The 110802-nt window shown below is 69.8% G+C and carries 111 protein-coding genes and 1 riboswitch (2 of these 112 only partly in view); of the genes, 58 read left to right on the top strand and 53 right to left on the bottom strand.

Annotation, left to right across the window (positions count from 1 at the left end; all coding sequences use genetic code 11):
* The 3 genes in view from HYZ11_00725 to HYZ11_00735 are tightly spaced (at most 7 nt apart) and all read left to right on the top strand, a layout consistent with a single transcriptional unit that may run on beyond the window.
* On the top strand, positions 1-536 hold the 3' portion of the coding sequence (locus HYZ11_00725) for a 5-formyltetrahydrofolate cyclo-ligase (GenBank protein ID MBI3126110.1). 70 nt of this gene lie to the left of the window's left edge; 536 of the gene's 606 nt are visible here — the last part of the coding sequence; its start codon lies beyond the left edge, outside the window; its stop codon occupies positions 534-536.
* Positions 533-2125 (top strand): ribonuclease Y, encoded by a 1593-nt coding sequence (rny, locus tag HYZ11_00730; protein MBI3126111.1) that lies wholly within the window; start codon positions 533-535, stop codon positions 2123-2125. Before HYZ11_00725 ends, rny begins: the two co-directional genes overlap by 4 nt.
* Before the next feature lie 7 nt (positions 2126-2132).
* A complete protein-coding gene (locus HYZ11_00735) occupies positions 2133-2915 on the top strand; it encodes a TIGR00282 family metallophosphoesterase (GenBank protein MBI3126112.1) in 783 nt (260 codons plus the stop codon).
* Positions 2916-3116: 201 nt separating this feature from the next.
* Here HYZ11_00735 and HYZ11_00740 read toward each other — a convergent pair whose 3' ends face one another.
* On the bottom strand, positions 3117-3725 hold the full coding sequence (locus tag HYZ11_00740; protein ID MBI3126113.1) for an LON peptidase substrate-binding domain-containing protein: 609 nt from the start codon (positions 3723-3725) through the stop codon (positions 3117-3119).
* A gap of 168 nt (positions 3726-3893) precedes the next feature.
* Between HYZ11_00740 and HYZ11_00745 the strand changes: the two genes are divergently transcribed.
* The 4 genes from HYZ11_00745 (at position 3894) to HYZ11_00760 (ending at position 9932) form a co-directional block, all read left to right on the top strand.
* A complete protein-coding gene (locus tag HYZ11_00745) occupies positions 3894-5525 on the top strand; it encodes a methylmalonyl-CoA mutase (protein ID MBI3126114.1) in 1632 nt (543 codons plus the stop codon).
* A gap of 98 nt (positions 5526-5623) precedes the next feature.
* Positions 5624-8266, top strand: coding sequence for an alanine--tRNA ligase (gene alaS / locus HYZ11_00750; GenBank protein MBI3126115.1), 2643 nt, complete (start codon positions 5624-5626; stop codon positions 8264-8266).
* Between the two features lie 29 nt (positions 8267-8295).
* On the top strand, positions 8296-9477 hold the full coding sequence (locus tag HYZ11_00755) for an MFS transporter (GenBank protein ID MBI3126116.1): 1182 nt from the start codon (positions 8296-8298) through the stop codon (positions 9475-9477).
* 17 nt (positions 9478-9494) lie between these two features.
* Entirely contained in the window at positions 9495-9932 is a 438-nt protein-coding gene (locus HYZ11_00760) for a hypothetical protein (protein ID MBI3126117.1), read from the top strand.
* On the opposite strand, the gene HYZ11_00765 is transcribed toward HYZ11_00760, so the two are convergent.
* From HYZ11_00765 to HYZ11_00775, 3 genes are read right to left on the bottom strand one after another with little or no spacing between them, the layout of a single operon-like run.
* Positions 9838-10434 carry an ABC transporter substrate-binding protein gene (locus HYZ11_00765; GenBank protein ID MBI3126118.1) on the bottom strand — a complete coding sequence of 199 codons (597 nt, stop codon included), beginning with the start codon at positions 10432-10434 and terminating at the stop codon, positions 9838-9840. The genes HYZ11_00760 and HYZ11_00765 overlap by 95 nt on opposite strands.
* Before the next feature lie 44 nt (positions 10435-10478).
* Positions 10479-10919: an outer membrane lipid asymmetry maintenance protein MlaD gene (mlaD, locus tag HYZ11_00770; protein ID MBI3126119.1), complete on the bottom strand. Its 441-nt coding sequence runs from the start codon at positions 10917-10919 to the stop codon at positions 10479-10481.
* Between the two features lie 13 nt (positions 10920-10932).
* Positions 10933-11721 (bottom strand): ABC transporter permease, encoded by a 789-nt coding sequence (locus HYZ11_00775; protein ID MBI3126120.1) that lies wholly within the window; start codon positions 11719-11721, stop codon positions 10933-10935.
* Positions 11722-11890: 169 nt separating this feature from the next.
* Between HYZ11_00775 and HYZ11_00780 the strand changes: the two genes are divergently transcribed.
* Positions 11891-12736, top strand: a complete 846-nt coding sequence (locus HYZ11_00780; GenBank protein MBI3126121.1) for a hypothetical protein — start codon at positions 11891-11893, stop codon at positions 12734-12736.
* 47 nt (positions 12737-12783) lie between these two features.
* Here the strand turns inward: HYZ11_00780 and HYZ11_00785 are convergent, their stop codons facing one another.
* The 3 genes from HYZ11_00785 to HYZ11_00795 are packed head-to-tail and all read right to left on the bottom strand — an operon-like array spanning position 12784 to position 16612.
* Positions 12784-13572, bottom strand: coding sequence for an MBL fold metallo-hydrolase (locus HYZ11_00785; protein ID MBI3126122.1), 789 nt, complete (start codon positions 13570-13572; stop codon positions 12784-12786).
* Positions 13569-14606 carry an aminotransferase class I/II-fold pyridoxal phosphate-dependent enzyme gene (locus HYZ11_00790; protein ID MBI3126123.1) on the bottom strand — a complete coding sequence of 346 codons (1038 nt, stop codon included), beginning with the start codon at positions 14604-14606 and terminating at the stop codon, positions 13569-13571. The genes HYZ11_00785 and HYZ11_00790 overlap by 4 nt, the downstream gene beginning before the upstream one ends.
* A gap of 14 nt (positions 14607-14620) precedes the next feature.
* Positions 14621-16612: a GAF domain-containing protein gene (locus HYZ11_00795; GenBank protein ID MBI3126124.1), complete on the bottom strand. Its 1992-nt coding sequence runs from the start codon at positions 16610-16612 to the stop codon at positions 14621-14623.
* 196 nt (positions 16613-16808) lie between these two features.
* Here HYZ11_00795 and HYZ11_00800 point away from each other — a divergent pair, with 196 nt between their 5' ends.
* Complete coding sequence (locus tag HYZ11_00800) at positions 16809-17936, top strand: M48 family metalloprotease (protein ID MBI3126125.1); 1128 nt, start codon at positions 16809-16811, stop codon at positions 17934-17936.
* A gap of 143 nt (positions 17937-18079) precedes the next feature.
* Here the strand turns inward: HYZ11_00800 and HYZ11_00805 are convergent, their stop codons facing one another.
* From HYZ11_00805 to HYZ11_00860, 12 genes are all read right to left on the bottom strand, one after another.
* A complete protein-coding gene (locus HYZ11_00805) occupies positions 18080-18436 on the bottom strand; it encodes a DUF3105 domain-containing protein (GenBank protein MBI3126126.1) in 357 nt (118 codons plus the stop codon).
* 357 nt (positions 18437-18793) lie between these two features.
* Positions 18794-19348, bottom strand: coding sequence for a hypothetical protein (locus HYZ11_00810; protein MBI3126127.1), 555 nt, complete (start codon positions 19346-19348; stop codon positions 18794-18796).
* Positions 19349-19391: 43 nt separating this feature from the next.
* Positions 19392-20048: a hypothetical protein gene (locus HYZ11_00815; protein MBI3126128.1), complete on the bottom strand. Its 657-nt coding sequence runs from the start codon at positions 20046-20048 to the stop codon at positions 19392-19394.
* 89 nt (positions 20049-20137) lie between these two features.
* Positions 20138-20833, bottom strand: a complete 696-nt coding sequence (locus HYZ11_00820) for an adenylate/guanylate cyclase domain-containing protein (GenBank protein MBI3126129.1) — start codon at positions 20831-20833, stop codon at positions 20138-20140.
* Between the two features lie 122 nt (positions 20834-20955).
* On the bottom strand, positions 20956-21936 hold the full coding sequence (locus HYZ11_00825) for a 6-bladed beta-propeller (GenBank protein ID MBI3126130.1): 981 nt from the start codon (positions 21934-21936) through the stop codon (positions 20956-20958).
* Between the two features lie 17 nt (positions 21937-21953).
* A complete protein-coding gene (locus HYZ11_00830) occupies positions 21954-22874 on the bottom strand; it encodes a transporter (protein ID MBI3126131.1) in 921 nt (306 codons plus the stop codon).
* Positions 22871-23134 (bottom strand): heavy-metal-associated domain-containing protein, encoded by a 264-nt coding sequence (locus tag HYZ11_00835; GenBank protein MBI3126132.1) that lies wholly within the window; start codon positions 23132-23134, stop codon positions 22871-22873. Before HYZ11_00835 ends, HYZ11_00830 begins: the two co-directional genes overlap by 4 nt.
* A gap of 89 nt (positions 23135-23223) precedes the next feature.
* A complete protein-coding gene (locus tag HYZ11_00840; protein ID MBI3126133.1) occupies positions 23224-23382 on the bottom strand; it encodes a hypothetical protein in 159 nt (52 codons plus the stop codon).
* An 18-nt stretch (positions 23383-23400) separates the two neighbouring features.
* A complete protein-coding gene (locus HYZ11_00845; protein ID MBI3126134.1) occupies positions 23401-25698 on the bottom strand; it encodes a cation-translocating P-type ATPase in 2298 nt (765 codons plus the stop codon).
* The gene (locus tag HYZ11_00850; GenBank protein ID MBI3126135.1) at positions 25698-26189 is read right to left on the bottom strand and encodes a heavy metal-responsive transcriptional regulator; all 492 of its coding nucleotides are present in this window, start codon (positions 26187-26189) and stop codon (positions 25698-25700) included. The genes HYZ11_00845 and HYZ11_00850 overlap by 1 nt, the downstream gene beginning before the upstream one ends.
* A 98-nt stretch (positions 26190-26287) precedes the next feature.
* On the bottom strand, positions 26288-26551 hold the full coding sequence (locus tag HYZ11_00855; GenBank protein MBI3126136.1) for a hypothetical protein: 264 nt from the start codon (positions 26549-26551) through the stop codon (positions 26288-26290).
* Positions 26552-26630: 79 nt separating this feature from the next.
* Positions 26631-27491, bottom strand: a complete 861-nt coding sequence (locus tag HYZ11_00860; GenBank protein ID MBI3126137.1) for a hypothetical protein — start codon at positions 27489-27491, stop codon at positions 26631-26633.
* Positions 27492-28062: 571 nt separating this feature from the next.
* Here HYZ11_00860 and HYZ11_00865 point away from each other — a divergent pair.
* From HYZ11_00865 to HYZ11_00930, 14 genes are all read left to right on the top strand, one after another.
* Positions 28063-28251 (top strand): hypothetical protein, encoded by a 189-nt coding sequence (locus HYZ11_00865; GenBank protein ID MBI3126138.1) that lies wholly within the window; start codon positions 28063-28065, stop codon positions 28249-28251.
* A gap of 272 nt (positions 28252-28523) precedes the next feature.
* Positions 28524-29216, top strand: a complete 693-nt coding sequence (locus tag HYZ11_00870; protein ID MBI3126139.1) for a phosphoadenylyl-sulfate reductase — start codon at positions 28524-28526, stop codon at positions 29214-29216.
* Positions 29217-29250: 34 nt separating this feature from the next.
* A complete protein-coding gene (cysD, locus tag HYZ11_00875) occupies positions 29251-30195 on the top strand; it encodes a sulfate adenylyltransferase subunit CysD (GenBank protein ID MBI3126140.1) in 945 nt (314 codons plus the stop codon).
* Positions 30196-30197: 2 nt separating this feature from the next.
* A complete protein-coding gene (locus HYZ11_00880) occupies positions 30198-31481 on the top strand; it encodes a 50S ribosome-binding GTPase (GenBank protein ID MBI3126141.1) in 1284 nt (427 codons plus the stop codon).
* Positions 31482-31537: 56 nt separating this feature from the next.
* Entirely contained in the window at positions 31538-32344 is an 807-nt protein-coding gene (locus HYZ11_00885) for a sulfite exporter TauE/SafE family protein (protein MBI3126142.1), read from the top strand.
* Between the two features lie 107 nt (positions 32345-32451).
* Complete coding sequence (gene fusA, locus HYZ11_00890; GenBank protein ID MBI3126143.1) at positions 32452-34530, top strand: elongation factor G; 2079 nt, start codon at positions 32452-32454, stop codon at positions 34528-34530.
* Positions 34531-34533: 3 nt separating this feature from the next.
* On the top strand, positions 34534-35760 hold the full coding sequence (locus HYZ11_00895; protein MBI3126144.1) for an ATP-binding protein: 1227 nt from the start codon (positions 34534-34536) through the stop codon (positions 35758-35760).
* Between the two features lie 368 nt (positions 35761-36128).
* Positions 36129-36503 carry a hypothetical protein gene (locus tag HYZ11_00900; GenBank protein MBI3126145.1) on the top strand — a complete coding sequence of 125 codons (375 nt, stop codon included), beginning with the start codon at positions 36129-36131 and terminating at the stop codon, positions 36501-36503.
* Between the two features lie 262 nt (positions 36504-36765).
* Positions 36766-37146, top strand: a complete 381-nt coding sequence (locus HYZ11_00905; GenBank protein ID MBI3126146.1) for a hypothetical protein — start codon at positions 36766-36768, stop codon at positions 37144-37146.
* 314 nt (positions 37147-37460) lie between these two features.
* Complete coding sequence (locus HYZ11_00910; protein ID MBI3126147.1) at positions 37461-37853, top strand: DUF456 domain-containing protein; 393 nt, start codon at positions 37461-37463, stop codon at positions 37851-37853.
* Between the two features lie 241 nt (positions 37854-38094).
* Entirely contained in the window at positions 38095-38976 is an 882-nt protein-coding gene (locus HYZ11_00915) for a DMT family transporter (protein ID MBI3126148.1), read from the top strand.
* Between the two features lie 12 nt (positions 38977-38988).
* Positions 38989-39891 (top strand): DMT family transporter, encoded by a 903-nt coding sequence (locus tag HYZ11_00920; protein MBI3126149.1) that lies wholly within the window; start codon positions 38989-38991, stop codon positions 39889-39891.
* A 7-nt stretch (positions 39892-39898) separates the two neighbouring features.
* Positions 39899-40780, top strand: a complete 882-nt coding sequence (locus tag HYZ11_00925) for a DMT family transporter (protein ID MBI3126150.1) — start codon at positions 39899-39901, stop codon at positions 40778-40780.
* A gap of 31 nt (positions 40781-40811) precedes the next feature.
* Positions 40812-41690: a DMT family transporter gene (locus HYZ11_00930; protein MBI3126151.1), complete on the top strand. Its 879-nt coding sequence runs from the start codon at positions 40812-40814 to the stop codon at positions 41688-41690.
* Between the two features lie 3 nt (positions 41691-41693).
* On the opposite strand, the gene HYZ11_00935 is transcribed toward HYZ11_00930, so the two are convergent.
* The 3 genes from HYZ11_00935 to HYZ11_00945 form a co-directional block, all read right to left on the bottom strand.
* On the bottom strand, positions 41694-42443 hold the full coding sequence (locus HYZ11_00935) for a DUF1003 domain-containing protein (GenBank protein ID MBI3126152.1): 750 nt from the start codon (positions 42441-42443) through the stop codon (positions 41694-41696).
* A gap of 104 nt (positions 42444-42547) precedes the next feature.
* Entirely contained in the window at positions 42548-43123 is a 576-nt protein-coding gene (pyrE, locus tag HYZ11_00940; GenBank protein ID MBI3126153.1) for an orotate phosphoribosyltransferase, read from the bottom strand.
* Positions 43124-43236: 113 nt separating this feature from the next.
* Positions 43237-43509, bottom strand: a complete 273-nt coding sequence (locus HYZ11_00945) for a DUF2007 domain-containing protein (protein MBI3126154.1) — start codon at positions 43507-43509, stop codon at positions 43237-43239.
* A 163-nt stretch (positions 43510-43672) separates the two neighbouring features.
* Between HYZ11_00945 and HYZ11_00950 the strand changes: the two genes are divergently transcribed.
* On the top strand, positions 43673-44536 hold the full coding sequence (locus HYZ11_00950) for an N-acetylmuramoyl-L-alanine amidase (protein ID MBI3126155.1): 864 nt from the start codon (positions 43673-43675) through the stop codon (positions 44534-44536).
* Between the two features lie 3 nt (positions 44537-44539).
* Positions 44540-45271 (top strand): GerMN domain-containing protein, encoded by a 732-nt coding sequence (locus tag HYZ11_00955; protein ID MBI3126156.1) that lies wholly within the window; start codon positions 44540-44542, stop codon positions 45269-45271.
* Positions 45272-45274: 3 nt separating this feature from the next.
* Here HYZ11_00955 and bioA read toward each other — a convergent pair whose 3' ends face one another.
* From bioA to HYZ11_01005, 10 genes are all read right to left on the bottom strand, one after another.
* Positions 45275-46642, bottom strand: a complete 1368-nt coding sequence (gene bioA, locus HYZ11_00960) for an adenosylmethionine--8-amino-7-oxononanoate transaminase (protein ID MBI3126157.1) — start codon at positions 46640-46642, stop codon at positions 45275-45277.
* A 5-nt stretch (positions 46643-46647) separates the two neighbouring features.
* Entirely contained in the window at positions 46648-47424 is a 777-nt protein-coding gene (locus tag HYZ11_00965) for a methyltransferase domain-containing protein (protein MBI3126158.1), read from the bottom strand.
* A gap of 125 nt (positions 47425-47549) precedes the next feature.
* Positions 47550-48200 carry a cyclase family protein gene (locus tag HYZ11_00970; GenBank protein MBI3126159.1) on the bottom strand — a complete coding sequence of 217 codons (651 nt, stop codon included), beginning with the start codon at positions 48198-48200 and terminating at the stop codon, positions 47550-47552.
* A gap of 43 nt (positions 48201-48243) precedes the next feature.
* Positions 48244-49524, bottom strand: a complete 1281-nt coding sequence (locus tag HYZ11_00975) for a TRAP transporter large permease subunit (protein ID MBI3126160.1) — start codon at positions 49522-49524, stop codon at positions 48244-48246.
* A complete protein-coding gene (locus tag HYZ11_00980; protein MBI3126161.1) occupies positions 49521-50057 on the bottom strand; it encodes a TRAP transporter small permease subunit in 537 nt (178 codons plus the stop codon). The genes HYZ11_00975 and HYZ11_00980 overlap by 4 nt, the downstream gene beginning before the upstream one ends.
* A gap of 4 nt (positions 50058-50061) precedes the next feature.
* Positions 50062-51075 carry a TRAP transporter substrate-binding protein DctP gene (dctP, locus tag HYZ11_00985; protein MBI3126162.1) on the bottom strand — a complete coding sequence of 338 codons (1014 nt, stop codon included), beginning with the start codon at positions 51073-51075 and terminating at the stop codon, positions 50062-50064.
* Positions 51076-51188: 113 nt separating this feature from the next.
* Positions 51189-52079: a hypothetical protein gene (locus HYZ11_00990; protein ID MBI3126163.1), complete on the bottom strand. Its 891-nt coding sequence runs from the start codon at positions 52077-52079 to the stop codon at positions 51189-51191.
* Between the two features lie 74 nt (positions 52080-52153).
* Positions 52154-53242 carry a mandelate racemase/muconate lactonizing enzyme family protein gene (locus tag HYZ11_00995; protein MBI3126164.1) on the bottom strand — a complete coding sequence of 363 codons (1089 nt, stop codon included), beginning with the start codon at positions 53240-53242 and terminating at the stop codon, positions 52154-52156.
* Positions 53243-53494: 252 nt separating this feature from the next.
* Entirely contained in the window at positions 53495-54595 is a 1101-nt protein-coding gene (locus tag HYZ11_01000) for a Zn-dependent alcohol dehydrogenase (GenBank protein MBI3126165.1), read from the bottom strand.
* Positions 54596-54623: 28 nt separating this feature from the next.
* Positions 54624-55997 (bottom strand): TrpB-like pyridoxal phosphate-dependent enzyme, encoded by a 1374-nt coding sequence (locus HYZ11_01005; GenBank protein ID MBI3126166.1) that lies wholly within the window; start codon positions 55995-55997, stop codon positions 54624-54626.
* A 101-nt stretch (positions 55998-56098) separates the two neighbouring features.
* A riboswitch (TPP riboswitch) is annotated at positions 56099-56199 on the top strand.
* 82 nt (positions 56200-56281) lie between these two features.
* On the opposite strand from HYZ11_01005, the gene thiS reads away from it, so the two are divergent.
* The 7 genes from thiS to HYZ11_01040 all read left to right on the top strand — a co-directional run bounded on the left by thiS (position 56282) and on the right by HYZ11_01040 (position 63266).
* Positions 56282-56482: a sulfur carrier protein ThiS gene (thiS, locus tag HYZ11_01010; protein ID MBI3126167.1), complete on the top strand. Its 201-nt coding sequence runs from the start codon at positions 56282-56284 to the stop codon at positions 56480-56482.
* A gap of 39 nt (positions 56483-56521) precedes the next feature.
* Positions 56522-57298, top strand: coding sequence for a thiazole synthase (locus HYZ11_01015; protein MBI3126168.1), 777 nt, complete (start codon positions 56522-56524; stop codon positions 57296-57298).
* A 248-nt stretch (positions 57299-57546) separates the two neighbouring features.
* Positions 57547-58185, top strand: coding sequence for a thiamine phosphate synthase (gene thiE, locus HYZ11_01020; protein ID MBI3126169.1), 639 nt, complete (start codon positions 57547-57549; stop codon positions 58183-58185).
* A 113-nt stretch (positions 58186-58298) separates the two neighbouring features.
* Positions 58299-60257, top strand: a complete 1959-nt coding sequence (gene acs, locus HYZ11_01025; GenBank protein ID MBI3126170.1) for an acetate--CoA ligase — start codon at positions 58299-58301, stop codon at positions 60255-60257.
* 150 nt (positions 60258-60407) lie between these two features.
* Entirely contained in the window at positions 60408-61142 is a 735-nt protein-coding gene (locus tag HYZ11_01030) for a RimK-like ATPgrasp N-terminal domain-containing protein (GenBank protein MBI3126171.1), read from the top strand.
* Positions 61130-62014, top strand: coding sequence for a RimK family alpha-L-glutamate ligase (locus HYZ11_01035; GenBank protein ID MBI3126172.1), 885 nt, complete (start codon positions 61130-61132; stop codon positions 62012-62014). Before HYZ11_01030 ends, HYZ11_01035 begins: the two co-directional genes overlap by 13 nt.
* Before the next feature lies 1 nt (position 62015).
* Complete coding sequence (locus tag HYZ11_01040; protein ID MBI3126173.1) at positions 62016-63266, top strand: GNAT family N-acetyltransferase/peptidase C39 family protein; 1251 nt, start codon at positions 62016-62018, stop codon at positions 63264-63266.
* A gap of 476 nt (positions 63267-63742) precedes the next feature.
* Here the strand turns inward: HYZ11_01040 and HYZ11_01045 are convergent, their stop codons facing one another.
* From HYZ11_01045 to HYZ11_01055, 3 genes are read right to left on the bottom strand one after another with little or no spacing between them, the layout of a single operon-like run.
* The gene (locus tag HYZ11_01045; protein MBI3126174.1) at positions 63743-64141 is read right to left on the bottom strand and encodes a hypothetical protein; all 399 of its coding nucleotides are present in this window, start codon (positions 64139-64141) and stop codon (positions 63743-63745) included.
* A 56-nt stretch (positions 64142-64197) separates the two neighbouring features.
* Positions 64198-65928, bottom strand: coding sequence for a DNA repair protein RecN (recN, locus tag HYZ11_01050; protein ID MBI3126175.1), 1731 nt, complete (start codon positions 65926-65928; stop codon positions 64198-64200).
* A gap of 7 nt (positions 65929-65935) precedes the next feature.
* Positions 65936-66850 (bottom strand): NAD(+)/NADH kinase, encoded by a 915-nt coding sequence (locus HYZ11_01055; protein ID MBI3126176.1) that lies wholly within the window; start codon positions 66848-66850, stop codon positions 65936-65938.
* A gap of 204 nt (positions 66851-67054) precedes the next feature.
* On the opposite strand from HYZ11_01055, the gene HYZ11_01060 reads away from it, so the two are divergent.
* From HYZ11_01060 to HYZ11_01075, 4 genes are read left to right on the top strand one after another with little or no spacing between them, the layout of a single operon-like run.
* Entirely contained in the window at positions 67055-68848 is a 1794-nt protein-coding gene (locus HYZ11_01060) for an adenylate/guanylate cyclase domain-containing protein (protein ID MBI3126177.1), read from the top strand.
* 30 nt (positions 68849-68878) lie between these two features.
* A complete protein-coding gene (locus tag HYZ11_01065) occupies positions 68879-69676 on the top strand; it encodes a methyltransferase domain-containing protein (GenBank protein ID MBI3126178.1) in 798 nt (265 codons plus the stop codon).
* A gap of 27 nt (positions 69677-69703) precedes the next feature.
* Positions 69704-70489: a methyltransferase domain-containing protein gene (locus HYZ11_01070; GenBank protein ID MBI3126179.1), complete on the top strand. Its 786-nt coding sequence runs from the start codon at positions 69704-69706 to the stop codon at positions 70487-70489.
* Positions 70490-70499: 10 nt separating this feature from the next.
* Complete coding sequence (locus tag HYZ11_01075; protein ID MBI3126180.1) at positions 70500-71063, top strand: transposase; 564 nt, start codon at positions 70500-70502, stop codon at positions 71061-71063.
* A 60-nt stretch (positions 71064-71123) separates the two neighbouring features.
* On the opposite strand, the gene HYZ11_01080 is transcribed toward HYZ11_01075, so the two are convergent.
* A complete protein-coding gene (locus HYZ11_01080; protein ID MBI3126181.1) occupies positions 71124-71978 on the bottom strand; it encodes a TIGR02757 family protein in 855 nt (284 codons plus the stop codon).
* 244 nt (positions 71979-72222) lie between these two features.
* Positions 72223-72672, bottom strand: coding sequence for a D-tyrosyl-tRNA(Tyr) deacylase (locus HYZ11_01085; GenBank protein ID MBI3126182.1), 450 nt, complete (start codon positions 72670-72672; stop codon positions 72223-72225).
* Positions 72673-72897: 225 nt separating this feature from the next.
* Between HYZ11_01085 and HYZ11_01090 the strand changes: the two genes are divergently transcribed.
* Positions 72898-73506 carry a response regulator gene (locus tag HYZ11_01090; GenBank protein ID MBI3126183.1) on the top strand — a complete coding sequence of 203 codons (609 nt, stop codon included), beginning with the start codon at positions 72898-72900 and terminating at the stop codon, positions 73504-73506.
* 161 nt (positions 73507-73667) lie between these two features.
* Here the strand turns inward: HYZ11_01090 and HYZ11_01095 are convergent, their stop codons facing one another.
* Positions 73668-74555 (bottom strand): PAC2 family protein, encoded by an 888-nt coding sequence (locus tag HYZ11_01095; GenBank protein ID MBI3126184.1) that lies wholly within the window; start codon positions 74553-74555, stop codon positions 73668-73670.
* A 349-nt stretch (positions 74556-74904) separates the two neighbouring features.
* On the opposite strand from HYZ11_01095, the gene HYZ11_01100 reads away from it, so the two are divergent.
* The 11 genes from HYZ11_01100 (at position 74905) to HYZ11_01150 (ending at position 85107) form a co-directional block, all read left to right on the top strand.
* Complete coding sequence (locus HYZ11_01100; protein MBI3126185.1) at positions 74905-75684, top strand: SDR family oxidoreductase; 780 nt, start codon at positions 74905-74907, stop codon at positions 75682-75684.
* Positions 75685-76058: 374 nt separating this feature from the next.
* On the top strand, positions 76059-76616 hold the full coding sequence (locus HYZ11_01105; protein ID MBI3126186.1) for a hypothetical protein: 558 nt from the start codon (positions 76059-76061) through the stop codon (positions 76614-76616).
* A 27-nt stretch (positions 76617-76643) separates the two neighbouring features.
* Positions 76644-77945 (top strand): beta-ketoacyl-[acyl-carrier-protein] synthase family protein, encoded by a 1302-nt coding sequence (locus tag HYZ11_01110; protein ID MBI3126187.1) that lies wholly within the window; start codon positions 76644-76646, stop codon positions 77943-77945.
* A 5-nt stretch (positions 77946-77950) separates the two neighbouring features.
* Positions 77951-79279 carry a hypothetical protein gene (locus tag HYZ11_01115; GenBank protein MBI3126188.1) on the top strand — a complete coding sequence of 443 codons (1329 nt, stop codon included), beginning with the start codon at positions 77951-77953 and terminating at the stop codon, positions 79277-79279.
* Between the two features lie 9 nt (positions 79280-79288).
* Positions 79289-79750: a hypothetical protein gene (locus HYZ11_01120; GenBank protein MBI3126189.1), complete on the top strand. Its 462-nt coding sequence runs from the start codon at positions 79289-79291 to the stop codon at positions 79748-79750.
* A complete protein-coding gene (locus tag HYZ11_01125; protein MBI3126190.1) occupies positions 79750-81024 on the top strand; it encodes a beta-ketoacyl-[acyl-carrier-protein] synthase family protein in 1275 nt (424 codons plus the stop codon). The genes HYZ11_01120 and HYZ11_01125 overlap by 1 nt, the downstream gene beginning before the upstream one ends.
* Positions 81025-81777: a 3-oxoacyl-ACP reductase FabG gene (locus HYZ11_01130; protein MBI3126191.1), complete on the top strand. Its 753-nt coding sequence runs from the start codon at positions 81025-81027 to the stop codon at positions 81775-81777.
* 179 nt (positions 81778-81956) lie between these two features.
* Positions 81957-82376 carry a holo-ACP synthase gene (acpS, locus tag HYZ11_01135; protein ID MBI3126192.1) on the top strand — a complete coding sequence of 140 codons (420 nt, stop codon included), beginning with the start codon at positions 81957-81959 and terminating at the stop codon, positions 82374-82376.
* 9 nt (positions 82377-82385) lie between these two features.
* Positions 82386-82850 (top strand): 3-hydroxyacyl-[acyl-carrier-protein] dehydratase FabZ, encoded by a 465-nt coding sequence (locus HYZ11_01140; protein ID MBI3126193.1) that lies wholly within the window; start codon positions 82386-82388, stop codon positions 82848-82850.
* On the top strand, positions 82847-84148 hold the full coding sequence (locus tag HYZ11_01145; GenBank protein MBI3126194.1) for a hypothetical protein: 1302 nt from the start codon (positions 82847-82849) through the stop codon (positions 84146-84148). Before HYZ11_01140 ends, HYZ11_01145 begins: the two co-directional genes overlap by 4 nt.
* Positions 84145-85107, top strand: coding sequence for a hypothetical protein (locus HYZ11_01150; GenBank protein MBI3126195.1), 963 nt, complete (start codon positions 84145-84147; stop codon positions 85105-85107). Before HYZ11_01145 ends, HYZ11_01150 begins: the two co-directional genes overlap by 4 nt.
* Positions 85108-85302: 195 nt before the next feature.
* Here the strand turns inward: HYZ11_01150 and HYZ11_01155 are convergent, their stop codons facing one another.
* The 3 genes from HYZ11_01155 to HYZ11_01165 form a co-directional block, all read right to left on the bottom strand.
* Positions 85303-86949 carry a PAS domain S-box protein gene (locus HYZ11_01155; protein MBI3126196.1) on the bottom strand — a complete coding sequence of 549 codons (1647 nt, stop codon included), beginning with the start codon at positions 86947-86949 and terminating at the stop codon, positions 85303-85305.
* A gap of 64 nt (positions 86950-87013) precedes the next feature.
* Positions 87014-87850, bottom strand: a complete 837-nt coding sequence (locus tag HYZ11_01160) for a substrate-binding domain-containing protein (protein MBI3126197.1) — start codon at positions 87848-87850, stop codon at positions 87014-87016.
* Positions 87851-87984: 134 nt separating this feature from the next.
* Positions 87985-88374, bottom strand: coding sequence for a hypothetical protein (locus HYZ11_01165; protein ID MBI3126198.1), 390 nt, complete (start codon positions 88372-88374; stop codon positions 87985-87987).
* Positions 88375-88538: 164 nt separating this feature from the next.
* Here HYZ11_01165 and glgA point away from each other — a divergent pair, with 164 nt between their 5' ends.
* Genes glgA through HYZ11_01180 form a run of 3 tightly spaced genes read left to right on the top strand, consistent with a single transcriptional unit; the run spans position 88539 to position 92762 of the window.
* Complete coding sequence (gene glgA / locus HYZ11_01170) at positions 88539-90011, top strand: glycogen synthase GlgA (protein ID MBI3126199.1); 1473 nt, start codon at positions 88539-88541, stop codon at positions 90009-90011.
* Between the two features lie 23 nt (positions 90012-90034).
* Entirely contained in the window at positions 90035-91258 is a 1224-nt protein-coding gene (gene glgC, locus HYZ11_01175; GenBank protein ID MBI3126200.1) for a glucose-1-phosphate adenylyltransferase, read from the top strand.
* A 4-nt stretch (positions 91259-91262) separates the two neighbouring features.
* Positions 91263-92762, top strand: coding sequence for a hypothetical protein (locus tag HYZ11_01180; GenBank protein MBI3126201.1), 1500 nt, complete (start codon positions 91263-91265; stop codon positions 92760-92762).
* Between the two features lie 128 nt (positions 92763-92890).
* Here the strand turns inward: HYZ11_01180 and HYZ11_01185 are convergent, their stop codons facing one another.
* The 4 genes from HYZ11_01185 to HYZ11_01200 all read right to left on the bottom strand — a co-directional run bounded on the left by HYZ11_01185 (position 92891) and on the right by HYZ11_01200 (position 95811).
* A complete protein-coding gene (locus HYZ11_01185) occupies positions 92891-93109 on the bottom strand; it encodes a hypothetical protein (GenBank protein MBI3126202.1) in 219 nt (72 codons plus the stop codon).
* A gap of 447 nt (positions 93110-93556) precedes the next feature.
* Positions 93557-93763 (bottom strand): hypothetical protein, encoded by a 207-nt coding sequence (locus HYZ11_01190; protein ID MBI3126203.1) that lies wholly within the window; start codon positions 93761-93763, stop codon positions 93557-93559.
* 471 nt (positions 93764-94234) lie between these two features.
* A complete protein-coding gene (locus HYZ11_01195; GenBank protein ID MBI3126204.1) occupies positions 94235-94522 on the bottom strand; it encodes a hypothetical protein in 288 nt (95 codons plus the stop codon).
* Positions 94523-94752: 230 nt separating this feature from the next.
* Positions 94753-95811: a Gfo/Idh/MocA family oxidoreductase gene (locus tag HYZ11_01200; protein MBI3126205.1), complete on the bottom strand. Its 1059-nt coding sequence runs from the start codon at positions 95809-95811 to the stop codon at positions 94753-94755.
* A 242-nt stretch (positions 95812-96053) separates the two neighbouring features.
* Between HYZ11_01200 and HYZ11_01205 the strand changes: the two genes are divergently transcribed.
* From HYZ11_01205 to HYZ11_01220, 4 genes are all read left to right on the top strand, one after another.
* Positions 96054-97034 carry an amidohydrolase gene (locus HYZ11_01205; GenBank protein ID MBI3126206.1) on the top strand — a complete coding sequence of 327 codons (981 nt, stop codon included), beginning with the start codon at positions 96054-96056 and terminating at the stop codon, positions 97032-97034.
* 251 nt (positions 97035-97285) lie between these two features.
* The gene (locus HYZ11_01210; protein MBI3126207.1) at positions 97286-97576 is read left to right on the top strand and encodes a hypothetical protein; all 291 of its coding nucleotides are present in this window, start codon (positions 97286-97288) and stop codon (positions 97574-97576) included.
* 170 nt (positions 97577-97746) lie between these two features.
* On the top strand, positions 97747-98040 hold the full coding sequence (locus HYZ11_01215; protein ID MBI3126208.1) for a hypothetical protein: 294 nt from the start codon (positions 97747-97749) through the stop codon (positions 98038-98040).
* Between the two features lie 88 nt (positions 98041-98128).
* A complete protein-coding gene (locus HYZ11_01220) occupies positions 98129-98797 on the top strand; it encodes a glycine zipper 2TM domain-containing protein (GenBank protein ID MBI3126209.1) in 669 nt (222 codons plus the stop codon).
* Positions 98798-99072: 275 nt separating this feature from the next.
* Here the strand turns inward: HYZ11_01220 and HYZ11_01225 are convergent, their stop codons facing one another.
* The 3 genes from HYZ11_01225 to purD form a co-directional block, all read right to left on the bottom strand.
* Positions 99073-100107, bottom strand: coding sequence for a zinc-binding dehydrogenase (locus HYZ11_01225; protein MBI3126210.1), 1035 nt, complete (start codon positions 100105-100107; stop codon positions 99073-99075).
* A gap of 151 nt (positions 100108-100258) precedes the next feature.
* Entirely contained in the window at positions 100259-101371 is a 1113-nt protein-coding gene (locus HYZ11_01230) for an alkaline phosphatase family protein (GenBank protein ID MBI3126211.1), read from the bottom strand.
* Between the two features lie 10 nt (positions 101372-101381).
* A complete protein-coding gene (gene purD / locus HYZ11_01235; GenBank protein ID MBI3126212.1) occupies positions 101382-102671 on the bottom strand; it encodes a phosphoribosylamine--glycine ligase in 1290 nt (429 codons plus the stop codon).
* Between the two features lie 177 nt (positions 102672-102848).
* Here purD and HYZ11_01240 point away from each other — a divergent pair, with 177 nt between their 5' ends.
* Together HYZ11_01240 and HYZ11_01245 are read left to right on the top strand one after the other, a co-directional pair.
* A complete protein-coding gene (locus HYZ11_01240) occupies positions 102849-103664 on the top strand; it encodes a DUF1194 domain-containing protein (protein ID MBI3126213.1) in 816 nt (271 codons plus the stop codon).
* A 120-nt stretch (positions 103665-103784) separates the two neighbouring features.
* On the top strand, positions 103785-104462 hold the full coding sequence (locus HYZ11_01245; protein MBI3126214.1) for a hypothetical protein: 678 nt from the start codon (positions 103785-103787) through the stop codon (positions 104460-104462).
* Between the two features lie 62 nt (positions 104463-104524).
* Here the strand turns inward: HYZ11_01245 and HYZ11_01250 are convergent, their stop codons facing one another.
* The 5 genes from HYZ11_01250 to hrcA form a co-directional block, all read right to left on the bottom strand.
* Positions 104525-104698, bottom strand: a complete 174-nt coding sequence (locus HYZ11_01250) for a 16S rRNA (uracil(1498)-N(3))-methyltransferase (protein ID MBI3126215.1) — start codon at positions 104696-104698, stop codon at positions 104525-104527.
* 132 nt (positions 104699-104830) lie between these two features.
* Entirely contained in the window at positions 104831-105709 is an 879-nt protein-coding gene (locus HYZ11_01255; protein MBI3126216.1) for a 50S ribosomal protein L11 methyltransferase, read from the bottom strand.
* A gap of 312 nt (positions 105710-106021) precedes the next feature.
* Positions 106022-107122, bottom strand: a complete 1101-nt coding sequence (locus HYZ11_01260; protein ID MBI3126217.1) for a MaoC family dehydratase N-terminal domain-containing protein — start codon at positions 107120-107122, stop codon at positions 106022-106024.
* Between the two features lie 293 nt (positions 107123-107415).
* Positions 107416-108480: a molecular chaperone DnaJ gene (gene dnaJ, locus HYZ11_01265; GenBank protein MBI3126218.1), complete on the bottom strand. Its 1065-nt coding sequence runs from the start codon at positions 108478-108480 to the stop codon at positions 107416-107418.
* A gap of 46 nt (positions 108481-108526) precedes the next feature.
* Positions 108527-109585, bottom strand: a complete 1059-nt coding sequence (gene hrcA / locus HYZ11_01270) for a heat-inducible transcription repressor HrcA (protein ID MBI3126219.1) — start codon at positions 109583-109585, stop codon at positions 108527-108529.
* A 193-nt stretch (positions 109586-109778) separates the two neighbouring features.
* Between hrcA and HYZ11_01275 the strand changes: the two genes are divergently transcribed.
* Positions 109779-110802: the beginning of a PAS domain-containing protein gene (locus HYZ11_01275; protein MBI3126220.1), read on the top strand. 1133 nt of this gene lie beyond the right edge of the window; only the first 1024 of its 2157 coding nucleotides appear in the window; it begins with the start codon at positions 109779-109781; its stop codon lies off the right edge, out of view.

Genomic DNA, 110802 nt, shown 5'->3' on the forward strand with positions numbered 1-110802 from the left:
AGCGCCACGCCGGCCTGAGCCGCTTGATCTGCCGCAGGCTGGAGGCGCTCTTCTCCCTCCTGGGCCTGCGGCGGGTGGCGGTGTACGCCGCCGTCCGGGGCGAGGCGGATCTCTCGGGCCTGTGGGAGCCCGGGGGTGCAAGGCGCTATTTCTTCCCCCGCGTGGCGGGGAAGGAGCTGGTTTTCCACGAGGTAGAACGTCCCGCGCGGGATCTCCGCCTGGGGCCGTTCGGGATTCTTGCCCCTGATCCCGGCGCCCCCGCGGCGCGGCCCGGCTCGATGGACGCCGTCCTGGCGCCCGGGCTGGTGTTCGATCCCGCCGGCTGCCGGATCGGCTGGGGCGGCGGCTTCTATGACCGGTGGGCCGCCGCGGCCGGCGAGGGGGCGCTTCTGGTGGGCGTGGGTTTCGCCTTTCAGCTCGTCCGGGACGGGCTTTTGCCTTGGGCGCCGGGGGACCGGCGGATGGATTGGGTGGTGACCGATCGGGAGGCGGTACGGTGCCTCCCGTGCAGATACGCCCCAGGAGGCGAAGAATGAGCACGATGGTATGGCTTGAAATCCTCGCCGCGGTGCTGGGCGCCGGGGTGGGGGCTTTGGTGGTCATGTCCGTGCTGCGGAGGCGGGCGGACGAGGTTCTGACGCGCGAGCGCCAGGAGTTCGAGGCCCGCATCCAAAGCCTGCAGGCGGTGGCCGAGGCCACGGCCCAAAAGGAAGCCGAGCGCCGCGTCAAGGAGGCCGATGTGGCCCACCGGGCGGAGATGATCCGCCTCCGGGAGGGGCTCGACAAGGACCTCAAGGAGCGGCTGGACGAGATCCAGAAGCTGGAGCGCCGCGTCCTGCAGCGCGAGGAGTCCCTCGACAAGCGCCGCGAGACGCTCGACGCCAAGGAGAGCAGCCTGGAGCGGCGTGAGCGGCAGCTCGGCGAGCGCGACGAGCAGCTTCGCCGCCAGGAGGCCCACCTGAAGGAGCTCCAGGAGCAGGAGCTGCGCAAGCTCGAGGCCATCGCGGGGCTGAGCGCCGAGGCGGCCAAGCAGGAGCTGATGGACCGCTTCCTCGAGGAGGCCAAGCAGGATATCGGCGCTCAGATCCAGCGCATGGAACGCGAGGCCAAGGAGAGGCTCGAGGGCGAGGCCAAGAAGGCGCTCGCCCTGGCGGTGGAGCGCTACTCGGGCGACCACGTGGCGGAGTCCACCGTCAGCGTGGTGGACCTGCCCTCGGACGACATGAAGGGCCGCATCATCGGCCGCGAGGGCCGGAACATCCGCGCCCTGGAGATGGCCACGGGGGTGGACATCATCATCGACGACACGCCCGAGGCCGTCGTCGTCTCCGGTTTCGACAAGGTCCGCCGCGAGACGGCCCGGCTGGCGCTCGAGGCCCTGGTGCAGGACGGGCGCATCCATCCCGGCCGCATCGAGGACGTGGTCAACAAGACCAAGCGCGAGCTCGACCGCCGCATCCAGGAGGCGGGCGAGGAGGTGCTCCTCGAGCTGGGCATCCAGGGCGTCCACCCCGAGCTGGTCAAGCTGCTCGGGCGCCTGCGCTACCGCACCAGCTACAGCCAGAACGCGCTGCTGCACTCGAAAGAGGTGGCCCACCTCGCGGGCATGCTCGCCTCGGAGCTGCGCATCGACCCCGCCATGGCGAAGCGGGCCGGGCTCTTCCACGACATCGGGAAGGCGGTCACCCACGAGCAGGAGGGCTCCCACGTCCAGCTCGGCTTCGACATCGCCAAGCGCTACAACGAGCCGCCCCAGGTGCTGAACGCCATCGTCTCCCACCACGAGGACGAGGAGCCCAACTGCATCGAGAGCCTGCTCGTGAAGGCCGCCGACACCCTCTCGGCCGCCCGCCCGGGCGCCCGGCGGGAGATGGTGCAGAGCTACATCAAGCGCCTCGAGGCGCTCGAGAAGATCGCCGAGTCGTTCAAGGGAGTCGAGAAGTGCTACGCCATCCAGGCGGGGCGCGAGATCCGGGTGGCCGTGCTGCCCGACCAGATCACCGACTCCCAGGCCTCCTTCCTGGCGCGCGACATCGCCAAGCGCATTGAGAGCGAGCGCACCTATCCGGGGGAGATCCTCGTCACCGTGATCCGGGAAACGAGGTACACGGCCACGGCGCGCTGAGCCTATCTTGCGAATCCTCTTCATCGGAGACGTGAACGGCAAGGTGGGCCGCCGGATGGCGGCCGCCCACCTCCCCGCCCTGCGGCGCGAGCGGGGGGCGGGCCTCTGCGTGGTGAACGGAGAGAACGCCGCCGGCGGCTTCGGCATCACCCCCGACATGACCGAGGAGCTGTTCCGGGCCGGGGCGGACGTGATCACCTCGGGCAACCACATCTGGAACCGCAAGGAGGCGCACGACCTCCTCCTGCGCGAGCCGCGCCTCCTGCGGCCCTCGAACTACCCGCCGGGGGTGCCGGGGAAAGGCATGTTCGTCGCCTCCAGCCTGGAGGGCCCCGTCGCCGTCATCAACCTCATGGGCCGGGTATTCATGCCGCCCGCCGAGTGCCCGTTCCGGGAGGCGGACCGCCTCCTCGACGCGCTCCCGCCGGAGGTGCGGATGGTGGTGGTGGACATCCACGCCGAGGCCACGAGCGAGAAGGTGGCCCTGGGCTGGCACCTGGACGGCCGGGTGAGCGCCGTCGTCGGCACCCACACCCACGTGCAGACGGCGGACGAGCGCGTCCTCCCGCAGGGGACGGCCTACCTCTCCGACGCCGGGATGACCGGCCCCTCGGACTCGGTCATCGGGATCAGGACCTCGATCGCCGTGGGGAAGTTCCTGACGGGCGTCCCCGTCCGGCTGGAGGCCGCCGAGGGGGCGGGGATGCTGAACGGCGCCCTGGTGGAGGTGGATTCCGCCACGGGCCGGGCCGCCTCCATCGAGCGGATCCTCATCCGGGAGGGGAGCTAGTTGCCGAACCTTGGTGTGGTGGTCACCCGTGCCGGATGCGGCGCTTCACCCTCTCCCTCTAGGAGAGGGCCGGGGTGAGGGTGCTGGGGGGCGCCGATACTTTTCCCTCACCCCTCATCCAGGGGGAGATGGGCGCGGCGGCACAGGCGACGCATCGGCAAGCTTTGCCCGCCGCATGAAAAATGAGCTCGGATTGCGCGGCTAGGGCTTGCCGTTCCGGCTGGAGACCTGCCGGCGGAGGGCGACCAGCTGCTCCTTCTCGCCGCGCTCGGCGAGGAAGCCCGCCAGCCGCTCGAGCCGTTCCCGGCAGGAGAGGCTCTCGAGCATCGCCTGCTTCAGGGGGAGAGGGAGCCGGACGATGGCGGCGGCGAGGAAGGAGAGGCGGGCGGGGTCGGCCAGGAGCTCACCGGCCGGCAGGGTCTGGCGCTCCTTCTCCTCCAGGCCCTCCCACACCCGGCGGGCGAGTTCCAGAGGGGGCGCCTCCTCGGGGAGGTCCTTGAGCGGCTGGACTTCCCCGGTGAAGTAGGGGCGATTCTCGAAGAGCCGGAGGATCTCGAAGCGCATCTCCCCGCACGTGAGGATGTTCATCCGGCCGTCGGGAAACTTCTCCAGGAGCCGCGCGACGCGAGCCGTGCAGCCGATCTTGCGGATGCCGTCCGCCTCGGCCAGCACCACCCCGAAGGGCCGGTTTCCCTCCATGCACTCCCCGATCATCAGCTTGTAGCGCTCCTCGAAGATGTGCAGGGGAAGGGGCTCCTCCGGGAGGAGGACGGCCTGGAGCGGGAAGAGGGGCAGGCGAGGGTCCTTCATCCCGGGAGTGTACCCCGAAGGGGGGCGCTTGGGGAGGCGCGGGGGGCCTTTCCGCCCGCTGATGCGGCCGGGCCGGCGGTGTATACTGGCCGTGGCTGGGAAGACCCATCAACAGGAATTTTTGGCTCAACCCGGGCCTTCCCGGGGCGGGCCGACGGCAGGAAAACCATGAGCCACGCATCGCCTCAGACCCCCCGTTCCCTGGCCGCCGCGGCGGAGACTCCCCGTAACGGCTTCGCCACCCTCTCGGGAATTCCCCTCAAGCCCTGCTACGGGCCCGGGGACGCCCCGGAGGCGGTTTCGGCGGAGCGGCCGGGGGAGTTTCCTTTCACCCGGGGGATTCACCCGGACATGTACCGGGGCCGCCTGTGGACCATGCGGCAGTACGCCGGCTTCGGGACGGCCAAGGAGAGCAACGCCCGCTACCGCTACCTCCTGGGCCAGGGGCAGATGGGCATCTCGGTCGCCTTCGATCTCCCCACCCAGATCGGCTACGACCCCGATCATCCCCTGGCCCTGGGCGAGGTGGGGAAGGTGGGTGTCTCCATCTGCTCCATCGAGGACATGGAGATGCTCCTCGAGGGCATCCCCCTCGACCGCATCTCGACCTCGATGACCATCAACGCGACGGCCGCCGTCCTCCTCTGCCTCTACGTCGCCGTGGCGGAGAGCCGAGGCATCCCGGCGGAGGCGCTCCGGGGGACCGTCCAGAACGACATCCTCAAGGAGTACATCGCGCGCGGGACCTACATCTTCCCGGCCGAGCCCAGTCTCCGGCTCATCACCGACACCATCGCCTTCTGCCGGGAGCGCGTGCCCAAGTGGAACGCCATCTCGATCAGCGGCTACCACATCCGCGAGGCGGGGGCGACGGCGGTGCAGGAGGTGGCCTTCACCCTGGCCGATGCCGTCGCCTACGTCGAGGCCTGCCGGGCCGCCGGGCTGGACGTGGACCACATCGGCCGGCAGCTCTCCTTCTTCTTCAACGTCCACAATCACTTCCTCGAGGAGGTGGCGAAGTTCCGGGCGGCGCGGCGCCTATGGGCACGCATCATGCGGGAGCGCTTTGGCGCCCGCACCGACGACGCCTGCAAGCTCCGCTTCCACGCCCAGACGGCCGGTAGCGCCCTCACGGCGCAGCAGCCCTGGAACAACGTGGTGCGGGTGTCGCTTCAGGCGCTGGCGGCGGTCCTGGGGGGGGCGCAGTCCCTCCACACGAACTCCATGGACGAGGCGCTGGCCCTGCCCACGGAGGAGGCGGTCCGCCTCGCCCTGCGCACTCAGCAGCTCATCGCCGAGGAGACGGGGGTGACCGGGACGGCCGACCCCTTCGGGGGTGCCTACGCCGTGGAAGCCCTGACGGAGGAGATCGAGCGGCGCGCGGAGGAGATCATCGTCCAGATCGACCGGATGGGCGGTATGCTCCTGGCCATCGAGCGGGGGTGGGTCCAGCGCCAGATCCAGGAAAGCGCCTACGCCGCCCAGCGATCGGTGGACAGCGGGGAGATCACCGTAGTGGGGGTGAACCGCTACGCCTCGGAGGGCGAGGCGCCCATCCCCACGCTCCAGCTGCGGCCCGAGGTGGAGGCCGAGCAGCGCGAGCGGCTGGCCCGCCTGCGCGCCGGGCGGGACGCCGCCGCCGTCTCCGCCCGGCTGGTCGAGCTCGGGAAGGCCGCCCGGGGGAGAGAGAACCTGCTGCCCTTCATCCTGGAGGCCGTGAAGGCCCGGGCCACCGTCGGGGAGGTCTCCGACGCCCTGCGCTCGGTCTTCGGCCTGTACCGGGAACAAGTGGTTGTCTAGCCCCCTCCTCTCGCTCCAGCCGCCGGCCCGGGGGGGAAGCTGGCTCGTCCGGCAGGGGGCGGATTGTCCGCCCGGCCGCACATGGAGACATGGGTAATATGACCGGAAGCGAAATCCGGCGGGCTTTCCTGGAGTACTTCCAGGAGAAGGGCCACCGCATCGTCCGCAGCTCGCCGCTGGTGCCCCAGAACGACCCGACGCTCCTGTTCACGAACGCGGGGATGGTCCAGTTCAAGGATGTCTTCACGGGGCTGGAGCGCCGCGACTACACCCGGGCCACGAGCTCCCAGAAGTGCCTCCGGGTGAGCGGCAAGCACAACGACCTGGAGAACGTGGGCCGCACCGCCCGCCACCACACCTTCTTCGAGATGCTCGGCAACTTCTCCTTCGGGGACTACTTCAAGGAGAAGGCCATCGAGTACGCCTGGGAGCTCCTCGTCGGCCGCCTGGGGCTGGACGGGGACCGGATGTGGATCACCGTCTTCCGGGAGGACGACGAAGCGGCCGATCTCTGGCGGCGCCTCGTGGGGGTACCCCCGGAACGCATCGTCCGCCGGGACGAGAAGGACAACTTCTGGGCCATGGGGGACACCGGCCCCTGCGGGCCATGCTCCGAGCTCATCTACGACCAGGGCCCCCACATCGCCGGCGGGGCCCCCGGCAGCGGGGCCGACGAGGACGGGGACCGCTACCTGGAGCTCTGGAACCTCGTCTTCATGCAGTTCGACCGCGACGCCTCGGGCAAGCTCGTCCCTCTCCCCAAGCCCTCGGTGGACACCGGGATGGGCCTGGAGCGGCTGGCCGCCGTCCTCCAGAAGCGGACGAGCAACTTCCACACCGACCTCCTCATGCCCGTCATCCGCTTCGCCGAGGAGCGCTGCGGCAAGGCCTACCACGAGAAGCCCGAGGGGCCCGACGTCTCCTACCGCGTCATCGCCGACCACGCCCGGGCGGTGAGCTTCCTCGTGGCGGACGGCGTCCTCCCCGGCAACGAGGGGCGGGGCTACGTGCTCCGCCGCATCGCGCGCCGCGCCCTCCGGCACGGGCGGATGCTCGGGATTATGGATCCCTTCCTCCACCAGGCGGCGGGGGTGGTGGCCGAGATGATGGGGGAGGCCTTCCCGGAACTGCGCGAGAGCCGGAACTACATCTCCCGGGTGGTCCTCTCCGAGGAAGAGCGCTTCTCCCACACCCTGGCCCAGGCCCAGCCGCGCATGGACGAGCTTTGCGAGAAGACGAAGGCCCGGGGGGCCTCCACGGTCCCCGGCGAGGAGGTCTTCGTCCTCCTCGACACCTACGGCTATCCCTGGGACCTGGCAGTCGAGACCGCCGCCTACCACGGCCTAGGCGTCGACGAGCCGGCTTTCGAGGCCGCCATGGACCTCCAGCGCGAGCGGGCCCGGGCGCACTGGAAGGGCTCGGGCGAGGCGGCGGTGGCCCGGGTGTGGCATGAGCTGCGGGAGGCGGCCGGCCCCACCGCCTTCCTGGGGTACGACCACCTCGAGGCCTGGGCGAAGGTCCAGGGGGTGGTGCGCGGGGGCGGGCGCGTCAAGAAGGCGGGGGTGGGGGAGGAGGCCGAGGTGCTCCTCTCGCGGACGCCCTTCTACGGCGAGTCCGGCGGCCAGGAGGGCGACCGGGGCCGCCTCGTCTGGCCCGAGGGCGCGGCCGAGGTGCTCGACACCCAGAAGCCCCTGCCGGACCTTTACGTCCACCGCGTGAGGGTGGAGCGCGGGGTCCTGGCCGAGGGGCAGGAGGTCGAGGCCCGGGTGGACGCCGAGCGGCGCGGGGCGCTCCGCCTCAACCACACGGCGACGCACCTGCTCCAGTACGCGCTCCGGCAGGTGCTGGGCGACCACGTGAAACAGGCGGGCTCGCACCTCTCGCCCGAGCGCCTCCGCTTCGACTACACCCACTTCGCCCCCCTCACCCCGCGGGAGAAGGAGGCGATCGAGGACATCGTCAACCGCCGCATCCGGGAGAACGCCCGGGTCTCGACCGCCGTCATGCCCATCGACGAGGCGCTCTCCTCGGGGGCCACCGCCCTCTTCGGGGAGCGCTACGGGGAGCAGGTGCGGGTGGTCTCGGTGGGGGACTTCAGCAAGGAGCTCTGCGGGGGCACCCACGCCTCGGCCGCCGGGGACATCGGCTTCTTCCGCATCCTCCACGAGGGCAGCGTGGCCTCGGGCGTGAGGCGCATCGAGGCGGCCACGGGGGAGGGGGCGCTGCGCCACACGCGGAAGGAGCTGGGCGTCCTGGCCGAGATCGGGGAGCTGACCAAGGCGCCCCCGCTCGAGGAGGCCGTCCGGGTGCGCCGCCTCGCGGAGCGGGTGAAGGCCCTCGAGCGCGAGGTGCGCCAGCTCCGCGAGAGGCGCTCGAGCGACGAGGCGGGCGGCCTCGCCGCCGAGGCCCGGGAGGTGAACGGGGTGAAGGTGCTGGCCGCCCGGCAGGACGGGCTCGGCCCGGATGAGCTGCGCCAGGCCGTCGACGCCGCCCGGGGCAAGCTCAAGAGCGGCGTGGCCGTACTCATCTCGGTCACGGACGGGAAGGTGGCCATCGCGGCCGGGGTGACAAAGGACCTCGTCCCGCGCATCCACGCGGGCAACCTGGTCCGCGACGTGGCCGCCCGGGTGGGGGGCAAGGGGGGCGGCCGCCCCGACTTCGCCCAGGCGGGGGGGAAGGACCCCGAGAAGGTCGACGAGGCCCTGGCCGCCGTGCCGGAGCTGATCGCGAAGATGGCCTAGACGGCCTGCTGGGCCACCGGAGGATACTCTTGGCAACGGTTCTCGAGGCCGGCCCGGCCGCGCCCGCGCGCGCCCACCGGCGGAACATCTCGCTCCTCGTCTTCGCCCACATGGCGAACGACGCGTATCACGGGTTCCTGTCGCCCCTCATGCCGCTGCTGGCCCAGAAGCTGCAGCTCTCGCTCAGCATGGTGGGCCTGCTGTCCTCGGCCCACGGCATCACGGCCGATATGGGCCAGCTCCTCTTCGGCTATTTCGCCGACCGGCTCCGCAAGGGCTGGCTCATGGCGCTGGGGCCCCTGCTGGGGGCGCTGCTGGCCCTCATGTTCTTCATGCCGAACTTCTGGGCGCTCTTCGGCCTCCTCCTGATCGGAGGGGTGGGGTCGGCCTGCTTCCATCCCGTGGCCTCGGTGCTGGCCAGCGAGTCCGCCGGGAGGCGCCGCGGCCTGGGCGTCTCTCTCTACATCTCGGGCGGCCGGCTGGGGACAGCCGCGGGGGCGGCGACCGCCACCTTTCTGGTCACCCGGTACGGCCCCGAGGGGGTCATCTACGGCGCGGTTCCTGGCCTCGTCTTCGGTCTCTTTCTCCTCTTCTTCTCGCCGCCCTTCCGGGGGAGCGCGAGCCTCGCCCACCCGAGCCTCGCCGAGACGTTCAAGTCGCTGCGGCTGGTGTTCCGCCCGCTGGCCCGCCTCTGGATTGTGAGCCTCTGCCGCACCTCCGTGACGATGACGGTGAACGCCTTCGTCCCCTTGTTCATCGTCTCGACGGGCGGGACGGTCGCCCAGGGCGGGCGGACCGTCACCCTGCATCTCCTGGCCGCCACCGCCGGCGGGATCTTCGGCGGCCACCTTTCCGACCGGATGGGGAGGCGCTTCGTGACCATCGCCTCGATCATGCTGGGGACGCCCCTGATCGTCCTGGCGTTCTTCCTGCCCGATCCGCTGCGGACGCTGGCCTTCATGGGTGCGGGCGCGGCCTTCTACGGCTCGATGGGGGTGTCCGTCACCTACGCCCAGGAGATCGCCCCGGCGCACGCGGCGCTCGTGAGCAGCTTCATGCTGGGCGCCATGTGGTTCGTGGCGAGCGGGAGCATGGTGGCGGTGGGGGCGCTGTCGGACGCCTTCGGGCTGGCCGCGGCGCTGCCCGTCTACTGCGCCACCGTGGGCGGGATCGGGACGATCCTCTCCTTCGGCCTCCCCCGGTTCAAGTAGCCGCCGAGGAGAATCCGATGCAAGAGGGCCGCACGCCGGAGGGTTTTCTCCAGCTCAAGGTGGAGCGGGACATCGCCGAGGAGATGGCGAACACGCTCGGCCGGATCGGGCGGGAGTTCGCGCGGCGCCGGGAGGAGGCCTGGCGGGCCTTCCAGGCGCTCGGGGCGTGCCCCGCCGGGGCGGGGGAGCGCCGGGCCGCCCTGGAGCGGGACCTGCAGGCAGCGCTCGACCACGCGGAGCGCTACCGCTACTTCCTCATCGTCCAGCGCGAGGCGATGGGCCTTCGGGATCACGCCGAGGTGGCGCGGAAGTTCCCCCTGCCGGAGGTCCCCGGCCGCACCCCCGCGCCGGGAGACCCGGCTAGCCCTCGTGTTGCTTGGCCCGGAGGCTTTTCACGAGCTCTTCGTAGGAAGAGCGCCGGAGGATGGACTGGAACTGATCGCGGTAGTTCCTGACCAGCCGGTTGCCCTCGATCGTCACGTCGTAGACCTGCCAGCCGGCGTCCTTCTTGTGCAGGCTGTAGCGAATGGGGACTTCCTGTTTCTTCGAGGACACGATGGTGTCCACGGTGGCATAGCTCTTGTCCACCCGCTCGCCGGTGTAGCGGACGGTTTCGTCGGTGTAGAGCTCGATCTTCCCGATGTAGGTCCGCTCGACCAGGTTGCTGAAGAGATCGACAAATTCCTTCCGCTGCTCCGGCTTGAGCTTGTTCCAATGGGCGCCGAGGGCGCTCCGGGCCATGGCCTCGAAATCGAACGCCTTCATGATGATCGATCGGATCTTCGTCCGGCGCTCCTCCTTTTTCTCCTTGAGCGCCGAATCCCGGAGGACGGCGATCACCTGCTCCACCCGGACCTTGAGCTGGTCGGTGGGCTCGCCCGCCCAGGCCGCGGCCGAAAAGACGAAGAGGGCCGCGAGCAGCGGCGCGAGAACAATCCTGAATCTGCGGCCGATCATGGTATCGGTTCCCCCTTGAAAGCGGCCCGGGCGCCCGTGCCCGGCTACTTGACCTTCCCATAGATGAACTGCCCGATGATCTTCTCGATGTCGACGGGCGGTTCCGTCTCCCGGATGCGGCCTCCGGACGGGATGACCTTCTCCCCGCCCCCCGGGCTGAGGCTGACGTACTTGTCGCCCAGTATCCCTTTGGTGCGGATCGAAGCGATGGTGTCCTCGGCGAGCTTCACGCTCGGCTTCAGGCGGAGGGTGATCACCGCCTCGCTGTCCTCCAGGCCGATGGCGGCCACCTGGCCCACCTGAACCCCGGCGATCTCGACGGTGGAGCCCTCCCTCAGGCCGGTGACGCTGGCGAAGCGGGCGGTCACCTCGTAGCCGGACGGGACTAGGTTCACCCCGCCCAGCTGGATCGAGAGATACCCGAGGGCGGCCAGCCCCGCGAGCACGAACGTCCCCACGATCAGCTCGATCCGCCGCTCTGACAAGGCTTTGTCCCCCTCAAAAGACCATCGAGGTCAGGAAATAGTCGGTCACGAGGATGAGCACCGAGGAGAGGACGACGGCCGACGTCGTCGCGCGGCCCACTCCCTCGGCGCCGTGCCCGCAGGTGTACCCCTCGTAGCAGCAGATCCACGTCACCAGGAGGCCGAACGCGAGCGACTTCTCCAGCCCTCCCGTGATGTCCGCCATCTCGACCTTCGCCTGCATCTCCCCGAAATAGACCCCGCTGCTCAGGCCGAGGAGCTTCACCCCGACGAAGTAGCCCCCAAAGATGCCCACCACGTTGAACATCGAGGCGAGCAGCGGGAACGTCAGAACCCCGGCCAGCAGGCGGGGAGAGGAGAGCCGCTGGATGGGATTCACGGCCATGCTCTTGAGGGCGTCCACCTGTTCCGTGATGACCATGATCCCGATCTCGGCGGTCATGGCCGACCCCGCCCGGCCCGCCACCACGAGGGCGGTGAGGACCGGCCCCAGCTCCCGGATGAGGCTCAGCGCGACGGCCGGCCCCAGCAGGCTCTCGGAGCCGAACTTCTGCAGGGTGTAGAAGGCCTGGAGCGCGAGCACCATTCCGGTGAACAGGCCGGTGAGCACGACGATGGAAACCGAACCGGCCCCGATGGACCGCATCTGCCGGAGCAGGAGCCGGAACCGGTAGGGGGGGAGGAGAAGCCATCCGAGGGAGGCTCCCAGAAAGATCCCCATCCGGCCGGCTTCGGCGGTGGTATCCAGGGCGCGCCGTCCGAGAAGCCTCACGCCTTGCAGTGCGACGGGATCCGGTTCCATTTTTTCCGGATTCCCCCCGGCGAACGATGATTCCTGGCCCGGCGCCCGCTCGTGCCATGCGCTTTTGGGATACATGGACCTCGGCGGCTGAAAAAATACAATCTCTAGTGTATCTTTCTTCGACGCCCGATGGCAACGGCGCCTCTTTTCCCTTCCCGAAGGGGTTTCGATGCAGACCGGCCGCGCCCCGGCCCCCGTGTCCCGCTATCTGGAACTAGGGGTCCGAATCCACTGGGACGAATTCTCCCAGATCACCGCCGTGGTGCTGTTGCTGTATCTCCCGCTCGCGTTCCTGGCCCTCCTGCTTCAGCCCTCCCTGCAGTCGATTCTGCGGCCCGGGGCGGGGGACGCGCTTGTCCTCGTCCCGCGCATGCTGCTGGCCCAGCTCCTGCTCCGCCTGATGCAGGCGTTCATCTTCATCCTGCTGATCCTCCGCCTCGACGCGCAGCGCCGGGGCGGGGGAGACGCCTGGGACCTGAGCGAGGCCTCCAGCCGCCTGTGGCAGGTGGCGCGGGTGGACCTGGCCTATGCCTTCGGCCTCCAGGGCCTGGCGGTGCTGACCCTGTGGGTTTCGGCGGGGGCGCTGAGCTTCCTCCTGGGGGACGGGCCGCTCATCTTCCCGGCTTCAATCTCGATCACCGCCTTCGCGGTCCTCCCGCCCGCCATCCGGTACTATTTCTGCGCCTTCGCCGCGCTCCTGCACCGGGACGGCTTCCGGGCCGCGTTCCGGCGGTCGGCCGCGGCGTCCGCGGGCGCGGAGAAGCCGGTCGTCCTTCTCGTGCTCGCCTACCTCGGGGCGTGGTTCGTCCTCTGGCAGCTCGTGCACGGCCTCTTCGGCGGGACGGGTTTCGGGCAGCTCATCCTGCAGGCGGGGATCATGGTGACGTCGGTGTCCTACTTCTTCGCCGGCTACAACCTTTACCTCGACCTCGCCCCTCCGCTGCCGGGCGAGGGCGGGGAGGGTGCGGCGGGGGAGGCGGGCCGGGCCCTTCCCCTGCCGCCGGGCGGGAATTAGCCGGCAGGCATTGCGCGCCAGAAGACGCGGCATGATTGCCGGGCCGCCTAGTCCCCGGCCTGGATCTCGAAGGTGAGCCCGTCGTAGGCCATCTCGACGCCGGGGGGCAGCTTCGCGTTCGTCTCGTGGTATTCCAGTTCGTAATTGGTGTGGGTGAAGTAGGTCCGCTCGGGCCGCAGCTCGCGCACGACTCCGAGGGCCTGCTCCACGGTGAAGTGGGAGGGGTGCTCCCGGTGCCGCAGGGCGTCGAGGATGAGCACCCGCACCCCCTCCAGCGCCCGCATCGACGCCTTGGGGATGGCGTTGCAGTCGGTGGCGTAGGCGAAGTCGCCGATGCGGAGGCCCATCACCCGGATGCCGCCGTGCTCGAGCTCGATGGGCCGCACCCGGAACCCCCCCGCCTCGAACGGGCGCCCCGCCACCTCGTGGAGGGTGAGCTGGGGCTTGAAGCCCTGGTAGTCGGGAGTTTCGCCGAAGATGTAGCTGAAGTTGCGCCGCAGGACGGCGGCCGTGTCGGGGTAGGCGTAGCAGGGGATGGTGCGCTTCATCAGGAAGTTGAAGACGCGCAGGTCGTCGATCCCGTGGGTGTGGTCGGCGTGGTGGTGGGTATAGACGACGGCGTCCACCCGGCGGAGCCCGTGGCGCAGGGCCTGCTCGCGGAGGTCCGGGCCCGTGTCCACGAGAAGGCCCGTCCCATCCCCCTCGATGAAGATGCTCGGCCGCAGCCGCTTGTTGCGCGGGTCGTCCGAGAGGCAGACGGGATCGGTGCAGCCGATGGCCGGGACCCCGGTGGAGGTGCCGCACCCCAGGACGATGACGCGCGCTCCCGCGCTCATGCAACGGCCTCGGCCAGCGCCTTGGCCGCATCCTCCACGTCCTTCCGGCTCACGTCCAAGTGGGTGACGGCGCGCATGTGGGCCGGGCCGAAGGTCGAGAGCGCGGCCCCGCGCTCCATCAGGCGGGCGTTCACCTCATCGGCCGTCCTCCCCGACTCGGAGACGTCGAGGAAGACGATGTTGGTGGGGGTCGTGGGGAAGGCGTGCCGCACCCCGGGGATTCCCGCGGTGAGCTCGGCGAAGCGCTGGGCGTTCGCGTGGTCCTCCGACAGACGCCCGGCGTGGTGGTCGAGCGCGTAGAGACCCGCCGCCGCCAGGATGCCCGCCTGCCGCCAGCCCCCGCCCAGGATCTTGCGGATGCGCCGCGCCTTCTGGATGAAGGCCCGGCCCCCGATGAGCACCGAGCCAACGGGGCAGCCCAGCCCCTTCGAGAGGCAGAAGGAGAGGGAGTCGCACTGGCCGCCCCACTCCAGGGGCGGGATGCCGGAGGCCGCCACGGCGTTGAAGATGCGCGCCCCGTCCATGTGGAGGGGGACCCCGCGCCCGAGGGAGAGCGCGCGCAGCTCCTTCATCCGCTCCAGGGGAAAGACTTGCCCGCCGCCGGCGTTGTGGGTGTTCTCGATCCAGATGAGGGCGGTGTGCGGCCCCAGGCCCATCTCGGGCCGGAGGACCGCTTCGGCGTCGCGGCGGGCATAGACTCCCCGGTCGGCCGGCACGAACGCGAACTGGATTCCCGAGATGAGGGAGGGAGCCCCGGCCTCGCTGCGGAAGGGATGGCACTTGGCGTCGGCGACGATCTCGTCCCCGGGCTGGGAGTAGGCCTTGATGGCGATCTGGTTGGCCTGGGTGCCGGAGGGGACGAAGAGGGCGGCCTCCTTGCCGAAGATGCCCGCCGCGCGCTCCTGGAGGGAGTTGACGGTGGGGTCCTCGCCGAAGAGGTCGTCGCCCACCTCGGCGCGCATCATGGCCTCGCGCATCGGGGGCGTGGGGCGGGTGACGGTGTCGCTTCTCAAGTCAATGAATCGGCGTGGCACGGCGGAAGGGCCTCTCAGGAAGCGGGTTCGGCGTATTCGGCTTCCCTGAACTGCTCCACCGCCCGGTAGACCTTCTTCTTGACGAAGATGTCCACCAGCTCCGGATCTAGATGCTGGTCCTTCACCTCGAACTTGAGGATCTGGATGGCCTTCTCCAGGGGAGCGGCCTTCTTGTAGGGGCGATCCGTGGCGGTGAGGGCGTCGAAGATGTCGCATACGCACATGATCTTGGCCTGAAGGACGATCTCCTCTTCCTTCAGGTGCCGGGGATATCCGGTCCCGTTCAGCTTCTCGTGGTGGCCGTGGGCGATCTCGGGCACGCCCCGGAGCGCCCGGGTCCACGGGATCTGGACGAGGAAGTCGTAGCTGTGGACGACGTGGGACTCGATCTCCTTGCGCTCCTCCTCCGTCAGGTTCCCCCGGCGGAGAGCGAGGCACTTGAGCTCGTTGGGGGTGAGGTAGGGCTTCTCCGTCCCGTCGAAGTCACGATAGGTGATCTCCCCGAGCTTCATCAGGCCGTCGAAGTCCCCGTCCGGCATCATGGTGGGGACGTCGGAGCGGACGATCAGGCTCAGGTAGTGGTCCACCTCGGCCAGCCTGGCGTTCATCTCCCCGCGCTGTTTCTCCACCTCATCCCGCTTTCCGGCGAGGGCGAGCTCGAGCATCCGTTCCTGGTACTCGGCCTGGATGGTCCGCTTGATGACGGCGAAGCGGTTCTTCACTACCTCCATCTCCATCGGGTAGAGCTTGTTCGCCTTCTGGAGCACGTGCTCGCGGACGCCGATCTTGCCGAAGTCGTGCAGGAAGCCCGCGTAGCGAAGCTCCTTCATCTGCTCCTCGGTGAAGAGCGTCTCGGCGTAGCGGCCCTCGGTCGTCTCGCTCACGGCGTGGGCGAGCGCGCAGGTGAGCTCCGTGACGCGCTCGGAGTGGCCGGACGTGATCGGGTCCCGCTGCTCGATCGCGTGGACCGAGGCCTTGACCAGCCCCTCGAAGGTCCGCTCGAGGCTCTCGATCAGCATGCTGTTCTCCAGGGCCACGGCGGCCTGGCTGGCCAGGGAGGAGACCAGGTGCTCGACCGCGTGGTCGAAGGGCACGACGTGCCGCTCGGCCGCCTCGGGCGTCGGGATCAGGATGTCGGCCGAGGGCTTGGCGTTGATCAGCTGCAGGACGCCCGTGATCTCGTTGTTATGGTCGCGCATCGGCACCACGAGCATGGACTTGCTCCGGTAGCCCACGCTTTGGTCGAAGGACTTGTTGACCGAGTATTCGACCCCAGGCGGCAGGTCGTACACGTCCGGGATGTTGAGCGTCCCACCCGTCACGGCGACGTAGCCGGAGATGCTCGTCTTGGTGGCGGGCATGATGAACTGCTTGAAGGGGATGCGCTTCGAATCGTTCTGGGTGTGCACGAAACGGAGGTTCCTCTTCCCGTCGCTGGTTTCCTCCACCAGATAGAGGCTCCCCGCGTCGGCGTTGGTGAGCTCCCGGCTGTGGGTGAGGATCATGTCGAGGAGGCGGTAGTGGTTCTGCTCCGCCGAGAGGGCGATTCCGATCTGGGTCAGCTTGTCCAAGTTCCGGGTGAGGAGGCCCCGGTGGTGGCGCTCGATATGGGCCGAGCGCTGGAGGGCCGCGTGCCAGAAGGCCCCCCGCAAGGCGAGCATGAGGGCCGTCTCCTGGACGGGGCACTGGAGCACGCCCGAGACGTGGGGCGGAAGCTCTCCCGAGGGCATCCCCGCCAGGCCGGACGGGATGACGCGGATGATCGAGGCCGGGGTCGTCTCGGCGGAGAAACGCTCCAGCCCGGGGAGCCCGTTCTCGCCCGCCAAGCGGTCATCGAGGAGGATGACGTTGAGCGCGTCCTGGGCCGGCTCGATCGCCTCCAGCGAGGGAACCTCGTGGAGCACGAAGCCCTGGCCCTCGAGCTGCCCCCGCCACTCCTGGAGCGGAAGGGCGGGGGAGTGGTACACCACCTTCGCGAGCTGGGGAAGATCAGCGGAGAGGTTCATCCGCTTTCTCCCTTCTGCCCCTGCGTGGGACTGCGCCCGCCGGAGGCGGACCTAGCTCGGGAAGCGGAAGAGGCGGCCGTTTTCCCGAATAAGCCACGGATTATCCCTTTATTTATACCCCCCGCCTTCGCGGTTGCCAAATCGGTTCTCGGGCGCCGGAAAGCTAGGTCGGGCCGGGGGAAGAAGAGGAGGAAGGATGGCCGAGGGACCCTTCCCGCCCGGGCACCGTGTCCGGGCGCGGCGCTACCAGATGCAGCGGCTGGGGCTGGGGCTGGCCGCCTCCGCCGTGGAAGCCGGAGCCGTCCTGGCCGTCCTCTCCCTTGCGCCGCGGGGGGGCTGGCCGATGCCGCATGCCCCGGCTTTCATCTCGGGGATGGTCTATTTCGCGCTCCTGGCGCTCCTGCGCGAGGCGGTCTCTTTCCCGCTGGACTACCTGGCCGGCTACCGGCTGCCCCGCCGCGAGGGCCTCTCGACCGAGACGCTGGGCGGGTGGCTCCTCGACCGGGCCAAAGGGATGCTGCTCCTCCTGGCCATCGGGGGCCCGGCGGCCGGGGCCTTCGTGGCCGTCATGGCGGCCCGCCCGCAGGACTGGTGGTGGCTCGCCGCCGGGCTGGGGATTCTCCTGGGAGGGGCCCTCACCCTCATCGGGCCGGTCGTGCTGGCCCCCCTGTTCTTCCGCTTCAAGCCGCTGGAGGACCCCGGCCTCCGGGAGCGCCTGGAGGGCCTCCTCGCCCGGACGGGGGCCCGGGTGCGGGGCGGGGTGTGGGAGATGGACCTGAGCCGCAAGAGCCGGGCCGCCAACGCCGCCCTGGTGGGCTGGGGGCCCTCCCGCCGGGTGGTGCTCTCGGACACCCTGCTCGATTCCTCTCCGGAGGAGATCGAGGCCGTGCTCGCCCACGAGATCGCCCACCACGTGGGGCGGCATATCCCGCGGCTGCTCCTGGCGCGGGCGGCGGCCCTGGCGGCGGGGCTGTTCCTCGTCCAGAAGGTCCTGGAGCATCCGGGGTGGCACGCCTGGGCGGGCATCCCCCCCGTCCCGCCCGGGGAGCCCGCCGCGATCGCCGCCGCCTGGCTGCTGCTCGGGCTGTGGGGGATGCTCCTCGCGCCCGCGACGCTCGCCCACGCGCGCCGGCTGGAGTACTGGTGCGACGCCTTCGCCGTCCGCCATACGGGGTCGGGCGAGGGGATGGCCTCCGCCCTGGAGAAGCTCTGCCTCAAGAACCTGGCGGACCCCTGTCCGCCCCGCTGGGTGGTGGCGCTGTTCCATTCCCACCCGCCGCTGGGAGAGCGTATCCGCCGCGCCCGGAGGGGCGGGAGCGCCTAGCGCCGCCCGCCCGGCCAGGTCAGAAACGGCATGTTCACCACGATCCCCGAATCCTCGACCGTGATTTCCCCCTTTTTAGCGCCTCCTTCACTTCGGTGACCGGCTTCTGGAGGCAGCCTTCTTCGTCTCTCACTAATTGACCTTTACCGGACCGGCCTCTCCGGGCCCCGGCCCCGGAACCGATCGATGAACGCGGCCGCCGCTTTCGAGTCGAATTCAGCCAGTTGGAGTTTCTTCGTCCACGCCGTCAGGATGACCACCCGTCCCAGGCCCGGCTTCGGCGTGACGACCAAACCCGCCCACGGGTCGGCGTAATGGCTCGCCCACTCCCTCAGCCTTTGCATCGCCTCCCGGCCGGGGTCGTCGTAATAGATGACGATACTTCCATGCTCCAGCGCATGGACCAAGTTTCCGGGGAGCTGCGGGCTCTCGTAGAAACCGGGGGATGTGGCGACCGGATAGTGCGACCCTGAGGTGGGCGGATCCGTCCGGTAAAACATCGGTGAGCCTTGCGAGACATGCTCGTTTCCCTCGCTGGCGAGGGACTCGATCTTGCTCAAAGCCCCTTGGCCCTGCGCAGCCTGCCGCTGGAAAGTCGTCTCCCCTTCGTCCCAGTCCCACCATGACCACCACAGGAGCGCTATGCCAATGCAGAAGATCGCGGAGAGGATGATCTTCCAGCGGGTGAGGCCCCAAAGGCGGGCCCTCCCTCGCCCTTTTGGGACAGGGTTTTTATTCTTCCTGCCCTTTGAGCGTGGCACCTCATATCTCCATATCTCTCAATGACACAAAAGACGTTTTCCTCCGCGCCTGCTGCACAACGACATTAAGAACAGGCGAAAGTGCCTATCGATTCCTCACCGTTTCCCGCCCGGCCAGGTCAGGAACGGCATGTTCACCACGATCCCCGAATCCTCGACCGTGATTTCCCCCTTTCTCATCGCTTCCTTCACCTCGGCGGCCGATTTCTGGAGGCGGGCCGCTTTCTCGTCCTTCCAGGCTACCAGGGCCACCTTCCGGAGCGGCCGGTATCCAGCCTGCCCGGGCGGGTTCTCGAACACGTCGGGCTGGAAGCCCAGGGGGCCGCGGGGGCCCTCGGGCTTCAAGCCGTTCTTATAGACGTACACGCGGGCCAGGTTCTCCCCGGGCACTCGGGCGAGGGAGGGGACGTGCAGGACGGGCGAGCCCATCATGTCCGTCAGGAGCTTGGCGATCTTGGGATCCGAGGCTTCGGTGTGGATGAAAAGAATTTCCCGGCCCTCGCTGTAGCCCGTCACCGGCGGGACGACGGGGGCGCCCGCGGGGGCCTTCATGCTCCCGGTCGGGGCGGACGCGGGCTGGACATAGAAGCCGACGGCGTAGCCCGTGAGCGCCACAGCGGCCATCAGTGCGAAAAGGGGAAGGCGGCTCACGTCTTGCCTCCTCTGGGATGAATGAATCTTCTCTCTCCTGGCGTCAGCCCCGCGGCGGAAGGCCACGCCAGCCGATCCAGATGCTCCAGGCGCCCACCAGCACCAGGAACACCCCCGCCCACAAGGGTGCCCGGGCCGAGTGGCGCCCCAGGCGGATGAGCCAATCGGAGGCACGCCGGGAGGCCGCGATAACGAGAAATGGGGCGGAGAGAGCGACTCCGAAGAGGGACATCGAGATGAACCCCTTCCCCACGCCGGCCAGGCCCGCCTGCCCCAGGAGGGCCAGGAACAAGGGGGTGGCGCAGATCGGGGCGCTCAGGCCGAAGACGGCCCCCATCGGCAGCGCCAAGCCTGATTTCCTTTGAAGCCAAGCCAAGTCGCCCACCGGCAAGGTGAATCCCCCGAAATGGACACTCAAGGCCAGAATCCCCAGCAGGACGTACAGCGCCCCCAGCCCCGCGCTGTACAGATAAACCCCCGCCGCGAAGGAGCGGCCCAGCCAAGCCACCCCGGCGCCCAGGAGCCCGAGAAAAAGCGCCCGGCTCAGGACGAAGGCCGCGGCCTGGCCGAGTTGCTCCGCTAGGGGCCGGCCCCTCAGGTAGGCCAGGAACACGAAATTCGCCCCCATCGAGCAGGGCTCGACGAAGCCGAGGAGGCCGAAGGCCAAGGGAATGGCCCCGAAGCGGAACAGCTCTTCCACGTCCTACTCCCTCCACGGCGAGATCACAGAAGCTCCACCTTGTCCGAAATGGCATACCGGGTGCATCCCAGCCGCCACCTTTGGTGCTCTCACGAACCTGGACCCGGAACCAAGTCGGCCGTGACATCGTAGACCTTCACGGGCCGGCCGATGTTCTTCAACTCAAAACTTCCGGCATAGCAGCCCTTGAAAGCCCCGTTGAGACGGCGCCAGGTTTCCTCGGATGCGTAGGTCTTCCTGGCGGGCGCGAGGCCGGTGAGGCGGGCGGCGAGGTTGGTCACCGGCCCGATCGCCGTATAGGTGGCGCGGACCTCCCGCCGCCCCCGGTATTCCATCACGCCCAGGTTCGCGGGTCCGGAGTTGACCCCGATGTGCACGGCCAAGTCCCGGCACTCGCTCTCATGGCACACCTCGAATTCCATCGTGCGGGAATGGATGAGAGACGCGGCGCGGACGGCGGCGCGGGCGTGTCCTTCCGGCCCTTCCCCGGGGAAGAGAACCATCAAGCCGTCCCCGGCCGTCTCGTTGATCGTCCCTCCGAGCTCGTGCACCTCGTCGATGAAAGAGGAGAAGTACTCCTCGATGAGGTCCTGCACCCGCTCGGCCGGGAGCTCCTCGCACAGGCGCGTGCACCCGGCGATGTCGACGAAGAGCACGGTGAGATCCCGCATCTGCCGGCAAAGCCGGCACAGCGGCGGGGTGAACGGATCTTTCTCGATGGCCTCGCGAACGGCGGAGGGGACGAAGCGCCGCAGCCATTGGTTCTCGGCCTCGATCCGCGTCATTTTCCCGGCCGCTGCGTCCGGAATTCCGCCACCGGCACCAAAGGGTTCAAAGTCCATCGGATTTCGAAATCCCGCCTCGTTGTTGTCTTTCGGGCGCATTCCAAGTTCCCTCGTAAACGAGGTCACTTCCGGGGCCGCCACTTCTGGACGCGGTTGTTCGCGAAGTCGGCGGCGAAGACGGCGCCGTCATCGGCGGCGGCGACGGCGATCGCGTGCTGGAACTGGCCGGGCCCATCGCCTTTTTTCCCGAAGGCGGCGAGGAAGGTCCCGTCGGGCGCGAACTTCTGGACGCGGTTGTTGTAGAAGTCGGCGGCGAGCAGATTTCCGTGCTCGTCGAAAACGATGGATGTCACCGTCGTAAACCAGCCATGGAACGGGCCGTAGATGCCGCGCGCGAGCGGCCCGCCCCATTTGCGCAGGAATTTGCCGTCAGCATCGAACACTTGAATCCGATTCCCATAGCCGTCGGCCATGTAGACATTGCCCGTTCGGTCGAGCTTCACATCGGTCGGATAGTAGAATTTGCCGGCCGCATGACCTGTCTCGCCCGTTTTCCCCCACTGCCGCACGAAGCTTCCGTCCGCCCGCAAGTGCTGGACCCGCTGGTTGTAGAAGTCGGCGACGAAGAGGTCCCCGTCGGCCGAGACGGCCACCCCCCCCGGCGCGCCGAACTCTCCGGGGCCCTTCCCTTTGCGGCCGATGCTCCTCCGGTGCGTCCCGTCCAGGGCGAAGACCTCGACGCGGTCGTTCCAGTAGTCCGCGACGTAAAGATCGCTCCGCGATACGGTCAAGTTCATGGGGCGGCCGAGCCGGCCCGGCCCGCTCCCCTTCTCGCCGAACTGGCGCTTGAACTTCCCGCCCAGGTCGAAGACCTGGATACGGGCGTTCCGCGCGTCGCTCACGAACACTTCACCCCCGGCGACCGCGACGCCGGTAGGATCATGGAACTGGCCGGGGCCGGTTCCGCGGCCGCCCCATGCGATGACGAACTCGTATCCCGGCTCCTTGGGCGAGGGCACCCAGACGAACCAGCCGGCGGCGACCAACCCGATCAGGGCGGCCGCCGCGCCGCCCAGGATTTTCAGGACGAGCCGGAGCTTCATGGTTCAATCCTTTCCGCTCAGAAGTTGATCCGGAAGCTCACGAGGACGGTGAAGTCGTTCTCCAGCGCCGTTCCGTTGAGGTCCTGGACCACGGGGAGTTGCACGCCCCCCTCGACCACCCAACGCCTCGTCACGTACTGCAGGCCGGGGGTCAAGAACAGCTGCGTCCCGCCCGAATTCCGGTCCTTCATCCCGTTGGCCTCATTCTTCTGCTGGTGGACCAGGCTGGCCTCCAGGACCCCATACAGGAAGCCCGGGACGCCGCTGCCCAACACGCGCGGCCACAGCCGGTACTGGAACGAGGTGTCGAAGCGGGCCACATCGCCGAACTCGAAATCGTTGGCTTCCGTCTTGGCGCGGTAGGCGGCTTGTCCGTCAATCTGAAAATCCAGCGTCTGGTAGGTGAAGACGATCCCGCCAAAGGGGTCCAGCGATCCCGACCCGGCCTGGACGCTGGGCGGCAGCCGGCCGAGGCGATCGGTCTCGCCGTCATCGCCGGTCGGGACCTTGAGCCCCGCGAAGGGCGCGATCCGGAAGTTGCCGCCCGGCCAGTTCTTCTGGAACATGGTGTAGCGCGCGAAGAACTCGGCGTCTCCGATCCCCCTCGCGCTCCGCGTGCGGCGAACGCCGCCGGAGGCGAGTTCGAGGCGGTTCTCGACGTAGGGGATCACCCCGAAGAGCGCCAAATCCGCATTCACCCCGTAGGCGAGGACGGAAACCGCGGCCCAGTGGTCCATCTCCCGCTCGGCGGGGTCCGGATCGTCGGTCGATCGGCTGAACACGGCCAGCTCGCGGAAGAGGAATTGATCCTTTGCGATTGGCAGCGCGGTGTTGAAGGTGATCGGCGCCGCGTGCGCGGCGCCCACCCAGGCCAAAACCCCTAGGGCGAGTGCGCCGCAGGGGAGGAAGGCGTGGGCAAAACGCGCGCGGCGGTTCATGGGTTGGAGGTCTTGATGCTTCTTACCGCAAAACCCGCGTCCTTGACCGCCTGGCGGATGGCGGGCTCTCCGATGCTCGCCCCATCGGCCGTGGTGACGGTCACCAGGCCGCTCGCGATGTCGACCTCGACCTTCTTGACGCCCTCGACGGCGGAGAGGCTCTTTTCGATCCCGTAGGCGCAGAAGGGGCACGCCAGGCCGTCGACGCGCACCTCATAGACCGTGGGCGCAGCCGCGGCAATCGCAGGGGTCAAGACCAGTAAAGCCGACAAGAACAACGCGTTTAAACCGGCATTTCGCACGGTATTTCTCCTGTTGATGCGGGAGGATATGGGCTTCCCCGCATCGCCTACCTTTCCACCGGGTAGCCGATCTGCTTCATGAGCCTGACCACCTCTTCTTCGGTTTCTCCCGCGGCTCCCTCGCGCACGCGCACCTCGAGGCGCTTGGTCCGGGGGTCGCCCCCCGTCTTCTCGACTCCGGGAACCGTATCGAGCGCCCGCTCGATGGCCGCGAGGCAGCCGTGTCAGTGCATGCTCTTGACGGTGAAGGCGAGGGTGCGCCCCCCGCCGGGAACGAGGGTTCTTTCCGCCGCCGGGGCGATGGCCGTCCCGCCGCCTCTCTCTCCCGCTTCTTCCCGGCCCCGGGGAGCGATGCGCCCGCCGAAGGAGTTCAAGAGCACGGCCCCCACGCTCGCCGCCATCGCGATCATGGCCCAGACGGGCTCCACCAGGCCCGCCGCCGCGAGAGGGACGCCCACGCCGTTAAAGGCGAAGGCCAAGCCGATGTTCTGGAGCGTCTTGCGGTAGCTCCGCCTGGCGATGAGGAACGACTCGTAGACCGTCCACATCCGCTCCCCCACGAGGACGATGTCCGCCGACTCGACGGCGATGTCGGTGCCCGCCCCGATGGCGAGCCCCACGTCGGCCTGCATGAGGGCGGGGGCGTCGTTGATGCCGTCTCCCACGAAGGCCACGCGCTTCCCCTGGGCCTGGAGCTGGCGCACGCGCTCGGACTTTTCCTGAGGCAGCACCTGGGCCAACACCTCGCCGATCCCGAGCTCCCGGGCGGCCCGCTCGGCGGTCCGCCGGTTGTCCCCCGTGATCATGATGGTTTCGAGGCCCATGCCCCGGAGGCGCTCCACCGTCTCTTTGGCATCTTCCTTGATCCGATCGGAGAGGCCGATCAGCCCCGCGACCTCGTCTCCTTCGGCGAAACCAGACACGGTAAAACCCTTCTCCTCGAACTCCTCCCCGATCCGCCGGGCCTCGCCGACATCCACACCTTCGTCCGCCAGGAACCGCAGGGTGCCGACGCGGACCCGCTTTCCTGCCACAATGCCTCGCACCCCCCGTCCCGGGACGGCCTGGAAGCCCTCCGAGGGAAGAAGCTTGAGCCCCTCCTCCTCGGCGCGGGCGACGATGGCCCCGGCGAGGGGATGCTCGGAGGCGCTCTCCAGGCTGGCGGCCATCCGGAGGATTTCCTGCGGGCTCCGGCCGCCGAGGGGCACGATCTGCGCCACGGAGGGCTTCCCCTCGGTCAGGGTGCCGGTCTTGTCGAAGACGAACGCCGAGACGTCCTTGTAGGCCTGGATGGCCTCGCCGCTCCGGAGCAGGATGCCCCGGCGCGCCGCCTGTCCGCCCGCGTTGATCAGGGCGAGCGGGGTGGCCATCCCCAGGGCGCAGGGATAACCCATGACGAGGACGGCCAGGGCGGCGAAGCCCGCCCGGGCCGCGTCGGGCGCGCCCCAGAGGAGCCAGGCGCCCGCCGTCCAGAAGATGAAGGCGCCCGCGCTGAAAGCGAGAACGCCCGGGACGAAGTAGAGAAGCACCCGCTCGACCAGGAGGAGGATGCCCGGCTTGAGGGCCCGCGCCTCCTCGATGCTCCGGGCCACCCGGCGGAGGAAGCTCTCCTCCCCGACCCGGCTCACCCGGACCAGGAGGGTGCCGTGATGGTTGAGGGAGCCCCCGATTACCTCCTCGCCCGGGCCTTTCTCCTTCGGGATGGGCTCGCCCGTCACGAGGCTCTCGTCCACGGTGGAATGTCCCTCGGCCACCACCCCATCCACCGGCACATGCTCGCCGGGACGGAGGCGGACCAGCTCCCCGGGAGAGAGCTCCTCGACGGGTATCTCCTCCTCCCGCCCCTCGCGCACCACCCGGGCCGTCGCGGGCTGGAGGCTCAGGAGCTTGCGCACCGCCTGGGAGGCCCGGGTCCGCACGAGGAGGGAGGTGTAGCCGCTCAGAACGTGGTAGGCCGTCACGAAGACCGCGACCCCGAAGAAATCGGGCGAGGGGAAGGCGGGGTAGTAGAGGCCCAGGAAGCCCCCCGCCAGGCCCGCGAAGGCGGCGAACTCCATGAGGACGTGCTGGTTCAGGATGCCCCGCCGGAGGGAGCCGGCCGCCATCCGCAGGATATAGCGCCCCGGGCCGAAGACGGTGAGGAGGGCCAAGCCCATCATGGTCCACTCGGTCCAGGGATGAGGCTTGTCCAGCCACATGAGGGCCATCCCGAGGAAGGCGGCCCAGGCGAGCGCCCCGGCCAGGATGAGGCGGTCCTTTTCGTGGTGGAGTTCGGCCGCCTCCTCTTCAAAGGTGCGCGCTTTCCGGGGGTCGGCGGTGGTGAACCCCAGGTCGCGCAGGGCGTCCAGGAGCTCCGCCGGGCTCCGCCTCTGCGGGTCGTAGTGGATGAGCGCCTCCTCATGGGCAAGGCTCACGCTCACCTCCCCCACCCCATCCATCCGCCCCAGTCCCTTGCGGATGGTTTCGGTGCAGAAGGAGCAGTGCATCCCCCCCACCCGGACGTGGAGCTTCTGCATCGGCATCAGCCGTCCCTCTTGGCGCGGGAGAGAAGAGAAGCCACGGCTCCAGGGCGCCTCTTGGCTTTCCCCCTCGTTCGGAAAGCGATCGCCGCCTCGTCCGGGCGGCCCTCGATGTGGGGGCAGACGACCGCACCCTCGCCCTTCTTCAGATGCTCATCCCATGCCTCGAGCGTCTCGCGCATCTCGCCGCGCAATTTCCTTAGCTCCAGAATCCGCCGTTCCAGCTCGGCCACCTTGGCCTCGAGGAGGGAACGCAGGTGCATACAGGGGAGATTCCCCGCTTTGCGGATCTCGGTCAGCTCCCGGATCTCCGCGAGGGTGAGGCCGAGCGCCTGGGCCTTGCGGATGAAGCGGAGGAGGTCCACCACTTCGGGGTCGTACCGGCGGAATCCTCCCTCGGTCCGCGCGGGCCGGGGCAGGAGGCCGATGTCCTCGTAGTAGCGGATGGTCTTGGCCGGGACCTCGGCCGTCTTAGCGAGTTCTCCGATCTGCATGGCGTCTCCCCCGCGGAAAAGTCACCCAACAACATACACCTTCCAGTGAACTGGAAGGTCAAGGGGGAATTTTCGCGGAGTCGACGGTGAGGAAAAGATCAGGCGGCCGCTTCGTTTTTCATCGCGATCTGGGTGAAGAGGAAGCCGGCCCCGCTGTCCGGGGGGGGGAACTTCCCGTTCAGCAGGTTGAGGGAATTGTAGGCGGTCACGGCCGGAGAGAGGGGCCGGGGCTGGGGCTCCGCGGCCTCGGCGGCGGCCGCGTCCAGGAAGGCCGAGAAGCCGAAATCGCCCACCTCCCGGGCGGGCGGGACCGCCGGGGGCGCTGCCTTCTCGAATCCAACGATGCCGATGGGTTCGCTCATGCCGCCCTCGTGGGGGAACTCTCCTGTGCCTTTATCGGCCGGAGCGGGCCCGGACTTGAATTTCCGCGGGGGAGGGGGCTCAGGGGACCCGCCGGAGGGGTTTTTCGGGGGGGAGATGGGTCCGCACGAAGGGCACGACCCACCGCTCCAGGCTCGCGCTGCGGAACTCGATGGATTGCTTCCGGGCGGGCTGGAGTTGCGCCGCCCGGCCCCCCTCCCGGACGGCCCGCACCAGAGCCTCGGCCTGGGGGAGGGGGGTGACGCGGCCCTGGGGGTCGTGGATGACGAGAAGGGGGCTCTGGAGCTTGGGGGCCCACTCCCGGGCGGAGCGCCGCCGGTATTCCGCCGGGCGCGTTCCGGGCGGGCCGTCCAGCGCCCGCAGGAGCCGCCTCTGCTGGGCCTCCGGGAGGCGCGGGAGGGCCTCCGCCAGGTCATAGATCGGTTCTTCCACCGCCACCGCGCGAACGCGTGCGTCCTCGGCCGCCGCGGCCATGAGCGGGGCCGCGCCCAGCCCCTCCCCGAAGGCGGCGATCCCCCCGGGCCGCACCTGGGACTGCTTCGAGAGGTAGTCCACCGCCAGCAGGATGGCCTTCACGCTCCGGGGGCCGCCCAGGTCCTCAGGCCCGGTGGACTGCCCGAAGCCGGGGAGCGAGACGCTCATCCCGTAGAACCCCTGGCGGGCCAGCTGGAACATGTCCCGCCGGTGGCTCTGGGCGCTCCCCCGGTCGCCATGAACGAGCAGCAGCGCCGGCAGGGAACCCTCGGCCTGGGCGGGCCAGACGGCAAGGGCCTCGATCCGCGCCCCGTCCGCCTCGAGGAACCATTCCCGCACCCCCTCCCCGCGCAGGGTTTCGGTCTCGTAGCCTCCCCGGCAGCCCGCGGCGAGGAGCCCGAGCGCGGCTAGGGCGGGGAGTGTCCGGCGGAGGAAACGGCGGGTCATTTTTGCTCCTTCTGGGGCGGCCCTCCGGGGGCATGTAGCACGGGGCGGCCCGGCGCGGAAGGGGCGGATGGATTTTTTCCCCTGGAATATCGTGAAATATCGTGAAAAACGCGGGAAATTCGGGCCTCCGCCGGCCAGGCCCCCTCCCTCAGCCGCCGGAAGGTGTAAGGTGGATTTTTTGTCCTCGAATATCGTGAAATATCGTGAACAGCCTGGGGAAGGGCGGTTTCCCAGGAGGCTCTCCCCGCCCTCCCGAGAGGCGCGGCGGACGCCCTGGCCCACTCCCGCCCGGGACGGGTCAGGGGAAGGATATCCCCTCTGCCCGCCTTCCCGGTTACCGCATTTTCCGCCAATTTCATGTATCCCTGAAATAATCCTTTGGTGACGGGGTTTCTTCCGATGGGAAATTTTTTTCGGAAGGGAGGGCTTGCGGGGACTAAATTTTCGTGTTATTTTCGTATTTGGGATGAGATGGTGAAGTTTACAACATATTGTTGCAACGTGGCGGTGCCAGACGCTATATACAGTGGAGAGGGCTCTCTCTCCCGCCGCCGAGGGAAGGAGAACCTGGATGACGAAGCTCAAGACCCGCCCCATCCACGAGGCCTGCTTCCAGAACCTCCAGCTCCTGCTAAAGGGCCAAATCTCCTTCACGGAGTGGCAGCGGCGCCAGGAGGAGCTCGAAAGCCGCCTCAGCCCTGAGCCCGAGCTTCCCTTCATCGGGGAATCGGGCGGGGGCCCGAAGACCAAGGCCGCGTAGCCCGGCTCCCCCGGGCTTCCCTGCACCACCTCCCTGCGGTCTCCCCTCACCCCGTCCCGCCGCCGCCCGGGGTGCGCCCACGCCCTGCGGCAACGTACGGGCCTATATACATAATAAAAATACTTTTAAATAAAAATAAAAATCTTGACTAGAATGTATGCCTTGGGTATTGTGCCGGGGATAAATATAAGCAATTTACTATATATTAAATCATAAATTGGATCGCTACAGTGAGCTAAGAAGTTTTCACCGGCTGGACGAGGGAGGATCGGATGGCCCTGGAAGAGAGAATCCGAGAGGCGATGGACGTTCTGGAGGAGACGGTGGCCCGGCACCCCCCCGCCGTCCTGGCCACCAGCCTGGGCGCCGAGGACATGGTGCTCACCGACATGGTGGCCGCGCATTTCCCCGGCATCGGCATCTTCACGCTCGACACCGGCCGGCTGAATCCCGAGACCTACGATCTTCTGGCCGAGGTGCGCTCGCGCTACGGGCGCGAGGTGCGGGTCTATTTCCCCGACGCCGCCGAGGTCGAGGCCTTCGTCGGCCAGCACGGGCCCAACGCCTTCTACGAGAGCGTGGGCCTCCGGAAGACCTGCTGCCACATCCGCAAGGTGGCGCCCCTCAAGCGTGCGCTCGCGGGCCGGGGGGCCTGGATCACCGGGCTGCGCCAGGAGCAGTCCCCCACCCGGCAGGGGGTCCGGCCCATCGAGTGGGATGGCCCGAACGGCCTCTACAAGGCGAATCCGCTCTGGGACTGGACGGCCGAAGAGGTCTGGGCCTACCTCGGCTCCCGGGGCGTCCCCTACAACCGCCTCCACGACCAAGGCTACGCCAGCGTCGGCTGCGCCCCCTGCACCCGGCCCATAGGACCCGGCGAGGATATCCGCGCGGGCCGCTGGTGGTGGGAGAGCCCCGACACCAAGGAGTGCGGCCTCCATCCCGTGCCTTCATCTCTCGTGTGAGCGGCTTGATTCTTTTACGGAGGAAATATCGGAGATGACCCCGAGCGTCATGGAATGCGCCTTTGAGACGGCCGGCCGGGCCTCCCGGCTGGATCACCTGGACTTCCTGGAGAGCGAGGCCATCGCCATCCTGCGCGAGGCGGTGGGCGAGTCCGAGAGCCCCGCCCTCCTGTTCTCGGGGGGGAAAGACTCGGCCGTCCTCCTCCGGCTGGCCGAGAAGGCCTTCCGGCCCGGCCGGCTCCCCTTTCCCGTCGTCCACATCGACACCGGCCACAACTTCCCCGAGGCCATCGCGTTCCGCGACCGCCGGGTGCGGGAACTGGGCGCGCGGCTCATCGTGGGCAGCGTTCAGGCCTCGATCGATCAGGGCCGGGTGACGCTCCCCCATCCCAAGGCGAGCCGGAACGAGGCCCAGACCGTGACCCTCCTCGACACCATCGAGGCCCACGGCTTCGACGCCCTCTTCGGCGGGGCCCGCCGGGACGAGGAGAAAGCACGGGCCAAGGAGCGCGTCTTCTCCTTCCGGGACGCTTTCGGCCAATGGAATCCCAAGCGCCAGCGGCCCGAGCTCTGGGACCTCTACAACGGCCGGGTGCGCAAGGGCGAGCACGTGCGGGTGTTCCCCCTCAGCAACTGGACCGAGCTGGACGTCTGGGAATACATCGCGCGCGAGGCGGTGGAGCTCCCCTCGCTCTACTACGCCCACGAGCGCGAGGTGGTGGCGCGGCGCGGCCGGCTGCTCGCCATGTGCGAGCTGATCGACCTGGAGGAGGGGGAGCGGACCGAGCGGCGCACGGTACGCTTCCGCACCGTGGGGGACATGTCCTGCACCCTCCCCGTCGAGTCCCGCGCCCGGACGAACGAGGAGATCATCGCCGAGCTACTGGCGGCCGAGCTGACCGAGCGGGGTTCCTCCCGGCTCGACGATCAGACCTCCGAGGCCTCCATGGAGCTCCGCAAGAAGAAGGGATACTTCTAGCCATGAGCGCGCAACCGGCCCCCGCGGCCCTCCTGAACGGGACGAAGGAAGTCCTCCGCGTCGTCGCGGCCGGCAGCGTGGACGACGGCAAGAGTACCCTCATCGGCCGGCTGCTCTACGACAGTGGCTCCCTGCTCAAGGACCAGATCGACGCCGTGGCGCGCGCGAGCGAGAAGCGCGGGGAGGAGGAGCTCGACCTCTCCCTCCTGACCGACGGCCTCATCGACGAGCGCGAGCAGGGCATCACCATCGACGTGGCCTACCGCTACTTCGCCACCCCGAAGCGCAAGTTCATCTTCGCCGACGTGCCGGGCCACGAGCAGTACACCCGCAACATGGCCACCGGCGCGAGCACCGCCGACCTCGGAATCGTCGTCGTGGACGCCCTCAAGGGCATGACCCGGCAGTCGAGGCGCCACCTCTATCTGCTCAATATCCTCGGGGTGGAGCGGGTGATTGTCGCCGTGAACAAGATGGACCTCGCCGGCTACTCCCGGGAAGTCTTCTCGGCCATCCAGGATGATCTGGCCGCCTTCGCGGATCGGATCGGGCTGGAGAATGTCCTCGTCATCCCCGTCTCGGCCCGGCGGGGGGACAACGTCGTGCACCCGGGCACGAACATGCCCTGGCACGCCGGGCCGCCCCTGCTCGAGTTGCTCGAATCGGTTCCCGCGGCGGCCGAGGGGGAGCCGGGCCCGCTGCGCTTCCCGGTACAGGGCGTCCTCCGGCCCCGGAGGGATGGGGGCGTCCCCTACCGCCTCTACGCGGGCCAGCTCAAGAGCGGGGCCGTCCGCCCGGGGGACGAGGTCGTCGTCCATCCCGGCGGCCTGCGCAGCCGGGTGCGCGAGGTGCGCGTCTTCGAGGGCGAGCTTCCGGAGGCCGCCGCCCCCCGGAGCGTCATGATCGCCCTGGAGGACGAGCTCGACGTCGCCCGCGGCAGCCTCATCGCGGCGGCGGAGGAACCGCCCCGCCTCTCCGACGAGCTGAACGCCCTCCTGTTCTGGATGGCCGAGCGACCCTTCGACCCGGACCGCACCTGGCTCCTCAAGATCGGCGCCCGCGTCGAGCGCGCCCGGGTGGCGGCGATCCACGCCCGGCTCGACGTGGACCGCCAGGCCGAGGAGCCGGGCGGGGCCGTCGGCCTGAACGACATCGCCCGCGTCACCCTGCGCGTCCAGAACCCCATCGCCCACGACCCCTACGCGGAGAACCCGGCGACCGGCGCCTTCATCCTCATCGACCCCGACACGAACGACACCGTGGCCGGCGGCACGATCTGCCCCTGAACCCATCGGAACCAGCCTGTGCCTGGGCGCGTGCAATGCTTTTTTCCGTAGAGCTGATGGCGATTGGGCTCGGCGTGGGGTTCCTGGCGACGCTGGCCGGGATAGGAGGAGGGGTGATCCTCACCCCGCTCCTTCTCCTTTTTTTCCCGGACCGTCCGGCCCAAGTCATCGCGGCCGCCTCTCTCTCCGTCGTCGCCCTGAATACGCTTTCCGGTTCCATCGCGTACCACCGGATGGGCCGGATCGATCTCAAGACGGCCGCCGCGTACGGAGCCGCCGCATTGCCGGGGATCGTCCTCGGCTCGCTCGGAACGGCGCATGTCCCCCGGGGGATATTCGACTTTCTCCTGGGTGCGCTCCTTCTCGCCCTCGCCGCCGGGCTCCTCCGGCCGGCCGCCCGCGCGGCCTCCCGCCGCCTCACGGAAGAGAAGGGTTCGTTCGCGCCGCGCCGGATCGTGGACCGGGACGGCCGCGTGTACGAGTTCCGGTTCCGCTACCGGGCGGGCATCTGGGTCTGCTCGTGCGTGGCTTTTCTGTCCAGTTTGCTCGGGATAGGCGGCGGCTCGATTTACGTGCCGCTGATGATCCGCTTCCTCCACATTCCTCCCCACATCGCGACGGCCACCTCACAAGGCCTGCTGCTCATCACCTCCTCGGCCGCGGTGCTGGTCCACTTTCTGCGAGGGAACCTCGCCCGCGACCTGATCGTCCCCCTCGCCCTGGGGGTGGTCTGCGGGGCGCAGGGCGGGGCGGCGGTTTCGGGCCGCCTCCGCTCCACCTCTCTGACGCGCGTCCTGGCGTGCCTGCTGATCTTCGTGTCGGCCAGGATCCTGCTGCAGGGGGCGAAGGCGTTCCTGGGCTGAGCGCCGCCCGCGGCCGGCTCCCCCCTCCCTTCCCTCCGCCTCCCCGCCGGGGTAATCTGTCCGCCGGCCTTTCGGCGGACGCCCGCGCGGCGAGAGGGGGAAAGGGAATGGCCCGGCCACCGCTGTCCCGGCGCCGCAACATCGGCATCATCTCCCACATCGACGCAGGCAAGACGACCACCACCGAGCGCATCCTCTTCTACTCGGGCGCCATCCACCGCATCGGCGAGGTGGACGAGGGCTCGGCCACCACCGACTGGATGCCCCAGGAGCGCGAGCGCGGCATCTCCATCACCGCCGCCGCCGTCACCTGCCCCTGGAAGGACCACGAGATCACCATCATCGACACCCCCGGCCACGTGGACTTCACCATCGAGGTGGAGCGCAGCCTCCGCGTGCTCGACGGCGCCGTCGCCATCTTCAGCGCCGTCGAGGGCGTCGAGCCCCAGAGCGAGACGGTCTGGCGCCAGGCCGAGCAGTTCCGCGTCCCCCGCATCGCCTACATCAACAAGCTCGACCGCACCGGGGCCGACTTCGACCGCGCCGTGGCCATGATGCGCGAGAAACTGGGGGCGCGGACCATCCTCATGCAGCTCCCGGACGGGGAGGGGGACCGCTACCGGGGGCAGGTGGACATCCTGACCGGGGACTACCTCGAATGGGAGGACGCCGACGAGGGCCGCACCCTCCGCCGCCGCCCCGCCGAGGGGGAGCTCGCTGCCCGCGCGGCGGCGCTCCGCGAGGCCGCGGCCGAGGCCGCCGCCGACTTCGACGAGGACCTGATGGCCGCCTTCCTGGACGGGAAGCCCGTCGAGGCCGAGGCCCTGAAGCGCGGGTTGCGCAAGGGGGTGCTGGCCGGGAAGCTCGTCCCCGTCCTCTGCGGCTCCTCCTTGCGGAACCGGGGGGTGCAGCCCCTCCTCGACGCCGTGGTGGACTACCTGCCCTCGCCCCTCGATGTGCCCCCCGCCGGAGGCCTCCGCCCGCCCAAGGAGGGGGAGGAAGGCCCGGGCGAGCCCGAGGCGCGCCCCCCCGACCCGGACGCCCCCTTCTCCGCCCTGGTCTTCAAGGTGCAGATGGACGAGGGCCGCCGCCTCACCTACCTCCGCGTCTACAGCGGCCGGCTCGCCTCGGGCGCCCCGGTCTACAACAGCGCCCGCAAGACGGCCGAGCGCGCCGCCCGGCTCTTCCGCATGTACTCCCACAAGCGCGAGCGCATCGAGGAGGTGGGCCCGGGCGACATCGCGGCGGCGGCCGGCTTCCGCTACGCCGCCACGGGCGACACCCTCTGCGACGAGGCGCACCCCGTGGCCTTCGAGCCCATCCGCGCCCCCCACCCCGTCATCTCCATCGCGGTCGAGGCGCGCGACTCGGCCGGGGCCAGGAAGCTCGAGGAGGCCCTGGAGAAGCTCAAGGCCGAGGATCCCACCTTCCACGCCCGGCGCGACCCGGACACCGGCCAGGTGGTGATGAGCGGCATGGGGGAGCTCCACCTCGACGTCCTCACCCGGCGCATCGGGGAGGAGTTCGGGGTGGACGTGCGGGTCGGCAAGCCCCGCGTGGTCTACCGCGAGACCATCCTCCGGGCCGAGGAGGCCGAGGCCATCTACGACCGCGAACTGGCGGGGAAGCCCCAGTACGCCCGGGTGCGGGTGCGCGCCGCCCCCGCCCCGGGGGCGGGCGTCTCGGTCGGGAGCCGGGTGCGGGCCCTGGAGGAGGGGGGCACCCTCCCCCGCAAGCTCCTCAGCGCGGCGCTCGAGTCCCTCAAGGCCTCGGCCGGGGGCGGCCCCATGGCGGGCTACGAGATGACCGACGTGGCGATCGAGCTCTCGGACGCGGACTACGACCCCGCCCGGGGCACCGAGGCCGCCTTCGCCCTGGCCGCCTCCCACGCCTTCATCGAGGCCTGCCGCAAGGCGGGGGGGGTGCTGCTCGAGCCCGTCATGGCGGTCGAGGCGGTGACGCCCGAGGAGTTCCTGGGGGCCGTCATCGGGGACCTCAACGCGCGGGGCGGGCGCATCGAGCGCATCGAGGAGCGCGGGGGCGCCGCCCCCTTCCAGATCGTGCGCGCCAGCGTGCCCCTCGCCCGCATGTTCGGCTACTCCACCTCGCTGCGCTCCGTCACCCAGGGGCGCGCCACCTTCACCATGGTCTTCGCGCGGTACGAGAAGAGCGAGATGGGGGGGTAGGGGATGATTCTAAACAAGCCTGTTCAAGATATAACGTTTGAAGATGTTGACTTGTTCTGTGGCGAGCGTCCTAAAGAAAGTCATTTCTTGGACTATAAGGAAAACTTTCCGAGAGATTTGGAAAAGACCATCGCTGCGATGGCCAATACATTTGGCGGACTCATTTTAATTGGTGTCGCAGAAGACGATGAGGGATGCCCCGTTCTTCCCATAGCAGGCATTGAATTTGAGAGAGGTTTGGAGGAGAGGGTAATTCAAAAAGTTTTGTCCAATATTTATCCTCCCTTTGTGCCAGAGGTTAAGGCATGCGTTCGTGAAGCTGATCAAAAAACGGTTGTGGTCATTAAAATAGCCCAAAGTCAAGCTACCCCACACGCCATAGCCGGGAGAAGAGAAATCTATCTGAGAACTGGAAACAGAAATCACCCAGAAGATATTGCAACTTTAGAGCGGCACGAATGGCTACGTGATCGCAGAGCGCTGTCTGTCCAGTTGAAAGAACGAATACTGAATGCGTCCAGGGAAAGGGCAAGCAAACTATATAATGAGTGGTTGGTTACGAATCCTCCAAGACCTGGCGAGCAGTGGCATTCATTTGAAGATGCGTTGCTGGAATTTTATGCTGTCCCAAAGTTTCCGTATGAAATATATGGGACACCGCCGCGATGTGAACAATTGAGGCGCGATTTCGCGGTCAGGGATTATTCTAGAACATTTGATTCGTTTCCCTTTGAGGCGGGTTCACGCAGGATAACTCAGGATTCGGCTATTCGGATATTGGTTTGCGACAATCGGAAGCACTACTATTTCGAGACTGGAATCTACGGAAATATTTTTTACCGGCAAGGGCTCCTGAGGGAAGAAGGTGGCACTCAGTTCATTCGTGCTTGGGAAATTATTGCTAGGCTGGATCAGGTTCTGAGCTATGCGACGGCGGTATATCGAGAATTCGGTTTCAGTGGTGCCATTGATCTAGGACTAAGAATTACTGTTCGTGGAGGATGGCCATTAAGAGAGATTGATTTTGGAGGTGCACCTCCGCTGAGCCCTTTCCATAATCCACTTGATCCCGCGATATCTCATTTTTGCGAAGCGCCTGTTGCGCAGCTACAAGCAGTAGAGGCTAGAGGTGAAATAATTGCAGATATTTTTCGAGCTGTTGCGTGGGGATTTGATTGGAATCCTCCACTGAATATTGTGCAGCGATATTTTGACAGACACAGACGTTGAGTCGTCCCCAATCCGGGGTGGGCGGACCTTGCCCCGGGGCGGTCCTTGTAGATTCCTCGCTGCGCTCGGAATGACACCTTCGCGTGAGGGGTATCCCATGACCCGCATCCGCTACCTGGGGGTTTCGGCGTTCGAGATCGTGACGGGGGAGGGGCGCGGACACTGCTTTGCTCGATCCACCTGACTGCCCCTTCCTCCCCCGGCAAACAAACCCCAAAAACGCGCCGCTTTCTTTCTTCGCCTTCCTCCGGTAAGGTGTCCCCCAAGTTTCAAAATGCGCAGCTCCATTTGATGAGCCGCTCATGCGGGCTTCGCCAAAGCTGCCGCCGTTCATCGTGTGCCGTTTCGTTTGATGGGAGGAGCGATTGATGGATATGCAGAAGATTCGAGACAACTGGAACGCGGCCAAGCCCTACCTGAAGGGCGCGGCCGCGGGCCTCATCGCCGGGCCCCTCTTCTCGCTCTACATGGGCTGGGTGGTCACCTCGGGGAACGCGGCGGGCAAGGTTGAGGCGGCGCTGGTGAGCGCGCGGGCGTCGATATGCGTGGCGCGGGCCCGGGCGGCGTCAACGGGGAAGGATCCCTCCACCTTGGACTGGAGCGCGCGGAGCAAGCTGGCCGAGAAGTGGGCGGTGATGCCGGGCCAGGCGGGCGAGGCGGAATACGCGGTCGCGAGCGCCTGCGCGGAGAAGCTGGCGGAGCCGGTGAAGGAGGTTTCCTCCAAGGCGGAGAAGCCTTCGTAGGGGCGCTTCCGGAAGCTTGGGCTCGAGGCGCCGCTTGGAGATGCGGGGCCGCGCGAGGCGGAGATCCGGATGCGGGGCGGGCTTCGGCCCGCCCCGTTTTTTTTCGGACGAAGAGGCGTTTCTTGAGGGCCGACGCCGGTTTCCGCGCCCTGCTGAAATCCCTCCTTGCTTTCCGGCCCATTTACGATACTATGAGCCATGGCATAGAAAATGAAACGGGTTTTCGTGTGCCGCCGATGTCTCGGAGTTCGCGGAGCGCAAAATGAATTTCCTGAAGAACGTGCAGGCGCAGTGGAACGCGTGGGTGCCTTTCATGAAGGGCGCGGCGGTGGGCGTCATCGTTGGGCCGCTCTTCACTCTCTACATGGGCTGGATGGTGACTTCCGGGAACGTGACGGGGCAGGTGGAAGCCGCCTTGGTCAACGCGCGGGCCTCGATCTGCGTGGCGCGCGCCCGGGCGGCGGAGGCGGCGGTGAAGGATCCCTCCTCCCTCGACTGGAGCGCACGGCGGGCCCTCGCGGAGAAGTGGTCGCTGATGCCCGGCCAGAAGGCGGGGACGGCGGAGTACGCGGTCACCAACGCGTGCGCGGAGATGCTCGCGGAGCCGGTGAAGAATATCTCGAAGAAGGAGACGCCCTCCTAGGGAGCGCGTTAGCGCGATAGCAGCGGACAACCTTTGAGCGGGGCGGGCTCCGGCCCGCCCCGGTTTTTTTGCGCCGGTTTACGGCGGCGTGAGCTTGGCTTCGCTCTGCGTTTCCTGGGAAACCCCCGCTCGCGGGCGCCCCGCGCCCGGGCGATATTGAGGGCCAAGAGGGTTTGCCTTCCCGCCGGATGGGATATCCGGGCGGAGGCGCCTGGGTCTTTTCGGTTTTCTTCATGAATTGCCGGTGGACGCGCTGCCCGCTGGTTCGCATGGGGTTCGCGCGCCGCCGCGGTGCCGCCGTGCGGAGTGCGGAAATGCGCAGATCGGGAGCCGGTTTCGGCATCTTCTTGACGGGCCTGGTGATCGGCTTGATCGCCGGCCCCGTCATCGGTGTGTGGCTCGGGTTCATGGCGTACAAGGGGGAGAGGGCGGATGTGGCGCGGCGCGCGGGCCAGCAGACAAGCCTGCGCGACGCCCTGGTGAGCGTCCAGGCGTCGCTCTGCGCGGTGCGCGCGCGAACGGAGGTGCCGAACCCGGCCGGCCTGGACTATAACGAGCGGTGGAAGCTCGCCGAGAGGTGGGCGGTGATGGCCGGGGAGCTGCAGGGCGAGGCGGACAACCAGGTGAAGCACGCCTGCGCGGAGCTCCTGGCCCAGGCCCCGACCGATCCGCCGGCCGGGCAGCAGTCCCAGCGCCCGCCCTCCTAGGAGGGGCGCGGGCGGGACGGGGCGGGCCAAGCCCGCCCCGTTTTTTTGCGCGCGCGCCGCCACCTTGAGCATCGCCTCGGCGCGCGCGAATGCCGGAGTCCGCCGCGAGGCCCACGCGGCCTCCAAGGGCGGACTCGCCGGCGGCGGGCCCCTGCGCCTCGCGCCGGGGGGCCGCATCTGCTAGGGTCTTCCCCGCCCCGGCCACGCCTGCTCCCGGCCCCGCGCAGGAAGGACCGCCCGATTGCCGAACACCCCGCTCGCCGTCTCCTTCGCCCTCGCCAACGCCGTCACGGTGAGCTTCCTGAACCTGTCGGTGCGGCGCGCCGACCGCCACGGGAATGCGGCCACCGGGGTCAGCATCGGCCTCCTCTTCGCCCTGCCCTTCACGGGGGCCGCCTCCTGGTACCTCTGGCGGGAGGGATGGTGGGACCCGGCGGCGTGGGCGTACTTCGCGGCATCGGGCGCCGTCGGCCCCTCGGTCGCGCGGGTGCTCTTGTTCCTCTCGATCCAGCGCCTGGGTGTCCCCCGCGCCGTGCCCCTGGTTTCGACCATGCCCCTGGCGGCGGCCGTCATGGGCATCGCCTTCCTGGACGAGCGCCCCGGCCTCATCGTCCTGGCGGGGACCCTCCTGGTCGTGGCGGGATGCATGGCCATCACCGCCAAGCGCGGGGAGGACCGGTCCTGGAGCCGGCGCGACCTGTGGCTGCCCTTCGCCTCGGTCGTCGCCTTCTCGCTCTCGCACGTCCTGCGGAAGAAGGGCCTGGTCCTGGTGCCCTCGCCCGTCCTGGGGTTCACCGTGATGAGCGCGGCCGGGCTCGCCTGCCTCTGGCTCTTCGGGGGGCTCCTGCCCAGGGAGCAGCGGCCCGGCTGGGGCACGGCGGCCGCCTGGCGGGTCTACAGCGTGGCCGGGGCCTTCAACGCCGTCTCCGTCCTGTTCCACTTCTACGCGCTCCAGCACGGGGACCTGACCGTCGTCATCCCCCTGGCTTCGACGGCGCCCTTCTTCTCCCTCGTGCTGAGCTGGATCTTCCTGCGCGGCATCGACCGGGTGACCGGCCTCATCGTGGCGGGGACGGTGCTGGTGGTGCTGGGCGGGGCGCTCATCACCTGGCGGGTGCTGTGAGGGAGGGATCCCATGGGGAAAGCCGCCTTTTTCCCGCTGACCGACGCCCCGCTCGCGGTGTTCTTCTCCATCGCCAACGCCCTCACCATGGGCCTGTTCGGCTTCCTGGTGCGGCACTCGGAGAGCCGGGCGAACGCCGCGACGGGGGTCCTCATCGGCCTCATCGTGAGCCTCCCCTTCATGGCGGCGGCCACGTACTTCCTCTGGGAGCCCTCGTGGTGGAACTGGAAGGCTCTCGGCTTGTTCGCCGCGGCGGGCGCGATCAACCCGGCGGTGGGGCGGGTGTTCCTCTTCCTCTCGATCTACCGGCTGGGACTGGCCCGGGCGGTGCCCCTGGTCTCGACCCTGCCGCTCGCCTCCGCGGGCCTGGGGATCGCCTTCCTCGGGGAGCGCCCCGGCGCGGCCGTGTACGCCGGTACGCTGCTCGTGGTGGCGGGGTGCATGGCCATCACCTCCCGGAAGGGCATGGAGGGGTCCTGGGACCGGCGCTCCCTGTGGATGCCCTTCGCGGCGGTGGCGGCGTTCTCCCTCGCCCACCTGTGGCAGAAGATCGGCCTCGCCCTGGTGCCCTCGCCCGTCCTGGGCCTCACGGTGATGAGCGCCGCCGGGGCGGCCTGCCTCCTGCTGTTCGGCCGGGCGCTCCCGGAGGTCCACCGCCCCCGGCTCGGCCGGGGGGGATGGCTCTTCCTGGGGATGACCGGCCTCTTGAACACCCTCTCCGTCCTCTGCCACTTCAGCGCGCTCCGCTACGGCGACCTCACCCTCGTCGCCCCCCTGACCTCGACCGCCCCCTTCTTCTCGCTGGTGCTGAGCTGGGCCTTCCTGCGCGATTCGGAGCGGGTGACCCTCCGGGTCCTGGCCGGGACGGCGCTGGTGGTGCTGGGCGGGGCGCTCATCACCTGGCGGGCGCTGTGAGGGGCATATGAGCGCCAGCCTGATGGCCGTCTTCTTCGCCTTCGGCAACGCCATGGGGTCGAGCACCTTCGGCCTTCTGGTGCGCCGGGGGGAGCGCTTCGCCAACGCGACCACGGGCGTGCTCATCGGGCTGCTGGTGAACCTCCCGATCATGGGGGCGGCCGCCTGGTACTTCTGGGACCCGGCCTGGTGGAACCCCTGGGGCATCCTCTGCTTCGCCATCGACGGCGTCCTGGGGCCGCCCGTGGGGCGGGTGCTGATGTTCCTCTCGATCCAGCGGCTGGGCTTGGCCCGCACGGCGCCGCTCATGTCCACCCTGCCGCTCGCCGCCTCGCTGCTGGGCATCGCCTTCCTGGGGGAGCGGCCGGGGCTGCCCATCCTGGCCGGGACGCTTCTGGTGGCGGCGGGCTGCGCGGCCATCACCTCGAGGCGAGGGGGCGGCGGGGGGTGGGACCGCCGGAACCTCTGGCTTCCCTTCGCGGCGGTCGGCGCGTTCGCGCTCGGGCACCTGTTCCGCAAGGTGGGGCTGGGGCTCATCCCCTCCCCCCTCTTCGGGCTCACGATGCTGAGCCTGACGGGGGCGCTCTTCCTCTACCCCCTGGGGCAGCTCCTCCCGGAGGCGCACCGCCCCCGGCCCGGCCGCTGGCGCGCATGGCCCTTCTACGCCCTGGTCGGGCTGGTGAACACGGTGGCAGTCGGGTGCCACTTCACCGCGCTGCGCTACGGCGATCTCTCCGTCGTGGCGCCCCTGACCTCGACCGGGCCCTTCTTCTCCCTGCTCTTGAGCGGGCTCTTCCTGCGCGACCTGGAGCGGGTGACGCCCTGGCTCGTGGCGGGGACGTCGCTGGTGGTGCTGGGCGGCGGGATCATCACCTGGCGGGCGCTGTGAGCGCGCGCGTCTCCGGAAGAGGGCCTTCCCGGTGAGCGGCGCCTTCCTCGCGGCGGCCTATTCGCTCGGGACCTCCCTCTGCACCGCCTCCTTCAGCCTCATCGTGCGCCGGGGGCAGCAGCACGGCTCGGCCTTCACCGGGGTCGTGATCGGGCTCATCGTGAGCGTGCCCGTCCTCCTCGCCATCTGCGCCGTGGCCTGGGACCCGCGCACCTGGGACACCGCCGGGGTGCTGTGGTTCGCGCTGGGGGGCTTCACCGGGCCCTCCCTGGGCCGGATATTCATGTACCGGGGCATCCATCATCTGGGGGTGGCCCGGGCCATGCCCATGATGGCCACGGGCCCGCTCTTCACGGGCGCCCTGGCCGTGATGTTCATGGGGGAGAGGCCGGGGCCCCTCGTGTGGGCCGCGACCTTCCTCATCACGGCGGGCTGCGCGGCGATCTCCTACAAGAAGAAGGAGGACAAGAGCTGGAACCGCCGCCACCTGTGGATGCCCCTCGTCTCCCTCGTCGGCTTCGCCCTCTCCAACATCTTCCGGAAGATGGGGCTGATGAGCGCCCCCTCGCCCCTGCTGGGCATCACCGTCACGAGCGTGGTCGGGCTCGTCTTCCTGACGATCCTGGCCCGCTTTCTCTCCCCGGCGCAGCGCCCGAGTTTCGATTCCGGAAAGGCCTGGGCCTTCTACGGCGTCTGCGGGCTCGTGAACACCCTCTCTTTCTTCCTCCACTTCTTCGCGCTCCTGTACGGCGACCTCACCATCGTGACGCCGCTCTCCTCCACCGCGCCGCTGTTCGCGCTCCTGTTCAGCTGGATTTTCCTGCGGGACGTGGAGCGGGTGACGGGCTGGATCGTGTCGGGGACGGCGCTGATCGTCCTGGGGGTGGCGCTGATCGCCTGGTCGGTGTGAGGGCTACGTCGCCTGGTTCCCCTCGGCAGGCTTGGGGAGGGCGCGCGGGGCCGGGCCGTGCGGCCGGGCCATCATCTCCATCTGGATCTTCTGGATCTCGAGAAGCCGCTGCCACTGGTTGGTGAGCAGCTGGTCGATCTTGCCGTGCAAGAGGCGGATCTCGAGCTCGGCCTTGAGGTTCACCCGGTAATCGTGCTCGGCGCGCAGCCGGTCCCTCGCCTCCTGGCGGTTCTGGCTCATCATGATGATGGGTGCCTGCAGGGCGGCCAAACAGGAGAGGACGAGGTTGAGGAGGATGTAAGGGTAGGGATCGAAGGGATGCCTCGCCATGAGGAACGAGTTTAGGGCAATCCAAAGGAGGAGAACCAGGCCGAAGCTCAGGATGAAAGACCAGCTCCCGCCGAACTCGGCGATCTTGTCGGCCATGCGCTCGCCGAAGGTGAGCTGGCGGTCGAACTCGGGGTTGATGTTCTCCGCCAGGATGTCCTCCTGGTCGCGAAGGCTGGTCACGACCTCCTCTTCCAGCTTCGAGAGCTCGCCCTTGTCCTTTTCGAGGATGTCCTCCACGTAGTCCGCGCGGAAGCGGTTGACGCAAGAAAGGCAGATGCTGTCGGCGGGGGACCACTGCGGGCTCTTCTGCCGGATCAGCTCCACGATGGGCGGGCGCACCAAGCCGCCGTCCATCATGTCGCCCGCGCGCCTGGACAGGCTGCACACCGGGCAGGTCTGATAACTGTGGTTTCCTCGGGCCATGACGCATCCCGCCTGAAAGATTTCCCACCTGGCGGCGAGCCGGGCCATTCTAGCGCAAGGGAAGACGAAGGGGCTTCAATGGTTTTCAGCTAATAGCGAAAAAATTATCCTGAGCGCCCGCCGAGCAGCGTCGTCTTGGTGTAGAGGGCGTCGAGGGAGAAGCCGCGGGCGGCGAGGTTCTCGCGCCCTCCTTCTTCCCGGTCCACGAGGCAGATCACCTGGACCACATCGAGCCCCGCCGCCTGGGCCGCCTCGATGGCGCCGAGGGTCGAGGAGGCCGTCGTCACCACGTCCTCGACGATGGCCACCTTCATCCCCCGCGCGAGGTTCCCCATGCCCTCGATGCGGTTCCCCATGCCGTGATCCTTGGTGCCCTTGCGGATGATGAAGGCGGGGAGATCCAGTCCCTCGACGGCGGCGGTCATGGCGATGGCGGTGACCATGGGGTCGGCGCCCAGCGTGGGGCCGCCCACGGCACGCGCCCCGCTCGCCTTGACGCGATCAAGGAAGAGCCTCCCGACGAGCCGGGCGCCCTGGCCGTGGAGGGTGGTCTGGCGGCAGTCGACGTAGAAGTCGCTCTCGCGGCCCGAGGCGAGGACCACCTTCTTCTTGGCGTAGGACTTGCTCAGCAGGAGCTGGCGGAGCTCCTCCCATTCCCGGTTCGTTCCGGCGGCGTTCATGCAATCATCTCCCGCGCGGGGTGCCGCTTGGATGGAGGAATTGATTTTCCTCCCTCCGGGGGAGGGGCGGAAGCTGCCTCACGCATCGATTTAGGCACTTATCCGGCCGCGCCCTACGCGGCGTCTCCTCCTTCGATGGGCTCGGCCTCCCCGCCGCACAGGCGAAGGGCGGCCTCGGCGAAGGCCTCGGGCACCAGGACGTCCACCCGCCCCATGCCCGTGGCGGCGAGCCCGTAGAGGGAGCCCGCGGCCTCGTAGCGCAGGTGGACGGGGATGCCCTCCGCCTCGAGGCGGGACTTCACGATGAGCGCCTCCATCTGCCCCCCGGCCGCCTTCACCAGCCGGAGGGAGGGGAGGGCTTCGGGGTCTGTCAGGATTTTCCACATCTCTCGTCCCCCCAAGGGAACCGGCGGGCCTCCTCGGCCCCCGCCCCACGGCATTTTCCCCGTTCCCGGGGCCTGAGTAAACCGGCGCTTTCCTTCGCTCGGCTGTTGGTCCTCCGGAATGATGGTGCTACTGTTCCGGGGTCGCTGGAGAGGAGCCGGGAACGTGCCCCGACCGAGGTTCTCCCCCGTTCTTCCGATCGCCGCCCTTCTGGCCGCCGCCCTGGCTTGGAGCGGGGCGCGCGCGCAGATGCCCCTCGTGCCCGCCCCCGCCGCGCCCGCGATCACGCCCCGGGCGCCGGGCGCCCGGCCGGGGGACCGGGCGGCGGGCTTCTTGCTGGTGATCGATCCCGGCCACGGCGGCCGTGACGAGGGGAGCAAGGGGCCGGGGGTCGCCGAGAAGGAGGTCACCCTCAAGGCGGCGAAGCTCCTCGGCGAGCGTCTGAAGCGCCACGAGGGCATCACGGTGCTCTTCACCCGGGAGGACGACACCGAGCTCACGCCCGTGCAGCGCGCGGCGATCGCGAACTTCAACCTCGCCTCCTTCTTTCTCTCCCTCCAGGCCGACGCCTCCTGGCGCCCCGGCGCCCGGGGGGCGAGCATCCTCCTCTCGGCGCCCCAGCGCCCGCCCCGTGTGGAGGGGGAGCCCTTCGAGGCGGTGGCCCTGCGCTGGCAGCGGGGCCAGAACGTCCACCTGGCGGGGAGCCTCCGCTTCGCCCAGGAGCTGCAAACTCGCTTCGCCGCCATCCCGGGGGCGGGGAAGCCCCCCATCCTCACCCTGCCGCTCCAGGGCCTCGAGGGGGCGCGGATGCCCGCCGCCTACGTGAGCCTGGGCGTCATCTCCACCCCCGAGGAGGCCGCGCGGCTGCGGGAGCTCGACGCGGAGAACCCCTACATCGTGGCGCTCGAGGCCGAGATCCTGCGCCTGGCCGGGCTTCAGCCGGCCGCGCCCCGGGGGCAGGACGCTCCGCCGGGCCCGGGGCAGCCCTCCGGCCGGCCCGATGGCCCGGCCCGCCAGGACAAGGATTGAGGGATGAAGGAACTGAAGGAGCTGAGGCTGAAGCGCCGGCGGCGGGCGATGCTCTGGGTGGGGCTCTGGGTGGTCCTGGGTTTCGCCGCGGCCCTCTACTTCTTCGACCCGTTCACCGACCTCATCCAGAAGGGGCGCCGGGCCGCCTTCGGCCCGCCGGACGGCGGGCGGCCCGCCCTCGCCGCCCCGGCCCAGGTGGTGCTCTTCTTCCCCAGCGCCGAGGCCGACCTCCTCGCCCGCCACCCGGCCGAGGTGGAGCAGGGGAAGGAGCCCATCCACACCGTGCGCAACACCCTGGAGGCCCTGCTGAAGGGCCCCCAGCGGCCCGGCTACGCGCCCGCCGCGCCCCCAGGCGCCAAGCTCCGCACCGCCGTCCCCGGCCCGGACGGCACCCTCCTCGTGGACTTCGACAAGAGCTTCCGCGCCTCCCACCCCGGCGGCGCCTGGAGCGAGTACCTCACGGCCTACGCGGTGGCCAACACCGTCCTCCACAACTTCAAGGATTTCCAGCGGGTGCGCATCCTGATCGAGGGCCAGGAGACCGAGACCGTCGCCGGCGCCCTCTCCCTCAACGAGCCCCTGCGCCTGCGGGAGGACCTGGTGATGCGGGAGGACGAGGCCGCCGCGCCCGTCCAGCCGGGCGCCGTCCCCCCCGCACCGGCGCCGGCGGGAGCGGCACCGCCGGCCCAGAGCCCGACCCGGGAGAATCCGGCGCAGGCCCCCGCGAAACCCTGAAGGCTATCCCACCGCCTCCTCGATGCTCTCCCGCACCACCCGCACCATCCAGGCGATCTCGTCTTCGCTCACGCAATAGGGGGGCATGAGCACCACCACGTCCCCCAGGGGGCGGATGGCGAGGCCCCTCTTGCGCGCCGCGAGGATGACCCGCCGCCCCATCCGGAGCGCGGGGCCGAAGGGGGCCTTCGCCGCCTTGTCCCGGACCAGCTCGATCCCCGCCATGAAGCCCAGGCCGCGCACCTCCCCCACGTGGGGCAGATCGCGCAGGGATTCGAGCTCGCGCCACAGGCGGGCGATCTTGGGCTGGAGGGCGTCGAGCGTCCTGTCCTTCTCGAAGATGTCGAGGTTGGCGAGCGCCGCCGCGCAGCCCAGGGGGTTCCCGGTGTAGGAGTGGCCGTGGAAGAAGGTGCGGCCCTCCTCGGGCGCCCCCCGGAAGGCGTCGTAGATGGCCTCCGTGGCCAGGGTGGCGGCCAAGGGCAGGTAGCCCCCCGTGATGCCCTTGGCGAGGCACAGGATGTCGGGGGAGACGCCCGCGTGCTCACAGGCGAACATCCGCCCCGTCCGCCCGAAGCCGGTGGCCACCTCGTCCGCGATGAGGAGGACGTCCGCCCGGGTGCAGGCCTCGCGGATCCTCCGAAGGAAGCCGGGGGGCTGGACGATCATCCCCGCCGCCCCCTGCGCCATGGGCTCGAGGATGACGGCGGCCAGCTCCTCCGCGTGGGCGAGGATCGCGGCCTCCGCCTCCTCCCCCGCGCAGACGGGGCAGGGGGGCTCCGCCGCCCCGCGCGGGCAGCGGCAGCAGTAAGGAGCCTCGATGCGCAGGACGGGGAAAAGGAGGGGCCCGAAGATGTGGTGAAAAAGATCGATGCCCCCCGCGCTCACCGCCCCCAGGGTATCCCCGTGGTAGGCGAGGCCGAGGGCCATGAAGCGGCCCTTCCCGGGCCGGGGCGGGGTGCGCTGGCGCTGGTACTGGAAGGCCATCTTGAGGGCGATCTCGACGGCGGTGGCCCCGCTGTCCGAGTAGAAGACCCGGGTGAGGCCCGGGGGGGCGATGCCCGCGAGGCGCGCGGCCAGCTCGATGGGGGCCGGGTGGCCCATGCCGAGCTGGGTGGAGTGGGCGATGCGGCCGAGCTGGTCCCGCACGGCCCGGTCGAGCTCCTCCCGGCGGTGGCCGTGGAGGTTCACCCAGAGGGAGGAGACGCCGTCCAGGTAGCGGCGGCCCTCGACATCAATGAGGTATGCGCCCTCGCCCCGCTCGACGATGAGGGGCGGGTCCTCCCGCTCCCACTCGTCCGCCGGGGTGAAGGGGTGCCAGAGGTGCTTCCGGTCGAGCGCCGCCAGCCGGCGCAGGCGCTCCGGCTCGTCCATGAGGCTCAGGGGCGAAGGGCGAGGATGACGGCCTCGACCTCGTCGAAGACGAATTGGCCTCCTTCCTCGCGGGGGGCGAGCCAGTGGCGGATGGCGGGGGAGGGGTTGTCGAGGAAGGCGCGCAGCTCCCGCTTGGTCTTCTCGTCGAGGTGGGGCCGGTTGGTCCACTCGTCCAGGACCATCTTCTTCCGCACCATCTCGCAGTGAAGGACGCGCAGGCCCGCCTCCTCCATCATCTCGATCAGAACGGGGGTCGGGTCGCAGCGGTTGTGGCTGGGGTCGCGGACCTTCTCGAAGTGGTTGTAGGCGGCCGCCTCGCGGGGTTCCTCGGGCGCCACGTTGTCCACGTAGACGAGCTTCCCGCCCCGCTTGAGCACCCGCGCCGCCTCGCGCAGGAACCCCCGCACGTCGGCGAAGTGGTGGGGGGCGATGCGCACCGAGAGGTAGTCCAGGGCGCTGTCCCGGACCCCCAGGTTCTCCGAGTCGGCCCGGAGGAAGCGGACGTTCGCGGCCTTCTTCTCGCCGGCCAGCTTGCGGGCCGAGTCGAGCATCCCCTGGGTCAGGTCGCTCGCGATCACCTTGCGGCAGCCCTCGGCCATCTTGAACGCGGTGTGGCCCGCCCCGGTGGCCACGTCGAGGAGGACGCCGCCCTGCGGGTTCAGCACCTCGAAGGCGCGGGTGAGGGAATTGCTCCGCGCGTGGGGCACGCTGGTGATGTAGTAGTCCGAGTCGCGGTTGTAGATGCGCTGGACGGCCTCGCGCTGCGCCTTGGAGCTGTCCATGGGTCCTCCGTCCGAGGGCATGCAGGAAACGGGAAGGAGGATAGCCCGAAGGGAGCGGGGCCTCAAGGGGGCGCGGGAAGGGAAAAGGATGCCGGGAATTCGTAGGGGCGTATTGCAATACGCCCCTACGGTACGGCCAACCCTATTTTATCTCGTCCGCAGCACCGCCCGCGCCGGGGCGCCGTCGCGGCCCTCGAACAGGGGGGCAGGGCGATGAGCTCGTAGTCCCCGGGCTCCGCCTGGGAGAGGTCGAGGCCCTCGAGCAGCACCACCCCCTTGGGGAGGAGGAGATGGTGGACAGGGGCGCCCGGGGCGCCCTTGCCGTCCACCGAGAGGGAGTCCACCCCCAGGAGGCGCATCCCGGCCTCGAGGAGCGCCTCGGCCGCCCCGGGCGTCATGTGGCAGAAGCCGGGGTCGAAGGGCTTCTCCCACCAGCGGGCGTCGGAGTTGCGCGTTCGGATGAGGAAACGCGCCGCGCCCGAGAGGTCGTGGCGGCGCAGCTCCTCCGCCGTCACCTCGTGAGGGTGCTCGATGCGGATGACCCGGGCCGGGCCGATGAGGACGCCGAGGGGCAGGGCCTCGACCCCGCCCGCCCCTTCGAGGAAGTGCATGGGGGCGTCCAGGTGGGTGCCGGTGTGGAGGCCGAGGGAGGCCTCGCTCACGTTGTTCTTATCCCCCGCGGCGAAGGACTGCGTGAAGCGCAGGCGGGGCTTGGGATCGCCCGGCCAGACGGGCATCCCCTCGCGGATGGGGACGCTCAGGTCGATGATGCGCATGGGGGTTCTCCCGGGTCCGGAGGGAGACGGCGCGGGCAGGGTATCAAAACCCCCCGCGCAGGAGCCAGCGCAGGGGGGCCAGGGTGATCTCGGGGAGGTAGGTGATCAGGGCCAGGGCGAGGAGCCGCCACCACAGGAAGGGCACGGACGCCCGCCACACCTCGGTCAAGGAGACGCGGAAGCGGTTGGCCGCGATGAAGAGGTTGAGGCCGACGGGAGGCGTCGTGTAGCCGATCTCGAGGTTCGCCAGGAAGATGACGGCCAGGTGGACGGGGTGGACGCCGAAGTCTCGCGCGATGGGGAGGATGAGAGGCGTCACCACCACGATGGCCGAGAAGATGTCCATCATGCAGCCCACGGCCAGGAGGAAGAGGTTCAGGGCCAGGAGGAAGACCCAGCGGTTCACGATGAGCGCCTTCATCGCCGCGAGGAGCTTCTGGGGCACCTGCTGATCCACCAGGTAGTTCGTGAGCCCGAGCGCGGCGCCCAGGATGACCAGGATCACCCCGACCAGGATCATGCTCTCGCGGGCGATGCGCGGCACGTCCCGCCAGAGGTCCAGGTCGCGGTAGACGAAGACCTCGGCGGCGAGGACGTAGAAGGCGGTCACCGCCGCCGCCTCGGCCGCCGTGTAGAAGCCCCCGTAGATGCCGCCCAGGATGAGGACCGGCAGCGGCAGCTCCCAGGCCGACTCCCGCAGCGCGCGCGCGAGGGCCGGGGCGGAGAAGGGGGTGCGCGGGGCGGCGCGCCCACCGGTCCGCATGCTGTAGACGGCCAGGATGACCAGCAGGAGGAGGCCCGGCGCGATTCCCGCCAGGAAGAGGTGGTCGATGTTCACCTGGGCCACCACCCCGTAGAGGATGAGGGGCAGGCTCGGCGCGAAGAGGAGCCCCAGCCCTCCGCTCGAGGTGACGAGCCCCAGCGAGAATCGCTGCGGGTAGCCGTCCCGCAGGAGGGAGGCGTACAGCAGCCCTCCCAGCGCCACGATGGTCGCCCCCGAGGCCCCCGTGAAGGCGGTGAAGAAGGCGCAGGTGGCGAGCGTCACTGCCGCGAGCCCGCCCGGCATCCAGCCCAGAGCGGCGCGCGCGAGATGGGTCAGCCGCTGGGGGGTGCGGGCCTCGGCCATGAGGTAGCCCGCGAAGGTGAAGAAGGGGATGGCCAGGAGCGCCGGGGCGTCCGTCATCCGGTAGAGCTCGATGACGACCGCCGCCGCGCTCACCCCCTCCGAGGCGAAGCCCAGGAGGGCGGCCGCCCCGATGACGGCGAAGAGCGGCGCGCCCAGCAGGGCCGCGCCCGCCAGGAGGAGGACGGCCAGCGCCGTCATGGACGCGGCGCCGGAGGGCCGGCCGGGGTCCTGGGCGGCCGGCCCCAGGCGGCCGCCGCCAGGAAGCGCAGCGCCATGAGCAGAAATCCCAGCGGGAGGATGGATTGCAGCGCCCAGGCGGGGATGGCGCCCGCGATCCGGCTCGCCGCGCTCCATTCCTCGGCCACGAACAGGAGCGAGGCCCGCGCCAGGAGGAGGCAGGCACCCCCCGCGAAGAGATCGGCGAGCCGCCGCGCCCGGCGGTCCCAGGGCGGGGCGATCAGGCGCGAGAGGATGTCGATCTCGATGTGGCGGCTCTCCCCCCGCGACGCGAGCGAGGCGCCGGCGAGCCCCAGCCAGAGCATCCCTTGGCGCAGGAGGAGGTCGGCCGCGAAGAGGCCCGACTGGAAGGCGTTGCGGAGGATGACCTGGAGGAAGCCCCCCCCCACCATCGCGAGAAGGAGGACGGCCAGGAAGGCGCCCTCGAAGCGGGCGAGGCCCCGGTCGAACCTCTCCCACCCCCGGCGGATCGGGGAGGCGCCGGGGCCGGGCATCGGCTCAGCGGGGGGAGCGCGCTTCGGCCAGGGCCTTGCGCGCGCGCGCGAGGAGATCGGCGGGGATGAGGGAGCCGGCGAGCTTCTTCTCCGCCTCTCGCCCGATGCGCCGGAACTCCTCCAGCTCGGCGGCGGAGGGAGGCTCGCTGATCAGGAGGCCCCTCTTGCGCATGGCCTCCACCGCGCGCCCGTTCTCGTCCCGGGTGCGGCGGCGGAGCTCCTCCATCTGCTCCCGGGTCTTCTCGATCAGGAGGCGACGGTGCTCCGCCGGGAGGCGCTGGAAGGCCTCCTCCCGCACCACGACGGCCCCCGTCACGTTCGCCATGGGGACCGGGCTCATGTACTTGACCTTGGTGAACCACTGGAGGGCCACCGCCCCCAGGGGGTTGACGTACACCGTGTCGATGAGGCCCGTCTGGAGCGAGGTGAGCACGTCCGTCACGCTCAGGGGGATGGGCCGCACCCCCAGCGCCTCGAAATAGGCCCGGGCGAGCGGGTCTCCCTCCCACATCCACACCTTCCGGCGCCGCAGGTCCGCCCGGCTCCGGATGGGGGCCTGGGAGAAGAAGTGCGCGAAGCCCACCTCAGACCAGCCGAGGAGGACGAAGCCCTTCTCCCGGAAGGCGTCCTCGTACCACCCGGAGAGCGCGCGGCGGACGGCGTCCGCCTCGCCGTAGTCCCGGAAGAGGAAGGGCAGCTCCATGAGGCGCACCGCCGGGAGGATCTCCCCCAGCCCCACCCCCGTGAAGCCCGCCGCGTGGAGCTGGCCCACCCGGATCTTCCGCACCACGTCCTTCTCGTTGCCGGAGACCCCTCCCGGATAGATGCGGAAGCGCACCGCGCCGTCCGTGGCCTGGCGCATGTCCCTGTCGAGGGCGCGCATGACCTCCATCCAGGTGGTGCCCTCGGGGGCGAGGCTCGCGAACTTGATCTCCGTCGCGGCGGCGGCGGGAGAGGCCCAAAGGAGAAGGGCCAGCGCGATGGCGGCCCGGAGAAGGCGCGGGATTGGGAATGTCATTCCGAGCGGCGCAGCCGCGAGGAATCTGCTTTTCGGTTCAAAAGCAGATTCCTCCCTCCGCTCCGCTCCGGCCGGAATGACAACTTGAAATTCCGGAGATTGAACCAATGGAGTCACGAGAAAAATTCCTCCGCCTTTTTCAGCAGCGACTTCGCCCGCTCCCGGGCCAGCGCGTTGGCCAGGGCCTGCTCGGGCAGAAGGCCCCGGGGCGCGGCCTCCACCTCCCGGAGCAGCCTCTCGAAGAGCGCGCGGTCCTGCGCCTGGACGGCGTAATGCCGCGCCATGAGCACCTTGGCCATGAGGAAGCGCCCCTTCGAGGCGGCGAGGGCGCGCTCGAAGTGATGCTTGGCCTTGGCGGGGTCCCCGCCCAGCAGCGCCGGACGGCCGCCGTAGTAGAGCCCGAAGAACAGATGGGGCCCGCCGTGGAAGTACGTGGGGTCGAGGGCGAGGGCCCGCTCCATCATGGCCGCGACGCGGGAGAGATCGGCCAGCGCCTCGGGGTCGGTGCGGTTCAGGTTGATCCAGCCGCTCCAGCAGTAGGCTGTCCAGAAAAGGAGCGGGAGGTCGTCCCCTCCCAGCCGGGCCAGGGCCTCCTTCTGCGCGGCGGCGTCCCCTTGGAAAAGCCCCGCCATCCCCGGCCGCGCCCGGAGCGCCGCCGCGCCGTGGCTCCGCCCCCGGCGGTAGAACTCTCCCGCCCGCGCGGGCTCGGCCTCCTCCAGGAAGCCGAAGGCGTAGCTGCCGTAGGCCTGTGCCGCGGCGCGGCGCAGGCCGTCGTTCCCGGGGTCGGAGCGCAGCAAGCCGTCGATCATGACGAAGAGGGTGGGTCCGGCCCCGCGCGCCTGGACGGGGTCCGTCTCGGCGTGCATGGCGGCGATCATATCGTCCACCACCAGGCCCGTGGCCCGGGCCACCGCCTGCCTCGGCGCGCAGCCAGCCAGCGCCGCCAGGAGCGCCGGGAGGAGGAGAAGGCGGGGCAGGATGAGGAGGAGGCGCGCGCGTCTCATGGCCCGCGATTATGCCACACGCCGCCGGGAGGCTCGACGCGCCGGGATGTTCCAGTTTTGATCGCCCGGGCGCCTCATGCGTCCCGGTAGGGCCGAACGCGCTCCTCGTTGAGCTCGAGCCCGAGGCCGGGCTTCTCGGGGATGCGCATGATGCCCTTCTGGGGGACGGGGGGATCCTTGAAGAGCATGGCGCCCAGGCCGGCGGGCTCGAGGTGGTACTCCATCCGCCAGCCGTTCGAGACCGCCCCCGCCAGGTGCATGTTGAGGTGGGGCCAGCCGTGGGTGGCGATGGGGAGGTTGAAGGCCTGGGCGAGGTGGGCCACCTTCACCCCCTCGGTGTAGCCCCCGACGAAGACCACGTCCGGCTGGGCGATGTCCACGGCGCCGCTCGCGATGAGGTCCCGGTGGCGCCAGCGCATGCCCTCCTGCTGGCCGGCGGCGATGGGGATGGTGGTCGAGGCCTTGAGGGCCAGGAGGTCCTTCACGTCGTTCCCCGCGACGGGCTCCTCGAACCAACGGACATCGTATGGCTCGCACAGGCGGGCCAAATCCTTCGCCTGCATGAGGCTGAAGAGGTGGTTGGCGTCCATCATGATCTCGACGCCTTCGCCCACGGCCTCCCGCACCTCCTGCACGCGGGCGGCGTCCTCGGGGATGTTCCGGGAGCCGTCCACGCACACCTTCATCTTGAGCTTGTCCCAGCTGTCGCGGACGAGGCCGGCGGCGAGCTCGGCCAGGTCTTTCCGGCTGTACTCGAGCATCCCGAAGGTGCAGTAGGCCGTCACCTCGCCCGAGTGGTTCCCCAGGAGCTTGTAGACGGGCTGGCCGAGCGCCTTGCCCTTGATGTCCCAGAGCGCGATGTCCACGGCGCTCAGGGCCGCCGTCCATACCCCGGTCATGCGGCGCTGGTTGAACTTCCAGAACATCTGATCCCAAAGGCGCTCGGTGGCGAGGGGGTCCTTCCCGGCCAGCCAGGGGCCGAGCTCGCGGCGGATGTTCTCCCGGCAGGCGAAGCGGTTGACCCGGTGGGTGGCCCCGATCCCGGTGATGCCCGCGTCGGTGTGGACGCGGCAGACGACGCAGTCCGACTTCTCCGGCTCCGGGAAGCGGGGGAGCTCGACCGGCACGACGTAGGAGTCCGCCTCGACGTGGGTGATCTTCATGTCGTCCTCTCTGGGGGTCTGGCCGTGCTGGCCGTGAACTCTAAATAAACAGGTTGCTCTTATTGAGCGGCACTCGAGAGAAGCAAGCTGCCCGGGCGGCTCCGGCTCCCCCTCCCTCCGGGAGGTCGGGCCCGCATGGGCCCGAGGGGGGAGGGAAGGCCCAGAGCGCTCCCCCGCCCCGGCCCTCCCCCGGTGGGGGAGGGAGGATGGCTGCCGCATTTGCGGCGTGAACAATACGCGTGGATTCCATACTTAGCTGTACGTCACCACGCTCCGGGCCACTTCCCCGCGCAGGAGCGCCCCGTAAGCCTCGTTGATCTGCTCGATGGGCCAGGAGCGGGTCAGCAGATCATCCAGGTTGAGCTTGCCCGCCATGTAGAGGTCGATGAGGCGCGGGACCTCGAGGCGGGGGCTAGAGGAGCCGTAGAGGGAGCCGATGAGGCGCTTCTCCTCCGTCACGAGCGGCACGGGGTTGATGGAGATGACGGATTTTGAGTCGGCGATCCCCACCACCACCGCCGCGCCCCCCGTGCGGAGGCAACGGAAGGCGGTGGCCATCACCTCGGCCACCCCGATCATCTCGAAGGCGTAGTGAACGCCCTTCCCCCCGGTGATCTCCTTGATGCGCTCGACCGGGTTCTCGTCCGAGGAGTTGACGGTGTGGGTCGCCCCGAACTTCCGGGCGTAGTCGAGCTTCCCCTGCATGATGTCCACCGCGATGATGGGCTCGGCCCCCACCAGCCTGGCTCCCTGGATGGCGTTCAGGCCCACGCCCCCCGCCCCGAAGACGGCCACGCTCTCCCCGGGCCGCACCTTGGCCCCGTTGATCACGGCGCCCACCCCGGTGATGACGGCGCAGCTCACCACGGCGGCCTTCTCCAGCGGCATGTCGTCGCGGATCTTGAGCACCGAGCGCTCGGACATGACCGAGTGGGAGCTGAAGGTCGAGACCCCGAGCCAGTGGTGGACCCGCTCGCGGCCCTTCTTGAAGCGGGTGGTGCCGTCCGAGAGGACGCCCCCGGCCCGCATCTGCGCCCCGTGGCCGCAGGTGGCCGGCCGGCCCGAGAGGCAGGGCTCGCAGGCGCCGCAGGAATAGCGCCAGACCGAGACCACGTGATCCCCGGGCTTGACCGAGGTGACGCCCGCGCCCACCTCCTCCACCACGCCCGCCCCCTCGTGGCCGAGGATGATGGGGGTGGGGGCGGGGATGATGCCAACCATCACATGGTGGTCGCTGTGGCACACCCCGGCCGCGGCGTAGCGCACGAGCACCTCGCCCGCGCGCGGGCCCTCGACCTCGATGCTCTCCACCGCGAGGGGCTTTCCGACCTCGTACAGGATAGCCGCTTTCATGGCATAGTCTCCTTTTTCCCGCCCGCGCTCAGCACGGCTGGGGCAGCCCCGCGAGCTCCGCGATGGCCGAGTCGATGGCCTCCTGGGGGAGCTCGTAGTCCTGGAGGTTCCCCGAGAGGTAGGCGGCGTAGGAGGCCATGTCGAAGTGGCCGTGGCCGCTCAGGTTGAAGAGGATGACGCGCTCGCGGCCTTCCTCCTTCGCCCGCTCCGCCTCCGCCTCCGCGACCGCGGCGCGGATGGCGTGGGAGGTTTCGGGGGCGGGGAGGATGCCCTCGGTCCGGGCGAAGAGGAGCGCCGCCTCGAAGCACTCCCGCTGGCGGTGGGCCACGGCCTCGATGACGCCGTCCCTGAGGAGCTGGCAGACGAGGGGGGCGTCCCCGTGGTAGCGGAGGCCCCCCGCGTGGATGCCGGGGGGGATGAAGGAGTGCCCCAGGGTGTGCATCGGGAGGAGGGGGGTGAGCCGGGCCGTGTCCCCGAAGTCGTAGGCGAAGCGCCCCCGGGTGAGGGTGGGGCAGGCGGCGGGCTCGGCGGCGATGATGCGCATCTCCTTGCCCGCGATCTTCTCCGCCGCGAAGGGGAAGGCCAGCCCGGCGAAGTTGCTCCCGCCCCCGCAGCAGGCGATGACGGCGTCGGGGCCCTTCTCCCCGGCCAGGGCGAGCTGCTTTTGGGTCTCCAGGCCGATGACGGTCTGGTGGAGCATGACGTGGTTGAGGACGCTCCCCAGGGCGTACTTCGTGTCCTCGCGGGAGGCGGCGTCCTCCACCGCCTCGCTGATGGCGATGCCGAGGCTGCCGGGGGAGTCGGGCGTGGCGGCGCGGATGCCCCGGCCGGCCTGGGTCTCCTCGCTCGGGCTGGGGATCACCCGGGCGCCCCAGGACTCGATCAGCGCCTTGCGGTAGGGCTTCTGCTCGTAGCTCACCCGCACCATGTAGACCTGGCAGGCGAGCCCGAAGAGGCTCGTTGCGAAGGCCAGGGCGCTCCCCCACTGGCCCGCCCCGGTTTCGGTGGCCAGGCGCTTCACCCTCGCCTGCTTATTGTACCAGGCCTGGGGGACGGCGGTGTTGGGTTTGTGGCTCCCGGCCGGGCTCACGCTCTCGTTCTTGTAGTAGATGCGGGCCGGGGTGCCGAGGGCTCGCTCCAGCCGCCGGGCGCGGTGGAGGGGGGTGGGGCGCCACAGCGCGTAGGCCTCGATGATGGGTTCGGGGATGTCGATCCACCGCTCCCGGCTCACCTCCTGCTCGATGAGGCTCATGGGGAAGAGGGGGGCCAGGGCGTCGGGGCCGATGGGCTGGCCGGTCCCAGGGTGGAGCGGGGGGAGGAGCGGGGTCGGCATGTCGGCCGCGACGTTGTACCAGCGGCGGGGGATCTCGGATTCGGGCAAGAGGTAGCGCGTGGGCTCCATGGTCTTCCTTCACAGGGGAACGCCCGGGGGGGCAGGCCCCATTATGCCATTCCCATCCCGCCGTTTGACACCCGCTTCCTTCGCGGTAAGATCGGGGGCGCAGGACCCGCTAGGGGTGTTTTGGCTGAGAGCCCTGGAACCAGGGCAACCCTTAGAACCTGATCTGGGTAATGCCAGCGAAGGGAAGCGGGCCGGGATCGGGCGGAGGGAAAGTCCCCTCCGGCATCTTGGGCCGCTTTCCTTCCGGGAAGCGGCTTTTTTGCTGGCCGCCGAGGGCGTGGCGGATGCGCATCCGGGTGAACGGGGAGGAGAAGGAGGTGGCGGGAGGGCTGACGGTATCGGCCCTGCTGGAGTCCCTGGACCTCCCGCCCACGGGCATCGCCGTCGCCCTCAACATGGAAGTGGTCCGGCGCAGCGACTATGCGGCCGTCGCGCTGTCGGAGGGGGATGAGGTCGAGATCGTCCGGGCGGTGGGCGGGGGCTGAGCCCCGCCGGCGCCCGCATGCAGGCGAGGAGAGAGCGTCATGTCGAGCACCTGGCAGGTCGGAAGCCACACCTTCACGTCCCGGCTCATCGTGGGCTCGGGCAAGTACCCCAACTTCGCCGTCATGCGGGACGCCCTCGATGCGGCCGGCGCCGAGATGGTGACGGTGGCCATCCGCCGGGTGGACCTGAGCGACCGCAGCGAGAAGGGCTTCTGGGCCTTCTTCGACCAGAAGAAGCACACCATGCTCCCCAACACGGCCGGCTGCTACGACGTGAAGAGCGCGGTCACCACCGCCCGGCTCGCGCGCGAGGTGACGGGCTCGGACCTCATCAAGGTGGAGGTGATCGGGGACGAGAAGACCCTCTTCCCGGACAACGAGGGGCTGCTCGATGCCTGCAAGATCCTCCTCAAGGACGGCTTCACCGTGCTGCCCTACTGCATCGACGACCCCGTCATCTGCAGGAAGCTCGAGGACATGGGCTGCCACGCCGTCATGCCCCTGGCCGCCCCCATCGGCTCGGGCCTGGGCATCCGCAACCCCTATAATCTGCGGATCATCCTGGAGCAGTGCTCCGTCCCCGTCATCGTGGACGCGGGGGTGGGCACGGCCTCGGACGCGGCGGTGGCCCTGGAGCTGGGCGCGGCGGCCGTCCTCATGCAGACGGCCATCGCGGGGGCGGACGACCCGGTCAAGATGGCCCGCGCCATGCGCCTGGCCGTCGAGGCCGGCAGGCTCGCCTTCGAGGCGGGACGCATCCCGATGAAGCTCTACGCCACCGCCTCGAGCCCCTTGACCGGGGTGATCGGGAGCTAGAATCAACATATGTGCGCTTGCGGCTTTGGCAAGCCGGTGGAAGATCACCTCTTCCTCCTCTCCCGGCAGGAGGGGCGCCAAGGTTGTCATTCTGAGCGACCGGAGGGAGCGAAGAATCTGCTTTTCGGAACAAGAAGCAGATTCTTCACTTCGCTTCGCTCCGTTCAAAATGATGGCCTTTTGCCGAGGCTGTTTGGATCTGTCCTCAGTGCGCATTGCCCGCTTCGGCTTCTCCGCTAGGCCCGCCGATGGCTGAGCGCCTCGATCTCGATTCCCTCTACCTCATCACGGACCGGAGCGTCCCCCTCGCGGGGGACCTCCTGGGCGCGCTCGGCGCGGCGCTCCGGGGCGGGGTGCGCCTCGTGCAGTTCCGGGAGAAGGACCTCCCGCCGCGCGCCCGCTGGGAGCTCGGCGAGAAGGTGATGCGGCTGGCGGAGGGCTGCGGCGCCTCCGTCGTCGTGAACGGCGACCCGGCCCTCGCCCTGGCCCTCGGGGCGGTGGGGGTGCACCTGGGGAAGGACACCCTCCCCGTCCGCGCGGTGCGCGAGCGGGTGGGCTGGCGCGGCCTCCTCGGCTACTCCGCCCACAGCGGCGCTGAGGCCGCCCGGGCCTTCGCCGAGGGGGCGGATTTCGTCACCCTGAGCCCGGTCTTCCCGACCCGGAGCAAGGCGGCCCAGGGGCCCGCGCTGGGGCTGGAGGGCTTCCGCGCCCAGGCGGAGGGCCTCCCGGGGCCGGTCTACGCCCTGGGCGGGGTGGGGCCCGGGAACGCCGCGGGCTGCCTCCGGGCCGGGGCGCACGGGGTGGCCCTCATCGGCGCCATCCTGGCCGCCCCCGACCCGGCCGCGGCGGCGGCGGCGCTGCGGGAGGCGCTGGCGCAGCGGGGGTGACTCCCCCCTCCAAGCCCCGCGCGCTCTTGAGAAATCTTCGTGATTCCCCAACAATGGGGCATACATTCCGGCTCCTCCGGCACGAGGTGCCCCTGAAGGAGGGAGAAATCCGCATGGCCCAGCCGACGCAGAACATCAGCACCCTTCTCCAGGAGAACCGCGTCTATAAGCCCCCCAAGGAGTTCTCCAGCCAGGCCCACATCAAGTCCATGGCCGCCTACAGAAGGCTCTACGAGGAGTCGATCAAGAGCCCGGCCAAGTTCTGGGGGCGCCACGCCGAGCAGTTCCATTGGTACAAGAAGTGGAAGAAGGTGCTGGAGTGGAAGGAGCCCCACGCCCAGTGGTTCGCCGGCGGGACGACGAACATCTCCTACAACTGCCTGGACCGCCACCTCGCCACCTGGCGCAAGAACAAGGCCGCCCTCGTCTGGGAGGGCGAGCCGGGCGACTCGCGCGTCCTCACCTACCAGGACCTCCACCGCGAGGTCTCGAAGTTCGCCAACGCGATGAAGAGCCTGGGCATCGGCAAGGGCGACCGGGTCATCATCTACCTGCCGCAGACGCCCGAGGCGGCGATCGCCATGCTGGCCTGCGCGCGCATCGGCGCCCCCCACAGCGTGGTGTTCGCGGGCTTCAGCGCCAACTCCCTGCGCGACCGCATCCAGGACACCGAGGCGAAGGCGGTCATCACCGCGGACGGGGGCTGGCGGCGGGGCAACGTCGTCCCCTTGAAGCTGAACGCGGACGAGGCCATCGAGGGGTGCCCCTCGGTCAAGACCGTCGTCGTCTTGAAGCGCACCAACACCCAGGTGCGCTTCCAGGAAGGGCGGGACCACTGGTGGCAGGACATCATGGCGGACGCCTCTCCCGACTGCCCCGCCGAGGAGCTCGACGCCGAGCATCCCCTCTACATCCTCTACACGAGCGGAACGACCGGGAAGCCCAAGGGGATCGTCCACACCACGGGCGGCTACATGGTGGGCACCTGGCTCACCACCAGGTGCGTCTTCGACGTGAAGGACGAGGACACCTTCTGGTGCACCGCCGACATCGGCTGGGTGACGGGGCACAGCTACATCATCTACGGCCCCCTCCTGAACGGCGCCACATCGGTCATGTACGAGGGCGCCCCGAACCACCCCGGGCCGGGCCGCTTCTGGGACATCGTCCAGAAGTACCGGGTCAACATCTTCTACACCGCCCCCACCGCCATCCGCGCCTTCATGAAGTGGGGGGAGGAGCACCCCAAGCAGCGCGACCTCTCCTCCCTGCGCCTCCTCGGCACGGTGGGCGAGCCCATCAACCCCGAGGCCTGGATGTGGTACCGCCGCGTCATCGGCGGCGAGCGGTGCCCCATCGTGGACACCTGGTGGCAGACCGAGACGGGCACCATCCTGATCACGCCCCTGCCCGGCGCCATCCCCACCAAGCCGGGGACGGCCACGCTGCCCTTCTTCGGGGTGGTGCCGGACGTAGTCACCAAGGAAGGGAAGTCGGTGGGCCCCGAGGCGGGCGGGTTCCTCGTCATCAGGCGCCCCTGGCCCGCCATGCTCCGGACCCTGTGGCGTGACGACGAGCGCTACCGGAAGCAGTACTGGGGCGAGATCAAGGGTTGCTACTTCACCGGCGATGGCGCCCGCCGCGACAAGGACGGCTACTTCTGGATCATGGGCCGGGTGGACGACGTCATCAACGTGGCCGGCCACCGGCTGGGCACCATGGAGATCGAGAGCGCCCTGGTGGCGAACCCTCGCGTGGCCGAGGCCGCGGTGGTGGGCATTCCCCACGAGCTGAAGGGCCAGGGCATCGCCGCCTTCGTGACGCTCAAGGGCGCGAACGCCAAGAACGTCGCCCTCGAGCAGGAGCTCAAGGACTGGGTGGTGAAGGAGATCGGCGCCATCGCCCGGCCCGACGTGCTGCGCTTCACCGACGCCCTGCCCAAGACCCGCAGCGGCAAGATCATGCGCCGCCTCCTGCGCGACATCGCCTCGGGCTCGGGCCAGGTGGGCGACACCACCACCCTCGAGGACATCTCCGTCCTGCAGTCCCTCCAGCAGTACCAGGACGAGTAGGGGATTTCCGCGAAAAGAGGGGGGGCGGCCCTCCTGCGGGAGGCCGAAGCCGCCCGCCACGGGGAATCGAAGCCCTTCGGAGGGCGAAGGCCCTCCGGGGCCCCCCTTTTTCGCCGATTTCCGCTTGGCCCCGCCCCAAAGTTTGGTAGGATGCCGGGAGTCCCGGCGGCGCCGGGAAAGCGAACTGCCCTGGAGGACGGGCTCATCATCCGGTTCATCGGCGAGAAAGAGGACTTGAACGGGTCCTTCCCCCGCCTCGCCACCTGGGGGGAGGAGCGGCTGGCCGGGAACGTCGCCTACTGCCCGGAGGGCGGCTTCTTCGTGAACCTGGCGGGCGACTACAACTACATCGAGGCCGCCTACTACGTCTCCCAGGACATCGAGGCCGAGGGCCGCCCCGTCCACCCGACCTGCCAGGAGATGCTCGACGCATACGTCCCCCCCCTCTTCCTGGAGAAGGCCCGGCTGGCCGGGCTCCCCGTCCCCAACTACTACGTCACCAACGATTTCTTCGAACCTCCCGTCATCGTGGACACCATCAACCCCTTCATGTACCGCCAGATGGTGGTGCTGAAGGAGGGGATGCAGCGGCGGGTGGCCAAGTCCCTCACCCGGAACTTCACCTACGCCATCTGCTGCCAGGAGCTGCCCGAGAGGGCGAAGGTGGCCTACTTCCGCTGCGTGATGGGCGAGTGCGGCGCCGGCCGCTTCCGCGAGGCGGCCCGCCGGTTCTGGGAGGCCTTCCGGCTGCCCCTCGCCGAGGTCCGGGTCATCCTCGCGCCGGGGGGCGAGATCCTCCTGAGCGGGGTGGACCCGCTCCCCTGGAAGAAGCTCACCCCCCGGGAGCGGGCCCGGCTCAACCGGCGGGTGCAATGGCCCGGATAGGCGTCTTCATCGAGCGCTACACGGTGCAGAAATCCGAGGAGATGGGGGCCCTCCTCCGCCTGGGGCACGCCGCCGAGCGCCTGGGCCACCGGCTGGACGTCCTCTTCCGGTCGGACATGTACAAGATCCCGGAATACGACGCCCTCTTCATCCGCGCCCTGACAGACCCGCTGAACGCCTCCTTCGTCGCCGCCCGCCTCGCCGAGATGCACGGCCTGAGGGTGATCGACGACCCCGGGTCCATCCTCGTCTGCTGCGACAAGGTGAACATGTACCGCCGCGTCCAGGCGGCGGGCGTCGCCATGCCGGACACCGTCTTCCTGGACGCGCCCGACGTGAACCTCGAGTCCGCCGCCGAGGTGCTCGCCCGGCTCGGCTCCCCCGCCGTCCTCAAGGCGCCCAACTCGAGCTTCTCCCGCTTCGTGGACAAGGTGGAGACCCCCGGGCAGTTCGTCCGCGTGGGCAAGCGCTTCCTCCGGCGGGCCGACCGCCTCGTGGCCCAGCGCTTCGTCGCCTCCGAGTACGACTGGCGGGTGGGGGTGCTGGCCGGGGAGCCCCTCTACGTCTGCCGCTACATGATCCCCAAGCGGCGCTGGAAGGTGCTCACCTACATGCCCTCGGGCCGGGCGGTCTTCGGCGAGGTGCGGGGGCTTCCGGTCGCCCAGGCGAACCCCCTCCTCGTGGACACCGCCCTGCGGGCCGCCGCCGCCATCGGCAAGGGCCTCTACGGCGTGGACCTCAAGCAGGTGGGGGACGAATACTTCGTCATCGAGGTGAACGACAACCCCACCATCGCGGCCGGCGAGGAGGACCAGAAGGCGCCCGGCCTCTACGAGCGCATCGTCCGCTACCTGGCCCGGGAGTGGGGCTAGGATGGCCCCGAAATTCTCGGTGCGGCCCGCGGGCCCCGGGGACCTGGACGCCCTCGAGCGCCTGGAGAGGGCCGGCTTCCGCCCGGAGGACGCCTTCAGCCGGGCCCAGCTCCGCCGCCTCCTGGCCGGCAACGCCGCCGCCTTCCTCGCCGAGTCCACCCAAGGGGCCAAGCGCCCCGTGGGCTCGGCCGTCGTCCTCTGGCGGCGGGGCTCCCCCTCGGCCCGCCTCTATACCATCGCCGCCGACCCCGCCTTCCAGGGCAAGGGGGCGGGGAGCCTCCTCCTCGAAGCCTGCGAGCGCGCCGCCGCGGAGAAGGGCTGCGCCCAGATGCGGCTCGAGGTGCGCCAGAGCAACCGCCGGGCCATCGCCTTCTACGAGCGGCGCGGCTACCGCGCCGTCGAGACCCTGCCCGGCTACTACCCCGGCGGCGAGGCCGGCCTGCGCATGGCCAAGGACCTGGGCCCGTCCTCCTCCGCCGAAGCGGCCGCCCCCGCGCGCCGCGGCGCCGCGGCGCGCGGAGGCCCGAAGGCGGGTGCGAGTTCCGGTAAGCCGGGCGCCCCGGCCGGAGCCGGAGGGGACGGCCCCCGGCTCGACCTGCCCTACTACGCCCAGACCCTCGGCTTCACCTGCGGCCCCGCCTGCCTGATGATGGCCATGCGGCACTTCGACCCCAAGCTCCGCCTCGACCGCACCCTGGAGCTCGTCCTCTGGAAGGAGGCCACCACCGTCTTCATGACGGCCGGCCTGGGCGGCTGCGAGCCCTTCGGCCTCGCCGTGGCCGCCGGGCGCCGGGGTTACCGGGCCGAGGTGCTCGTCCCGGGCCGGGGCGTTCCCTTCCTCGGCTCGGTCCGCACCGAGGACAAGAAGGAGGTGGTGCGCCTCGTCCACCGGCAGATGAAGGCCGAGGCGGAATCCCTGGGGACGGCCGTCCGCTACCGCGGCTTTGGCTCCGCCGACATCGCCCGGGCGCTGCGCGGGGGCGCCGTGCCCATCGTCCTCGTCAGCGCCCACCGGCTCCACGGCTTCAGGGTGCCGCACTGGGTGGTGGTCACCGGCTTCGACGGGCGGAACATCTACCTGCACGACCCCTACGAACGCCACTACCGGCCCCACCCCCGGCGGGCCCGCCACCTCCGGGTGAGCGCCGGGGAGTTCGAGCGGATGACGCGCTGGGGCAAGGACTCCCTCCGCAGCGCCGTCCTCATCCGCCCCGCCCCCCGCGCGCGTAAAAATAAGCCTGAATATCCCTGAACATCCCTGAATACCCCTGAAAGAGCCTGAAACCCTCACCCGCCCGCACGATCACCGGCGCCAATTCGCCTTCCGCTTTTATTGGGGAACTACCCGGTATTAACGGCGACTATCCGGAACTTTCCCGCCGCCGGAGCCCCGCCGCCGCCCTTTCTCTCCATTCCCGACACCTCCCTCCGCGCGGGCGCGGCTCGCCCGCCTCTGGCAATCTAGGCCCTGCGGGAGAAAATCCATTTACCGCAAATCGCGGCAATTTCGCGCACGGTCATGGATGGGAGGGATTTTTTGGGGGAATCCGAATCCATTGAGGATGGAGGAGGTGCCGGTTGGTTCGTAGGGGCGTATTGCAATACGCCCCTACAGGCCGGGTGGCGGTCCCCACCATGGCGCCCAGGAATTTCGCGCGGAGGTCCGCGGCCATGCGGTCTTCCCTGCAAAGAGGCGGCGCAGAATGGAGGGGCGCTCCCCCGGCCTCCCTACCGGAAGGTGTTCGTCACCTTCCCGTTGGTGCCCACGATGTTGATGCGCGGGGAATCCGCCGCGGTGATGCCCACGGCCATGCGGACGTTCCCGTTCTTGTCGCGGAAGTCGATGTGGGCCGCCCCCGTGTTCCCGAGGCTGTAGACGCTGCGGAACTTGCCCGCGGCGTCGCGCAGGAAGAGCCCCACGGAGCCCTCCTTGGTCACGAGCAGGGCGGCGCGCTCCTTTCCCGCGGCATTCACGAGGTAGATCTCCTCGGCCACGATCCGCCTCGGGCCTTGGGCGACGGCCCCGCTCAGGAAGAAGGAGGCGGCGAGGAGGACCATCAAGGCGCCCATGCGCTTGAACCACCGGTTCTGCCGCTCCATCCGTGCCACGCGCTCCTCCAGGGACATCGACGCCTCCTTCGCTGGTGTGAACCCGCCGGAGCCGCTCCGGCCGGGGAATTCCCTCACCCCCGCCTCGCGGGCTTCTTGGCCCCGCGGAGCATCTCCTTGGCGTGCTGGCGGGCGGCCCGGGTGATCTCGAGGCCGGCCCCCATGCGGGCGATCTCCTCGACGCGCGCCTCGCCGTCGAGGGGCCGGATGGAGGCCGTGGTGCGCCCCTTGGCGACGTGCTTCTCGATGCCGAAGTGCCGGTCCGCGAGGCTCGCCACCTGGGCCAGGTGGGTGATGACGAGCACCTGGTGATCGCGGGAGACCTCCAGGAGCTTGCGGCCCACCACCTCGGCCACCGCCCCCCCGATGCCCGCGTCCACCTCGTCGAAGATGAGGGTGGGGATGAGGTCTCCGCGCCGCAGCACCGACTCGAGCGCCAGCATGAGGCGGGAGAGCTCCCCGCCCGAGGCCACCCGCGCCAGGGGCCGGGGGGGCTCCCCGGGGTTGGGGGAGAAGAAGAACTCGCCCTCGTCGGCCCCGTCCGCGCGCAGGCGCACCCTCCGGCCCCCGATCTCCAGGAAGCTCTCCGGGTCTTCCGCGTGCGCGAGGTTCGTTTGGAAGACCGCGCCCGGGAGGCCCAGCTCGGCCAGGCCCGCGCCCATGCGCTTGTCGAGGGTCCTGGCCGCCTTGCGGCGCGCCTCGGAGACGTGCCGGGCCAGCCCGCCCGCCTCGGCCCGGAGCCGGTCCCGCCCGGCGAGGAGGCGCTCCCCGCCCGCTTCGTCCGAGAGCGAGGCCAGCTCGTCTTTCGCCCGGGCGAGGAAGCCGAGGCACTCGGCCTCGTCCGCCCCGTACTTGCGGCGCAGCTCCCGGAGGAGCCCCCGCCGGGCCTCGAGCGCCTCGAGGCGCGCCGGGTCGCCCTCGGCCCCCCCGGCGTAGGCCCGGAGCCCCTCCGAGAGGGATTCCACCTGGGCGAGGAGGGAGGCCGTGTCCTCTTGCCACTTGGCCCGGCCGGGGTCCAGCTCGGCGAGGCGCCCCAGCCCCCTTTGGATCTCCCCCAGGCGCTCGAAGACCGAGCCCTCCGCCTCGTAGAGCCGCTGGTGGAGCTCCCCGGCGAGGGTCCCCAGGCGCTCCGCGTTGCGCAGCCGGGGGAGCTCGGCCTCGATCGCCTCCATCTCGCCGGGCGCGAGGCGGGCGGATTCCAGCTCCTCCACCTGGAAACGCAGGAGGTCCGCCCGCTGGGCCCGCTCCCGGGCGCCCCGGTCGCGCTCGGCGAGCGCGCGCTCCGTCTCGCGCAGCGCCCGCACCGTTTCGCCGAGTTTCGAGAGTTCCTCCCCCAGCCCCGCGAACTCATCCAGCAGCCCGAGGTGGGCGGAGGGCCGCAGCAGGGTCTGGTGGGCGTGCTGGCCGTGGATGTTCACCAGGCGCTCCCCCACGGCGGCGAGGGTGGCCGCGGTGCCGAGGGCGCCGTTCAGGTAGATGCGGCTGCGCCCGGCGGGGGCGACCCGGCGGCGCACGATGAGCTCCCGCTCGGGGCCCACCTCGACCCCCGCTTCCTCGAGGATTTTCTGGGCGGCGCGGCCGCCCGGGGTGTCCGGGAGGTCGAAGAGGGTCTCGACCACCGCCTCCCCGGCCCCCGCGCGGACGGTCTCGGCCCCCGCCCGGCCCCCGAGGGTGAGGTTCAGGGCCTCGAAGATGATGGACTTGCCCGCCCCGGTCTCCCCCGTCAGGGCGTTCAGGCCGGGCCCGAACTCGACTTCGAGCGCGTCGATGATGGCGAAGTTGGCGATCCGCAGGAGGCGGAGCATCCCTACCTCAGGCGCGGCCCCCGCGCGAGTCCCCGCCGCGGGGGTGGGTCTCCCAGACGAGCTTGTCCCGGAGCACCTGGAAGAAGTCCGCCCCCTCGGGCCGGACGAGGCGCACCGGGTCCGGGCTCTTGACCACCTCGAGGCGGTCGTCCGGCTGGAGCTCCACGCCCGGGAGGCCGTCCAGGGTCAAGAGGGTGTGGCGGTGCTCGGCCTCGGGGTCGCGGAAGAGCCGCACCTCGACCCGGGCGTCCCCCCCGACCACGATGGGCCGGTGGCTCAGGGTGTGGGGGCAGATGGGGTTGATGAGGATCACCTCCATCTCGGGCACGACGAGGGGGCCCCCGGCCGAGAGGGAGTAGGCGGTCGAGCCCGTCGGGGTGGCGAGGATCAAGCCGTCCCCCCGGAAGTTGCCGAGGTGGCGGCCATTCACCCGGACGGTGAACTCCACCATCCGGGCCAGCGGCCCCGAGGTGAGCACCACGTCGTTCAGCACGTCGTCGAGGGGGATGCGCTTCCCGTCCCTGAGCGCGCAGGGCCTGAGCCGCATCCTGGACTCGATGGCGAACTTGCCCTCCAGCAGGATGCGCTCGAGCGCGGGCAGGAGCTCGCTCAGGGGCACGTCCGCCATGAAGCCCAGGTGGCCCGTGTTCACCCCGAGCATGGCCGGGCCGCCGTCGCGGAGGTGGTGGGCCGTGCGGAGCATGGAGCCGTCCCCCCCGAACACGATGAGGAGGTCGGCCCCCGCGATCACCTTCTCGGTCGGGAGGTCCCCGGGCTCGCCCGCCAGCTCCGCCGCCGTCCGGTCGAGGGCCAGCTCGAAGCCCCGCTTCCGCAGCCAGGCGGCCGCCCCCGCGAGGTCGGGCGAGGCCTTCTTCGCGAAGGGCCCGGCGGCCAGGGCGATGCGGCGGAAGGGCTGGGGCAAGGCGGGGCTCCTGTCGGGGACGGGCGCTGACGGGGAAGTATCCCAAGGCCACCCGGGGGCCGCAAGGCGCGGGAGACGCCGAAGCGGAAACAATGCGAATCTTCCCCCGCCGACATGCTTGGCCCCCCTTCCACTGCTCTTGCAGTATAATCGGTTTCATCTCCAAATCGGACGCCGCTTCGGCTGCAAGGGGTACCCCCTGCCATGGAAGAAAAGCTTCCGCGCAGGCTGTCCGCCATCTTCAGTGCCGACGTGAAGGGCTACAGCCGCCTCATGGGGGATGACGAGGAGGCGACGGTCCACACCTTGACCGCTCTGCGGAGCACCAATTTCTCGATCATCAAAGCATTTGGCGGCAGGGTGGTGGACTCCCCCGGGGACAACATGCTGGTGGAGTTCCCCAGCGTGGTCGAGGCCGTGAAGTGCGCCGTGGAGATTCAAGAGCGCTTGCGGGAGGCGAACGCCGAGCTTCCCTCCAGCCGGCGGATGGAGTTCCGGATCGGGATCAACCTGGGGGACGTGATCGCCGACGGCGATCGCATCTACGGCGACGGGGTGAACATCGCCGCCCGGCTGGAGGGCCTGGCCGAGGGGGGCGGCGTCTGCGTCTCGGGCACGGTCTTCGAGCAGGTGGAGAGCAAGCTCGATCTCAAGTGGGAGTTCATGGGCGAGCAGGCGGTCAAGAACATCGCCCGTCCGGTGCGGGCATACCGGATGCGAATGGGTGACGGCGCGGGCGTTGAAAAATCCGCGGAAGGCGCCAGGCGGGACGAGCCGCCGCGCTTCTCCATCTTCGTCCTGCCCCTTCAGAACCTCTCGGGGAATCCAGACCAGGACTACTTCTCGGACGGGATCACCGAGGATTTGATCACCGACCTCTCCCGCATCTCGGGGGCCTTCGTCATCTCCCGCAGCACCTCCTTCGCCTACAAGGGCAAGGCGGTGGACGCGAAGCAGGCCGCCGCCGAGCTCGGCGTCCGCTACGTGCTGGAGGGCAGCGTGCGCCGGGCGGGGGATCAGGTGCGCGTGAACGTCCAGTTGATTGACGCTGAGACGGGCAGCCACATCTGGGCCGAGCGCTTCGACCGCGAGGTAGGGGACATCTTCGCGCTCCAGGACGAGGTGACGGGCCGGATCGCCCGGGCCCTGAACCTACAGGTCCTTGAGGCGGAGAGCCACCGGGCCCAGAAGGGGAGGCCGGAGAACCTCGACGCCGAGGATTACGCCCTGCGCGGCTGGGCGGAGCTGTGCACCAAGCCGATGAGCCCGGAGTCGAACCATGCCGCCCAAAAATATCTTGAGGAGGCTCTCCGTCTGGACCCGGATTCCGCCCGAGCGTGGACTTGCAGGTCGTTTATGTACATCCGGGCGGCCCAATTCGGCTGGCTGCCCGAGCCCCGGGCCGAGCTTCAGAAGCGCGCGGTCGAGGCGGGGGAGAAAGCGATCTCCCTGGACCCGAAGAGTGCCGAAGCCCACTACGTGTTGGGATTGCCCCTCCTATTATCGGGCCAGGGGGAGAAGGCGCTCCCTGCGTTTGAAACGGCCATCGAGATCAACCGGAACTACGCGCCCGCCTACCGAGGGGTGGGATTCAGCCTGACCCTACTGGGACGGGCGGGCGAGTCTTTCTCGTGGTTTGAGAAAGCGATGCGCCTCAGTCCCCGCGATCCTTTTTGGGCGGTCTGGTGCTGGAACATGGGGTATGCGAAGCACCTGATTGGCGAGGACAAGGAGGCGGTCGCGTGGGCGAAGCGGGCGATTGCCGCCAACCCAAAATATCCCAACTCATATTTCCTGTTGGCCTCCGCCCAGGCGTGGCTCGGCGAGGAAGAGGAGGCGAGAAAAGCCCTGGATGAAGGACGCAGGTTCATGCCCCTCTACGACACGATAGCCCTGTACCGTCCCCTCTGCGCCCTCTCTCTGAACGAAACTTTTCTGTCCCAGCTCGAGGAGCGCCACATCGCCGGCCTGCGCAAGGCCGGGATGCCGGAGGCGTAGCGCCGGGAAATTGCGCTTGAGGGACATCGCATGGCCGGGATGTTCTCGAACGCCGCCGCGTACGACGGCTACATGGGCCGCTGGAGCGCCAAGCTCGCGCCTCTCTTCCTCGACTTCGCCGGGATTCATGACGGCGGCCGGCTGCTGGATGTGGGCTGCGGCACGGGGGCGCTCTGCCGGGCGGCGGCGGAGGCCGCCCCCCGCTCGGAGGTCGTGGGCGTCGATCCGGCGCAAGCTTTCATCGAGCACGCCCGCGCGCAGTGCACGGACCCACGCATCACATATGACCTCGGCGATGCGCTGAACCTTTCTTATCCGGACGATTCCTTCGACCAATCCCTCTCCCTGCTCGTGTTCATGTTCATCCCCCAGGGGGAGAGGGCGGCGGGCGAGATGCGCCGCGTCACGCGCCCGGGAGGCGCGGTGGCGGCCTGCACCTGGGACAGCGGCGATGGGAAGATGGAGCTGGCGAGCACGTTCTGGGAGGAGGCGGTCCGGCTGGACCCGGCCGCCGAGGCGCGCCGGGCGGACAAAACCCTGCGCTACAACCGCCGGGGCGAGCTCGGCGCGTTATGGAAGGGCATCGGCCTGGAAGGCGTGGAGGAGACGGCCATCGGGATGCGGATGGAATTCGCCTCCTTCGGCGACTACTGGCTTCCCCTCCAGCGGGAGGTGGGGCCGATTGGCACCTATGCGAAGGGCTTGTCCCCCGAGGCCCGGGATGCGCTCCGGGGGGCGCTCCGTGCGCGGTTTCTCGGGGGCGGCCCCGACGGCCCCTTCACCCTCCGGGCCCGGGCCTGGGCGGCGCGGGGCACGGTGCCCGGCTGAGGGCCGGGGCGGCGGAGGAGGCATCACATGGCGGACATGTTCTCGAAATCCGAAGCCTACGAGAGCCTCATGGGCCGCTGGAGCGACCGGCTTGCGCCCGTGTTCATGGAATTCGCGGGGGTCCGCGACGGGGGGCGGGTGCTCGATGTGGGGTGCGGCACCGGGGCGCTCTGCCGCGCGGTGCTGGACGCCGCCCCCCTCTCGGAGGTCGTGGGCGTCGACCCGTCGGAGCCCTTCATCGCCTACGCCCGCGAGCGGTGCGCCGACCCGCGCGCCGCCTTCGACGTCGGCGACGCGCTGAACCTTCCCTACCCCGACGCGTCCTTCGATCAGACACTGTCCCTGCTCGTGTTCCAGTTTATTCCTGAGGGAGAACAAGCGGCAGAAGAGATGCACCGGGTGACGCGACCGGGCGGCACGGTGGCGGCCTGCACCTGGGACGGCGAGGGAGGATTTGAATTGACGAGTGCTTTTTGGGACGAGGCGGGCAAGCTGGACCCCGCCCTGAAGAAGAGAGGCGATTCCCGTCTCTTCCGCAGGGGTCAGTTCTCTAGGTTGTGGGATGCGGCGGGCCTTCAGGACGTGGAGGAGACGGGCCTCGGGATTCAAATGGACTTCGCCTCCTTTGACGATTACTGGCTCCCTTTCCTTCAAGGCGCTACCCCAATGGGCGCTTACGTGAAGGCCCTGGTTCCCGAGGGCCGGGAGGCGCTCCGCGAAGCGCTCTGGAAACGGTTTCTGCCGGGCGGGGAAGATGGCCCATTCGCGCTCGGGGGGCGGGCCTGGGCGGCGCGGGGCAAGGTCCCCGGTTGAGACGGGTGCCATGAAATTCAACCCCGGCATCCACCGCCGCCGGTCGGTGCGTTTGAAGGGGTGGGATTACGCCTCGCGCGGGGCGTATTTCGTGACGGTGTGCGCCCACGGGCGGGAATGTGCGTTCGGGGAGGTGAGGAGCGGGCGGGTGGCCTTGAACGAGGCGGGGCGGGTGGTGGAGTCCGCCTGGAACGACCTGCCCCGGCATTACCCGCGCGCGGGATTGGATGCGTTCGTCGTGATGCCGAATCACGTGCACGGGATTTTGGTTATCGGCAAGGGTTCGTACGTAGGGGCGGATTTCAAATCCGCTCCTACAGACATGAAGCCGATGCGCCGTCATCCGTTGTCCGAAATCGTGCGGGCCTTCAAGGCATTTTCCACCCGCCGTATCAACCTCCTCCGTCAGACGCCGGGCCATCCTCTCTGGCAACGGAACTATTACGAGCACATCATCCGCGGCGAGGACGAATTGAACCCCGCGCGGGAATACGTCCTGCACAATCCCCTGAAATGGGCGGAGGACGAGAATTACCCTGGGAATGTGAAGAGGAACAAACAGGTTGGTACGTAGGGGCGGGTTTGAAACCCGCCCCTACAGACATTGGCGCTCAACCCCCTTTGTTCCTCTTTCCTACCCCGCCCCCATGAGCGCCGCCTTTCTCGCCCTCGGCACCCTGCGCCAGTAGCGGCACGAGTCCTGGAGGGGGCAGCCGGCGCACAGGCGCGCGTCGCGGCGGCTGGGGCAGCGGCCCAGGATGCCCAGGCGCGAGAGGGCAAAGTCGTAGCGCACCGGATCGGCCGGGTCGAGGAGGCGGAGCGAGGCCGTCACTTCTTCCGCCATGAGGCGGCCCGGGGTGCGGCGGTCGGTGAGGCCCAGCAGGCGCCCGATGCGTGCGAGGTGGGTGTCGAGGGGGATGAGGAGCTGGTCCGGCCGGGGGCCCTTCCAGAGCCCGAGGTCCAGGCCGTCGGCGGGGCGCACCATCCAGCGGAGAAACAGGTGGAGCCGCTTGCAGGCGCTCGGGCCCTCGGGGTCGGGGAGGAGGCAGGCGGTCTCGCGGAGAACGTGCTTCGGCAGGGAGGCCCCCAGGGCGAGGAGGCTCCGGCGGAAGGCGGCGAGGGCGCCCAGGAGGTCCGGGGCGGCGGGGTCGTAGCCTTGCATGAAGAGGACCCCCAGCGAGCCCGCCTCGCGCAGCGCCGCCCCCGTGAGATGCGCGAGGGCGGCGAGGGAGGCTTCTCCCGCCCAGCGGTGGCGGAGGCCCCGGAAGAGACCGGCGTCGCGGCCGTAGTCGAAGGCGTGCAGCGCCCCGGCGGGATGCTCTCCCAGCCGGCCCAGGATGCGGGCGAGGCTCCCCCGGATGGCGGCCGCCTTCCCGAAGGCGAGGGAGGCGGCGAAGAAGGCGGCCACCTCGCGGTCCGCGTCATCCGGGTAGGGGTGGACGAGCCCCAGGGGGTCCGAGTCCAGGAAGGCGGGGCCGTAGGCCCGCATGAGGCCGCCCAGCCTGGCCCGGAGGAAGGGGACGTGGCGGGGCGCGAGCATCAGGGGGTTCTCCGGGGCGGGGGCGCATTGCGATATGCCCCGCGTCTTTGGCCTTTCCCCCTCCCGCCGGGAGGGGGCAGGGGGAGGGAAAACCACCGGCGGATTTTCCCCCACCCCGGCCCTCCCCCGGAGGGGGAGGGAGGTTCAGTCACCATCCCTCCGGAGGTGGAGGCGGCACGGCGGGGCGCGAGCATCAGAAGGCCCCCCGGGAATCGAGGAGGAGGGTGACGGGGCCGTCGTTCACCAGCTCGACCTCCATCAGGGCGCCGAACCGGCCCGAGGCGGTGGGGGCGCCGAGGCGGGCGGCCTCCTCGATGAAGCGCTCGTAGAGGCGCTCGGCCAGCGGGGCCGGGGCGGCCGAGGCGAAGGAGGGCCGCCGGCCCTTGCGGCAGTCTCCCAGGAGGGTGAACTGGCTGACCACCAGCATGGCGCCCCCGGATTCGAGCAGGGAGAGGTTCAGCTTGCCCTCTTCGTCCGGGAAGATGCGCAGGTTCACGCTCTTCCCGGCCAGGGCGCGGGCGTCTTCCTCCCCATCCTCCTGGCCCACCCCGAGCAGGACGAGGAGGCCCGGGCCGATTTCCCCGACGGTTTCTCCTTCCACCCGGACCCGGCACCGCCCGACCCGCTGCACCACCGCGCGCATCATCCGCCTTTCCGGCCCGCGGAACTTGGCCGTCCCGACACCAGGTCCAAATATATCAAAGGTTTGAAGCCCCGGTCCCCGCGCGGCCGCCGCCAGGGGCCCGCGTGGGCATATTGTGGTCGCCGCAAAAATGATCTAGAATTACTTTGATTATTTGAGGTGTTCCCTTTCCCAGAGGGGAACCGGCCCTCCGCGCTGGTCCCGGGCATTGCCGAAGGTGAGGCGGTGGAAGAAGACAAACTGCTGACGAAAAAGGCGTTCACCACGTTCGAGGTGGCCCACATCTGCGACGTCACCCCGGTCACCATCCAGAACTGGATCGACAAGGGGTGGCTCGTCGCCTACCGGACGGCCGGGGGCCACCGCCGGGTGCGCCGGGAGGACCTCATCTCCTTCCTCGAGTCGCGGAACATGCCCCACCGGCTGACCGGGCGCGGGGGCGGGCCCCCCAAGGTCCTCCTGATCGGGGGGGAGGAGGAGGCGAGCAGCCTCATCCGCGATGTCCTGCGGGGGGAGGACGCCTCCTGCGAGATCCACGTGGCCCAGGACGCCTTCCAGGCCGGGCTCCTCTACGCGGGCGAGCGGCCCGACGTGGTGATCCTCGACGTGGCGCTCCCGGGAGCGGACGGGGCCGAGATGTGCCGCCGCATCCGGCAGGGCCACGCCGCGGGCGGCGCCTCGATCATCGCCCTCCTGGGCACCGGCGAAACCGAGCTCCGCAACCGCCTCCTCCAGCTCGGCGTGACCCACTTCGTCCAGAAGCCCATCGACACCGTGGCGCTCAAGGAGCTGGTGCACGAGGTGGTGCGGGCGCGCCGTCCGCCGGGGGCTTAGCCGTGGAAATCAAACATGCGGTTTAGGCACACGGCGCTCAACCGCCAAAGGGCACGCCGCCGCTCTCCCTCTCCCGGAGGGAGAGGGTTTCATCACCCGGCTGAGAGGCTCCTCTCTGCGCGGGAATCGGGTCAACTGAACCACATACGGGAAATTCCCACCTAGCCCTTCTCCCCCGGCTTCTCCCCGCCCTCGCCGCGCCGGCGCTCGCGCAGGTACTTCTCCAGCTCCCGGGCCAGGTCCTCGCCCGACGGGAGATCGCCCGGCTCCTCCTCGTCCCCGCTCCGCAGCCTTAGCTGCTCGACGTAGTCCCGCACCGCCTGGTTCGAGGCGAGGGCCTGGTCCACCTTCTCCTCGAACTCCCGCGTCCCCGCCACCAGGCCCGACACGTCGAAGGCGATGGAGAGGAAGTCCGACATCCGCTCGATCAGGGCCAGCGCCGCCTTGGGGTTGGGCGAGACGTTCACGTAGTGCGGGGTGTTCGCCCAGACGCTGACGGCGGGCAGGTTCTCGTCCTTGAACAGGCTGTTCAGGATGCCGACGATTCCGGTCGGGCCCTCGTAGCGGGAGGGCCGCAGCCCCAGCCGCTCGCGCAGCTCCGGGTTGGTCGAGGAGCCCGTGATGCGCACGCTGGCGCCGTGGTACACGTCCGCCAGGAGCGCCCCCAGCGTCACCACGATGCGCACGTTCAGGCGGCGCGCCATGTCGAGGACGAGGCCGGAGAAGCGCTTCCACTGCAGGTGCGGCTCCACCCCCAGGAAGACCACCAGGTCGTGGTCGAGGTTGGGGGTGCGGCAGGCGTAGAAGGCGTTCGAGGGCCAGGTGATCTTGCGCATCCCCCGCTCGTCCAGGGTGACGAGGGGGCGCATGTCCTGGAAGTTGTAGAAGATATCCGACTCGATGTGGGCGAAGCGCCGCCCCCCGACCTCCTGGGCGATGAAGCTCGCCGCCGTGGTCGCGGCGCTGCTGGCGTCGTTCCAGCCGGCGAAGGCCATCAGGAGGGTGGGGCTCCGCAGGGGCGGGACTTCCTCGATGTGCAGGTGGTCCATGGCGCCTGTCCTCGGGAAAAAGCGGGCTCGCGCCGCAGCGCAGGGATCGCATATTGTACCGTCCCGCCCGGGGGAGGTTCAAGGAAAGGATCGGGGAGAATAATTCACCGCCATTCATCTTCTCATTCTTCGTCTCGGTCCGTAGGGGCGAGGCATGCCTCGCCCCTACGTATTGAGATGGCGGATTCCGCAGGCTGCCTTCCGGAGCGGCCCCGTTTGATGAAGCCGCCCGGATGGGCTATATAGACGCCGTTCCCGTCCAGAGCGGCGCCGGCCCGGGCCGCTCCCTCCGTCCCACGGGGCCTCCGGCCTTTCGCCCCCGGCCCCCTCGCCCGGTGGTTCCCAAGCGATGCCGGACGATCACTTTCGCGGCAAGGTGGCCCTCGTCACGGGCGGCTCGCGGGGCATCGGGGCGGCCGTGGCCCGGCGCCTCGCGCGCGCCGGCGCCGATCTCGTCATCAACCACCGGGAGGCCAGGGGCCGCTCGGCGGAGCTGGCGGCCGGGGTGTGCCGGGAGGCCGGGGAGCTGGGCGTGCGCGCCGTGGCGGCCCCCGCCGACATCTCGGATAAGAACGCCGTCCTCTCGATGGTCGCGCGCGCCGGGCGGGAGTTCGGCCGGCTCGACGTGCTGGTGCTGAACGCGGCGCGCGCCCCCTTCAAGCCCTGGGAGAAGCTCCTCGAGCGCGACCTGCGCCAGCTCGTCGAGACGAACTTCCTGGGCAACGTCTTCTGCATGCAGGCGGCGCTCCCGCTCCTCGCCCGGCAAGGGGGCTCGGTCGTGTTCGTGTCGAGCCTGGGGAGCCGCTTCTACAATCCCGACTATCCCCTGGGCGCCATGAAGGCCGCGATGGAGGCGGCGGTGCGCCACTGGGCGGAGAGCTTTGGGGAGAAGGGGATCTCCGTCTGCGCGGTGTGCGCCGGGCTGGTGAAGACGGACTCCTTCAAGACTCTGCGGATGATCCAGCCCGAGCTGGAGAGCCTCCCGGAGCGGCTCTTCGTCACCCCCGAGGAGGTGGCTGAGGTGGTCTGGTTCCTGGCCGGGCCCATGGGCGCCGTCTTCCGGGGGCAGACCCTGGTGGCCGACCGGGGGATGAGCAACCGCCTCCTGCGCCCGCCCGAGGGGGGATGAGAGAAGGGGAATCTTTGGCGGGGCCGGTTCGTTGTAGTCGCCCTTACGGACCCAAGAAGGCCTCCGGAGGCGCGTTCCGCCCCCCTCTCCCTCCGGGAGAGGGGATGGGGGTGAGGGAAGGAACGGCGGCTTCTCCCTCACCCGGGCATCCAAGCGGCAAGCCGCTTGGATGCCCCACCCTCTCCCAAGGGGAGAGGGAAAAAGCCGGCATTCCCAAGCGGGCGCCGTGTTCGGATTGCGCGGCTGCCGGCGGCATCCTTCCCCCCGGTTGCGTTCCGGGGAAGGCCCCGGTTTAATACGGCGGCTGGCTCGGACAGGCCTGAAGCGGCGGCGAAGGCGGGAGCCTTCCGGAATCAAGAAGTTGAGGAGCGTCCATGGCACAGAATTTGATCGGCGAAGAGCGGATTCTCGAGGAAGTGAAGGAAGCCATCGCCCACACCACGGGGGTGGAGAAGGCGGCCATCACGCCGGACAGCTCCCTGGTGCAGGACCTGGGCGTCCTCTCCCTCGACTTCCTGGACGTGAACTTCCGGCTGGAGCAGGTCTTCGGGATCAAGATGGCCCGCAACTTCGTCCTCGAGCACGCCGAGGAGCTCTTCGGCGAGGGGACGGTCATCAACCCGGACAACGAGGTGACGGAGAAGGGCGTCGAGATCCTCAAGCTCCGCGTGGGCGAGAAGGCGGAGGGCCTCGAGCCCGGCACCCCGGTGGACGAGCTCCCGGCCCTCGTCACCCCCCGCACCCTGACCAAGGCCATCCGCGACATCCTCGACTGCCTGCCCGAGAAGAGCCCCGCCGGGGCGGACTGGACGGTCAAGGACGGCACCCGCATCGTCTGCTCGAAGACGGGGACGCCCGCCGCCCTGCCGAGCGGGGACGAGATCGTCCAGCGCTGGCTCAAGTCCCTCCAGGAAGAGAAGCAGCTCTTCTAGCCCCGCCGCCGCGCCCGGGAGATGCAGATGCCGAGGAAGCGCGTGGTGGTGACGGGCTACGGCGCGGTCACTCCGCTCGGGCCCGACGTGGCCTCCACCTTCGCCGCCGCGCGCGAGGGCCGCTCCGGCATCCGCCCGCTGCGGAACTTCGACCCCGCCCGCCTGCCCTGCCAGATCGGAGGCGAGGTCGAGGACGCCTGGCTCGACGGGCGGCCGGACCCCTCCCGCCGGCTCGACAAGTTCTCCACCCGGGGCGTCAGGATGATGCGCCTCGCGGCGGCCGAGGCCGCAGCCGCGGCCCGCCTGGGCGAGATCGGGGACCGCTCCCGGATCGGCGTGACGCTCGGCTCCCACGGCGAGCACCCGGGCGTGGGGGATCTGATGCGGATCTTCCCCCACTGGCGGCCCGCGAGCGGGAAGGCCTGGGACGGCGCCTGGGACTACGAGAGCCTCGCCGGGGCGGGGGGCTACGACTTCCTCGCCTTCTACCGCCGCAAGGTGGACGTGGCGACCTCCGTCCTCGCGGTCTCCCTCGACTGCCAGGGGCCCACGGCCTCCATCTGCTCGGCCTGCGCGGCGGGCGCCCAGGCGGCGGGGGAGGCGGTGCGGCTCATCCGGGACGGCAAGGCCGACGCCATGGTGGCGGGCGGCTGCGAGTCGGCGCTCTCCTTCGTGGGCTTCGTGGGCTTCGTCCTCCTGACCGCCCTGGTCGAGAAGTACGAGAGCCCCGAGAAGGCCTCGCGCCCCTTCGACCGCAAGCGCAACGGCTTCGTCATGAGCGAGGGGGCGGGGGCACTCGTGCTCGAGGAGCTGGATCACGCCCGGGCCCGGCGGGCGCCCATCCTGGGCGAGGTGCTGGGCTACGGCGACTCCGCCGACGCCTTCCGCATCACCGACATGCACCCGAAGGGCATGGGGGCCGTGCTCGCCATGCGCCGCGCGCTCGCCGACGCGGGAGTCGAGCCCGCCCGGATCGAGTACATCAACGCCCACGGCACCTCCACCCCCAAGAACGACTTGACCGAGACCCTGGCCATCAAGGAAGTCTTCGGCGAGCACGCCCGGCGCGTCCCGATCAGCTCGAACAAGTCCATGCTCGGGCACACCATCGGCGCGGCGGGGGCCATCGAGGCCATCCTCACGCTGGAGGGGATGCGCCGCTCGGAGATCCTCCCCACCATCAACTACGAGAACCGCGACCCCAAGTGCGACCTCGACTACGTGCCGAACGAGACCCGCCCCGCCGCCCACCGCCTCGCCCTCTCCAACAGCTTCGGCTTCGGCGGCCAGAACGCCTGCCTCTGCCTGGGCCGCTTCGAGGACGGCTGAGCGGGATGCCGACCCCCCTGGCCGTCACCGGCGCGGGTGCCGTCAGCGCCGCCGGGCGCGGGCTGGACGCCCTGTGGAAGGCCCTGATGGAGGGCCGCGCCTTCCCCGTCCTGGATCTGGACCCCCAGCTCGCGGGCTTCGCCCCCATCGCCACGGCGCGCGCCCCCCGCCTCGATCCGGCCGCCCTCGGGGCGGACCTCCGCGCGGCCCGGCTCATGGGCCGCCACACCCACATGCTCCTGGCCTGCGCCGCTGACGCCCTCGCCGGGGCGGAGCGCGCCGGCGGGTCCCTCCGGGGCGCCGAGACGGGCTTCTTCGCGGCGCTGGACTCGGTGGATCCCGCGGAGGGAGACCTCGAGCCCGCCGCCCTCGCCTCGCTGGAGGAGGGGGGCTTCAGCCCCGCGCGCTTCTTCGCCCAGGGCCAAGCGGCCATCCATCCGCTCTGGCCGCTGGCCATGCTCAACAACATCGCCCACTGCCAGGCGGCCATCCAGCTCGGGCTGAAGGGGGAGAACGCCACCTTCGCCCCCGGACCCGAGGCGGGCGTCCAGGCGGTCGCGGAGGCCGCCTGCGCCGTGCGCGAGGGCCGGGCGCGGGCCGCCCTCGCGGCCGGGGTGAGCACGGTGGTTTCGGCCCGGGCCGTGGCCCGCCACCGGGAGCGGGGCCTCCTCCCCCCCGGCGCGGGGCTCGGGGCGGGCCGCCCCTTCGCGGGGGGGCCGGGCGCCCTCCTCGGGGAGGGCGCGGCGGGGTTGATTCTGGAATTGCCGGACCGAGGCGGGGACAGGCCCGCCCTCGGGTATCTGGCCGGCTGGGGCAGCGCCCGCGCGATTGAGAACCGGGTGAGCTTGCCCGGGGCCATCCGGGCGGCGGCCGGGGCGGCGCTGGCCTCGGCGGGGATCGGGCCCGGGGAGATAGGCCTCGTGATCCCGGACGGCGCGGGAGAGGCCCGGGCCGAGGCGGCGGAGGCAGAGGCGCTCTCGGGCCTTTTCGGGGGCCGCCGCCCCCTCGCCCTTGCCACCAAGGGCGCGTTGGGCCACCTTCTGGGGGGCGCCCCGGCGGTGGACTTCCTGCTCGCGCTGCGCTGCCTCAGGGAGGGGCGGGTGCCCCCCAGCCCCCGGCGCGGGAGCCTCGCGGACGGGGTGCTGCGCTTTCCCGGAACGCCCGAGCGGGCCGAGGGCCTGGGCCATGCCCTGGTCCTGGGCCTGGGGCGGGACGGCGCCTGCGGGGCGCTGGTCGCGGCGGGGGGGGTAGACCCGCCTTTTCGGGCGAGGAATGTTTGTAGGGGCGAGGCATGCCTCGCCCCTACGGACGAATGGTCGGCGGATTTTTCGTAGGGGCGTTCGATGCGCTTCCTCTTCTTCGACCGGGTGCTGGAGGCCGAGCGCGGGAAGCGCATCCGCGCCGTGAAGACCTTCCCCCTCTCCGAGCCTTTCCTGAACGGCCACTTCACGCGGGCGCCGCGCGTGCCCGCCGCCCTTCTTCTCGAGACCATGTGCCAGGCGGCGGGCTGGTTCGTCCTCTACTCCTACGGCTTCGAGGTCTCGTGCGTCATCTCGCTCGCCGAGAACGTGCGGCTCACGCCCGATCTCCGCCCGGGCGCGGCGGTCGAGGTGGTGGGCGAGATTGTGGACACGAACACGCGCGCCACCCTCGCCCAGGCGCGCATCGAGGAGAATGGCGGGGTGATCGCGAGCGCCGAGCGGCTCATCTTCCCCCATTTCCCCACGGCCAACCCGGGGGAGATGGAGCGGCACTTCCGCGCCTACGGCTGGCTGGAGGGCCTTCCCGCGGGGGAGGTTCGCTGATGGCGCGCCCGGTGGCGGTGACGGGGATGGGGCTCGTGACCCCGCTCGGCGCGGACATCGAAACCGCGTGGAAGCGCGCCCTCGCGGGCGAGTCGGGCGTCCGGTCCATCCGCTCCTTCGACGCCTCGGGCCTCCCGGTCTCCGGGGCGGGGGAGGTTTCCGCGGAGGAGATGGCCGCCCTGCGCGCCCGCCTGCCCGAGGAATTCTCCGGGGAGGGCGAGCGCCGGGTGCTCTTCGCCCTGGACGCGGCCCAGAGCGCCTTCGCCGGGGCGGGCCTGGCGCCTGGGGAGATCGATCCCCTCCGCGCCGGGGTGGTGATGGGCACCGGCCTCGGCACCTACCGCATGGAGGATTTCGCCGCCTGCGCGGCACCCGAAGGGAAAGCGGACTGGCCGCGCTTCGCGCGCGAGGCGGCGCGGGCCCACCCGGGAGGCTACTTCAAGAACCCGCCCGAGCGGGCCACTTCCCTCATCGCCCGCTTCCTGGGGTTGGCGGGGCCCGCCGCGACCCTCACCTCGGCCTGCGCGGCGGCCGCCCAGGCGGTGGGGCTGGGGATGCGGATGATCCGGCGGGGCGAGGCGGACGTGGTGCTCTGCGGCGGGGCGGACTCGATGATCCACCCGCTCGGGATGGCCATCTTCCTCCTCCTGGGCGCGGCCTCGACGGCGGCGGGGCCGCCCGAATCCGTCTGCCGGCCCTTCGACCGGAGGCGCTCGGGCCTCGTGGTGGGGGAGGGGGCGGGGGTGGTGGTGCTCGAATCGGAAGAACACGCCGCCCGCCGGGGGGCCGAGCCCCATGCGCTCCTTTGCGGCTATGGGGCCAGCATGGACGCCTATCAGGTGACGGCCCCCGACCCCCGGGGAGGGGGGGCGGCGCGCGCCATGGCGGGGGCGCTCCGGGACGCGGGGGCAGCCCCCGGGGAGATCGCCTACGTGAACGCCCACGGCACGGGGACCAGGCTCAACGACCCGGCCGAGACCCTGGCCATCAAGGAGGTGTTCGGGGATGCGGCGAAGAGGCTGGCGGTGAGCTCCACCAAGTCCCTCATCGGGCACCTGATCGCGGCCTGCGGCGGGCCCGAGCTCATCTTCACCGTGCTGAGCGTCCAGCGTGGCGTTGTGCATCCGACGCGGAACCTGGAGAATCCCGATCCCAAGTGCGACCTCGACTGCGTCCCCGGGGGCGCGCGCGAGATGCCGGTCGCGGCCGCGATCTCCAACTCGTTCGGCTTCGGCGGGCAGAACGCGGCCCTCGTCGTGAGAAAGGCGGCCTGAATGCGGCTCGACCTGAGCGGGAAGGTGGCCCTGGTCACCGGAGGCGGAAGGGGGATCGGGCGGGCCTGCTGCCTCGCCCTGGCCGAGGCGGGGGCTGCGGTGGCGGTGAACTACAGCCGCTCGGCCGAGGCGGCCCAGGAGGTGAAGGCGGCCATCGAGGCCAAGGGCGGGCGGGCCGTGGCCATCGGCGCGGACGTCTCCTCCCTCGAGGAGACCCAGGCCATGTTCGCCAAGGTGAAGGAGGCCTTCGGCACCCTGGACATCCTGGTGAACAACGCGGGCGTCATCCACGACACCCTGCTCCTCACCATGAAGCCCGATCAGTGGAGCAAGGTGCTCGGCGTGAGCCTGAACGGGGCCTACCACTGCACCCGCCTCGCGGCCGAGATCATGATGCGCAAGCGGGCCGGGAAGGTGATCAGCATCTCCTCGGTGGTGGCCGTCCAGGGCGGGCGCGGGCAGACGAACTACGCCGCGGCCAAGGCCGGACTCGTCGCCTTCACCCGGGCCTGCGCGGCCGAGATGGGGGGCCGGGGCATCCAGTTCAACGCCGTGCTCCCCGGCATGATCGTGACCGGCATGAGCGAGAAGGTGCGCAAGCACGCGGGGGAGCAGATCATGGCCCGCATCCCGGCGGGGCGCTTCGGGGAGCCCGAGGACGTGGCCCGGCTCATCGTCTTCCTGGCCTCGCCCGCCTCGGACTACATCAACGGCCAGGCCATCGCCGTGGACGGCGGGCTGCTCACGGGCTGAGCCCGGGGAGAATGCTTGGAATTTCCCTCCCCCTCCGGGGGAGGGCTTGGGTGGGGGAGTGACTTGCGGCCCGATGATCGTCCCCTCCCCCCTCGGGCCCATGCGGGCCCGACCTCCCGGAGGGAGGGGGAAAAGCAAAGGCGTGAGGCGGCGCACCGGCTGAGTCCCCGGAGATCGACATGCGCATCTATCAGGGCGTGGACCTGGCCGAGGTGGGCCGCGTGAGGGAGGCCTGGGAGCGCACCCAGGGCTTCCGCGAGAGCGTCTTCACCGAGGCCGAGCGCACCTACTGCCTGGCCCAGGCGGACCCCTTTCCGCACCTCGCCGCGCGCTTCGCGGTGAAGGAGGCCTGCCTCAAGGCCTTCGGGGTGGGGCTGGGGGCGCCGGGCGGGCTGGGCGCGCTGGGCCGGCTGCGGGAGGTGGAGGTGGAGTCCTCCCCCTCGGGCAGGCCCCTCCTCCGGCTGCACGGCTCGGTCGAGAAGATGGGTCGGCGCCGCAGGATCACCCAGTCCACCGTCTCCATCAGCCACACGCGCGAGGTGGCGGTGGCGAGCGTGATCCTGGTCGGGGAAGACGTCCCGGACGAAGAGGAAATCTGAGGAGGCTTCGTGCGCTATCTCCTGGTGGACCGCATCACGGAGTGGGAGGCGGGCCGCTTCATGGCCGGGGTGAAGAACGTCACCCTGAGCGAGGACGTCTTCGAGTACCACTTCCCGCGCTTCCCGGTCATGCCGGGCTCCCTCCTGCTCGAGGCGCTGGCCCAGCTCGCCGGCTGGCTCGAGGGCGCGGGCACGGGCTTCGAGGGCTGGCTCCTGCTGGAGCGCATCCGGAGCGTGAAGTACTACGGCTTCGCCCTGCCGGGGGATCAGGTGGCGCTGCGCGTCGAGGCGGCGGGGGAAGAGGACGGGCTGCGCCTCTTCAAGGGCACGGCCCAGGTGGAGGGCCAGCGCCGGGCCGCCGTGGAGTTCGCGGCGCGCCCCGTCCGGCTGGCGGACTACGAGGATCCCGGGGAGCAGCGGGCCCTCTTCCGCGTCCTGCGGCGCGAGGCCCCCATCGCGGAAGCCATGCAGTGAGGGAAGGCCGGGAGGTCTGGATCACCGGGGCGGGCATGGTCAGCCCCCTGGGGGGGAGCCTGGAGGCGTCCTGGCGGGGCGTCCGCGAGGGGCGCACCGGAATCGCGCGCCACCCCCGGCCGGAGGGCTCCTCCTTCCCGGAGCGGTTCCTCTACCGGGGCGAGATCGCAGGCTTCGAGGAGCCCCCCGAGGGGTCCCCCAAGCTCGCCAGCCAGCGGAAGTTCCTGAACCGGAGCTCCATCCTCGGCCTGCACGCCGTGAGGGAGGCGCTGGCCCGATCCGGAGCAGACCCGGCCGCCCTCCCGCCCGAGCGCAAGTCGCTCTACGTCGGCGCCGGGGACTTCACCCGGCTGGGCAGCCTGGAGTTCTATTCCGCCCTGCGGCAAACGGCGGGCCCGGATTGGAAGGCACCCGAGGCCGGCGCCCTGAACGAGGCCGTCCTCCACCAGGTCAACCCCTTCTTCCTCCTCGAGGGGCTCACCAACAACATCTTCAGCTACCTCACCGCGCAGTACGAGATGATGGGCCCGAACGGGAGCTTCTCGAGTCTCTCGGCCACCGGGAGCCAGGCTCTCGAGTGCTGCGAGCGCGTCCTCCGCATGGGGGAGGCCGACCTCGGCATCGCCGTGGGGTGCGGCTCCTGGTCGAACCCGATCATCCTCTTCGAGCTGGAGGGGCTGGGCATCCTCTCCCAGGCGCGCGACGGCGCGGCCTCCTTCCGCCCCTTCGACCGGAGGCGGGACGGTTTCTTCCCGGCGGAGGGAGCCGCCGCCCTGGTGCTCGAGCCGGCGGAGATTGCCCGCGCGCGCGGCGCCAGGCCCCTGGGCCGTATCCTGGGGACGGGGAACTTCCAGGAGCTCTCCCCGGAGCGCAGCCTGGCCGCCCCGCGCGAGGCGGCGGGGAAGGCGTGCCGGGTGGCGCTCGCCGAGAGCGGGCTCGGGGCGGGGGAGATGGCGTTCGTCCTCCCCCACGGGAGCGGGACTCCGGGCGGCGACGCGGCGGAGCTCGCGGCCCTGAAGTCGTTCTTCGAGGCGGAGGGCGCCTCCCTCCCCCTCTCGGGCCTCAAGCCCTACACCGGCCACATGGGGGCCGCGAGCGATCTGGGGGAGATTCTCTTCGGCCTCAAGGCCCTGGAGGAGGGGTCTCTCCCCCCCACCCCCGGCTTCGAGCGGGCGGACCCCGGGCTGGAGGGGCTGGACATCCCTTCGGCCCCGCGCTCCGTGAAGGGCGCCGCCTTCCTCTCCCTGAGCCTGGGGCTGGGCGGCCAGGCCTCGGCCCTCGTCGTCGCCCTCCCGTGAGCGCCGCCCTCTCCCCCGCGCCCAAGAAGCGCCGCCGCAGCAAGGACAAGGGGCCCCTCCGGCAGTGGGCCGAGTTCGCCCTGGCCTTCTCCGCCGTGGGGCTCGTGCGCGCGCTCCCGTACTGGGCCTGCCGCGCCCTCGCGGCGGCTGCCGGGGAGGGCATCTTCTGGCTCGCCCCCCGCCGCAGGCGCGTGGCGCGCCTCAACCTGCGCATCGCCTTCCCCGGGATGCCCGAGGCGGAGCGCACCCGGGTGGCGCGGGCGAGCTGCCGCTCGTTCGTCCTGACGGGGCTGGAGGGGGTGAAGCTCCTCTACCGCTTCGACGCGGCGAAGGCGCGGGAGTACACCCGCCGCAGCGTGGAGGGCGCGGACGCCCTGCTCGCGCGGGTGCGCGCCCTGCACGAGGAGGCGGGCGGCTGCATCTTCGTGGCCCCCCACCTGGGCAACTGGGAGTTCCTCCTCCACGCGGCCGCCCTCGCGGGAATCCCGCTCGTCATCGTGGTGCGGCCGCTCGACAACGCGCGGCTCGAGAAGTACCTCTTCGGGATGCGCGCCGGCTCGGGCCAGGAGATACTCTCCAAGCGCGACGCCTTCTTTCACCTGCGGACGGCCCTGCGCCGGGGCCGGTCGGTGGGCATCCTCGCGGATCAGCACGCGGGCGCGCGGGGGATGGACGCGCCCTTCTTCGGCCGCCCGGCGAGCACCACCACCGCGCCGGCGTCGCTGGCCGTGCATTTCGGCCGGCCCATCGTGCTGGCGGCCTGCCTGCGCCGGGAGGACGGGCGGGGGCACTGGGGCCTCCTGGGGGAGCCCCTATGGCCCGGGCGGGAGGCGGATTCCCTGGCCGAGGTCGCCCGGCTGACGGCCGCCCTCAACGCGCAGATGGAGGACTTCATCCGCCGGGCGCCGGGGCAGTACCTCTGGATGCACGACCGCTGGAAATTGTTGAGAGGTAGATAGGCGGGGCCGGAGGTGATGGTGCCGTAGGGGCGATGCTTGCCTTCCTTCGCCCGCTGAAGCGGGCTTCGCGAAGGCGGGTCATCGCCCCGGCAACGGAATGGGGCGAACACGAGGTTCGCCCCTGCGGATCATCAGGTCGGGGTCGCAGGGGCGGCCGGCCGCCCCTGCGGATGGGCTCCGCGGCGGGCTTTGCGCCTAGGCGGCATTCCTGTCCTTGTTGTTTGTCGGCTCGCCCGCGAGGGCGGGAAGGCGGATGAAGAAAGCGGCCCCTCCGCCGGGGTCGCTTTCGGCCCAGATTTTCCCGCCGTGGCTCTCGATGATCCCGTGGGAGACGGAAAGCCCCAGCCCGGTTCCCTTGTCCTCGGGCTTGGTGGTGAAGAAGGGGTCGAAAATCCTGGCCAGGACATCCGGCGGTATCCCTTTCCCGGTATCCCCCACGCGAATCTCCCACCAGCGGTCTTGATCCTCCGGCACCTCCCTCAAGCCGACCGACAGCCTGCCTCCCCCCGGCATGGCGTCCACGGCGTTCTTGATGATGTTGACGAGCACCTGCTGGAGCTGGTTCCGGTCGCCCTTCACGAGATGATTCTCTCCCCCCAGTTCCACCTCGGCCTGGATGCTCAGGAGGCGGAACTCGTGGCTGAAGGCCTCAAGGGAATCCGCGACCACCTTGTCCAGGTTGACGGGCTCGATGTGCACCGGATTGTCCCGGGAGAAGCGGCGGAGGTTCTCGCAGATGCGGGTGATTCGCGCTACGTTCCGGACGATCACATCCGCCGTTTTGCGGGCGGGGCTCTCGTCGGGGTTCTCCCACTGCATCCGCTGGGCGTGGAGCCCGATGATGTTCGCCGGGTTCAGTATCTCGTGGGCGGCGCCCGCCGCGAGGGTGCCCAAGGAGGAAAGCTTCTCGGCCCGGACGATCATTTCCTGGCTTTTCTGGAGCTTCTCCAGCGCGTCCCTCAGGCGCTTGATATACAGCTGCCGCTCCACCTCCAACCGCTTGCGCGCCGTGATGTCCCGGATCATGACGGTGAAGGTCAATTTGCCGTCCGTCAGGTAACTCGAAAACGAAACCTCGACGGGGAACCCCTTGCCGTCCTCGGAGCGCCCGACCGATTCGATCCGTTCTCCCGTCCCCCGAAGCGCATACTCTTTCGCCAAGGCCTGCGCCGGATCGGCGCCGAAGATCGCCGGCGATTCCTGGGGCAACAGCATGCCGATGGGCCTCCCGGCCGCCGCCGCCTCGGAATAGCCGAACATTTCTTCCGCCGGCTTGTTGAACCGCACGATCCGCAGGCTCTCGTCCAGGGAGATGATCGCGTCCGCCGCGTTGTCGAGGATGCTCTGGACGAACATCCTCGACCGGGTCAAGTCTTCCCAGGCCCGGTTCAGGAGGCGGAGGGGCAGCAGGCGGAACCCGGCATGGATGAGGACGCCGAGCAAGGCGCCGAGCAGCGCGAAAAAGCCGGTTCGCGCGATGATCCCGCGAAGCGACTGGCTGATCTCGATCCGCCCGGCGTCGCGGCCCGACTCGAATATCTTCTCCTTGACCGTCAGGGATGGAGGCGGGACGTCCTCTCCGTGCTGGACGACGAGCCTGTTCGCGGAATCGAACACGCGGCGCGCTCCCTCGGCGTCCCGGCCGATCATGTTTTCGAACATCTCGGTCAGCCGGTAACTCTCGTACCGCCACATCTGGGGGCTGTGGCCGATCCGCTGCGAGAGCATGTAGGCGTCGACCTGGGCTTCTTTTTCCATGGATCCGGACAGGAAGGTGTACGCGGCCAGGAAGTAGACCGAGGGGAAGCTGAGGGCGACCACGGCGGCCGCGATGGCCGCCATCCGGGCTATCCTCCGGAGAGCCTCTTCGTCGCCCGCTTGCCGGATGGTGGACATGGGGCTCCGCTCAATTCGCCCAGTGGCCCGTCTCGCGGAGGATTCCGCGGCCCTGGGGGGACCGGACGAAGTCGATGAACTGCTGGACGGCCGGCGAAGGCTTCTTCGGGCCGAAGGCCAGGAACAGCCGCTTGAAGAAGGGGTAGCTCCCGTTCGCGACGTTCTCGGGCGTGGGAGCGGCGCCGTCCAGCGAAAGCGGCTTCAACGGGCGCTTCTCGGAGAGGATGATGGCCAGCGTGGACGAGCCCATGGCGCCGGGGATCTTCTGGATGGCGTCCGCGTTCTCCTGGTCCGAGGTCCCGATGACCAGGCCCTTGCGCTGGACCGCTTTCTGGATCGCCTGGCGCATGGCGGGAGACATGCCCTCCAGCGCCTCGGTGTCCGAGTCGCCCTTGGGGCGGAGGACCAGGCGGAGAGGGCTGCCGTCGGGCCAGGCGGTCACTTTGCCCGAGTAGATTTCGGCGAGCCGCTGGAGGGTGAAGCCTTGCGGGGCGTCCGCCTTCGCCGTGACGATGACGAAGGGGCTCCGGCCGTATTCCACCCCCGTTATCCCCCCGGCGCGCTCGCGCTCCTTCAGCGGCCGCGAGAGGAGGGCCAGATCGATGGCTCCATCCGTGAGGGCCCGGAGGCCGCCGGTCGTCCCCAGGCTGGGGAAGATGGTGAACTGGACGCCCGGGCGGGTCTTGCCGAACGCCTCCACCAGCCGCCTCATGGTGCCTAAGTTCGTGCCCGACCCCCCCATCTTGACGGTTTCGGCGGGGACGGCCGGGGCGGGGAGGGCCAAGGTCAGGGCGAATACGAGAAGAGGCGCGAATCCCGCCGCGGGTGTCTCTCTCCAGGCGTACATGGACATTCTCCCGAAAGGCCATCCTGCACGTCTTGGGGTATTTTCTCCGCCTGACGGTACATAAGCCGCGCCAAGCGGGCAAGCGCCGGAATTCCGGAGCGCCCCCGCCTGCAAGGGCGGCGGTTCCACCCCCCTCAGCGGACCGCCCCGCGCAGGCTCCCGAGGAAGGGCCGGCCCGTCCCGGCGAGCCTGGCCTCGAGCTTGAGGGTGCAGTCGCAGCCGCCGCAGTGGGGATAGCCCTCGCAGTCCTCGAGGCGCCGGGCGAAGCGGATGTCGATGGCTTCGAAATACTCCCGCCAGTAGGGGAGCTCCTCGGCGAGCTCCTGGCCCGGCCCGAAGGCCTCCCGGCAGTAGCAGACCTCGAGCCAGCGCACCTGGCCTTCTTCCGTCAGCCGGGCCTCCTCCATGCAGCGGAGAAACTCGCCGTGGGCGATGGAGCCCCGCCCCAGGGCGCCCGACTCCACGGCCTTGAGCAGGGCCTCCTCCCGGCCCGGCTTCACCCGGGCCCGCACCAGGTACCGCATCGGCTTCTCCAGGAATGGCGGCCTCTCCCGTGCGGAAAATTCTACCATCGGACGCCGGGGGCCGGAATTCGCCTCTCGGCGCCGTTGTTACCTGGCGGGGGGTAAGGTAGGATGGCCGCTGAACGGCCCGGGAGCGGTTTTTCATTCACTTGGACGCCCGAGAGATGAGCCCTCAACCCCGCGTGGCGATGGTGGCGAGCGAGATGTTCCCCTTCGCCAAGTCCGGCGGCCTGGGGGACGTCCTGGGGGCGCTGCCCGCCGCCCTGGCCCGGCACGGGGCCGAAGTTTCAGTCTTCCTGCCCGCCTACAAGTCCGTCATCCAGCGCGGCGGCTTCACCGCCCCGAACGGGGGCTACCCCGACGCCTTCGGCGGGCCCGATATCCGCTACACCGCCTTCCAGGCCGAGCACGAGGGGGTGCGGGTGTACGCCGTGCGGTGCGGCGACCTCTTCGACCGCGAGGGCTTCTACGGCGACGACCGGGGCGAGTACCCGGACAACGCGCTGCGCTTCTCGCGCTTCTGCCGCGGCGTCCTCTCCATCCTGGGCCAGAGGGAGTCCCCGCCCGACATCCTCCATTGCCACGACTGGCAGTCGGCCCTGGTCCCGGCCCTGCTCAAGACCCGCCTCGGGGGCTCCCCCGCCTGGTCGCGCACCGCCTCGGTGATGACCATCCACAACCTGGGCTACCAGGGCCGCTACGGGAGCGCCGAGTTCCAGCACACCGGCCTGCCGCCCGAGGCCTTCGGCATCGGGGGCGTCGAGTTCTACGGCGACCTGAACCTCCTGAAGGGAGGCATCGTGAGCGCCGAGGTCGTCTCGACGGTGAGCGAGTCCTACGCGCAGGAGATCCAGACCTCCGAGCAGGGGCAGGGCCTCGAGGGCGTCATCGCCTCCCGGGCGGGGGACCTCCTCGGGATCATGAACGGCGTGGACTACACCGTGTGGGACCCCGCGAACGATCCCCACCTGCCCGCGGCATACTCGCGCGAGGACATGGAGGGCAAGGCCGCCTGCCGCCGCGCGCTGCGCGCGGAGCTCGGCCTCAAGGGCGGGAACCACATGCCGCTCTGCGTGATGATCGCCCGGCTGGCTTCCCAGAAGGGGATGGAGCTCCTCCTGGAGACGCTGGAGGACCTCCTCTGGACGGGGCTCGAGGTCGCCGTCCTCGGCACGGGCGAGGTCGTCTACGAGACGGCGCTCCGCCGGGCGGCCGAGCGGCACCACAAGCAGATGGCCTTCCGCGGGCTGTTCAACGAGCGCCTGGCCCACCTCTTCTTCGCGGGGGGCGACCTTCTCCTCATGCCCTCCCGCTACGAGCCCGCCGGGCTGAACCAGCTCTACGCCATGCGGTACGGCACCCTGCCCCTGGTGCGGAAGGTGGGCGGGCTGGCGTCCTCGGTGATCGCCCACAAGGAGATCGACCTCGAGCGGGACACGGGCTTCCAGTTCCAGGAGATGAGCGCGGGCGAGTTCTTCTGGACGGTGGTCCGCGCCTGCCGCGCCTTCGAGGACAAGGGAGCCTGGGGGCGGCTCGTGTGGAACGCGATGACCCAGGATTTCAGCTGGGACCGCGTCGTGCCCCGGTACCTGGAGCTCTACGAGGGCGCCCTGGCCCGGCGGGCGGCGCGGGGGTGACGCCACCTGCCGGAGACGACACGATGCGGATCCCGAATCCCTCCGTCCTCGCCTTCGTCATGGCGGGAGGCAAGGGGAGCCGCCTCCACCCCCTCACGCTGGAGCGCGGGAAGCCCGCCGTCCCCTTCGGCTCCAAGTACCGAATCATCGACTTCGTGCTCAGCAACCTCGTGAACTCGGGCTATCTGGCCATCTACGTGCTGGTGCAGTACAAGGCCCAGTCCCTCATCGACCACCTGCGGCGCTCCTGGAACATCGGGGGCATCGACGAGCACTTCATCGCGGCCGTCCCGCCCCAGCAGCGCGAGGGGGAGTTCTGGTTCAAGGGCACGGCCGACGCCGTCCACCAGAACCGCAACCTGGTGACGGACCACGACCCCGACATCGTGCTCGTCTTCGGGGCGGACCACGTCTACCGCATGGACGTGCGGCAGATGGTCGCCTTCCACCTCGATCGCGGGGCGGACGCCACCATCTCGGCCCTGCCGGTCCCGGTCGGGGAGGCGGGCGGCTTCGGCATCCTCGCCGTGGACGAGGAGAGCCGGGTCGTCGGCTTCGACGAGAAGCCCGCCCGGCCCCAGCCCATCCCCGGCGATCCGGCCCGGGCGCTCGCCTCTATGGGGAACTACGTCTTCAGGGCCGAGGTGCTCATGGAGGCGCTCGCGGGGGACGCCGCGCGCACCGGCGCCCACGACTTCGGCCACACGGTCATCCCGGCCCTCCTCTCCGAGAAGCGCAAGCTCTTCGCCTACGACTTCCTCCGGAACGAGGTCCCGGGCGTAAAGCCCGGCGAGGAGCACGGCTATTGGCGGGACGTGGGGACCATCCAGGCCTACTGGGACGCCCAGATGGATCTCCTGGGGGCCTGCCCGCGCTTCGACCTCTCGAACCCGCAGTGGCCCATCCGCACCGGCCCCTACCCGGGGCCCGGCAGCCAGATGGTCGCGGCCGAGGTGCGGGACTCCCTCATCGGCGAGGGGGTCTGCATCAAGGACGCGCGCGTCCGGCGCTCCATCATCGGCCGGGGGGTGGTGCTGGAGGAGGGGGTCGAGGTCGCCGACTCCATCGTCATGGACCATACCGCCGTGGGCGGCGGCGCCCGGGTCGAGCGGGCCATCGTGGACCGCTTCAACCGGATACCGCCCGGGGCGCAGGTCTCGGCCGCCGGGATCTCCCGCCTTCCCGGCGCCCACCTCGACCCCTCCGGCATCGTCGTCCTCCCCCGCGGCTTCACCTGGGGCGTCTGAGGAAATGGTGGACCTCGAGGCCCTGCGCGCCGAGGCCGAGGCCTTCCTCGCGGAGAGCCGGCGGGAGTGGTACCTGGCCGGGGCGGGCGTGAAGGAGCGGCTCGAGCTGGCCCCCATCTACGCCCAGCACGGCGGGCTCTTCCGGCGGGAGGGGGTGGAGGCCGCCGCGCGCGCGTTCGGCGGGTCGCCCGGGGGGGCGGGGCGGGACCGGCTGCGCGAGCTGTGGTCCTTCCTCGCCCTGGGCTTCATCCGGGAGCGGGTCAAGGAGCTGACCGAGCAGGCCGCCAACTTCGAGAGCGCGGCCACGGTGCGTCTGCCGTGGGGGGAGGAGATCCCCTACCGCCAGAGCGCCGTCGTGCAGCTCAACGAGGCGGACCGCGGCCGCCGCGCCGCGCTCGAGGCGGCCCGGGCCGAAGTGGTCCGGCGGAAGAACGGCTTCCTGGCCCCGGTCCACGCCGCCACCCACGCGCTCGCCCCGGAGCTGGGCTTTTCCGGCTACCTCGGCATGATGGATCGGCTGAGGGGGCATCCCCTGGAGCCCGTTCGGGCGGAGATGGCCCGCTTCCTCGGGCGCACGGAGGCGCTCTACTTGCGCGAGATGGGCGGGGCGCTCCGGGAGCGGCTGGGCCTCGCCCTCGAGGAGGCCCAGCGGCACGACGCCCTCCATCTCTTCCGGGGGCGGGAGCACGACCGGCTCTTCCCCGCGGAGCGCCTGGTGGACTCGGCGCGCGCGGTCTGCCGGGGCATGGGGCTGGACCTCGAGGCGGAGGGCCGGGTGCGCCTCGACCTGGAGCCCCGCCCGCGCAAGAGCCCCCGCGCCTTCTGCTCCTCGGTCCATGTGCCGGGGGAGGTCTACCTCGTCATCCGCCCCCGGGGCGGGCACGACGACTACCGCGCCTTCTGGCACGAGCTCGGCCACGCCCTCCACTTCGCCTACGTGGACGAGCGCGCCCCCTTCGAGGCCAAGCGCCTGGGGGACAATTCGGTGACGGAGGGCTTCGCCATGCTCTTCGACCACCTGCTGCTGGAGGGGGCCTGGCTGGCGGACACGCTCGGGGGGGAGGAGAGGGACTACCGGGGCTTCCTGCGGCACCTCGCCCTGTTCGAGCTGTACATGCTGCGGAGGTACGCGGCGAAGATCGACTACGAGTTCCAGCTCCACCAGGGGCCCGACCTGGGCGGGATGGACGCCCTCTACGCCCGCACCCTGGCCGGCGCCACCCGGGTGGCCTACCCCCCCGAGAGCTACCTGGACGACGTGGATCCCTTCTTCTACTGCGCCAACTACCTGCGCGCCTGGATGCTCCAGGCTCAGCTCCGCGAGGCGCTGCGCGCCCGCTTCGGGAGGCGGTGGTGGCGCGGCCCGGGGAGCGGGGGCTTCCTCCGGGAGCTCTGGCGGACGGGCCAGGCCGAGGACGCGGACGCCCTCTCCCGGAGGCTGGGCTTCTCCCGCCTCACGGCGGAGCCCCTGGCGGCGGAGATCGAGGGGCTGCTGGGGGGATGAGGAGACGGGCGCGCTACCGGGCAGATGGGTATTCGCCATGCTGTTATCGGCGCGGTGCGTCTGTAGGGGCGAGGCATGCCTCGCCCCTACGAATCAGGCCGCCAGAAAATCGATTTGGGCGCGGACGCTCAGGCCGTGGTGTTCACCCGCTTCCCCCGGACCTCGACGGCCTGCTCGGGGGCGGGGACGGACGCCGGGGCCGTGTTCCGGACGGGGGCCTGGGGGGCGTTCTGCTGGGTCTTCACCGGGGCCGGGGCGGCCTCGGCCTTGGGCTGGGGCGGCGGAACGGACGCCTGGGGCCGCGCCCGGGGCGGCGGGGCGGTCTGAAGCTCGACGCGGCTGGCCATGGCGGTTTCTCCTCAATATCCCTGAGGTTCGGTGCCCATCATACCCCGATGCGGGGCCTTTGCAATCGGAGGTTCTTTCTTACACCTCCCCCCATCGAGCCTTCGGCCCTCCCTCCCCCCAAGGGGGGCGGGATCTTCCTTCCTCCCTCAGGGGGGGAGGTGCTGGGGGGGTGGTTTTGGGTAGACAACTCCTTTCCCCTTCAGGGGGGGGAGGTATTGGGGGGGTGGTCGAAAAAAAGCGCCCCCGCGCGGGGGCGCCTTGTGTTTTTTTGGGCGGGCAGGCAGGGCATTGGGAGGCGGGAAGGAGGGATCCCGAGAAGCTGCACTGCCTCATCGGCCCGCCCGCGGGGCCGGCGCCGGGGAGGATGATCCCCGGCCACGGCCCGCGTTATAGAAGACGGCTGTTACGGACTGGTTTCAGCCGAATTTCGGGAGCGTGAAATCGTCCTAGTGGTGAAGGCGCCGGGCGTGCAGGCGGCTCTCGATCCAGGCGATCGCCGCCCCCGAGCCCAGCAGGATGAGGCCTATCGCCTGCCGCGCCGCCGAGTGGAACGGGTAAAGGATATCCGCCTGATCGATGCGGAAGCCGAACAGGGCCTCCGCCAGCCAGAATCCCCCCAGAAGAACCAGGATTGCCGCCGCGGCGCCGAGCATGATTTCCCCTCCTGACGCTTGCCAGGAACGTTCATTCTTCCCGCCATTCAATTTACGGACGGATCTCTCCCCCGTCGTTGAGGCGGGTCACTGAAAAAGGGTGAAGGAACTCACGGGCGGTAGCGGGCCCCGCCGGCTCTCCCCATGAGCCCCAGCACCAGCCCCAGCAGGGGCAAAAGGGCTATCGTCACGGCTCCCCAGACCAGTTCCACGAACATCCCTCCCAAGTCTTGGGCCGGGCCGTTCCCCGGGCCCCCTGGGCGGGTGCCTGCGAAAATCGTACCCGCCCCGAAAGGGACCGGGACCAGCCCCCATCGCTCGGGGCGGAGGCGCGAAAACATGCGGGGAAAGGGCTTTTTTCAGGCGCGGGCGGGTCTGGAGGGGCCTCTGGGCGGCGTCCCGGGAATGACGGAACGGAGGGCAATTCCTGCCGGGGAGAGGGGGAGGCGAAGGGAGGGCGGCCCCTCCCGCTCACCAGCCGAGGAGACGCCTCCACATCAGGAACTGCGCGTGCCCGTAGCGGCCCATCCCCGCCCAGACCGTCAGGCCGAGGTGGTAGTAGATATAGATCCCCAGGGCGAGCAGTGCCCCATAGACCAGGGTGGCCGCCCCGACCCAAAGCCCCGTGGCGAGGCGGGAGTCTTGGCCCAGCGCCCGCTTGCTCCACTCCTCCGTCTTCATCGGGACGAAGGTGGCCCCGAAGAACAGCACGATTCCGGCCAGGGAAAAAAGCATGTGAAAGAGGATGAAGTTGCGCACGCAATTCCTCCGCCTTGCGAAGTCGCGATCTTCTTAGTTTGTCATTCCGAGGAAACGAAGCGACCGAGGAATCTGCTTCTCGGTTTTCTCCTGCCATCTTGAACGGAGCGAAACATCCAAGTGTGGCCATTCGTGTCTTCGCTGCGCTCCGGACGACACCCAAGGCAAAGCAGATTCCTCGCTGCGCTCGGAATGACAAGCCGCCGGTCAAATCAGAGAATTACCGCCCCCTAGAGATTGACCGGTTTCCCTTCCTTGCAGGAGCGGTCGGCCGCCATGGTCAGGGCCAGCACCTGCCGGCCGTGCTCGGCCGTGGCGAGCCCCACCCCGCCCCGCCCCAGGATGCGGCGCACGAAGGCGTCCGTCTCCTCCTTCATGGGGCCGAAGAACTCGCCCAGCACGAAGTCCCCCGGCATGGCCGAGCCCAGGAAGGCCACCTTCACCTGGTGCTCGGGCGTGTAGGGGCAGGGGATGGGCTCCCCGGGGGCGAGGACGATGTCGCGGTGGGCGTCGTCGATGTTGAGGCTCCCCTTGGTGCCCTGAAGGTCAATCTCCATCGTGGCGGTGTAGGCGGGCCAGTGGTGGGGCAGGAGCCAGCTCGTGCCCATGGTGGCCACGCTGCCGTCGTCGAAGGTGACGATCATCCACTGGAAGTCGTCGCGGTTGTAGGGCTTGAAGACCTTGCTGGCCGAGCGGGCGTAGACCTCGACGGGTTTCTTGCCCTCCATGTACCAGAGGATCATGTCCACCAGGTAGGTGAGGGTGTTGATGGAGGGCGTGGTGTTGGGGGAGCGCCGCGCCACGGCCTCGCCCACGGCGCGGGTGACGTAGATCTTGCCGAGCGCCATCACGATGTCCCCGAGCTGGCCCGCGTGGGCCGCCTGCTTCGCCAGCAGGTAGCGGCGGCGGAAGCGCTGGGTGTAGCCCACGAAGACCTCGGCCCCGCTCTTCTTGGCCTTGGCGATGATGTCGTCGGCCTGCTTGAGGTCGAGGACGAAGGGCTTCTCGATGAGGACGGGCTTGCCCAGCTCGGCCGCGAGGGCGGCGGGGCCGTGGTGGTACTCCTCGTCCGTCGAGACGATGACGGCCCCCACCTTGTCGTTGCGGATGGCCTCTTCGTATTTGGTCGTGGCCTGGTCCGCCCGGACGGACTCGGCCAGCCGGTCGAGCTTCTCGGGCACCTTCTCGCATATGGAGAGGTAATCGATTTGGGGAATCTGGGCGCACGAATGCGCCCGGAGGGTGCCGATGTTGCCGGCGCCGATGACGGCCACTCCGATCGTCTTCATCCTCTCTTCCTCCGGTCCGGTTGCATGATGGCGTGAGCGGGAGAATAATCCGCTGGAATCCCTGGTAGTGGGTCAGTCTGTGCCACAGATGTCATTCCGAGGGAGCGCTGCGACCGAGGAATCTGCTTCTGGTTCTTACAAAAGCAGATTCCTCGCTGCGCTCGGAATGACAGCGGAATTGCGAAACTGACCCGCTGTCGAATCTTCACCGTCCGCGTCCAACTCTTGCGCTGGAGGGGAACATGCGCATCGACGTGCAGACCCATCACATGCCCGCCGCGTACGTCAAGGCCCTGCAGGGGAGGTCCGCCTACCCCCGCTTCGAGAAAAAGGGGGACCAGTGGTGGGCGCTCGGCACCCCCCACGATACCCTCCCGATGGCGCCCAAGCTCCTCACCCTCTCCATGAAGGTTGAGGAGATGGAGGCGAGCGGAGTGGACTTCTCCCTCCTGAGCATCAACATCCCGGGGCCCGACCTCGCCCCCGATCCCCGCGAGGCGGACGACCTCGCCCGCATCTCGAACGACGGCATCGCCGAGGCGGCGGCCGCCCACCCGGGGAAGCTGCGGGGGGTGGCCAACCTCGGCTACGGCGACATGAAGGCCGCCGCCCGCGAGCTCGAGCGCTGCCTCAAGGACCTGAACTTCGCCGCCCTCCAGGTCTTCGCCTATGTCGGGGCCAAGCGCCCCCTCGACGCCCCCGAGCTCGATCCCATCTGGGCCATCCTGGAGGAGCGCGGGGCGCCCCTGGTCCTCCACCCCGGGCCCTCCCCCGCGAGCCCCATCTACGCCGACCACTGGCTGGGGCCCATGGTGGGTTTTCTCTTCGACGAGAGCCTGGCGGCCCTCCGCCTCATCCTGGGCGGGGTGCTGGAGCGCCACCCGAGGCTCAAGGTGCTGCTGCCCCACGGGGGAGCCACCCTGCCCCTCCTCATCGGGCGGGTGGACTCCCTCAGCCAGCGCTACCGCGACGACAAGAGCCTCGCCCTGCCGCACCCGCCCAGCCACTACTTCGCCCGCTTCCACACCGACACCGTCGTCCACTCCAGGGAAGGGCTCGCTTTCGCGCTTCAGCAGATGGGCGCGGGGCGGGTGATGTTCGCCACCGACTCCCCATGGGTGCCCATGAAGCGGCACGTCGAGATCGTCGAGAGCCTGGGGCTCACCCCCGCCGAGGCCGGAGAAGTCTGGAGCGGGACGGCCAAGGCCTTCTTCGGGCTGTAAGGATTCCTTTACGTAAGATTCGAGATTCGTTCGGGCCTTCGGGCCAGGACGCCGCATCCTATGCGAAGCGGCCCGGTTTGCCAATATTTCGGGCCGATCGGTCCTTAAGGCGGACCCCTGATTGTTGGGGCCCAGGAGCGGGCACTACATTAAGAGCAGGTTGGGAACCCGGGGCCGTCTAGATGAGTAAAGCCGCCTCCGCTGCGGTGGGGATGGACCCGCGGCCGCGAGGTTCCTGGAGGAAAATTCCCATGAAACGCATTCTGATGCTGGCCTTCGCCGGCCTGCTCTTTCTCGGCTGGGGCGCGGGCGAAGCCTCGGCGTGGCACCGCCATCGCCCCCGCCGCGAGAGCGGAGTGATTCTCCGGTTCGACTTTGGGCCCCCCGCCTACCCCTACCATGCCTACGAGGGGCCCTTCTACCGCGGGCCCTATTACCGGGGGCCCTATTACCCCAGCCCCTATTACTACGGGCCGTTTTACGGCGGGCCTTCCTACCGCTATTACGGCGCGCCCCGGGGGCCGTGGAGGGACCGGGACTAGCAACCGGCGGTGTTCCCCGGGCGTTAGTAGGAATGAGACCGGACGCCGCGCCCGGCCGTCCCTTCGGAGCCGAGGAACCCGGCCCGTCTAATTTGGAAAGACAAGGGCCGCCTGTCCTGGAGTGAAGGGCAAGGCCCCGGCGGCGGCCGGGTTTTCTGGAGGATACTCAGATGAAGCGGATTCTCCCGTTCGCCATCGCCGGCCTGCTCCTCCTCGGCTGGGGCGCCAGCCGGGCCGGGGCGGAATACGGCCCTTACTATGCGCAGCCCCGGACCGGGGTGATCCTTTACTTCGGCTACCCGGTGTACCAGTACGCGCCCCGGTATTACTACCGGCCTCACGTCTACCGGCCTCACGTCCCGCCCCACCGGCATTACTACCGCCCGCACCTGCGCCACCATGAACGGACATACCAGCACCTGTACCCCACTCAGCCCCGCGGGCCGTGGTACCGCCACCGGTGATTGGAGTAGACTGACGAGGCTTGGCTGGAGACGCGCCGCCCGCTCTCGATGAGCCTCCGGCGGCCGTTAGGTTCTGGGAGGGAAGGGGATGAAACGAATCCTGGTGCTGGCGGTGGCGGGGATGCTTTTCCTGGGATGGGGCGCGGGCGAGGCCTGGGCGGGGGGGCGCCGCCATTATCACGGCCACCACCGCAGCAGCGTGGTCTTCTCCTTTGGCTTCGGCGCCCCTCTCTACTACGGGCCTCACTACTACTACCGCCCCTATTACTACCACCCCGCCTACTACCACCCTTATTACTACGAGCCGGCGCCGGTCTACGTGGCCCCCGCGCCGGTTTACTACCCCTCCCCCGGCTTCAACGAGTTCTTCGGCACCGTGCTGGGGGCGATTGGCGGGGGGGTGATCGGGGCGCAGATCGGCTCGGGCTCGGGGCGGGCGGCCGCCACCGTGGGCGGGGTGCTCCTGGGCTCCCTCATCGGCAACCGGATCGGCTTCGGGCTCGACGACTACGACCGCCGGCTCGCTTTCCGGAACACCCAGTACGCCCTCGAGAGCATGCGCTCGGGCACGGTGGTCGAGTGGCGCGGCCCGAGCTCGGGCGCCTACGGGACGGTGAGCCCCCGGCCCGCCTTCCAGAACCAGGCCGGCCAGTACTGCCGGGAGTTCCAGGAGACGGTCATCGTCGGCGGGCAGGAGCAAGCGGCCTACGGCACCGCCTGCCGCCAGCCCGACGGCCAGTGGCGGATCGTGCAGTAGGGTAGCGGCCGGAAAAGAAACGGGGGAGGGATCGAAAGATCCCTCCCCCGTTTTATTTCATGGGCAGGCGCGGGGGCTGCCCATGTCCTGTAGTAGGGGCGGGTTTCAAACCCGCCCCTACGGATGTATCGGCGGGGACACGCTCTGTAGGGGCGAGGCATGCCTCGCCCCTACAGACTGAACCTGCCGCCTCCTCCGTAGGGGCGGTTCGCGAACCGCCCCTACAAAAGGCGGGCTGCCAGAATCGGTATTTTGGTGCGTCGCGCGCTCCGTCGTCAGCCCACCAGCACCGCCGCCCGGCCGGTGATGGCCCCCTGGGCGAGGCGCTGGTGCACCTTCTCGACCTCCTCGAGCTTGTAGGTCTCGGTCACGAGGGGCCAGAAGTCCCCCCGCGCCACCAGCTCGAGCGACTCGATGAGCTCCTGCTTGGTGCAGTAGCGGCTCCCCATCAGCTCGAGCTCCTTGTTGACCATGTCGCGCTGGCTGGCCTCGAAGGCCTTCTGGCCCGCCCCGCCCAGGGTGACGAGCCGCCCGCCCCGGCCCAGCGCCTTGACCGCCTCGCCCAGGGTGCCGGCGCTCGAGACGAAGTCGACGGCCACGTCGAGCCCCTTGCCCCCGGTGAGGTCCAGCAGCGCCTCGGCCACCTTCCCCTGGGAGGCGTCCACGACCTCGTGGGCCCCCATGTCCCGGCACTTGCCGAGCTTCTGGGCGGAGACGTCCACCGCGATGACCCGGGCCCCCGCCCAGCGGGCCAGCGCCACCATGTGGATGCCCACGCCCCCGCCCGCCCCGATGACGGCCACGTTCTCGAGCGGCGCGATGCGCGCCCGGCGCGTCACCTTGTAGGGGGTGGCGATGGCGTCGCAGATGACCGAGACCTCGGCGGCGTTCTTCTTCCAGTCGAGTCCCTTGGGGATGTGGATGAAGTTCCGGGCCGGGAGCTTGATGTATTCGGCGTAGGCCCCGTCCACCTGGCGGCCGATGTAGCCGGTGAAGTTCTCGCAGAGGGTCTCGCGGTCGATGAGGCAGAACTTGCAGCGGCCGCAGGTGACGTAGAAGTGCGCCGTCACCGCGTCCCCTTCCTTCACGTTGTCCACGCCCGGCCCCGCCGCCGAGATGACGGCCGTGATCTCGTGCCCGATGACGATGGGGAAGTTCGCCGGGGCGCGGCCCGCCCGGGCGTGCTCGATGGTGAGCCCCGCTCCGCAGGCGAGCACCCGGGCCACCGCCTCCCCCGGCCCCGGGACGGGGACGGGGCGGTCTTCCAGCACGAACGGGGTGTTCGGCGCCTTGAGCACCATGGCTTTCACAGGATGTCCTCCAGGAGTCCGGGTTGGGAAGAAGGCAGGGCCGATTAAACCACAGGGCTCCGCGGGGGGACAAACGGGGGAGGGGACTTGCGGCCCGCCGCATGAAGCCGCGCGTGCGAGGGTGCCCGCGGCCCCCGTGGGAGCGGCGCCGCTAGGGGGTCAGCTTCTCGATCACCGCCCGGGTGGCGTCGTAGTGGTGGGCGTCCGGGGCCGGCTCGAAGCCGGGCGCCCGCCAGGCCCAGAGGGGGACGGCCTCCTCGTGCAGGGAGCCGTGGCTGCGGATCGACACCTCCCGCTCCGCCTGCTCCATCACGCCGAAGACGGTGCCGGCGTCCGCCAGCGCCATGATGTCGCCCACCCGGTCCGCGAAGAGCTGGAAGCGCCGCGCCGCCTCCCCGCGCGGGAGGGCCGCCTCGATCCCCGGCGTCTCCCGCAGGATGGCGAGGGCCTCGTCGAGGGCGTCCGGCTCCTTCAGGTGGACGTAGGCCGAGCCTCCCTGGTTGCCGTGGTGGACGACGTAGCGGTCCTTGATGATGGGCACCGCCTCGGCCGCTACGCCCCGGGCGCGCAGGATGACGCCCGGGTCGACCGCCCGGCGCTTGTCCCGCATGCCGTGGTCCGCGGTCACGAAGACCGCCCCGTCCGGCTGGCAGTCGTCCCAGGCGTCCACGAGCCGGCCGATCTCCGCGTCCAGCGCCTCGGTGTGGGCCTGGGCCTCGGGGGCCTCGGGGCCGTGCATGTGCTGAATGTAATCGGTCGTCGAGACGTAGATGAGGCTGGGCCGCCTCTGGTGGATGACCTCCCGCGCCGCCCGCAGGAGCCAGAGGTTCACCTCGCCCGAGTAGATGTCCTCCTTCTTTCCCGCCCGATCGACGAGCCACTTGGGGGGATTCTCCGCCGTCACGGCGAAGTCCGACCCCTTTCCGATCATGTCCAGGAGCTTCTGCTTGGACGCGAGGACGGCGCTGAAGTACCCCACCGCCGCGCCCCGCTCCATGAGGGTGGGGGTCATGAGGAACTTCCCGGATTCCATGTACACTTCGCGGCCGCTCCGCCGGTCGAGGAAGTAGTTGGCCGTGATGCCGTGGCGAGAGGGGGGATGGCCGCAGATCATCGAGACGTTGTTCACGTTGGTGACGGTGGGCATCTGGGCGCGGACGAGCCAGCGGCCGCCCCCGCGCGCCAGCCGGTCGAGGTTGGGGGTCGAGGCCCGCTCGAAGTAGGCGGGGTCGCCCCCGTCGATCAGGATGATGAGGGCCCGCATGGCGCCTCCCTTACACCCTCCCGCCGGTGCGGCGGAGGGCCTTGGCCCCGATGTCGCGGCGGCAGTAGACCCCTTCCCAGTGGATGCGCCCGCAGGCCTCGTAGGCGAGGCCTACGGCCTCCTTGATCGTCTCCCCGCGGGAGGTGACGCCCAGGACGCGCCCGCCCGCGGTGACCGGGTGGCCCTCCGCGTCGAGGGCCGTCCCCGCGTGGAAAACTTTCACGCCTTCGACGGCGCCGGCCTCCTCGAGGCCGTGGATGCGGTCGCCCTTCCTGTAGGAGCCTGGGTAGCCCCCCGCGGCCATCACCACGCACACCGCGGCCCGGTGGTCGAAGCGGGGCGGGCGGGCGCCGAGGTTCCCGGACGCGCAGCCCATCAGGTAGGGAAGGAGGTCGTCCTCCATCCGCATGAGGAGCGGCTGGCACTCGGGGTCGCCGAAGCGGCAGTTGAACTCGAGCGCCTTGAGGTCGTCCCCCTGCACCATGAGCCCGGCGTAGAGGATGCCCCGGTAGGGGCGGCCGCGCTCGGCCATGGCGCGGACCGCGGGGAGGATGACGGTCTCCATCGCCTTCTCCTCCAGCGCGGGGGTGAGGACGGGCGCCGGGGAGTAGGCGCCCATGCCCCCGGTGTTGGGCCCGGTGTCGCCCTCGCCGACGGCCTTGTGGTCCTGGGCGGCGGGGAGGAGGAAGGCGCGCTCCCCGTCCACGAAGGCCAGGAGGCTGGCCTCCTCCCCCTTCAGGAACTCCTCCACCACCACCACTTCGCCCGCCGCACCGAAGGCTCTCCGCTCCATCATCTCGGCGATGGCGGCCTCGGCGCGGGCCGCGTCGGGGCAGAGGACCACGCCCTTGCCGGCGGCCAGGCCGTCCGCCTTGACCGCCCACGCCCCTCCGCGCGCGCGGACGAAGCGCTTGGCCCCGCCCGGGTCGCGGAAGACGCCGAACTCCGCCGTCGGGATGCCCGCCTTCCGCATGAGCTCCTTCGAGAAGGCCTTGCTGGCCTCGAGCTCGGCGGCCTCCTGGCGGGGGCCGAAGGCGGGGATGCCCTCCCGCTCGAGGCGGTTCACGAGGCCGAGAGCCAGGGGGGCCTCGGGGCCCACCACGACCAGGCCGGGCCGCTCGCGGCGGGCGAGCGCCAGGAGGCCCTCGACGTCCTCGGCCGCGACGGGTTCATTGCGGCCCTCGCGGGCGGTGCCCGCGTTGCCGGGGGCGCAGACGATCTCTCTCGCATCGGGGCTCTGCCGGAGCTTCCAGGCCAGGGCGTGCTCGCGGCCGCCCGAGCCCACGATGAGGATTTTCATGGACTTCCTCCGGTCCAGGCAGGTTGGGCCAACGTAACCGCCCGGCGAAGGGGGTGTCAATCTTGGGCGGAGGGTGCTCCATTTCGGATGCCGTTCGCTTTTTTGTCCATGATCGGAGGGCGTTCCAGTGGTGCTAGAATGGGGTGCTCGCCCACAGCCCAAAGGAAGGAGGCCCACATGCGGAAAGCGGGGGTGCTCATCGCCGCCGCGCTGGCCCTCGCGCTGGCGGACGCGGGCTGGGCCGCCGGCGCGGAGCGCATGGCCGAGCGGGTCGAGGTGGACCTCGAGCTCATCCTCGCGGTGGACGTCTCGGGAAGCATCGACGAGGACGAGGGCCGGCTCCAGCGCGAGGGGTACCGGCAGGCGCTGACGGATCCCGGCGTCATCCGGGCCATCCAGGCGGGCCGCCACAAGCGGATCGCCATCGCCTACGTCGAGTGGGCGGGCTACCGCTGGCAGCGCCTCATCGCCGACTGGACGCTCATCAAGGATCTCGAGTCCGCCCGCGCCCTCGTGGCCAAGGTCGAGGCCTCCGAACGCGTCTCGGGCCCCTTCACCTCCCTCAGCGGCATCATCGACTACTCGGTCCCCCTCTTCGGGGTCAAATATAAGGGGCGGCGACAGGTCATCGACATCTCGGGCGACGGCCCCAACAACCGGGGGCGGCCCGTCGAGAAGGCGCGCGACGAGGCGCTGGCCAAGGGAATCGTCATCAACGGCCTGCCCATCATCAACGAGCGGCCCAACCCCTGGGGCCGGATGCCCATGCAGCACCTCGACCTCTACTACCGGAACTGCGTGGTCGGGGGTCCCGGCTCCTTCCTGGTGGTGGCGAAGAATTTCACCGACTTCGCCCGCGCCGTGCGGCGCAAGCTCATCCTGGAGATCGTGGGCCTCACCCCGCCCGAGCGGCCGGTCCCCGTGGCGCTGCCCTCCGACGTGCCCGGCTGCGACGCCTATCTCCGCCCGACGCGGAATTTCGAGGACTATTGATTTTCTAAAAAACCACCCCCCCAGCACCTCCCCCCCTGATGGGGGAAGGAAAAATCCGCCCCGGTGGTTATCCCCTCTAGCCCGCTGTGATGAGTATTCGGCGGCGACAACAGGCGGTGCATGGCCGTGCTCCACGCTTACTTTGATGAAAGTGGAACGAATGCTGGCGCTGTAGTTTTGAGTGTTGCTGCGTATTTTGGAACAGAAGACCAGTGGAAAAGATTCGAGAGCAAATGGTGCGGTCCGCTTGGTAGTGGTGAGTTTCACGCCAAAGATTGTTCGCACTTGTTCTCACCACTGAGTGCTGCAATGGAAGTGAGCGAGATCACTGGTGTGCTTTGTACGATTGCGACAGAAGATTTCCGCAATTGTGCCAATGCGCAATTCAAATCAACCTTGGGGAACGCATACGCCGTTTGCACGTTTGCTTGTGCGATGGCGGTATGCGATGTCGCACGGGAAAAAGGGATAGGCAAAGTTTCTTTTGTACTGGAGCATGGCCAACCTAACCTCGTCTTTGTCAAGACAGTCCTGGAGTCAATGCTTGATGTAGAGAATACATGCGTAGCTGCCGTGGAGTCAGCGGGAAAAAGTCAATTTGCCAAGCTTCATCCCGCAGATTTTACTTCACACGTTGCCAGTTCATACGACAGGGGTTGGCTGCAGCATTTGGTGGAACGTTGCAATTTAAAGCATTGCCACATTACGAGTGATACCTTGGGGGATGTTTCTCAGCAGGTAAAAACATTGATTAACCATGCACGAGATGCGAGGCGTGCCGAACGCAGGAATAGATAACCGCCTCCGTCCCCCTTCACGGGGGGAGGGAGCATCGAAGATACGATGGGGGATGATGAAGCCTACCCCATTTCCCCCAGCGCGTGCTGGAGGATGGCGGTGAGGGCGATGGGGGCGGTGTCGGCCCGAAGCACGCGCGGGCCCAGGTCCACCGCGACGAAGCCCGCCGCGCGCGCCGCCTGGACCTCCTCCGGCGTCAGGTCCCCCTCCAGCCGGGTGTGCCCCCCTCGATCCAGCCGGGCCCGGCGCGGAAGAGGCGGGGGCGGCCGGGGCTCATGTCGTTTCTTCCCTTTCCCCCTCGGAAAGCCAACCCCCCCTTTCCCCCCCCTTGGTAAGGGGGGGCCGTTCTTCGAGGAGAACGAGAGGGCTCACGGCTTCTCCACCTCCACCGACGCCCACTCCTCCAGCCGGCCGCGGCGGAGGACGCGCAGGCCCGCCTCCTCCGCCGCCCGGGCGAGGGCGTCCGCCTGCTCGTAGCCGATCCCGCTCAGCACGCCCCAGCTTCCCTCCGCGAGCGCCCCGGCGAATCGCGGCATGAGCACCCGCAGGGGGGTGAGGAAGATGTTGGCCGCCAGGGCCTCCACCCGGCCCGCCCAGTCGCCCAGCGCGGAGTCGTCCAGCGTCCCCAGCCTCGCCCGCAGGCGCTCCGCCACCCCGTTCGCCCGCGCGGCCTCCAAGGTGCCCTCGACCGCGAGGGGATCGAGGTCGAGCGCCAGGGCCTCCTCCGCCCCGAGCTTGAGCGCCGCCATGGCGAGGATGCCCGAGCCGCAGCCCACGTCCAGGAAGCGCGCCGGGGGCCTCGCCGCGAAGGCGCGGTCGATGGCCTCCAGGCAGAGGCGGGTCGAGGGATGGCGGCCCGTGCCGAAGGCCATGCCCGGGTCGATGATGATCTCGGCGCGGCCCGGAGGCGGCGGGGCCTGCTCCCAGGGCGGGCGGAGCCAGAGGCGCTCCCCGAAGGGCTGGGCGGTGAAGAAGTCCCGCGTCCTCAGCACCCAGTTCTCGTCCTCGACCTGGCGGAGGGTGACGGCCTCCTTCCCCAGGCCCATGGCGGAGAGGGCGGCCTCGGCCGCGCGGAGCCTCTCCGCCGCGCCGTCTTCCAGGCGGAAGTGGGTGAGGAGGAGGGCGGTCCCCGGCGGCCCCGGCTTCTCCTCCACCGCCGAGGCACCGATCTCGATCAGGCGGGCGGCGATCTCCTCCGCCGCCCCGCGGGGCACCTGGGCGATGAGCTCGAGCCAGGGAGGGGTCATGAGGGGCTTAGATGGCAGTCCCGCACGCTTGTTGAGCAAGGGAGGCGTGCCTAGGCAAACGGAGTTTGGAGGAGTCACCCCTCTCCCCCTGGGAGAGGGGATGGGGGTAAGGGGAACGTCGGTGGCGCGCGCTGGAGTCTCCCTCACCCCGGCCCTCTCCCGGAGGGAGAGGGAGAAGCGGCTGCACCGATCCCGCGGCTCGTCTTTCCGGATTCCCCAACCGGCCCGCCGGTTCGAGAGGGGGGAAGGAGGATGGGGGTGAGGAAAAGCGGGCGGCGGGATTCTCCCTTCGCGGGTGATGAGTTTCCACCCCTACCGCCCCCGCCGGGGCAGCTCGACGAGGGCCGTCCCGGCGGTGGCCTGCTCCCCCTCCTGGTTCGTGCCCGTGATCTCGACGGCGACGGTGCGCGCGGCCTCGTCCTTGGCGGTGATCCTGCCCGCGTACCAGATGGCGTCGCCGTAGAGCATGGGCCGGCGCACCTGGACGTAGAGCTTCTTGAGGAAGCCCTCGTCCCCCATCCAGTTGGTGACGAAGGGGCTCACCCAGGCGAAGCGCATCACCCCGTTGTCGAAGGGCCCGGGCATCCCCCGCTGGGCGGCGAGGTTGAAGTCCTCGTGCTGCTGGGAGTTCTTGACCTTGATCCCGATCTGGGGGATGGCCACGGCGTTGTGGGGGGCCTTCTCCAGGTCGAGGTACCCGCGCCGCCCGGCCTTGTAGGAGGGGCCGTTGCCCGCGTTCCAGGCCACCATGTCCCCGATGGTGAGGGGCCCGCGCACCATGGGGGGGAGGGCGTCCCCCACCCGCACGTCCTCGATGCAGAGCCGCCCGGCCCCGGTGCGCCTCTCCGCCTTGTAGGCGGCCGCGATCTTCTCCATCTCCTCCGCCGAGTATTTCCGGATGGGCCGCTCGTAGAGGAGCTCGGTGCCCTGCTGGAGGGTGCGGATCATGGTCCCGGCGGCGGTGGCGACGGTTTCGCCGTTCTGGTTCCGGTAGGTGCATTCCGAGACGACGAAGATGAGCTTGCGCCCCGCCTTGTTCGCCTTGACGTAGGATTCCTTCTGCACCGAGGAGGCCCGCAGCTTGTCCCCCGCCCGGACGCGCTTCCTCCATTCGAACTCGACCCCCCCGATGAGGGAGGAGAGCGGGGCCGCCACCGGCGCGCCGTGGAGGATGGGGTAGAGCACCGAGACGAGGAAGGCGGGCGGCGCCAGCAGCCCCCCGTGCGGCGTTTGGGCCGCGTAGGCCGGGTCGAGCCAGAGGGGGTTGTCGTCGTCCGTGCCGTGGGCGAAGTGGCGGATGGCGTCGGGCGTGGCCTCGCTGTTCCAGGGCTCGCGCTCGCGCACTTCCTTCCCGTCGAGGGCCTTCGTGCGGGCGATGAATTCCTCGATCAGGGCGTCGGCGCCGGAGGCCAAGGCGGATTCCTCACGATGGGTGAAAGGAGAAGGGAACGCCTGTTAGGTAGCAGGAAAGCCGGGGAGGGGCAAGGCGGGGGGAGAAAATCATGCCACCGGAAATGTAGGGGCGGTTCGCGAACCGCCCCTACGGGGATGTATGATCGCGTGTCGTACGTAGGGGCGAGGCATGCCTCGCCCCTACAGATGTGGCAGGCAATCGCGTGACATCCGTAGGGGCGAATCTTGTATTCGCCCCGCTTGCCTGCGTCAGGGCGAACACGAGGTTTGCCCCTACAAACCTGACGCCTCCCTCACCCCAGGAACCCCTTCACCTTCTCCCAGAACTTCCGCATCCTCGGGTTGGTCGAGGGGGAGGAGATGCGCTGGAACTCATCGAGGAGCCTCTTCTGGCGCTCGCTGAGGCGGGTGGGCGTCTCGATCACCACCCGCACCCGCTGGTCCCCGGGGCGGATGGCGCCGGGCGGGCACATGCCCTTGCCGCGCAGCCGGAAGACCCGGCCCGACTGCGTCCCCGCCGGGATGCGCACCTTCACCTCGCCCGAGAGGGTGGGGACGAGGACCTCCTCCCCCAGCGCGGCCTGGGGGAAGCTCACGGGGAGATCGAAGAGGATGTCCAGCCCCTCGCGCTTGAACAGGGGATGGGGGCGGACGGCGACGGTGACGATCAGATCGCCCGCCTCCCCGCGCGCGGCGCTCTCGTCGCCCTTCCCGCGCAGCTTGAGGTGGGCGCCGTCCTCCACCCCGGGAGGGATCTGGACCCGCAGACGCTCGTCGCGCCGGCGCCGGCCCTTGCCCCCGCAGGCGCCGCAGCGGTCGCGGACGCTCCGGCCCCGGCCGTCGCAGGCCGTGCAGGGGATGCTGAGGTCGGCGAGGCCGCGCTTGAACTTGAGCTCCCCGGCCCCGCGGCAGAGCGGGCAGTCGGAGGGCGGGGCGGCGGGGTCGTGGCCCTTGCCGCGGCAGGTCTCGCAGCGAACCCATCGGGTGGAGAGGATCTCCCGGGAGAGCCCCGCCGCGGCCTCCTCCAGCGTGATCTCGATCCGGGCCTGGAGGTCGCGCGGTCCGTCCTCGGCGCGCGCCGCCGGGGGGCGGGTGCGGCGGAAGATCTGGGCGAAGATCTCCTCCCACTCCGCGTCGAAGCCCGGGGCGCGCCGGTCCGCCCCGGGGGCGCGGGGGGCGGGGTCCCGCGCCGCCTCGTAGGCCAGCACGACCTCCTTGAAGCGCTCCTCGGCCCCGGGGTCCCCGGGGTTGCGGTCGGGGTGGTGGGCGAGGGCCAGGCGGCGGTAGGCCGCGCGGAGCTCGGCGGGGCTGGCGTCCCGGGGGACGCCCAGCACGGCGAAGGGGTCGGCGATTCTCACGCGGCGCGGGAGGGGAGGGCGCGGAGCCGCGGGGGCGCCGCGAGCCTCACCGGTCGTCCCCCTGGGACATGAACTGGGTGAGGGAGTCGGCCGTCCAGTCCACGAGCGGGATGATGCGGTCGTAGCGCATCCGCTTCGGGCCGATGACGCCGATGGTGCCGAGGGGCTTGCCGCCCACGTAGAGGCAGCGGGCGACGAGGCTGCAGTCGTCCATGCCTTCGATCTTGTTCTCGGCGCCGATGATGACGGCGATCTCGGTGGAGCTCAGGCAGCGGTCCAGGAGCTGGACGAGCTTGTTCTTCTCCTCGAAGGCCCGGTAGAGGCTCCGCAGCTTCTCCACGTCGCCGGAGAAGTCGGGCTGGGAGAGGACGCGCGAGGCGCCCTCGACCACCAGGGTCTCGCCCGTCTCCTCGGCCCCCTCCACGAAGGCGCGCTGGCTGAGCTCCAGCGCCCGGCGGTAGAGCTCGTCGAAGTTGTCCCGGTCCTCCTCCATCCGCTCGATCACCCGCTGGCGGACCTCCCGCAGGGAGAGGTCCTTGAACTCGTCGTTCAGGTAGCGCGAGATGCGGTCGAGCTCCTCCTGGAGGAGGTCCTCCTCCGTGACGGCGATGCGGGTCTGCACCAGGCCGCTCTTGGCCACGATGACCACGAGGATCTGCCGCTCGGTCATGCGGATGAACTCGATGTGCTTGAACTCGAGCTGCGCGCCCCCGGGCAGGAGCACCAGGCCCGCCTGGTTCGTGAGCTCCGAGAGGACGCGCGAGGCGTGCGAGAGAATCTGCTCGACCTGCAGGGCGTCGCGGTTGTAGCTGGCGCGGATGGTGAGCCGCTCCTCCGGGGTGAGCTCGTGCCGGTCCATCAGGCCGTCCACGTAGAAGCGGTAGCCGAGGTCGGTGGGCATCCGCCCGGCCGAGATGTGGGGCTTGCTGAGAAGGCCGGCCTCGGCCAGGTCGCTCATGATGTTGCGGATGGTGGCGGGGCTGCAGGCGAGGGGCGCGCGCTTGGAGAGGGTGCGGCTTCCCACCGGTTCGCCGGTTTCGACGAACAGATTGACGATGGCCCGGAGAATCTCCTGGCTCCGGAGCGGAAGATCCGAACTCGCCATGGGGAATCCTCGCCTGGGGACGGGCATCCAAAGATTAGCACTCCGTCCGGGCGAGTGCCAAGCCCAAAATAGGGCTCTTATTGGACGCTGTCAAGGGATTCGGCCCGGTAAAACCCGGGTCGCACGAGGGGCGGCGGGAGCGTATACTCTTGGATTCAGTAGGGCCTGGACCCACCTGGAGAGCTTGAAAAACATGCGGTTCTGGAAATTCTGGAGAAAAGCGGAGGGCCCGGCGGACCCCCTCCCGAAGGAGGGGCATCCCCTGGCGCGCCTGCGCGAGATGCGCCGGCGCAGCCGGAAGCTCCAGTTTCAGGTCATCGTGGGGAGCGGGATTCTGCTGGGGGTCCTCATCCTGTTCTCGATCCAGCTCTACCTGGAGGCCCGGCAGGACATCGAGACCCAGTTCAACCGCCAGCAGCTTCTCATCGCCGAGCAGACCGGCGGCCAAATTGCGAACTTCCTGGCCGATCTGACCTCCACGCTGCGCTATAGCGCCCGATTCCTGCGGACGGTGGGCCACGACCATCCGGGCCGCATGAGCGCCATGACGGGCCTCTACGAGCGCCTGGGGGGGAACAACCGGGTGAGCGAGGTGGGCTACCTGCGGGGGATGGGCCGGCCCGGCTTCTTCTCCACCAACGAGTACGCCGAGATCCTCGCGCAGTGCCAGGTCAAGCAGGGCGTGTGCCTCCAAGTGGTGCGCGATGTGGGCGGCGAGCCCGCTTACATTCTCGGCGGCGCAAGGGTGGGCGAGGAGGACTGGCTCTACGCGAAGGTGGCGCTGGACGACCTGGACCGCTCCTTCGTGCAGCCGGTCGAGTCGGGCCTGAAGGGCCGGGCCTGGCTGGTGGACAACGAGGGGCGCATCCTCCTCTCCCCGGCGGCGCCCGGGCTGGGGGGCCGCCGGCTCGTGGAGCTCGCCCACTCGCTGAAGGATATGCGCCTCAGCGCCATCGCCCGGCAGATGACCCTCGGCGGCCGGGGCTACGACTGGCACAGCTTCTTCCGCCCCGGCGAGAAGGGATGGAACCACCGCTACCTGACGGCCTACAGCCCGTTCCTGGTGGGCGAGGAGATGTGGACGCTGGCGGTGACGGCGCCCTCCTCCGAGGTGGTCGACACCGTCCGCCGCGCTTTCCGCAAGGGGTTCCTGCTGACCGGCTTCGGCTTCATCGTCGTCATCGCGGCGGCCCTGCTGGTCCTCGACCGGGACCGGC

This window comes from Candidatus Tectomicrobia bacterium, assembly GCA_016192135.1.
Lineage (GTDB): Bacteria > UBA8248 > UBA8248 > UBA8248 > UBA8248 > 2-12-FULL-69-37.

Bases quoted from the DNA above. Each gene is read 5' to 3' on its own strand.
- HYZ11_01200 (MBI3126205.1), bottom strand. From the start codon at position 95,811: ATGAAGACGATCGGAGTGGCCGTCATCGGCGCCGGCAACATCGGCACC.
- HYZ11_00920 (MBI3126149.1), top strand. From the start codon at position 38,989: ATGGGGAAAGCCGCCTTTTTCCCGCTGACCGACGCCCCGCTCGCGGTG.
- HYZ11_00980 (MBI3126161.1), bottom strand. From the start codon at position 50,057: ATGCCCGGCCCCGGCGCCTCCCCGATCCGCCGGGGGTGGGAGAGGTTC.
- purD (MBI3126212.1), bottom strand. From the start codon at position 102,671: ATGAAAATCCTCATCGTGGGCTCGGGCGGCCGCGAGCACGCCCTGGCC.
- HYZ11_00785 (MBI3126122.1), bottom strand. From the start codon at position 13,572: ATGAGCGCGGGAGCGCGCGTCATCGTCCTGGGGTGCGGCACCTCCACC.
- HYZ11_01190 (MBI3126203.1), bottom strand. From the start codon at position 93,763: ATGCTCGGCGCCGCGGCGGCAATCCTGGTTCTTCTGGGGGGATTCTGG.
- HYZ11_00780 (MBI3126121.1), top strand. From the start codon at position 11,891: ATGCAGACCGGCCGCGCCCCGGCCCCCGTGTCCCGCTATCTGGAACTA.
- HYZ11_00945 (MBI3126154.1), bottom strand. From the start codon at position 43,509: ATGTGGAAAATCCTGACAGACCCCGAAGCCCTCCCCTCCCTCCGGCTG.
- thiE (MBI3126169.1), top strand. From the start codon at position 57,547: ATGGCTGAGCGCCTCGATCTCGATTCCCTCTACCTCATCACGGACCGG.
- HYZ11_00905 (MBI3126146.1), top strand. From the start codon at position 36,766: ATGAATTTCCTGAAGAACGTGCAGGCGCAGTGGAACGCGTGGGTGCCT.
- HYZ11_00860 (MBI3126137.1), bottom strand. From the start codon at position 27,491: ATGACCCGCCGTTTCCTCCGCCGGACACTCCCCGCCCTAGCCGCGCTC.
- HYZ11_00775 (MBI3126120.1), bottom strand. From the start codon at position 11,721: ATGGAACCGGATCCCGTCGCACTGCAAGGCGTGAGGCTTCTCGGACGG.
- HYZ11_01255 (MBI3126216.1), bottom strand. From the start codon at position 105,709: ATGACCCCTCCCTGGCTCGAGCTCATCGCCCAGGTGCCCCGCGGGGCG.
- HYZ11_01015 (MBI3126168.1), top strand. From the start codon at position 56,522: ATGTCGAGCACCTGGCAGGTCGGAAGCCACACCTTCACGTCCCGGCTC.
- HYZ11_01005 (MBI3126166.1), bottom strand. From the start codon at position 55,997: ATGGAGCCCACGCGCTACCTCTTGCCCGAATCCGAGATCCCCCGCCGC.
- HYZ11_00760 (MBI3126117.1), top strand. From the start codon at position 9,495: ATGCAAGAGGGCCGCACGCCGGAGGGTTTTCTCCAGCTCAAGGTGGAG.
- HYZ11_00745 (MBI3126114.1), top strand. From the start codon at position 3,894: ATGAGCCACGCATCGCCTCAGACCCCCCGTTCCCTGGCCGCCGCGGCG.
- HYZ11_00935 (MBI3126152.1), bottom strand. From the start codon at position 42,443: ATGGCCCGAGGAAACCACAGTTATCAGACCTGCCCGGTGTGCAGCCTG.
- HYZ11_01065 (MBI3126178.1), top strand. From the start codon at position 68,879: ATGGCCGGGATGTTCTCGAACGCCGCCGCGTACGACGGCTACATGGGC.
- HYZ11_00970 (MBI3126159.1), bottom strand. From the start codon at position 48,200: ATGCGCATCATCGACCTGAGCGTCCCCATCCGCGAGGGGATGCCCGTC.
- acs (MBI3126170.1), top strand. From the start codon at position 58,299: ATGGCCCAGCCGACGCAGAACATCAGCACCCTTCTCCAGGAGAACCGC.
- HYZ11_00855 (MBI3126136.1), bottom strand. From the start codon at position 26,551: ATGAGCGAACCCATCGGCATCGTTGGATTCGAGAAGGCAGCGCCCCCG.
- HYZ11_01045 (MBI3126174.1), bottom strand. From the start codon at position 64,141: ATGTCCCTGGAGGAGCGCGTGGCACGGATGGAGCGGCAGAACCGGTGG.
- HYZ11_01165 (MBI3126198.1), bottom strand. From the start codon at position 88,374: ATGCGGTACCTGGTGCGGGCCCGGGTGAAGCCGGGCCGGGAGGAGGCC.
- HYZ11_00805 (MBI3126126.1), bottom strand. From the start codon at position 18,436: ATGTTTTACCGGACGGATCCGCCCACCTCAGGGTCGCACTATCCGGTC.
- HYZ11_00765 (MBI3126118.1), bottom strand. From the start codon at position 10,434: ATGATCGGCCGCAGATTCAGGATTGTTCTCGCGCCGCTGCTCGCGGCC.
- HYZ11_01245 (MBI3126214.1), top strand. From the start codon at position 103,785: ATGGCCGTGCTCCACGCTTACTTTGATGAAAGTGGAACGAATGCTGGC.
- HYZ11_00880 (MBI3126141.1), top strand. From the start codon at position 30,198: ATGAGCGCGCAACCGGCCCCCGCGGCCCTCCTGAACGGGACGAAGGAA.
- cysD (MBI3126140.1), top strand. From the start codon at position 29,251: ATGACCCCGAGCGTCATGGAATGCGCCTTTGAGACGGCCGGCCGGGCC.
- hrcA (MBI3126219.1), bottom strand. From the start codon at position 109,585: ATGGCGAGTTCGGATCTTCCGCTCCGGAGCCAGGAGATTCTCCGGGCC.
- HYZ11_01040 (MBI3126173.1), top strand. From the start codon at position 62,016: ATGGCCCCGAAATTCTCGGTGCGGCCCGCGGGCCCCGGGGACCTGGAC.
- HYZ11_00910 (MBI3126147.1), top strand. From the start codon at position 37,461: ATGCGCAGATCGGGAGCCGGTTTCGGCATCTTCTTGACGGGCCTGGTG.
- HYZ11_01110 (MBI3126187.1), top strand. From the start codon at position 76,644: ATGCCGAGGAAGCGCGTGGTGGTGACGGGCTACGGCGCGGTCACTCCG.
- HYZ11_01240 (MBI3126213.1), top strand. From the start codon at position 102,849: ATGCGGAAAGCGGGGGTGCTCATCGCCGCCGCGCTGGCCCTCGCGCTG.
- HYZ11_00795 (MBI3126124.1), bottom strand. From the start codon at position 16,612: ATGAACCTCTCCGCTGATCTTCCCCAGCTCGCGAAGGTGGTGTACCAC.
- HYZ11_00990 (MBI3126163.1), bottom strand. From the start codon at position 52,079: ATGAGACGCGCGCGCCTCCTCCTCATCCTGCCCCGCCTTCTCCTCCTC.
- HYZ11_01115 (MBI3126188.1), top strand. From the start codon at position 77,951: ATGCCGACCCCCCTGGCCGTCACCGGCGCGGGTGCCGTCAGCGCCGCC.
- HYZ11_00995 (MBI3126164.1), bottom strand. From the start codon at position 53,242: ATGAAGATCACCCACGTCGAGGCGGACTCCTACGTCGTGCCGGTCGAG.
- HYZ11_00955 (MBI3126156.1), top strand. From the start codon at position 44,540: ATGAAGGAACTGAAGGAGCTGAGGCTGAAGCGCCGGCGGCGGGCGATG.
- HYZ11_00895 (MBI3126144.1), top strand. From the start codon at position 34,534: ATGATTCTAAACAAGCCTGTTCAAGATATAACGTTTGAAGATGTTGAC.
- HYZ11_01080 (MBI3126181.1), bottom strand. From the start codon at position 71,978: ATGCGGGCCTACGGCCCCGCCTTCCTGGACTCGGACCCCCTGGGGCTC.
- HYZ11_00820 (MBI3126129.1), bottom strand. From the start codon at position 20,833: ATGACGCGGATCGAGGCCGAGAACCAATGGCTGCGGCGCTTCGTCCCC.
- HYZ11_01215 (MBI3126208.1), top strand. From the start codon at position 97,747: ATGAAGCGGATTCTCCCGTTCGCCATCGCCGGCCTGCTCCTCCTCGGC.
- HYZ11_01130 (MBI3126191.1), top strand. From the start codon at position 81,025: ATGCGGCTCGACCTGAGCGGGAAGGTGGCCCTGGTCACCGGAGGCGGA.
- HYZ11_00925 (MBI3126150.1), top strand. From the start codon at position 39,899: ATGAGCGCCAGCCTGATGGCCGTCTTCTTCGCCTTCGGCAACGCCATG.
- acpS (MBI3126192.1), top strand. From the start codon at position 81,957: ATGCGCATCTATCAGGGCGTGGACCTGGCCGAGGTGGGCCGCGTGAGG.
- HYZ11_00845 (MBI3126134.1), bottom strand. From the start codon at position 25,698: ATGCCGATGCAGAAGCTCCACGTCCGGGTGGGGGGGATGCACTGCTCC.
- HYZ11_00900 (MBI3126145.1), top strand. From the start codon at position 36,129: ATGGATATGCAGAAGATTCGAGACAACTGGAACGCGGCCAAGCCCTAC.
- HYZ11_01035 (MBI3126172.1), top strand. From the start codon at position 61,130: ATGGCCCGGATAGGCGTCTTCATCGAGCGCTACACGGTGCAGAAATCC.
- recN (MBI3126175.1), bottom strand. From the start codon at position 65,928: ATGCTCCGCCTCCTGCGGATCGCCAACTTCGCCATCATCGACGCGCTC.
- HYZ11_00975 (MBI3126160.1), bottom strand. From the start codon at position 49,524: ATGACGGCGCTGGCCGTCCTCCTCCTGGCGGGCGCGGCCCTGCTGGGC.
- HYZ11_01030 (MBI3126171.1), top strand. From the start codon at position 60,408: ATGCCGGGAGTCCCGGCGGCGCCGGGAAAGCGAACTGCCCTGGAGGAC.
- HYZ11_01210 (MBI3126207.1), top strand. From the start codon at position 97,286: ATGAAACGCATTCTGATGCTGGCCTTCGCCGGCCTGCTCTTTCTCGGC.
- HYZ11_01105 (MBI3126186.1), top strand. From the start codon at position 76,059: ATGGCACAGAATTTGATCGGCGAAGAGCGGATTCTCGAGGAAGTGAAG.
- HYZ11_01160 (MBI3126197.1), bottom strand. From the start codon at position 87,850: ATGTACGCCTGGAGAGAGACACCCGCGGCGGGATTCGCGCCTCTTCTC.
- rny (MBI3126111.1), top strand. From the start codon at position 533: ATGAGCACGATGGTATGGCTTGAAATCCTCGCCGCGGTGCTGGGCGCC.
- bioA (MBI3126157.1), bottom strand. From the start codon at position 46,642: ATGGACGAGCCGGAGCGCCTGCGCCGGCTGGCGGCGCTCGACCGGAAG.
- HYZ11_01070 (MBI3126179.1), top strand. From the start codon at position 69,704: ATGGCGGACATGTTCTCGAAATCCGAAGCCTACGAGAGCCTCATGGGC.
- HYZ11_00865 (MBI3126138.1), top strand. From the start codon at position 28,063: ATGACGAAGCTCAAGACCCGCCCCATCCACGAGGCCTGCTTCCAGAAC.
- HYZ11_00800 (MBI3126125.1), top strand. From the start codon at position 16,809: ATGGCCGAGGGACCCTTCCCGCCCGGGCACCGTGTCCGGGCGCGGCGC.
- HYZ11_01185 (MBI3126202.1), bottom strand. From the start codon at position 93,109: ATGGCCAGCCGCGTCGAGCTTCAGACCGCCCCGCCGCCCCGGGCGCGG.
- HYZ11_00830 (MBI3126131.1), bottom strand. From the start codon at position 22,874: ATGAACCGCCGCGCGCGTTTTGCCCACGCCTTCCTCCCCTGCGGCGCA.
- alaS (MBI3126115.1), top strand. From the start codon at position 5,624: ATGACCGGAAGCGAAATCCGGCGGGCTTTCCTGGAGTACTTCCAGGAG.
- HYZ11_01000 (MBI3126165.1), bottom strand. From the start codon at position 54,595: ATGAAAGCGGCTATCCTGTACGAGGTCGGAAAGCCCCTCGCGGTGGAG.
- dctP (MBI3126162.1), bottom strand. From the start codon at position 51,075: ATGACATTCCCAATCCCGCGCCTTCTCCGGGCCGCCATCGCGCTGGCC.
- HYZ11_00885 (MBI3126142.1), top strand. From the start codon at position 31,538: ATGGCGATTGGGCTCGGCGTGGGGTTCCTGGCGACGCTGGCCGGGATA.
- HYZ11_01120 (MBI3126189.1), top strand. From the start codon at position 79,289: ATGCGCTTCCTCTTCTTCGACCGGGTGCTGGAGGCCGAGCGCGGGAAG.
- HYZ11_01085 (MBI3126182.1), bottom strand. From the start codon at position 72,672: ATGCGCGCGGTGGTGCAGCGGGTCGGGCGGTGCCGGGTCCGGGTGGAA.
- glgA (MBI3126199.1), top strand. From the start codon at position 88,539: ATGAGCCCTCAACCCCGCGTGGCGATGGTGGCGAGCGAGATGTTCCCC.
- HYZ11_00965 (MBI3126158.1), bottom strand. From the start codon at position 47,424: ATGGACAGCTCCAAGGCGCAGCGCGAGGCCGTCCAGCGCATCTACAAC.
- fusA (MBI3126143.1), top strand. From the start codon at position 32,452: ATGGCCCGGCCACCGCTGTCCCGGCGCCGCAACATCGGCATCATCTCC.
- HYZ11_01155 (MBI3126196.1), bottom strand. From the start codon at position 86,949: ATGGCGGCCATCGCGGCCGCCGTGGTCGCCCTCAGCTTCCCCTCGGTC.
- thiS (MBI3126167.1), top strand. From the start codon at position 56,282: ATGCGCATCCGGGTGAACGGGGAGGAGAAGGAGGTGGCGGGAGGGCTG.
- glgC (MBI3126200.1), top strand. From the start codon at position 90,035: ATGCGGATCCCGAATCCCTCCGTCCTCGCCTTCGTCATGGCGGGAGGC.
- HYZ11_01125 (MBI3126190.1), top strand. From the start codon at position 79,750: ATGGCGCGCCCGGTGGCGGTGACGGGGATGGGGCTCGTGACCCCGCTC.
- HYZ11_00740 (MBI3126113.1), bottom strand. From the start codon at position 3,725: ATGAAGGACCCTCGCCTGCCCCTCTTCCCGCTCCAGGCCGTCCTCCTC.
- HYZ11_01220 (MBI3126209.1), top strand. From the start codon at position 98,129: ATGAAACGAATCCTGGTGCTGGCGGTGGCGGGGATGCTTTTCCTGGGA.
- HYZ11_00870 (MBI3126139.1), top strand. From the start codon at position 28,524: ATGGCCCTGGAAGAGAGAATCCGAGAGGCGATGGACGTTCTGGAGGAG.
- HYZ11_00850 (MBI3126135.1), bottom strand. From the start codon at position 26,189: ATGCAGATCGGAGAACTCGCTAAGACGGCCGAGGTCCCGGCCAAGACC.
- HYZ11_01230 (MBI3126211.1), bottom strand. From the start codon at position 101,371: ATGCGGGCCCTCATCATCCTGATCGACGGGGGCGACCCCGCCTACTTC.
- HYZ11_01180 (MBI3126201.1), top strand. From the start codon at position 91,263: ATGGTGGACCTCGAGGCCCTGCGCGCCGAGGCCGAGGCCTTCCTCGCG.
- HYZ11_01100 (MBI3126185.1), top strand. From the start codon at position 74,905: ATGCCGGACGATCACTTTCGCGGCAAGGTGGCCCTCGTCACGGGCGGC.
- pyrE (MBI3126153.1), bottom strand. From the start codon at position 43,123: ATGAACGCCGCCGGAACGAACCGGGAATGGGAGGAGCTCCGCCAGCTC.
- HYZ11_01060 (MBI3126177.1), top strand. From the start codon at position 67,055: ATGGAAGAAAAGCTTCCGCGCAGGCTGTCCGCCATCTTCAGTGCCGAC.
- HYZ11_01205 (MBI3126206.1), top strand. From the start codon at position 96,054: ATGCGCATCGACGTGCAGACCCATCACATGCCCGCCGCGTACGTCAAG.
- HYZ11_01095 (MBI3126184.1), bottom strand. From the start codon at position 74,555: ATGGACCACCTGCACATCGAGGAAGTCCCGCCCCTGCGGAGCCCCACC.
- HYZ11_00825 (MBI3126130.1), bottom strand. From the start codon at position 21,936: ATGAAGCTCCGGCTCGTCCTGAAAATCCTGGGCGGCGCGGCGGCCGCC.
- HYZ11_01075 (MBI3126180.1), top strand. From the start codon at position 70,500: ATGAAATTCAACCCCGGCATCCACCGCCGCCGGTCGGTGCGTTTGAAG.